The organism is Massilia sp. Root133, assembly GCF_001426525.1.
GTDB classification, from domain to species: Bacteria; Pseudomonadota; Gammaproteobacteria; order Burkholderiales; family Burkholderiaceae_D; genus Telluria; species Telluria orientalis.
Map to the genome: position 1 here is coordinate 1 of NZ_LMEW01000003.1, position 111985 is coordinate 111985.

Annotated in this window: 110 protein-coding genes and 1 pseudogene (1 of these 111 cut by a window edge); 40 read left to right on the forward strand and 71 right to left on the reverse strand. The window is 65.9% G+C overall.

The annotated features are described in order from the left end of the window. A pseudogene (locus ASD28_RS31605) lies at positions 1 to 104 on the forward strand (IS481 family transposase); the annotation flags it as partial. Here the strand turns inward: ASD28_RS31605 and ASD28_RS30825 are convergent. The 11 genes from ASD28_RS30825 to ASD28_RS03790 all read right to left on the reverse strand — a co-directional run bounded on the left by ASD28_RS30825 (position 67) and on the right by ASD28_RS03790 (position 16094). Then, positions 67 to 1305: a hypothetical protein gene (locus tag ASD28_RS30825; protein WP_082579097.1), complete on the reverse strand. Its 1239-nt coding sequence runs from the start codon at positions 1303 to 1305 to the stop codon at positions 67 to 69. The pseudogene ASD28_RS31605 and the gene ASD28_RS30825 sit on opposite strands and share 38 nt — an antisense overlap. Positions 1306 to 1319: 14 nt before the next feature. After that, on the reverse strand, positions 1320 to 4067 hold the full coding sequence (locus ASD28_RS03745; RefSeq protein ID WP_056124218.1) for a type VI secretion system Vgr family protein: 2748 nt from the start codon (positions 4065 to 4067) through the stop codon (positions 1320 to 1322). Between the two features lie 399 nt (positions 4068 to 4466). After that, positions 4467 to 5579, reverse strand: coding sequence for a ribonucleotide-diphosphate reductase subunit beta (locus ASD28_RS03750; RefSeq protein WP_056124223.1), 1113 nt, complete (start codon positions 5577 to 5579; stop codon positions 4467 to 4469). A 93-nt stretch (positions 5580 to 5672) separates the two neighbouring features. Next, a complete protein-coding gene (locus ASD28_RS03755; RefSeq protein ID WP_056124226.1) occupies positions 5673 to 8585 on the reverse strand; it encodes a ribonucleoside-diphosphate reductase subunit alpha in 2913 nt (970 codons plus the stop codon). A gap of 450 nt (positions 8586 to 9035) precedes the next feature. Further along, positions 9036 to 10469, reverse strand: a complete 1434-nt coding sequence (locus ASD28_RS03760) for a sigma-54 dependent transcriptional regulator (RefSeq protein WP_056124229.1) — start codon at positions 10467 to 10469, stop codon at positions 9036 to 9038. A gap of 17 nt (positions 10470 to 10486) precedes the next feature. Next, on the reverse strand, positions 10487 to 12178 hold the full coding sequence (locus tag ASD28_RS03765; RefSeq protein ID WP_056124232.1) for a nitrogen regulation protein NR(II): 1692 nt from the start codon (positions 12176 to 12178) through the stop codon (positions 10487 to 10489). A gap of 8 nt (positions 12179 to 12186) precedes the next feature. After that, positions 12187 to 12480 carry a PP0621 family protein gene (locus ASD28_RS03770; RefSeq protein WP_056124235.1) on the reverse strand — a complete coding sequence of 98 codons (294 nt, stop codon included), beginning with the start codon at positions 12478 to 12480 and terminating at the stop codon, positions 12187 to 12189. Then, on the reverse strand, positions 12477 to 13280 hold the full coding sequence (locus ASD28_RS03775) for an inner membrane protein YpjD (protein ID WP_056124239.1): 804 nt from the start codon (positions 13278 to 13280) through the stop codon (positions 12477 to 12479). Before ASD28_RS03775 ends, ASD28_RS03770 begins: the two co-directional genes overlap by 4 nt. Before the next feature lie 185 nt (positions 13281 to 13465). Continuing rightward, positions 13466 to 14260 (reverse strand): ABC transporter ATP-binding protein, encoded by a 795-nt coding sequence (locus ASD28_RS03780; RefSeq protein WP_056124241.1) that lies wholly within the window; start codon positions 14258 to 14260, stop codon positions 13466 to 13468. Positions 14261 to 14262: 2 nt separating this feature from the next. After that, positions 14263 to 15096: an ABC transporter permease gene (locus ASD28_RS03785; protein WP_056124244.1), complete on the reverse strand. Its 834-nt coding sequence runs from the start codon at positions 15094 to 15096 to the stop codon at positions 14263 to 14265. A 23-nt stretch (positions 15097 to 15119) separates the two neighbouring features. Further along, positions 15120 to 16094 (reverse strand): ABC transporter substrate-binding protein, encoded by a 975-nt coding sequence (locus tag ASD28_RS03790; protein WP_056124248.1) that lies wholly within the window; start codon positions 16092 to 16094, stop codon positions 15120 to 15122. Between the two features lie 249 nt (positions 16095 to 16343). On the opposite strand from ASD28_RS03790, the gene ffh reads away from it, so the two are divergent. From ffh to ASD28_RS03810, 3 genes are all read left to right on the forward strand, one after another. Continuing rightward, the gene (gene ffh, locus ASD28_RS03795) at positions 16344 to 17711 is read left to right on the forward strand and encodes a signal recognition particle protein (protein WP_056124251.1); all 1368 of its coding nucleotides are present in this window, start codon (positions 16344 to 16346) and stop codon (positions 17709 to 17711) included. A 234-nt stretch (positions 17712 to 17945) separates the two neighbouring features. Beyond that, positions 17946 to 18362, forward strand: a complete 417-nt coding sequence (locus ASD28_RS30830) for an SWIB/MDM2 domain-containing protein (protein WP_082577110.1) — start codon at positions 17946 to 17948, stop codon at positions 18360 to 18362. 80 nt (positions 18363 to 18442) lie between these two features. Then, the gene (locus ASD28_RS03810) at positions 18443 to 19336 is read left to right on the forward strand and encodes a LysR substrate-binding domain-containing protein (RefSeq protein ID WP_056124257.1); all 894 of its coding nucleotides are present in this window, start codon (positions 18443 to 18445) and stop codon (positions 19334 to 19336) included. A gap of 11 nt (positions 19337 to 19347) precedes the next feature. Here the strand turns inward: ASD28_RS03810 and ASD28_RS03815 are convergent, their stop codons facing one another. Both ASD28_RS03815 and ASD28_RS03820 read right to left on the reverse strand, forming a co-directional pair. Further along, a complete protein-coding gene (locus tag ASD28_RS03815) occupies positions 19348 to 19998 on the reverse strand; it encodes a lytic transglycosylase domain-containing protein (RefSeq protein WP_056124260.1) in 651 nt (216 codons plus the stop codon). Next, entirely contained in the window at positions 19998 to 21731 is a 1734-nt protein-coding gene (locus ASD28_RS03820) for a proline--tRNA ligase (protein WP_056124263.1), read from the reverse strand. Before ASD28_RS03820 ends, ASD28_RS03815 begins: the two co-directional genes overlap by 1 nt. A 205-nt stretch (positions 21732 to 21936) precedes the next feature. On the opposite strand from ASD28_RS03820, the gene ASD28_RS03825 reads away from it, so the two are divergent. The 3 genes from ASD28_RS03825 (at position 21937) to ASD28_RS03835 (ending at position 24782) form a co-directional block, all read left to right on the forward strand. Beyond that, positions 21937 to 22620 (forward strand): RNA pyrophosphohydrolase, encoded by a 684-nt coding sequence (locus tag ASD28_RS03825; RefSeq protein ID WP_082579098.1) that lies wholly within the window; start codon positions 21937 to 21939, stop codon positions 22618 to 22620. Between the two features lie 121 nt (positions 22621 to 22741). Further along, positions 22742 to 24286, forward strand: a complete 1545-nt coding sequence (locus ASD28_RS03830) for an aspartyl protease family protein (RefSeq protein WP_056124265.1) — start codon at positions 22742 to 22744, stop codon at positions 24284 to 24286. A 70-nt stretch (positions 24287 to 24356) separates the two neighbouring features. Then, complete coding sequence (locus ASD28_RS03835) at positions 24357 to 24782, forward strand: DUF1841 family protein (RefSeq protein WP_056124268.1); 426 nt, start codon at positions 24357 to 24359, stop codon at positions 24780 to 24782. A gap of 60 nt (positions 24783 to 24842) precedes the next feature. Here the strand turns inward: ASD28_RS03835 and ASD28_RS03840 are convergent, their stop codons facing one another. The 3 genes from ASD28_RS03840 to ASD28_RS03850 form a co-directional block, all read right to left on the reverse strand. Then, complete coding sequence (locus ASD28_RS03840) at positions 24843 to 26348, reverse strand: SulP family inorganic anion transporter (protein WP_056124272.1); 1506 nt, start codon at positions 26346 to 26348, stop codon at positions 24843 to 24845. Between the two features lie 94 nt (positions 26349 to 26442). Next, positions 26443 to 26799, reverse strand: a complete 357-nt coding sequence (locus ASD28_RS03845; protein WP_056124275.1) for a cytochrome c — start codon at positions 26797 to 26799, stop codon at positions 26443 to 26445. 10 nt (positions 26800 to 26809) lie between these two features. After that, the gene (locus ASD28_RS03850) at positions 26810 to 27148 is read right to left on the reverse strand and encodes a cytochrome c (RefSeq protein ID WP_056124278.1); all 339 of its coding nucleotides are present in this window, start codon (positions 27146 to 27148) and stop codon (positions 26810 to 26812) included. A gap of 229 nt (positions 27149 to 27377) precedes the next feature. Between ASD28_RS03850 and ASD28_RS03855 the strand changes: the two genes are divergently transcribed. The 3 genes from ASD28_RS03855 to ASD28_RS03865 are packed head-to-tail and all read left to right on the forward strand — an operon-like array spanning position 27378 to position 30013. Then, positions 27378 to 28232 carry a MoxR family ATPase gene (locus ASD28_RS03855; protein WP_056124282.1) on the forward strand — a complete coding sequence of 285 codons (855 nt, stop codon included), beginning with the start codon at positions 27378 to 27380 and terminating at the stop codon, positions 28230 to 28232. Beyond that, positions 28229 to 28816: a GNAT family N-acetyltransferase gene (locus tag ASD28_RS03860; RefSeq protein WP_056124285.1), complete on the forward strand. Its 588-nt coding sequence runs from the start codon at positions 28229 to 28231 to the stop codon at positions 28814 to 28816. The genes ASD28_RS03855 and ASD28_RS03860 overlap by 4 nt, the downstream gene beginning before the upstream one ends. Before the next feature lie 12 nt (positions 28817 to 28828). Next, positions 28829 to 30013, forward strand: a complete 1185-nt coding sequence (locus ASD28_RS03865) for a VWA domain-containing protein (RefSeq protein WP_056124286.1) — start codon at positions 28829 to 28831, stop codon at positions 30011 to 30013. Here ASD28_RS03865 and ASD28_RS03870 read toward each other — a convergent pair whose 3' ends face one another. Beyond that, a complete protein-coding gene (locus tag ASD28_RS03870; RefSeq protein ID WP_056124289.1) occupies positions 30014 to 30604 on the reverse strand; it encodes a CPBP family intramembrane glutamic endopeptidase in 591 nt (196 codons plus the stop codon). It lies immediately after the preceding gene. A 99-nt stretch (positions 30605 to 30703) separates the two neighbouring features. Here ASD28_RS03870 and ASD28_RS03875 point away from each other — a divergent pair, with 99 nt between their 5' ends. The 3 genes from ASD28_RS03875 to ASD28_RS03885 all read left to right on the forward strand — a co-directional run bounded on the left by ASD28_RS03875 (position 30704) and on the right by ASD28_RS03885 (position 33544). Continuing rightward, positions 30704 to 31900, forward strand: a complete 1197-nt coding sequence (locus ASD28_RS03875) for a cation:proton antiporter (RefSeq protein ID WP_056124292.1) — start codon at positions 30704 to 30706, stop codon at positions 31898 to 31900. Continuing rightward, a complete protein-coding gene (locus ASD28_RS03880; protein WP_056124296.1) occupies positions 31890 to 33008 on the forward strand; it encodes a YbdK family carboxylate-amine ligase in 1119 nt (372 codons plus the stop codon). Before ASD28_RS03875 ends, ASD28_RS03880 begins: the two co-directional genes overlap by 11 nt. Before the next feature lie 89 nt (positions 33009 to 33097). Further along, positions 33098 to 33544 carry an SRPBCC family protein gene (locus tag ASD28_RS03885; protein WP_056124299.1) on the forward strand — a complete coding sequence of 149 codons (447 nt, stop codon included), beginning with the start codon at positions 33098 to 33100 and terminating at the stop codon, positions 33542 to 33544. Here ASD28_RS03885 and ASD28_RS03890 read toward each other — a convergent pair. Together ASD28_RS03890 and ASD28_RS03895 are read right to left on the reverse strand one after the other, a co-directional pair. Beyond that, positions 33534 to 33872: an antibiotic biosynthesis monooxygenase gene (locus tag ASD28_RS03890; protein WP_056124301.1), complete on the reverse strand. Its 339-nt coding sequence runs from the start codon at positions 33870 to 33872 to the stop codon at positions 33534 to 33536. The two genes, ASD28_RS03885 and ASD28_RS03890, sit on opposite strands and share 11 nt — an antisense overlap. Beyond that, the gene (locus ASD28_RS03895; RefSeq protein ID WP_056124303.1) at positions 33869 to 34174 is read right to left on the reverse strand and encodes an NIPSNAP family protein; all 306 of its coding nucleotides are present in this window, start codon (positions 34172 to 34174) and stop codon (positions 33869 to 33871) included. The genes ASD28_RS03890 and ASD28_RS03895 overlap by 4 nt, the downstream gene beginning before the upstream one ends. A gap of 75 nt (positions 34175 to 34249) precedes the next feature. Here ASD28_RS03895 and ASD28_RS03900 point away from each other — a divergent pair, with 75 nt between their 5' ends. Next, the gene (locus ASD28_RS03900; RefSeq protein ID WP_056124305.1) at positions 34250 to 34924 is read left to right on the forward strand and encodes a helix-turn-helix transcriptional regulator; all 675 of its coding nucleotides are present in this window, start codon (positions 34250 to 34252) and stop codon (positions 34922 to 34924) included. Position 34925: 1 nt separating this feature from the next. Here ASD28_RS03900 and ASD28_RS03905 read toward each other — a convergent pair whose 3' ends face one another. Both ASD28_RS03905 and ASD28_RS03910 read right to left on the reverse strand, forming a co-directional pair. Continuing rightward, entirely contained in the window at positions 34926 to 35273 is a 348-nt protein-coding gene (locus tag ASD28_RS03905) for a hypothetical protein (protein ID WP_056124306.1), read from the reverse strand. Positions 35274 to 35352: 79 nt separating this feature from the next. Beyond that, positions 35353 to 35970 (reverse strand): LysE family translocator, encoded by a 618-nt coding sequence (locus ASD28_RS03910; RefSeq protein ID WP_056124310.1) that lies wholly within the window; start codon positions 35968 to 35970, stop codon positions 35353 to 35355. 82 nt (positions 35971 to 36052) lie between these two features. On the opposite strand from ASD28_RS03910, the gene ASD28_RS03915 reads away from it, so the two are divergent. Beyond that, the gene (locus tag ASD28_RS03915; protein WP_056124313.1) at positions 36053 to 36505 is read left to right on the forward strand and encodes an Lrp/AsnC family transcriptional regulator; all 453 of its coding nucleotides are present in this window, start codon (positions 36053 to 36055) and stop codon (positions 36503 to 36505) included. Here the strand turns inward: ASD28_RS03915 and ASD28_RS03920 are convergent, their stop codons facing one another. Further along, positions 36506 to 37480 (reverse strand): gamma-glutamyl-gamma-aminobutyrate hydrolase family protein, encoded by a 975-nt coding sequence (locus ASD28_RS03920; RefSeq protein ID WP_082577109.1) that lies wholly within the window; start codon positions 37478 to 37480, stop codon positions 36506 to 36508. It lies immediately after the preceding gene. Between the two features lie 295 nt (positions 37481 to 37775). Between ASD28_RS03920 and ASD28_RS03925 the strand changes: the two genes are divergently transcribed. Both ASD28_RS03925 and parC read left to right on the forward strand, forming a co-directional pair. After that, positions 37776 to 39776, forward strand: a complete 2001-nt coding sequence (locus ASD28_RS03925; RefSeq protein WP_056124316.1) for a DNA topoisomerase IV subunit B — start codon at positions 37776 to 37778, stop codon at positions 39774 to 39776. A gap of 123 nt (positions 39777 to 39899) precedes the next feature. Next, positions 39900 to 42236, forward strand: coding sequence for a DNA topoisomerase IV subunit A (parC, locus tag ASD28_RS03930; protein WP_056124319.1), 2337 nt, complete (start codon positions 39900 to 39902; stop codon positions 42234 to 42236). 53 nt (positions 42237 to 42289) lie between these two features. On the opposite strand, the gene ASD28_RS03935 is transcribed toward parC, so the two are convergent. The 6 genes from ASD28_RS03935 to ASD28_RS03960 form a co-directional block, all read right to left on the reverse strand. Beyond that, positions 42290 to 42823, reverse strand: coding sequence for a hypothetical protein (locus ASD28_RS03935; protein ID WP_056124323.1), 534 nt, complete (start codon positions 42821 to 42823; stop codon positions 42290 to 42292). 154 nt (positions 42824 to 42977) lie between these two features. Continuing rightward, entirely contained in the window at positions 42978 to 43490 is a 513-nt protein-coding gene (locus tag ASD28_RS03940) for a hypothetical protein (protein WP_056124326.1), read from the reverse strand. An 87-nt stretch (positions 43491 to 43577) separates the two neighbouring features. Next, a complete protein-coding gene (locus ASD28_RS03945) occupies positions 43578 to 44990 on the reverse strand; it encodes an IgA Peptidase M64 (RefSeq protein WP_056124329.1) in 1413 nt (470 codons plus the stop codon). Between the two features lie 14 nt (positions 44991 to 45004). After that, entirely contained in the window at positions 45005 to 45646 is a 642-nt protein-coding gene (locus tag ASD28_RS03950; protein WP_056124334.1) for a hypothetical protein, read from the reverse strand. A gap of 58 nt (positions 45647 to 45704) precedes the next feature. Continuing rightward, entirely contained in the window at positions 45705 to 46190 is a 486-nt protein-coding gene (locus ASD28_RS03955) for a GNAT family N-acetyltransferase (protein ID WP_056124337.1), read from the reverse strand. Further along, a complete protein-coding gene (locus tag ASD28_RS03960) occupies positions 46180 to 46584 on the reverse strand; it encodes a rhodanese-like domain-containing protein (protein ID WP_056124341.1) in 405 nt (134 codons plus the stop codon). The genes ASD28_RS03955 and ASD28_RS03960 overlap by 11 nt, the downstream gene beginning before the upstream one ends. 89 nt (positions 46585 to 46673) lie before the next feature. Between ASD28_RS03960 and ftrA the strand changes: the two genes are divergently transcribed. Beyond that, complete coding sequence (ftrA, locus tag ASD28_RS03965) at positions 46674 to 47636, forward strand: transcriptional regulator FtrA (RefSeq protein ID WP_056124343.1); 963 nt, start codon at positions 46674 to 46676, stop codon at positions 47634 to 47636. A 187-nt stretch (positions 47637 to 47823) separates the two neighbouring features. On the opposite strand, the gene ASD28_RS03975 is transcribed toward ftrA, so the two are convergent. From ASD28_RS03975 to ASD28_RS03985, 3 genes are all read right to left on the reverse strand, one after another. Next, positions 47824 to 49029 carry a cyanophycinase gene (locus ASD28_RS03975; RefSeq protein WP_229411982.1) on the reverse strand — a complete coding sequence of 402 codons (1206 nt, stop codon included), beginning with the start codon at positions 49027 to 49029 and terminating at the stop codon, positions 47824 to 47826. Positions 49030 to 49111: 82 nt separating this feature from the next. After that, positions 49112 to 49555, reverse strand: coding sequence for a GNAT family N-acetyltransferase (locus ASD28_RS03980; protein ID WP_056124352.1), 444 nt, complete (start codon positions 49553 to 49555; stop codon positions 49112 to 49114). Positions 49556 to 49649: 94 nt separating this feature from the next. Then, positions 49650 to 50246 (reverse strand): hypothetical protein, encoded by a 597-nt coding sequence (locus tag ASD28_RS03985; protein ID WP_229411980.1) that lies wholly within the window; start codon positions 50244 to 50246, stop codon positions 49650 to 49652. A gap of 153 nt (positions 50247 to 50399) precedes the next feature. Here ASD28_RS03985 and argH point away from each other — a divergent pair, with 153 nt between their 5' ends. From argH to ASD28_RS04000, 3 genes are read left to right on the forward strand one after another with little or no spacing between them, the layout of a single operon-like run. Continuing rightward, entirely contained in the window at positions 50400 to 51797 is a 1398-nt protein-coding gene (gene argH / locus ASD28_RS03990) for an argininosuccinate lyase (RefSeq protein ID WP_056124355.1), read from the forward strand. A gap of 36 nt (positions 51798 to 51833) precedes the next feature. Beyond that, entirely contained in the window at positions 51834 to 52073 is a 240-nt protein-coding gene (locus ASD28_RS03995) for a hypothetical protein (protein WP_056124358.1), read from the forward strand. Positions 52074 to 52089: 16 nt separating this feature from the next. Further along, positions 52090 to 52761: an HAD-IA family hydrolase gene (locus ASD28_RS04000; RefSeq protein ID WP_056124361.1), complete on the forward strand. Its 672-nt coding sequence runs from the start codon at positions 52090 to 52092 to the stop codon at positions 52759 to 52761. Between the two features lie 16 nt (positions 52762 to 52777). On the opposite strand, the gene ASD28_RS04005 is transcribed toward ASD28_RS04000, so the two are convergent. The 13 genes from ASD28_RS04005 to paaA all read right to left on the reverse strand — a co-directional run bounded on the left by ASD28_RS04005 (position 52778) and on the right by paaA (position 65128). Continuing rightward, positions 52778 to 53371: a cupin domain-containing protein gene (locus ASD28_RS04005; protein WP_082577108.1), complete on the reverse strand. Its 594-nt coding sequence runs from the start codon at positions 53369 to 53371 to the stop codon at positions 52778 to 52780. Between the two features lie 41 nt (positions 53372 to 53412). Further along, complete coding sequence (gene paaZ / locus ASD28_RS04010; RefSeq protein ID WP_056124363.1) at positions 53413 to 55464, reverse strand: phenylacetic acid degradation bifunctional protein PaaZ; 2052 nt, start codon at positions 55462 to 55464, stop codon at positions 53413 to 53415. Between the two features lie 10 nt (positions 55465 to 55474). After that, positions 55475 to 56068: a phenylacetic acid degradation protein PaaY gene (gene paaY / locus ASD28_RS04015; protein WP_056124366.1), complete on the reverse strand. Its 594-nt coding sequence runs from the start codon at positions 56066 to 56068 to the stop codon at positions 55475 to 55477. Between the two features lie 15 nt (positions 56069 to 56083). After that, positions 56084 to 57289 (reverse strand): 3-oxoadipyl-CoA thiolase, encoded by a 1206-nt coding sequence (gene pcaF / locus ASD28_RS04020; RefSeq protein ID WP_056124370.1) that lies wholly within the window; start codon positions 57287 to 57289, stop codon positions 56084 to 56086. A gap of 10 nt (positions 57290 to 57299) precedes the next feature. Further along, positions 57300 to 58610, reverse strand: coding sequence for a phenylacetate--CoA ligase PaaK (paaK, locus tag ASD28_RS04025; protein ID WP_056124374.1), 1311 nt, complete (start codon positions 58608 to 58610; stop codon positions 57300 to 57302). A 15-nt stretch (positions 58611 to 58625) separates the two neighbouring features. Next, a complete protein-coding gene (gene paaI, locus ASD28_RS04030; protein WP_056124377.1) occupies positions 58626 to 59057 on the reverse strand; it encodes a hydroxyphenylacetyl-CoA thioesterase PaaI in 432 nt (143 codons plus the stop codon). Then, positions 59047 to 60537 (reverse strand): 3-hydroxyacyl-CoA dehydrogenase PaaH, encoded by a 1491-nt coding sequence (paaH, locus tag ASD28_RS04035; RefSeq protein ID WP_056124380.1) that lies wholly within the window; start codon positions 60535 to 60537, stop codon positions 59047 to 59049. Before paaH ends, paaI begins: the two co-directional genes overlap by 11 nt. Positions 60538 to 60539: 2 nt before the next feature. Then, positions 60540 to 61331, reverse strand: coding sequence for a 2-(1,2-epoxy-1,2-dihydrophenyl)acetyl-CoA isomerase PaaG (gene paaG / locus ASD28_RS04040; protein WP_056124383.1), 792 nt, complete (start codon positions 61329 to 61331; stop codon positions 60540 to 60542). A gap of 134 nt (positions 61332 to 61465) precedes the next feature. Next, positions 61466 to 62545, reverse strand: a complete 1080-nt coding sequence (paaE, locus tag ASD28_RS04045) for a 1,2-phenylacetyl-CoA epoxidase subunit PaaE (RefSeq protein ID WP_056124386.1) — start codon at positions 62543 to 62545, stop codon at positions 61466 to 61468. 7 nt (positions 62546 to 62552) lie between these two features. Next, positions 62553 to 63080: a 1,2-phenylacetyl-CoA epoxidase subunit PaaD gene (gene paaD, locus ASD28_RS04050; protein ID WP_156403743.1), complete on the reverse strand. Its 528-nt coding sequence runs from the start codon at positions 63078 to 63080 to the stop codon at positions 62553 to 62555. Then, entirely contained in the window at positions 63080 to 63835 is a 756-nt protein-coding gene (gene paaC / locus ASD28_RS04055; RefSeq protein WP_056124392.1) for a 1,2-phenylacetyl-CoA epoxidase subunit PaaC, read from the reverse strand. The genes paaD and paaC overlap by 1 nt, the downstream gene beginning before the upstream one ends. Before the next feature lie 7 nt (positions 63836 to 63842). Continuing rightward, positions 63843 to 64127, reverse strand: coding sequence for a 1,2-phenylacetyl-CoA epoxidase subunit PaaB (paaB, locus tag ASD28_RS04060; RefSeq protein WP_056124395.1), 285 nt, complete (start codon positions 64125 to 64127; stop codon positions 63843 to 63845). Between the two features lie 11 nt (positions 64128 to 64138). Continuing rightward, positions 64139 to 65128, reverse strand: coding sequence for a 1,2-phenylacetyl-CoA epoxidase subunit PaaA (gene paaA / locus ASD28_RS04065; RefSeq protein WP_056124397.1), 990 nt, complete (start codon positions 65126 to 65128; stop codon positions 64139 to 64141). Between the two features lie 102 nt (positions 65129 to 65230). Here paaA and paaX point away from each other — a divergent pair, with 102 nt between their 5' ends. After that, positions 65231 to 66157 carry a phenylacetic acid degradation operon negative regulatory protein PaaX gene (gene paaX, locus ASD28_RS04070; protein WP_056124400.1) on the forward strand — a complete coding sequence of 309 codons (927 nt, stop codon included), beginning with the start codon at positions 65231 to 65233 and terminating at the stop codon, positions 66155 to 66157. A 99-nt stretch (positions 66158 to 66256) separates the two neighbouring features. On the opposite strand, the gene ASD28_RS04075 is transcribed toward paaX, so the two are convergent. Further along, positions 66257 to 66511, reverse strand: a complete 255-nt coding sequence (locus ASD28_RS04075; protein WP_056124402.1) for a DUF2442 domain-containing protein — start codon at positions 66509 to 66511, stop codon at positions 66257 to 66259. Positions 66512 to 66617: 106 nt separating this feature from the next. Between ASD28_RS04075 and ASD28_RS04080 the strand changes: the two genes are divergently transcribed. Then, positions 66618 to 67754 carry a M14-type cytosolic carboxypeptidase gene (locus ASD28_RS04080; RefSeq protein ID WP_056124403.1) on the forward strand — a complete coding sequence of 379 codons (1137 nt, stop codon included), beginning with the start codon at positions 66618 to 66620 and terminating at the stop codon, positions 67752 to 67754. 28 nt (positions 67755 to 67782) lie between these two features. Here ASD28_RS04080 and ASD28_RS04085 read toward each other — a convergent pair whose 3' ends face one another. The 3 genes from ASD28_RS04085 to pmbA all read right to left on the reverse strand — a co-directional run bounded on the left by ASD28_RS04085 (position 67783) and on the right by pmbA (position 70945). Next, positions 67783 to 68436, reverse strand: coding sequence for an oxygen-insensitive NAD(P)H-dependent nitroreductase NfsB (locus ASD28_RS04085; RefSeq protein WP_056124406.1), 654 nt, complete (start codon positions 68434 to 68436; stop codon positions 67783 to 67785). 60 nt (positions 68437 to 68496) lie between these two features. Continuing rightward, the gene (locus ASD28_RS04090; protein ID WP_056124409.1) at positions 68497 to 69501 is read right to left on the reverse strand and encodes a DUF4214 domain-containing protein; all 1005 of its coding nucleotides are present in this window, start codon (positions 69499 to 69501) and stop codon (positions 68497 to 68499) included. Between the two features lie 91 nt (positions 69502 to 69592). Continuing rightward, the gene (pmbA, locus tag ASD28_RS04095; protein WP_056124411.1) at positions 69593 to 70945 is read right to left on the reverse strand and encodes a metalloprotease PmbA; all 1353 of its coding nucleotides are present in this window, start codon (positions 70943 to 70945) and stop codon (positions 69593 to 69595) included. Between the two features lie 93 nt (positions 70946 to 71038). Here pmbA and yjgA point away from each other — a divergent pair, with 93 nt between their 5' ends. Genes yjgA through ASD28_RS04115 form a run of 4 tightly spaced genes read left to right on the forward strand, consistent with a single transcriptional unit; the run spans position 71039 to position 73114 of the window. Further along, a complete protein-coding gene (gene yjgA, locus ASD28_RS04100) occupies positions 71039 to 71644 on the forward strand; it encodes a ribosome biogenesis factor YjgA (RefSeq protein ID WP_056124414.1) in 606 nt (201 codons plus the stop codon). Then, on the forward strand, positions 71628 to 72248 hold the full coding sequence (gene mog / locus ASD28_RS04105; protein ID WP_056124417.1) for a molybdopterin adenylyltransferase: 621 nt from the start codon (positions 71628 to 71630) through the stop codon (positions 72246 to 72248). The genes yjgA and mog overlap by 17 nt, the downstream gene beginning before the upstream one ends. After that, on the forward strand, positions 72245 to 72913 hold the full coding sequence (locus ASD28_RS04110) for an alpha/beta hydrolase (protein WP_056124420.1): 669 nt from the start codon (positions 72245 to 72247) through the stop codon (positions 72911 to 72913). Before mog ends, ASD28_RS04110 begins: the two co-directional genes overlap by 4 nt. Before the next feature lie 3 nt (positions 72914 to 72916). Next, positions 72917 to 73114 (forward strand): hypothetical protein, encoded by a 198-nt coding sequence (locus tag ASD28_RS04115; protein ID WP_056124423.1) that lies wholly within the window; start codon positions 72917 to 72919, stop codon positions 73112 to 73114. A gap of 16 nt (positions 73115 to 73130) precedes the next feature. On the opposite strand, the gene ASD28_RS04120 is transcribed toward ASD28_RS04115, so the two are convergent. The 5 genes from ASD28_RS04120 to ASD28_RS04140 all read right to left on the reverse strand — a co-directional run bounded on the left by ASD28_RS04120 (position 73131) and on the right by ASD28_RS04140 (position 77191). Beyond that, entirely contained in the window at positions 73131 to 74156 is a 1026-nt protein-coding gene (locus ASD28_RS04120) for a S41 family peptidase (protein ID WP_056124426.1), read from the reverse strand. Between the two features lie 25 nt (positions 74157 to 74181). Then, complete coding sequence (locus tag ASD28_RS04125) at positions 74182 to 74919, reverse strand: LytTR family DNA-binding domain-containing protein (protein WP_056124429.1); 738 nt, start codon at positions 74917 to 74919, stop codon at positions 74182 to 74184. Continuing rightward, a complete protein-coding gene (locus ASD28_RS04130) occupies positions 74916 to 75947 on the reverse strand; it encodes a sensor histidine kinase (RefSeq protein ID WP_156403694.1) in 1032 nt (343 codons plus the stop codon). The genes ASD28_RS04125 and ASD28_RS04130 overlap by 4 nt, the downstream gene beginning before the upstream one ends. 8 nt (positions 75948 to 75955) lie before the next feature. Then, positions 75956 to 76519, reverse strand: a complete 564-nt coding sequence (locus ASD28_RS04135; RefSeq protein ID WP_056124434.1) for a hypothetical protein — start codon at positions 76517 to 76519, stop codon at positions 75956 to 75958. A 117-nt stretch (positions 76520 to 76636) separates the two neighbouring features. Continuing rightward, positions 76637 to 77191 (reverse strand): carboxymuconolactone decarboxylase family protein, encoded by a 555-nt coding sequence (locus ASD28_RS04140; protein WP_056124438.1) that lies wholly within the window; start codon positions 77189 to 77191, stop codon positions 76637 to 76639. Positions 77192 to 77283: 92 nt separating this feature from the next. Here ASD28_RS04140 and ASD28_RS04145 point away from each other — a divergent pair, with 92 nt between their 5' ends. Then, positions 77284 to 78618 carry an aspartate aminotransferase family protein gene (locus ASD28_RS04145; protein ID WP_056124440.1) on the forward strand — a complete coding sequence of 445 codons (1335 nt, stop codon included), beginning with the start codon at positions 77284 to 77286 and terminating at the stop codon, positions 78616 to 78618. Positions 78619 to 78721: 103 nt separating this feature from the next. Here ASD28_RS04145 and ASD28_RS04150 read toward each other — a convergent pair whose 3' ends face one another. Genes ASD28_RS04150 through ASD28_RS04160 form a run of 3 tightly spaced genes read right to left on the reverse strand, consistent with a single transcriptional unit; the run spans position 78722 to position 82272 of the window. Continuing rightward, on the reverse strand, positions 78722 to 79573 hold the full coding sequence (locus tag ASD28_RS04150) for a fumarylacetoacetate hydrolase family protein (protein WP_056124443.1): 852 nt from the start codon (positions 79571 to 79573) through the stop codon (positions 78722 to 78724). Continuing rightward, a complete protein-coding gene (locus tag ASD28_RS04155; protein WP_371831796.1) occupies positions 79542 to 80849 on the reverse strand; it encodes an MFS transporter in 1308 nt (435 codons plus the stop codon). Before ASD28_RS04155 ends, ASD28_RS04150 begins: the two co-directional genes overlap by 32 nt. Positions 80850 to 80865: 16 nt before the next feature. Next, on the reverse strand, positions 80866 to 82272 hold the full coding sequence (locus ASD28_RS04160; protein ID WP_056124449.1) for a KamA family radical SAM protein: 1407 nt from the start codon (positions 82270 to 82272) through the stop codon (positions 80866 to 80868). 296 nt (positions 82273 to 82568) lie between these two features. Here ASD28_RS04160 and ASD28_RS04165 point away from each other — a divergent pair, with 296 nt between their 5' ends. Next, entirely contained in the window at positions 82569 to 83027 is a 459-nt protein-coding gene (locus ASD28_RS04165) for a cache domain-containing protein (RefSeq protein WP_056124452.1), read from the forward strand. An 81-nt stretch (positions 83028 to 83108) separates the two neighbouring features. Then, complete coding sequence (locus ASD28_RS04170) at positions 83109 to 84809, forward strand: methyl-accepting chemotaxis protein (RefSeq protein WP_082577209.1); 1701 nt, start codon at positions 83109 to 83111, stop codon at positions 84807 to 84809. A gap of 4 nt (positions 84810 to 84813) precedes the next feature. Here the strand turns inward: ASD28_RS04170 and ASD28_RS04175 are convergent, their stop codons facing one another. Then, a complete protein-coding gene (locus ASD28_RS04175) occupies positions 84814 to 85383 on the reverse strand; it encodes a DNA-3-methyladenine glycosylase (RefSeq protein ID WP_056124456.1) in 570 nt (189 codons plus the stop codon). Between the two features lie 150 nt (positions 85384 to 85533). On the opposite strand from ASD28_RS04175, the gene ASD28_RS04180 reads away from it, so the two are divergent. Both ASD28_RS04180 and ASD28_RS04185 read left to right on the forward strand, forming a co-directional pair. Then, positions 85534 to 86406: an HDOD domain-containing protein gene (locus tag ASD28_RS04180; RefSeq protein ID WP_056124458.1), complete on the forward strand. Its 873-nt coding sequence runs from the start codon at positions 85534 to 85536 to the stop codon at positions 86404 to 86406. An 82-nt stretch (positions 86407 to 86488) separates the two neighbouring features. Then, on the forward strand, positions 86489 to 87667 hold the full coding sequence (locus tag ASD28_RS04185; RefSeq protein ID WP_056124461.1) for a tetratricopeptide repeat protein: 1179 nt from the start codon (positions 86489 to 86491) through the stop codon (positions 87665 to 87667). Positions 87668 to 87716: 49 nt separating this feature from the next. Here ASD28_RS04185 and infA read toward each other — a convergent pair whose 3' ends face one another. Further along, positions 87717 to 87980, reverse strand: a complete 264-nt coding sequence (gene infA / locus ASD28_RS04190; RefSeq protein ID WP_056124464.1) for a translation initiation factor IF-1 — start codon at positions 87978 to 87980, stop codon at positions 87717 to 87719. 392 nt (positions 87981 to 88372) lie between these two features. Here infA and ASD28_RS04195 point away from each other — a divergent pair, with 392 nt between their 5' ends. Both ASD28_RS04195 and ASD28_RS04200 read left to right on the forward strand, forming a co-directional pair. Next, positions 88373 to 91333 (forward strand): EAL domain-containing protein, encoded by a 2961-nt coding sequence (locus ASD28_RS04195; RefSeq protein ID WP_082577208.1) that lies wholly within the window; start codon positions 88373 to 88375, stop codon positions 91331 to 91333. Positions 91334 to 91374: 41 nt separating this feature from the next. After that, entirely contained in the window at positions 91375 to 91860 is a 486-nt protein-coding gene (locus ASD28_RS04200) for an RICIN domain-containing protein (RefSeq protein WP_056124466.1), read from the forward strand. A 5-nt stretch (positions 91861 to 91865) separates the two neighbouring features. On the opposite strand, the gene ASD28_RS04205 is transcribed toward ASD28_RS04200, so the two are convergent. The 6 genes from ASD28_RS04205 to ASD28_RS04230 all read right to left on the reverse strand — a co-directional run bounded on the left by ASD28_RS04205 (position 91866) and on the right by ASD28_RS04230 (position 99627). Continuing rightward, positions 91866 to 92357, reverse strand: coding sequence for a DNA-deoxyinosine glycosylase (locus ASD28_RS04205; protein ID WP_056124470.1), 492 nt, complete (start codon positions 92355 to 92357; stop codon positions 91866 to 91868). A 100-nt stretch (positions 92358 to 92457) separates the two neighbouring features. Next, positions 92458 to 93963: an efflux transporter outer membrane subunit gene (locus tag ASD28_RS04210; RefSeq protein WP_056124473.1), complete on the reverse strand. Its 1506-nt coding sequence runs from the start codon at positions 93961 to 93963 to the stop codon at positions 92458 to 92460. Between the two features lies 1 nt (position 93964). Beyond that, on the reverse strand, positions 93965 to 97177 hold the full coding sequence (locus ASD28_RS04215; protein ID WP_056124476.1) for an efflux RND transporter permease subunit: 3213 nt from the start codon (positions 97175 to 97177) through the stop codon (positions 93965 to 93967). 27 nt (positions 97178 to 97204) lie between these two features. Further along, positions 97205 to 98416: an efflux RND transporter periplasmic adaptor subunit gene (locus ASD28_RS04220; RefSeq protein WP_056124479.1), complete on the reverse strand. Its 1212-nt coding sequence runs from the start codon at positions 98414 to 98416 to the stop codon at positions 97205 to 97207. Between the two features lie 138 nt (positions 98417 to 98554). Further along, a complete protein-coding gene (locus tag ASD28_RS04225; protein ID WP_056124482.1) occupies positions 98555 to 99415 on the reverse strand; it encodes an alpha/beta hydrolase in 861 nt (286 codons plus the stop codon). Continuing rightward, positions 99412 to 99627, reverse strand: coding sequence for a hypothetical protein (locus tag ASD28_RS04230; protein WP_056124485.1), 216 nt, complete (start codon positions 99625 to 99627; stop codon positions 99412 to 99414). The genes ASD28_RS04225 and ASD28_RS04230 overlap by 4 nt, the downstream gene beginning before the upstream one ends. Positions 99628 to 99784: 157 nt before the next feature. Here ASD28_RS04230 and ASD28_RS04235 point away from each other — a divergent pair, with 157 nt between their 5' ends. The 6 genes from ASD28_RS04235 (at position 99785) to ASD28_RS04260 (ending at position 103571) form a co-directional block, all read left to right on the forward strand. Next, positions 99785 to 100735, forward strand: a complete 951-nt coding sequence (locus ASD28_RS04235; protein WP_056124488.1) for a LysR family transcriptional regulator — start codon at positions 99785 to 99787, stop codon at positions 100733 to 100735. Positions 100736 to 100778: 43 nt separating this feature from the next. Continuing rightward, positions 100779 to 101210, forward strand: coding sequence for a DUF962 domain-containing protein (locus ASD28_RS04240; protein ID WP_056124490.1), 432 nt, complete (start codon positions 100779 to 100781; stop codon positions 101208 to 101210). A 16-nt stretch (positions 101211 to 101226) separates the two neighbouring features. Continuing rightward, positions 101227 to 101682, forward strand: coding sequence for a glycine zipper 2TM domain-containing protein (locus tag ASD28_RS04245; protein ID WP_036236083.1), 456 nt, complete (start codon positions 101227 to 101229; stop codon positions 101680 to 101682). Between the two features lie 48 nt (positions 101683 to 101730). Continuing rightward, on the forward strand, positions 101731 to 102672 hold the full coding sequence (locus ASD28_RS04250; protein WP_056124494.1) for a DMT family transporter: 942 nt from the start codon (positions 101731 to 101733) through the stop codon (positions 102670 to 102672). After that, entirely contained in the window at positions 102669 to 103160 is a 492-nt protein-coding gene (locus ASD28_RS04255; RefSeq protein ID WP_056124498.1) for a GNAT family N-acetyltransferase, read from the forward strand. Before ASD28_RS04250 ends, ASD28_RS04255 begins: the two co-directional genes overlap by 4 nt. A gap of 243 nt (positions 103161 to 103403) precedes the next feature. Beyond that, a complete protein-coding gene (locus ASD28_RS04260) occupies positions 103404 to 103571 on the forward strand; it encodes a hypothetical protein (protein WP_162252915.1) in 168 nt (55 codons plus the stop codon). Here the strand turns inward: ASD28_RS04260 and ASD28_RS04265 are convergent. The 7 genes in view from ASD28_RS04265 to hutU are tightly spaced (at most 30 nt apart) and all read right to left on the reverse strand, a layout consistent with a single transcriptional unit that may run on beyond the window. Next, a complete protein-coding gene (locus ASD28_RS04265; RefSeq protein WP_082577104.1) occupies positions 103559 to 105058 on the reverse strand; it encodes a glycine betaine ABC transporter substrate-binding protein in 1500 nt (499 codons plus the stop codon). The two genes, ASD28_RS04260 and ASD28_RS04265, sit on opposite strands and share 13 nt — an antisense overlap. 30 nt (positions 105059 to 105088) lie before the next feature. Next, positions 105089 to 106300, reverse strand: a complete 1212-nt coding sequence (hutI, locus tag ASD28_RS04270; RefSeq protein WP_056124503.1) for an imidazolonepropionase — start codon at positions 106298 to 106300, stop codon at positions 105089 to 105091. Then, the gene (locus ASD28_RS04275; protein WP_056124506.1) at positions 106293 to 106910 is read right to left on the reverse strand and encodes a HutD family protein; all 618 of its coding nucleotides are present in this window, start codon (positions 106908 to 106910) and stop codon (positions 106293 to 106295) included. The genes hutI and ASD28_RS04275 overlap by 8 nt, the downstream gene beginning before the upstream one ends. A 25-nt stretch (positions 106911 to 106935) precedes the next feature. Further along, positions 106936 to 108297 carry a formimidoylglutamate deiminase gene (locus ASD28_RS04280; RefSeq protein ID WP_056124509.1) on the reverse strand — a complete coding sequence of 454 codons (1362 nt, stop codon included), beginning with the start codon at positions 108295 to 108297 and terminating at the stop codon, positions 106936 to 106938. Beyond that, a complete protein-coding gene (gene hutG / locus ASD28_RS04285) occupies positions 108294 to 109094 on the reverse strand; it encodes an N-formylglutamate deformylase (RefSeq protein ID WP_056124512.1) in 801 nt (266 codons plus the stop codon). Before hutG ends, ASD28_RS04280 begins: the two co-directional genes overlap by 4 nt. 13 nt (positions 109095 to 109107) lie before the next feature. Further along, on the reverse strand, positions 109108 to 110649 hold the full coding sequence (gene hutH, locus ASD28_RS04290) for a histidine ammonia-lyase (RefSeq protein ID WP_056124515.1): 1542 nt from the start codon (positions 110647 to 110649) through the stop codon (positions 109108 to 109110). 25 nt (positions 110650 to 110674) lie between these two features. Further along, positions 110675 to 111985, reverse strand: the 3' portion of a protein-coding gene (gene hutU, locus ASD28_RS04295; protein ID WP_056124517.1) for a urocanate hydratase. Its footprint extends 408 nt past the window's final position; only the last 1311 of its 1719 coding nucleotides appear in the window; its start codon lies beyond the right edge, outside the window; its stop codon occupies positions 110675 to 110677.

Genomic DNA, 111985 nt, shown 5'->3' on the forward strand with positions numbered 1-111985 from the left:
CACTTGACGCCAAAACGCCCGTCCTGGCACTCAAGGAATGGCAGAAGAAGCGGCCGGAACTATTCATCAAACGCGTCTACGATCAAACGGGACTCGACACTTAGCCTCTTCTTTTTCCCTCCTCCCTGCCGGGTCGATCATCTCTTCCTTTACCAACCTCCACCAGCTTTCAGTATTATTTAAGTAAATTTCTCCATAAGGATCTTCATCGCCGAGCAAGGTATCAACCTCTTCCGAAATCCCTTGCATATTTACCATTGCATAGCTTGCGCGAAGCCAATGTCTTGGCCCTTTATCAGTTTGCGTTTTATACTGTGCAGTAGGCAACAACTCCAATGGCCCCGGTGCATTGGCCATAACTGCCGTACACTCGGCCCCATTTCTCCCTAGCAAGACTTGCTCTACCCCCTCAAAACCGGCCCGAATACGTTTATATGTCGCGGGCGCACCGATCGCTGGCATGACGCCATGCACAATACCTAGGATACGATCTGCCACACCGGGAATTTGTGCACATGCTCGTCCAACGAGGCCACCCATGCTATGCGTAACGATTATAACTTTGTCGCAGATTTTTCCCTTACTCCGATAATGACCAGTAATGCGTTCAATTTCCTGCGCTAAGTGTTCGCCGGATTCTTTATTACTTCGAAGCCAGTTATAGCCGACGGCATGTACCGGATAAAGAACGTCGGCGGCATCACGCAAATGTTCTTCCTGCAACGGCGTGAATGGTTTCTGCGCACCGAGTTTCGCTGGATCCTGCTGGTCCATCACCAGTGTTTTCCATGTCGCGGTAAGCTGTTTGCCTTGGGTGGCCGGATCAAAAATAAGTGCGAGGCACTTCTCGAGCAACGAAAGAATCCCCCCATAGCTCTTTCCGTACAACTGTCCCCAGCCTCGCCATTTGGCGCGTTCGGCGTCAGTCGAGCCAGGAGCAATAGCCAACAGTGCCTTGCTGGACTCATCCGGGTGCGCTGGGCCGTCAGCGTCCACTTCGGTATTGTTTGGATCAAGCAGTTTTTGCCGGTCAGCGGCTGACTTATTGAGATGCTTGAGCACGGTGACGAGGCCTTCCCAAGTACTCTCCGGGGGAAACCACGCTGATGCATCTCTGTTCTTCACTTTGAGACGTGTCCCCATAATGCCCGGCACGAACAAAATAGGTACGACAAGATCCGGCGTCGTCAGGCACAACGCACGAACCTTCAGATTGGTACCCGTAAGGACAGACTGCGCGGTATCGTTGCCGTGTTCGTCCCAGCCGGTGCCGACCAGGCGGGTAGCGGTATCGGTATCACTCATGGGTTACTCTTCCATTACTCTTTCAAAAGGGTCAGGCGCGCGATCTTCAGCGCCATGTCCTGTGCCAGTTCGGTATGTCCGTTCTGATCGGTGACGCCTTCGATGGTGCGGCCGTCGTCCAGGTCGATCCGGTAGCGTTGATTGGCGTGCGGGCGTCCGCTGCCGCGGCGGGCGAGCACGAATCGTTCGTCCGTTTTCAGCGTACTGACGGGAAGTTCGACACCGGGCGGCGCGCCGCCTCCCGGCCCCACGTGCGCGAACGTCGACGACTTGATGGTGTGCGCCCCGCTGCTCTGCTGCGTGATGGCGCCGCCGCCGATGTCCACCTGCGCACCCTGCGCCACGAATCGCACCTTCGGCGCCTGCAGCACGATCTCGTCGGCGGCCGTCAGCACGATGCGCTTCGCCGACGTGAGTTCGATATCGTCGCCATGCGTCTGCAGTTCCAGCTTGCCGCTGGCGGCGATCAGCTTGATGCCCAGGCGATGCGCGAACAGGCTGATGCTTTCCGAGACGCGCGCCAGTAGCCGCTTGCCGACGGAGAACTGGGTATTGCCGACGCTGACCACATCGACGTGCGTCTGCGCGCCGAGCGCGATATTGTTCTGGCTCGCCATCGCCATGCCGGCCGGTGCGGACAGTGCGACGACAGGCTGGCCGCCTCCGTCCGTGATGCCGCTCGCGGTATTGGTGCCCGCTTCCCATTGTTTCAGGTGACCGAGCAATTGCTTCAGTTCGTGATCGTCCGTGTCATCCGCGTGATGCGTCGACGACAGTTCGGACAGCTGGCGTTGCACGCCATGCAGCACTTCCATCAAGCCGACCAGTTCGGCGCGATCGAGTTGCTTGCCGCCGGCTTGCGTACGGGCGTCGGCACTGATCAGGACACCCTTGGCACCGCGCACCGCGACGGCATGGTCGCTGCGCAGTTCCGCGCCTTCGCCGCGTGCCTCGCCTTTGCCCTCGCTGCGAGGATGCGTGAGCCAACCCAGATTGAGCTCGCTGTGACCGTGCTCCGAAGACAGCTGCGCGTTGATCTCGCCCGGCGTATCGTCCAGCCGCAGCTGGTTGTAGCGGGTCCCCTGCACTTCCTTGCTCTTGATCCCGGCAAGGTATTTATTGCCGGGCAGCGTGCCCGTGTGGGTGAACGACGGCGGCGGCGCCGTGCCGCCATACACTTGCGCCACGATGATCGGCTTGTCGGGGTCGCCGCCCAGGAAATCGACGATGACTTCGTCGCCGACCCGAGGCAGCGTGATGGTACCCCATTGGTTACTGGCCCACGTGCTCGCCACGCGGACCCAGGCGGAGTCGCGGTCGCTGTCACTGGCACCGGCGTCCTGCGCATGGCCGTGGTCTTCCGGCCGGGTGCCAGGAAAGCGCACCTTGACCCTGCCATGTTCGTCGCAATGCACCTCTTCGCCCGCCGGCCCGACGACGCGCGCGCTTTGCAGGCGCGGTCGCGGCAAATCGGCCCGGGGATCGAACGCGGGTACGATCGGAATGCCTCGGCGTACGCACGAAAAACGGTTCGTGTAACGCATGCCGCGCTCCATACTGGCTTGCTGCAGCGCGTCGGCAGAAGGTCCGTCATCCCAGCGGCTGAGGGCAAACAGCCGCCGGACCTGGTCGTCGATGGTCTTGGGCAGATTGTTTTCCGCCTCGACCTCGAGCCGGGTCACGACGAATTCGCGTTCGTTCTCGGGATGTGTATCGATCTCGGGATGCCCGGTCAAAGCGACCCATTCGCCGACGCAAAGCGCGCGTACGCTGCCTTCGCCATAAAAGCATTTGGATTCGTATTCGTGGCGCTTCATGCGCAATTCGCCGAGCTTGCGGTAATCGTCACCGTCCTCGCCCGCATGCGGCATGTCGATCAGATAGTCGTCCAGGCTGGCTGCGAACTGGTTACCCGTTTTCCCCTGGTCGATGCGCGACGACGTATTGCTCGTCATCGGACGGGATTGCAGGTAATCCCAACTCTGGCGTGAGACATTGCCCGGTTTGAGCGTGCGCACGGCATTCCAGGTGATGACTGTGTCGCCTTTTTCCGTACCGGCGTCGCGGTGATAACGCACCGTCCCGGCGGCATTCTGCGGCAGCGTGAAGGCGTCGTCGAACAGCACGAGAGAATGGACCGGCGTTTCCTGGTCGTGCGCCTGGCTCGCCCGTCCGGGGCGCATGCACCATGCGATGCCGCGCCGTTTCCACAAACGCCGCAAGAAGTCGGCATCGGATTCGTTGTGCTGCATGGTGAATTCGCGGGCCGGATAAGTGTTGATGATATGCGACCAATCGACGTCGAACGCTTTTGCCAGCACCGGATTATTCTGGCGCCACTCGTCGAGAATGACCTCCGTGATATCCAGTTCGTTCCGGTTCCGGAAGACGCGGGTATTGGTCCGGTGCTCCATCAACGCCAGAGCATCGCGCACCACCAGTTCGTACGTCGCCAGGCCACCGTCGCTCTGGCCCGCTGCCGCTTGTGCCACGATGCCGCAGACGGCGCGCACATCGCCGCGGTCCGTCACGAACTGGAGTTCGACGGGCAGTGTGATGAATTCCTTGAGGGGCAAGCCGGCATGCGTCGATACGCACAGGAGCCGGTATTCCAGGCCGCCACACATCGCTTCATTGCCGGTGACACGCTTGACCAGCAGGACATCATCGAGCACTTGCCGCTCTTGAGACAGTCGTAAACGGATGGGGCGATTCGCCTCGGAGAGGCCGGCAAATGCTTCAATGAGATCCTTGAGGTTCATGCAAAACTTCCTTGCCAGGCACGGTCGGATAAGTCGGTATATTGAGTGGAGAAACCGACACAACCATATATGTTATTTCGAATCAATAGAGACTGTCCATGCGCACGATTCGATTCGGGCAAATATTCTATCCATTTTCTAAGCCCTTGATTTTCCAGAATAATCCTGAATTAATATCCATTGCACAGAATCATATTTATTTTCCTTTTCGACATTAAAATGACGTATTTTGAGATAATTCGTGAAATATAAAAAAGCCGGAATGCGTGAATAATCGCGGCAGCAATTCCGAATCATTATGCCGAGTTCATGCCGATCGATTTACAGAATGCAGCACACGACAGCCCAAATAAAAAAGCCCGCCGATCGGCGGGCTTCGTCACGTGAGCGCTGCAGGAATCAATCCCAGTTCAACGCCCCACCGGTCTGGTACTCGGTCACGCGCGTCTCGAAGAAGTTGCGTTCCTTCTTCAGGTCGATCATCTCGCTCATCCACGGGAACGGGTTTTCCTCGTTCGGGAACAGCGCGTCGAGGCCGATCTGGACGGCGCGGCGGTTCGCGATGAAGCGCAGGTAGCCCTTGAACATGGCTGCGTTCAGGCCCAGCACGCCGCGCGGCATCGTGTCTTCGGCGTAGCGGTATTCCAGGTCGACGGCCTGCAGGAACAGCTGCTTGATCTCTTCGCGGAATTCCGGCGTCCACAGCTGCGGGTTTTCCATCTTGATCGTGTTGATCAGGTCGATGCCGAAGTTGCAGTGCATCGATTCGTCGCGCAGGATGTACTGGTACTGCTCGGCGGCACCCGTCATCTTGTTCTGGCGGCCCAGCGCCAGGATCTGCGTGAAGCCGACGTAGAAGAACAGGCCTTCCATCAGGCAAGCAAACACGATGATCGAGCGCAGCAGCTTCTGGTCGTTTTCCAGCGTGCCGGTGTGGAACGTCGGATCGTTGATGACTTCGATGAACGGGATCAGGAACTGGTCCTTGTCGCGGATCGACGGGATCTCGTTGTAGGCGTTGAAGATTTCCTTCTCGTCCAGGCCCAGCGATTCCACGATGTACTGGTAGGCGTGGGTATGGATCGCTTCCTCGAACGCCTGGCGCAGCAGGTACTGGCGGCATTCCGGCGCCGTGATGTGGCGGTAGGTGCCCAGCACGATGTTGTTGGCGGCCAGCGAGTCGGCGGTCACGAAGAAGCCCAGGTTGCGCTTGACGATGCGGCGCTCGTCTTCGGTCAGGCCGTTCGGGTTCTTCCACAGTTCGATGTCGCGCTGCATGTTCACTTCCTGCGGCATCCAGTGGTTCGCGCAGCCGGCCAGATATTTATCCCACGCCCATTTATATTTGAACGGGACCAGCTGGTTGACGTCGGTCTTGGCGTTGATGATGCGCTTGTCGTCCGCATTCACGCGCTTGGCGACGTCGGCGGCGCTGGCTTCAGGATTGACGGCAGCAAGGTTAGCAACCGCGGCCGGTGCGGCGGCCGGTTCATCGTCCCAGGAGAGAGCCATGATATTTTTCCTTCTTGAATTCTTTTAGCGGCATCGCCCGGGAGCCCGGGCGATGCGTGGTTACGTTAAGGTTCTGATCTATTTACTGGCAGCTTATTGGCAAGCCTCGCACTCGTCGAAGCCCGCATCGCCCGGCCGCAGATAGCAGGCCGCGCCGTCCACGACGTCCGGAGCTGCTGCGGCGACCGGTGCCGGTGCTGCCGGTGCGGCTGCCCCGCCGGACAGGCCGCCATCGACCGCCACGGCGTTCAGCGCGCCGGTACGGGTGGTCGACTTCTCCATGTGCGTCGCGGCGATCGTGCGCAGGTAGTAGGTCGTCTTCAGGCCGCGCAGCCAGGCCAGCTTATAGGTCTCGTCCAGCTTCTTGCCGGAGGCGCCGGCCATGTAGATGTTCAGCGACTGGGCCTGGTCGATCCATTTCTGGCGGCGCGACGCGGCTTCCACCAGCCACTTCGGCTCGACTTCGAACGCCGTGGCGTAGATGTCGCGCAGGTCTTGCGGGACGCGGTCGATGCGCGACAGCGAGCCGTCGAAGTATTTCAGGTCGTTGATCATGACCTCATCCCACAGGCCGCGCGCCTTCAGGTCGCGCACCAGGCAGGCATTGATCTCGGTGAACTCGCCCGACAGGTTCGACTTCACGTACAGGTTCTGGAACGTCGGCTCGATGCAGGCGGAGACGCCGATGATGTTCGAGATGGTCGCGGTCGGGGCGATCGCCACGCAGTTCGAGTTACGCATGCCGAACTGCTTGATGCGGCTACGCACCAGGCTCCAGTCCATCGATTCCGACGTGTCCTGCTCGAGGTAGCCGCCGCGCTCTTCGGCCAGCAGCTTGATCGAGTCCTGCGGCAGGATGCCGCGGTCCCACAGCGAACCTTCGTACGACTGGTAGCGGCCGCGTTCCTCGGCCAGCTCGGTCGACGCCAGGTAGGCGTAGTAGCAGACGGCTTCCATCGAGCGGTCGGCGAATTCCACGGCTTTATCCGACGCGAACGGCACGCGCATCATGTGCAGGCAGTCCTGGAAGCCCATGATGCCCAGGCCGACCGGACGGTGGCGCAGGTTCGAGTTCTTCGCCTTGTCGACGGCGTAGTAGTTGATGTCGATGACGTTGTCGAGCATGCGCATCGCCGTGCGGATGGTCTTCTGCAGCTTGACCACGTCCAGCCCGTCGCCCTTCATGTGGGCCGGCAGGTTCACGGAACCCAGGTTGCAGACGGCGATTTCGTCTTCGTTCGTGTTCAGCGTGATCTCGGTGCACAGGTTCGACGAGTGCACGACGCCCACGTGCTGCTGCGGCGAGCGGATGTTGCACGGATCCTTGAACGTGATCCACGGGTGGCCCGTTTCGAACAGCATCGACAGCATCTTGCGCCACAGGTCGAGCGCCTGGATCTTCTTGTGCACGGTCATCTCGCCGCGGGCCGCCTTTTCCTCGTACTTCAGGTAGGCTTCCTCGAATGCGCGGCCGACCTTGTCGTGCAGGTCCGGGGCTTCCGACGGCGAGAACAGGGTCCATTCGCCCTTTTCCATCACGCGCTTCATGAACAGGTCCGGAATCCAGTTCGCGGTGTTCATGTCGTGCGTGCGGCGGCGGTCGTCGCCCGTGTTCTTGCGCAGGTCGAGGAATTCCTCGATGTCCAGGTGCCACGTTTCCAGGTAGGCGCAGACGGCGCCCTTGCGCTTGCCGCCCTGGTTGACGGCGACGGCGGTGTCGTTGGCGACCTTCAGGAACGGCACGACGCCCTGCGACTTGCCGTTCGTGCCCTTGATGCGCGAGCCGAGCGCACGCACCGGGGTCCAGTCGTTGCCCAGGCCACCGGCGAATTTCGACAGCAGCGCGTTTTCCTTGATGGCGTCGTAGATGCCTTCCAGGTCGTCGGCGACGGTGGTCAGGTAGCACGACGACAGCTGCGAGCGGCGGGTGCCCGAGTTGAACAGGGTCGGGGTCGAGCTCATGAAGTCGAACGTCGACAGCAGGTTGTAGAACTCGACGGCGCGCGCTTCGCGGTTCTCTTCACGCAGCGCGAGGCCCATCGCGACGCGCATGTAGAAGGCCTGCGGCATCTCGATGCGGGTTTCGCGGATATGCAGGAAGTAGCGGTCGTACAGGGTCTGCAGGCCGATGTAGCCGAATTGCAGGTCGCGGTCGGCGACGATGGCCTTGGCCAGCTTCTGCAGGTCGAACTTGCCCAGTTCCTCGTCCAGCAGCTCGGCGGCTATGCCCTTGGCGATGTATTGCGGGAAGTAGGTGACGTATTCGGCGGCGGCGCCGGCTTGCGGCACCTCCTTGCCGAAGATCTCCTTGCGGATCGAGTGCAGCAGGATGCGCGCGGTGACCTGGCTGTAGGCCGGATCCTTTTCCATCAGCGCGCGCGCGGCCAGCACGGCCGACTTGTGCAGTTCCTCGACGGGCACGCCGTCGTACAGGTTCTTGACCGTCTCGGCCAGGATGGCGTCGGCGTCGACGTGCTTTTCCAGGCCGGCGCAGGCGGCGTCGATCAGGGACGACACTTCGTTCATGTCCAGCAGGCGGCGCGCGCCGCCGTCGACCACGTGGATCTGCGGGGCGGCGATTTGCGTCGTGCCGGCGGCTTCCTTGGCGGCGCGGCGCTCTTCCATGCGCTTGGCGCGGTACAGCACGTATTCGCGCGCGACGTCATGCTCGCCCGAGCGCATCAGGGACAGTTCCACCTGGTCCTGCACATCCTCGATGTGGAAGGTACCGCCGTTCGGCTGGCGGCGCACGAGCGCCGCGACCACGTTGTTCGTCAGTTGCGCGACCAGCTCGCGGATGCGTGCCGACTCGCGGCCCTGCTCGCCATTGACGGCCAGGAACGCCTTGGTCATCGCGACGGCGATCTTGCTCGGCGCGAACGGCACCACGGCGCCGTTACGGCGGATGATGCGGTAGTCGCTGCCCGCGACCAGTTCGTCCGCGCTCTTGCCGGCCGTCGTAGCTGCCGCGACGGTATTGATGGAAATGTCCGAAGATGTTTGCATTGAGCCTCCCAGCATTGGCGTCACAGACTGCCACCGCCTTTACGAATTAGGTAGATATGGACCCCTCGGAGTGAATCCAGGGAACGCTGCCAACTCATCAAAATTGGCAACTCGATAACTTTCTGCCGATAAAAAATAGGAGCGGCAATGTTGAGAAAAAAAGCGTCGCGCTCCTACTCAGCCTGTTCGGCATTAAGGCCGTTGACCACTAGATGTAGTAGACAACGGCCTTACAGACCTAATTGTAGTCGATGTACGCGATTTTTATGAGCTCTGTCAGTAAGATTTTTTTCTTGACATCGATCAGTGCCGATACTTGAAGCCTCCACGGCGAAGTAAGCGCTAACATTGAATTTGTAGCGCGAATTCGTGTGCTTATTAATCGTGCAAAATCGGCCCGTTTGGCGTTGCTGCGTTGGCGAAAAGACCACGCGCTTCACAGTTCTTGACTCAGGGCTCCGGCGCGTGGATATCCAGTTTCTGCATCTGGTAGCGCAGCTGCCGGACGCTGATACCGAGCAGGCTCGCGGCCTGCGTGCGGTTGAACTGGGTCTGGTTCAGCGCGCGCAGGATGATGTCGCGCTCGACCTGGCTCAGGTAGTCCGGCAGGTTGCTCGGCAGCGCGTCGTGCGCGAGCGGCGGCGGCGGCGCGGCCTGCTCTAGCGCCGCTGTCGGCCCCGGTGCCACGCTCACCGGCGTCTGCGGCGGCTGCGGCACGACGGCCGCATCGCCCAGCTTCGCCCCTTTCAGCAGCAGGTCGCCCACTTCGATCACGCCGTCGTCGGCAAACGCGAGCGCGCGTTCCAGCACGTTTTCCAGCTCGCGCACATTGCCCGGGAACGCGTAGCCGCGCAGTGCGTCCAGCACGCCGGGCCCCAGTCGCGCCCCGCCCGGCCCGGCCAGGCGCGCGAGGATGGCGTCCACCAGCAGCGGCAAATCGTCCAGCCGTTCGCGCAGCGGCGGCAACGTGAGCTCGATAACGTTCAGGCGATAGAACAGGTCCTGGCGGAAGCTGCCGTTTTCCACGCATCTGGCGAGATCCTTGTGCGTGGCGCTGATGATGCGCACGTCGACCGGTTCCTCGACCGTCGCGCCGATCTTGCGCACGCGCCGCTCCTGGATCGCGCGCAGCAGTTTGACCTGCATCGCGAGCGGCAGGTCCGCCACCTCGTCGAGCATCAGCGTGCCGCCGTTGGCCGCCTGGAAGAAGCCGTCGCGCTCGTCGTTCGCGCCCGTGAACGCGCCCTTGCGGTAGCCGAAGAACTCGGCCTCCATCAGCGCCTCGGGGATCGCGCCGCAGTTCACGGCGACGAACGGCTTGCCGGCGCGCGCGCTCTGGGCGTGGATCGCGCGCGCGGCCAGTTCCTTGCCGCTGCCGGATTCGCCGTTGATCGCGATCGGCGCCTGCGAGCGGGCCAGCCGCGCGATCTGCGTGCGCAGCGCCTGCATCGCGGGCGATTGGCCGACCAGGCGCGACGTGTCTCCGGCCTGGCTGGCGGCCGGCGCCGCCGCGGGGTCGGACAGTTTCAAGGCCGCGCGCACCATGGCGCGCAAATCGTCCAGCACGACGGGCTTCGACACGTAGTCGAACGCCCCGGCTTTCAGCGCGACGACGGCATTCTCGGCGCTGCCATACGCGGTGATCACGGCGATGGGCGTGCTCTTATGATGGACAGCGACTTCGCGCACCAGTTCCAGCCCGAGGCCGTCGGGCAGGCGCATGTCGGTCAGCACCAGCGCATAGGGCTTCTGCCCCAGCAGCGCACGCGCCTCGCGGACGGTCGCGGCGCTGTCGACGTCGAGCCCCATCTTGAGCAGGGTGATCTCGAGCAGCTCGCGCAGGTCGGGTTCGTCGTCGACCACCAGGATGCGGGGTGAGCTCATGCCTTCTTTCCGTGACATTAGATAGTTGCACCGAACGTGATCACGAAGCGGCCGCTGGCCTCACCCGTGCCGCCGGTGCCCGCGCCGGGCCGCACGTCCTCGGTGCGGTATTCGTAGTCGAGCATCGCGCCGTTGTTCAGGCACAGCTCGCGCGCCAGGTACAGGCCGAGGCCCGTGCCCTTGCTCGACGTCGTGTAGAACGGTTCGAACAAATGCGCCCGCACTTCCGGCGTAATGCCCGGACCGTCGTCCTGCACGTGCAATTCCATGCGTCCCGTCGCGTCGAGCACGGGGACCACGCGGATGCTGGCCGGCTTGCCGCTCGCGTAGCGGATCGCGTTGCCGAGCAGGTTCACGAGCACTTCGCGCAGGTGCAGGCCGTCGAAACGCACGGACCGGCCGCCCGCATCGCCCACCCACACTATATCACCGGCCATGCCGTGCATTTCCGTGAACTCGGCGCGCAGCTCGGGCAGGAAGTCGTCCAGCGCGACCGGCGTGCCGTTCGGCTGCACCTTGCGCGACAGTTTCAGGATGTCCTCGACCATGCGGTTCACGCGCGCCACGTTGTCGTTCACGATGCGCAGCAGGCGCGTTTCCGCCGGACCGTGCAGGTCTTCCGCGAGCAGCGACGTCGCGTGGCCGATTGCCGACAGGGGATTCCGCACCTCGTGCGCGATACTGGCCGTCAGGCGTCCCATCGATGCGAGCTTGAGTTGCTGCGCCTGGTTTTCGATGGCGCTCACGTCCTGCAGGAAGACGAGGCTGCGTTCGGCCGTGCCCTGCGGCGTGTCCACGCGCGCGAAGCGCAGCTTCAGGTGCACCGGCTGGTCGAGGCGGCCGCACACCGGGCCGTCCGTCTCGTGCCAGCGCTTGACGGTGACGAAGCCGCCGGTCGCCGCCGCCGGCGCGTCCATGCAGCGGCCGACCCAGTCCGTGAAGCGCTGCGCCACGGGTTCCAGCGCCGCCAGGTCGGTCAATCGAAACGTGTTGCCGTCCTCGCCCGGCTGCGTCTCCAGCCCGAGCATGCGGCGCGCCGCCGGATTGCCGCCGAAGACGGTGCCGTCGCGCCCCAGCACGAGGATGCCGTCGTCCACGTCGTCGACGACGATGCGGTAGATCGCCTGCTGGATGCGCAGGTCGGCGCCGTGCCGCGCGGCCAGCTCTTCCTGCTTGATGAGACGCGCGGCCAGGCGGTTCACCACCAGCACCACCGCGAAGAATGCGGCGCCGGTGAGCCCGGCCTGGGTCAGCGGCGGGTCGTCCGCGCGCATGAAGATCCCCCAGGTACTCTCGCCCAGCACGAACAGCGTGGCCAGCGCGGCCGAGAACAGGGCCAGCACCAGCGGCGCGAGGATCGCGGCGCCCGCGAGCGGGAACAGGTACAGCAGCGCGAGGCCGCTGCGCATGCCGCCGGCGGCGAGGTACAGCAGCGAGATCGCGACGATGTCGACGAGGACCTGGGCCGACAACTGCCACAGGAAGCGCCGCCGCCAGCGCTGGGCGACGACCGCGAACATCAGCGCGGCCAGCACGTAGGCGATGCACGTCTCGGCATACGCGGTGCCGTCGACGCGGCCGCGCCGCACGTCGATCGACAGGTACAGCAGCAGCACGAACGCGATCACGATGCGCGTGACCGTGAGCGTTTGCAGGGAGCGCCAGAACGTCGAGCGCGACTCGGCGGAAAGGGAAAGCCGGCTCGCCATGCGGCGGCTTACCGGGCCTGCTGGTGCGCCTCGCGCGCGTGCGCCGTGCCGCAATAGTCGCGGCCATCGGCCCGCACGGCTTCCGACGCCGGGAAATAGATGCCGCAATGGGCGCAGCACAGCATCGTCTCGGATTGGTCCTCGACGCGGCTCCAGGCCTTCGTGTCCCCGCCGGCGGACGCCGGTGCCGGCCCGGTGCCGGTGGCCGGGCCTTGTGCGCGCGTCATCGCGGCGCGCAGTTTGCTGCGGATGGCGGCCACCACGAGGATGACGAGCGCAATCCAGAAAAGCAGTCGCGTCATACGAACCCCCGGTGCAGAACGACTTCGAAAACGAACCGGCTGCCGACGTAAGCCAGCGCCAGCGTGGCGAATCCCGCCAGCGTGAAGCGCAGCGCGGTCTTGCCGCGCCAGCCGCGCCAGCGGCGTCCGGCCAGCAGCGCGGCGAACAGCACCCACGACAGCAGCGCGAAAAAGTTCTTGTGGTCCCAACGCAGCGCGCGGCCGAACAGCTGTTCGGAGAACACGATGCCCGACAGAACGGTCAAACTGAGCAGGACGAAACCGATGCCGATCATGCGGAACAGCAGCCGCTCCATCGTCAGCAGCGCCGGCAGCTGGTCGAGCGCGCCGGTAAACCAGCCCTTCTTCGCGCTCTTCGTGTGCAGACGCGCCTCCTGCAGCGCCATCAGCACGGCATGGAAGGCGGCGATCGTGAGCGTGCTGTACGCGGACACGGCAACCGCGACGTGCCAGCCGAACGCGGGCGACTGGTCCTGCACGGGCATCAGGTTGCCGGGGAACAGCGGCGGCAGGATCGCCGCGACGGCGGCGCACGGCATGACCATGCGGCGCATGCCGTCCAGCGCGAAATTGCGGTTTTCGATCCAGTAGGCGGCGACGGAAATCCACAGGGCCGCCGACAGCATGAATGCGAAGCCGACACGCAGCGTGCCGTTCGACACGATATCCGGCCACAGCGCGGCACCGTGCACGGCCCAGGCGACGGCGGTCACGGCCGAAATGGCCGAGCCCTGCCGCGACGGCAGCAGGGCACATACCGCGTACAGGATTGCCGCGGCGATGAATAGGGTGAGTTGCATACGCGCGAGTCTACACCATCCGATGGGGGAAGGTTGGGTTGTCAAAGGGATAACCGGGCACTACATACCGTCGTTCCCGCGAAGGCGGGAACCCATACTGAGTTACCGAAGTCGCGCCGGCATTTCAATGTCGCGATTCCTAAAACTCTGCATGGATTCCCGCTTTCGCGGGAACGACGAGCGGGCTAATCGACGGCCGCCGCCTTGATTTCGGCATCATGATGCCGCTGCTGCTCCTCCATCACCATCAGCCCCAGTTCGCGCTTGAGCGCATTGAACTCGGGCGCCGCCGGATCGCGCAGGCGCGGCAGGTCGACCAGGAGGTCGCGCTTGATCGTGCCCGGCCGATACGTCATCACGACGATGCGGTCGGCGAGATAGATCGCTTCCTCGATGCTGTGCGTGACGAAGATGACGGTCTTCTTCAGTTCCGCCCACAGGCGCAGCAGCTCGTCCTGCAGGTTGCGCCGCGTGAGGGCGTCGAGCGCGCCGAACGGTTCGTCCATCAGCAGGATCGGCGAATCCAGCGCCAGCACGCGCGCGATCGCCACGCGCTGGCGCATGCCGCCGGACAGGTCCTTCGGATAGCGTTTGGCGAAATCCTCCAGCGACAGGAGTTTCAACAGCCCGCCCACGCGCGCCGCGATCTGCGCGCGCGCCATGCCCTTGATCTCCAGGCCGAAGCCGACGTTCTGCTCCACCGTCATCCACGGGAACAGCGCATATTCCTGGAACACCATGCCCCGCTCCGGCCCGGGCCCGGCGACCGGCACGCCGTCGGCCAGCACGCGGCCGGTCGTCGGCGGCGCGAAACCGGCGACGGCGTTCAGCAGGGTCGACTTGCCGCAGCCGGACGGTCCCAGCAGGCAGACGAACTGGCCGTGCGGGATCTCCAGCGAGATGTCCTGCAGCGCGACCATGCGCCGGCCGTCCCCGTCGAACACTTTACTGACATGGTCAATCACGATGTGTGCGGTCATGGTCAGTGCTCCAGGCCGCGGTGCCAGCGCAGCAGATGGTTGTTCAGTTTATTCATGCCGACGTCGATGGCGAGACCGAGCAGGCCGATCGTGATCATGCCGGCGATGATCTTGTCCGACCAGAAGTACTCGCGCGCCTCCGAGATGCGGAAACCGAGGCCGTTGTTCACGGCGATCATCTCGGCCACGATCACGACGATGAACGCCGTGCCGATGCCGATGCGCATGCCGGTCAGGATGTACGGCACGGCCGCCGGCAGGATCACGCGCAGGAACAGCGTCGTCCCGCTCGCGCCCAGGTTGCGCGCCGCGCGCAAATAAATGCCGTCGACCTGGCGCACGCCCGCGATGGTGTTCATCAGCACGGGAAAGAAGGCGCCCAGCGCGATCAGGAAGAAGGCCGGCGGGTTCCCGAGGCCGAACCACAGCATCGACATCGGGATGTAGGCGATCGGCGGAATCGGGCGCAGCAGCTGGAACAACGGATTCAGCCAGGCATGCGCGATGCGGCTCGCGCCCATGGCGAGGCCGATCGGCAGCGCCAGCGCGGCGCCGACGAGGAAGCCGACGATCACGCGGTACATGCTGCCGATGGCGTCGGTGATCAATTCGCCGGAGACCATCCACGCCAGCCGCCCGCCGCCGTTGGCCTCGTGCCAGGCCGGGTAGTCCTGCAGCGGCAGCAGGTACGCGATCCACTTGTGCCAGACCTGCAGCGGGGACGGCAGGACATGCTCGTTGACCCATCCCATGCTCGCCACCCACTGCCAGATCGCGATCGCGACGATCGGCACGACCAGGCCGATCGCGATGTCCTGCCACCTGCGTTTCAGCATCTCCGCTCCTTGCGTGGTTTGATTTACTTGATGTTCAGGCTCTTCTTCGCCTCATCCAGCAAATCGGTCTTGACCCAGTCCTTCGCCACCGGCGGCTTGGCCATCCGGCCGACGCCCGTCTTGAACATGATGTCGGCCGTGGTCTGGATGTGCTCCGGCGTGATGTCGTAGGTATAGGGCGAATTGCTGATCGCGTCGTCGAAATCGTCCTTCGTGATCTGGCCCTTGAACACGACTTCGCGCACGTATTTCTCGGCCAGCGCGCGGTCGCGGATGAAGGCGCTCGTGGCCATGACGAAGCAGCGCATGAATTTCTCCGCCACGGGGCGCTTCGTGTTGTAGAACTTTTCCGTCATGACCATCGTCCGCACCGGTTCGCCGATCGGCGTGTCGTACGGTTTCAGGACCTCGACGCCGAAGCCCTTGTTGATCGCCTGCGACGACTGGGGTTCGGACTGCATCATGGCGTCGATGTTCTTGCCCAGCAGCGCCTGGTTGAGGTCGGCGTATGCCAGGTAGACGATCTGCACGTCCTTGCCGGGCGCCGGGTCGGCACTGAGGCCGGCCTTTTGCAACTCGGCCATCAGGAGCACTTCCTGGATGCCGCCGCGCGTCACGCCCACCTTCTTGCCCTTCAGGTCCTTCACGGCCTTGACGTTGGCATCCGCGCGCGCGACGAGCCGGGCGCCGCCCTTCGCGAAGCCGGCCACGACGTAGATCGGCGCACCGCCGGCGCGGCCCGAGATCGCGGCCTCGGACGCCGTCGTGCCGACGTCGAGTTCACCCGCGATGATGGCCTGCATCACGTCCAGGCCCTTCGCGAAGATGCGCTCCTCGACCTTGATCCCGCACTTGGGCGCGATCTCCTTGATGTATGACACCGCGCCGTAGTGCGCGAACTTGAGGTTGCCGAGGCGGACCACGTCCTGCGCCTGGGCGCCGCTCGCGGCCAGCAGCGCGGCGATGGCGAGGGTCTTGCCGAACACGTGTGCTTTCATTGCCTGTCTCTCCGATTGGGGTAGAACTTTTATTGGAATGAACTGCGTGACGCCTCTGGAACATAAACTCGAAGCAATACATTGTCAAACCGTCCAATCAGGTTTTACCAAGAATCAAATCGAATCGTTGACTATGCCGCTTGCGAATGGCTGAATTCGGGTCTTGACGGGGAAAAACCCGCCCCGACATGCGGTAAAATGGCGTGTTGCGCGCCCGCCGCTTATATATATCAGTACAAAAGGTAGAACATGCTGGATAACCTGACACAACGCCTTGCCAAGGTCGTCAAGACGATGCGTGGCGAGGCCCGCCTCACCGAGGCCAACACCGCCGAGATGCTGCGCGAAGTGCGCCTGGCCCTGCTCGAGGCCGACGTCGCGCTGCCGGCCGTGCGCGAATTCATCGCCAAAGTGAAGGAAAAGGCCCTGGGCGAGGAAGTCATCGGCTCCCTGTCGCCGGGCCAGGCCCTCGTCGGCGTCGTGCAGAAGGAACTGGGCGCGCTGATGGGCGCCGACCTCGGTCCGGACGCGTCGCAGCTGTCGTTCGCGCAGCAGCCGCCGGCCGTGATCCTGATGGCCGGCCTACAGGGTGTCGGTAAAACGACCACCACCGGCAAGCTCGCCAAGTACCTCAAGGAAGAAAAGAAGAAAAAGGTCCTGACCGTCTCCGCCGACGTCTACCGCCCCGCCGCGATCGCGCAGCTGGAATCGGTGACGAAGCAGGTCGGCGCCGACTTCTTCCCGTCCACCGCCAGCGACAAGCCGGTCGACATCGCGAAGAACGCGATCGACTGGGCGAAGAAGCACTATCACGACGTCGTCATCATCGACACGGCCGGCCGCCTGGCCATCGACGAGGCGATGATGCAGGAGATCGCCGCCGTGCACGCGGCCGCGAATCCGATCGAGACGCTGTTCGTCGTCGACGCCATGGTCGGCCAGGACGCGATCAACACCGCGAAAGCCTTCAACGACGCGCTGCCGCTGACCGGCGTGATCCTGACGAAACTCGACGGCGACTCGCGCGGCGGCGCGGCGCTGTCCGTGCGCCACGTGACGGGCAAGCCGATCAAGTTCGCGGGCGTGTCGGAAAAGCTGGACGGCCTGGAAGCGTTCGATCCGGCCCGCATGGCCAACCGCGTGCTGGGCATGGGCGACATCCTCGCGCTGGTCGAGGAAGCGCGCAAGGGCGTGGACATGAAGGCCGCGGCCGACATGGCCAACAAGATCAAGTCGGGCGGCAAGTTCGACATGAACGACTTCCGCGCCCAGCTCGCGCAAATGAAGAAGATGGGCGGCATGGCCGGCCTGCTCGACAAGCTGCCGGCCCAGTTCCAGCAGGCCGCAAACGGCGCCAACATGGACCAGGCCGAGAAACAGGTGCGCCGCATGTGCGGCATCATCGATTCGATGACGCCGGCGGAACGCGCCAAGCCGGAACTGATCAAGGCCAACCGCAAGCGCCGCATCGCGGCCGGCGCCGGCGTGCAGGTGCAGGAAGTGAACCGCATGCTGACCCAGTACGATCAGATGAACACGATGATGAAGAAGCTCAAGGGCGGCGGCCTGATGAAGATGATGCGCGGGATGAAGGGCATGATGCCTGGTATGCGCTGATCCTTGATCCGCCCCAACGACGCCGTGCGCGACCACCGTCCCGCACGGCTTTTTTGTGCTTGGGAGGCCTGTTTTTTCGCTCTAGGGAGGTCCGGGTAACACAACGGGCTGTTTTAGGGCTTGTAAGAGTGAAAAAATTTCGAAAAAGACTTGCACGAACACTAAAACCCTACCAATATAAGCCGGGTGCGCTCAAGCGCAAATTTCCATGTGTTCCGTTTAGGAGGCTCGAAGATGGCAACAGCCAAAAAAACCACCGCAGCGCCCGCGAAGAAAGGCTCGGCTTCGCCAGTGGCGAAGCCGAGCGCCAAGCCGGCGGCGGCCGCTAAAAAGGCAGCAGCTCCTGCCAAAGCAGCAGCACCGAAAGCAACCGCAGCAGCAAAGAAGCCTGCCGCGGCACGCAAGCCCAACGCCGCTTTCATGAAAGAGATGACCCCGTCCGCAACGCTGGCCGCCGTCGTCGGCGCGAAACCGCTGCCGCGCACGGAAGTGACCAAGAAAGTCTGGGACTACATCAAGGCGCAAAACCTGCAGGACGCGGCCAACCGCCGCATGATCAACGCCGACGACAAGCTGAAAGCCGTCTTCGGTGGCAAGGCGCAGGTGTCGATGTTCGAAATGACCAAGCTGATCTCGGATCACCTCAAATAAGAACATCTGGCTGGCTGCCCCATGGCCCCATACGAAAAGCCCCGGCGAGCCGGGGCTTTTTGCTTTACATGACCTCCGACATGAGATTCGACCTGGTCGACCTGCAGCTGTTCCTGCACGTGCTGGATGCCGGCAGCATCACGGCCGGCAGCCGGCGCGCGCACCTGGCGCTGGCGTCCGCGAGCGAACGCATCCAGCACATGGAAGAGACGCTGGGCGTACCCCTGCTCGTGCGCGGCCGGCGCGGCGTGCAGCCGACGGCAGCGGGCCTCGCCCTGCAGCGCCACGCCCGCCTCGTGTTCCAGCAGTTGGCGCGCCTGCGCGCGGAACTGGGCGAGCACGCGGCGGGCCTCAAGGGCCAGGTGCGGCTGCTGTGCAATACGGCGGCGCTGTCGGAGTACCTGCCGGAGCGGCTGGCCGGCTTCATGGCGCGCCATCCGGACGTCGACATCGACCTCGAAGAACGCACCTCCAGCGACATCGCGCGCGCCGTGCGCGAAGGCGGTGCGGACCTCGGCATCGTGGCCGACACGGTCGACCTGTCCGGCCTGGAGACCTTCCCGTTCTGCACCGACCGCATCGTCGCGGTCGCGCAGCCGGCATTGGCGCGCACGCTCGTCACGCAGGAGGGACAGGCGGTGACGTTCGCGCGGCTCGTGGATTTCGACCACGTCACGCTGACGGGCGACAGCGCCCTGTTCCGCTATCTGACGCAGCTGGCCGAACGCGCGGGCCGCACCTTGCGCGCGCGGGTGCGCCTGCGCAGCTTCGACGCCGTGTGCCGGATGGTGGAGAGCGGGGTCGGGATCGGCCTGGTGTCCGAACCGGCCGCGCGGCGCTGTGCGCGCACGATGGACCTCGCCGTGCTGGAGCTGGCCGACGCGTGGGCGGTGCGCCAGCTGTCGCTGTGCATGCGCAGCTTCGAGGGCTTGCCACGCCACGCGCAGCAGCTGATCGAGGAGATTCGGGCGTAGGCTGAGAAAAATCAGCGGCTGGACACCATCACGTCCTGCTTGAACTCCCAGTTCTTCCACGCCGCCAGCACCGCATTCGGATACTCGGGCTTGCCGCGGCTGCCGTTGTAGCGACCGAGGGCGAGGTACAGATTGCCCCCTTCCATGTCGATGTACATGCGCAGGATCGAGCAGCCGTAGCGCAGATTCGTCTGCATGTCGAACAGCGCGCGGCGGTTCGAGTCGCCGATCACCTTCGTCCAGAACGGCATCACCTGCATGTAGCCGCGCGCGCCGACCATCGACACGGCGTACTTGCGGTACGCCGACTCGACCTGGATCAGGCCCAGCACGAGCCCCGGATCGAGGCCCGCGCGCGTCGCTTCGTACCACGCGATTTCGAGGAATTCCGTGCGCGTCTGATCGTCCGGCAGGCGGCGCTTGAGGCGCGCCGACATCGCGTCGAACCACTGCTGGTAACGGACGCGCGCGACCTCGTCGCGGAAGACCGGCTTGGGCGGCCGGCCGTCGCGAATGGCGTTTTCCAGTGCAAGACGGACCGCGTCCCCCAACGCTTCCTCTTTCTGGTTGCCGGCCTGCGCCGCGCCGCTGCTCATCAGTGCAGCGGCGAGCAAGACCGGGCCGAGCCGGGCTGCTGCCCGGCTGATCAACCGTCGCGCCATCACTTGCCCAGCTTGCCCTTGATGAAGCCGAGCATGTCCGCGGCAGGAACGGCGGTCGCCTCGGCATCGCGGCGGCCCTGGTATTCCAGGTTGCCTTCCTTGAGGCCACGCTCGCCGATCACGACACGGTGGGGCACGCCGACCAGTTCCCAGTCGGCGAACATGGCGCCCGGACGCAGGCCGCGGTCGTCGACGATGACGTCCACGCCGGCCGCCTGCAGCTCGGCATACAGGCGATCGGTCTCAAGCTTCACCAGATCGCTGCGGTCATAGCCCATCGGGCACAGCACCAGCTCGAACGGCGCGATGGCGTCCGGCCAGATGATGCCCTTGTCGTCGAAGTTCTGTTCGATGGCGGCGCCCAGGATGCGGGTCACGCCGATACCGTAGCAACCCATCTGCATCGGCGCCGGCTGGCCTTTCTCGTCCAGGTAGACGCAATTCATCGCGGCGGAGTACGCGGTACCCAGCTGGAACACGTGGCCCACTTCGATGCCGCGCTCGATCGCGAGGGTGCCCTTGCCGTCCGGCGACGCATCGCCTTCGACCACGTTGCGCAGGTCGGCGACGACCGGCTCGGCCACGTCGCGGCCCCAGTTGGCGCCGGTCAGGTGGTAGTCGGCTTCGTTCGCGCCGCACACGAAATCGGCCATGTTGGCGACGGTGCGGTCGGCCACGATGTTGACCGGCTGCTTCGTACCGATGGGGCCGAGGTAGCCCGGCACGGTGCCGTAGGCTTCCTGGATCTCGGCTTCGCTGGCGAAGCGGAAGTCCTTCAGGCCCGGCACTTTCGTGACCTTGACTTCGTTCAGTTCATGGTCGCCGCGCAGCAGCAGCAGCCAGTTTTCCCTGACCTGCCTGCCGTCGACGTCCTTCTCGACCGTCAGCGCGATCGACTTGACGGTCTGGTCCAGGCCGATGCCGAGCAGCTTGGCCACGTCTTCGCACTTGGTGGTCTTCGGCGTGGAGACCTTCGTCAGCGGCTGCGTCGCGGCGCCGCGCTGGGCGATCAGCGGCAGCGCCTCGGCCGCTTCCATGTTGGCCGCGAAGTCCGAGTTCGGGCAGTAGACCAGCGCGTCCTCGCCGGTGCTGGCGATGACGTGGAATTCGTGCGAGCCCGTGCCGCCGATGGCGCCGTTGTCGGCCGCCACCGCGCGGAACGTCAGGCCGAAGCGGTTGAAGATGCTGACGTAGGCGTTGAACATCGTCTCGTAGGACTTCTGCATGCCTTCGACGTCGCGGTCGAAGGAATAGGCGTCCTTCATCGTGAACTCGCGGCCGCGCATCAGGCCGAAGCGGGGACGGCGCTCGTCGCGGAACTTGGTCTGGATGTGATAAAAATTCAACGGCAGCTGGCGGTACGACTTGACTTCGGTACGCACGACGTCGGTCACGACTTCTTCCGAGGTCGGCTGCAGCGCGAAGTCGCGGCCGTGGCGATCCTTGAGGCGCAGCAGTTCCGGCCCCATCTTGTCCCAGCGGCCCGTCTCCTGCCACAGCTCGGCCGGCTGCACCAGCGGCATCAAGAGTTCGATCGCGCCCGCCTTGTTCATCTCTTCGCGGATGATGCCCTCGACCTTGCGAATGACGCGCAGGCCCAGCGGCATGTACGTGTAGATGCCGGAGCCGAGTCGCTTGATCATCCCGGCGCGCATCATCAGCTTATGGCTGACGATCTCGGCGTCGGAGGGCGCTTCTTTGAGCGTTGAAATAAAAAATCGTGAGGCGCGCATATCGGTGAATTCTTTTTAAAAAGAGAGGGTTATAATCGACCTAATTTTAAAGGATTAGCTGGCTGATGCATCCAATCTTTATTCAAATGGATCCGAAACACGTGGTGCATGCTGTTGTTCCTGTGCAGGTTGCGCGACAGACGTATCTGGATTGCTAGGTAAAAATGTAAGAGGGATCAGCCGGCAGAAAGTTTCGAGGTGAATTATGCTCGATCGTGAAGGGTTTCGCCCCAACGTCGGCATCATCCTGCTGAACGCCAACAACGAAGTGTGGTGGGGCAAGCGGGTGCGTGAGCATTCTTGGCAATTTCCGCAAGGGGGTATCAAATACGGCGAGACGCCGGAACAGGCGATGTACCGCGAGCTCGAGGAAGAAATCGGCCTGCGCCAGGAGCACGTCAAGATCGTGGGCCGGACCCGCGACTGGCTGCGCTATGAAGTGCCCGATCACTTCATCAAGCGCGAAGTGCGCGGTCACTACCGCGGCCAGAAGCAGATCTGGTTCCTGCTGCGCATGGTGGCACGCGACAACGACGTCAACCTGCGCCTGACCGACCACCCCGAGTTCGACGCCTGGCGCTGGCACGATTACTGGGTCCCGCTGGACGTGGTCATCGAATTCAAGCGCGACGTGTACCAGCGCGCTCTGCAGGAACTGTCGCGTTTCATCACGTGGCCCGCGAACGGCGAACGCCGCCACAGCTCGCGCTACCTGCGCCAGCCGCACGAGCGGCGCGCCCAGGGCGGCAACGGCAATGGCGGTAACAAGGCCGTGGCGAATGGCGGCAACGCCAGCAAGGCGGTGGCGGCAGCCAGCAAGGCCATCGCCGACGCGGCCGGCAGCTCCAAGATGGTGTTGGCGCAGCAAGGTATAACGCGCAAGGAGTGATCTGCGCGATTAGCGCGGAAGCAACACAACAAAGGCAAAGCAGCCGCGCGAGCGGGTGTCTTTGCCTTTTTTACATTTTGGTAATGTTGTTTTTACAAAATTGCGAAGTAGAATCATCGTCATGACGATGCCGACTTTGCCGATTTTCCGTGCCCTCCCCCTCGTGCTGGCCGCGCTGTGCTCGTCCGCACGCGTCCACGCCGAAGACACGCCGCCCAAGTGCACCTACGTCGAAGTGGCCAGCCTGCCCATCCGCTACGTCGGCCAGGGCCTGGAGCCTGCGGTCGACGGCACGATCAACGGCACGCCGGCCACGATGCTGATCGACACCGGCTCCGACCAGACCCACATGACGATGAACGCCGCGACCCGGCGCGACCTGAACTTGTTCATGACGGGGCGGTACGTCGAAGGCCTCGGGGGCCTGTCGCGCCTGTACGGGGTGCGGCTGAAGGATTTCGCCATCGGTCCGGCGCACGCGGGCCGCCGTCCGGAACTGACCGTGATCGGCAGCACCACGTTTACGCCGAGCTTCGACGCCATCGTCGGCGCCCCGTTCCTGCTGCAGGCGGACCTCGAGCTCGACCTGCAAGCCAAGCGGATGAAGTTCTACCGCCCGCTCGAATGCCAGAAGGCGGAGCTGCTCCTGTGGAAGGAAAACACGGTCGTGCTGCCGTTCGGGCGCAACTACGGCAAGAGTCCGAACCCGCATTTCACGGTCGTCGTGAACGGCAAGGAGATGGACGCGCTGATCGACTCCGGCGCGCACCGCAGTTTCATGATGCTGGACGCCGCGAAAAAAGCCGGCATCGACGTCAACGGCCCGGACGCCGTGCGCATGGGCGACAGCGGCGGGATCGGATCCGACCGCGCGCCCCACTGGATCGCCCCGGTCAAGACCATGCAGATCGGCCAGGAGACCATCAGCAACGTCGAATTGGGCATCATCGATTCGCAGGGCTCGCGCACCGCCGACGTGTACCTCGGCCAGGACTTCCTGCGCACGCACCGCGTGCTGTTCGCGATGAGCCAGGAAAAACTGTACATCGCCTACCTGGGTGGCGACGTGTTCACGCGCGGCACGGGACTGGAACCCTGGATGCGCGCCGAGGCCGACGCCGGCAATGCGGACGCCCAGTACGCGCTGGCCCAGGTCTACAACACCGGCCGCGGCGTGCCGCGCGATCCGCTCCAGGCCGGCGTCTGGCTGGACATGGCGGCGCAAGGCGGCCAACCGAACGCCAGCCTGCTGCGCGGCCGCCGGCAGATGCTGGCCGGGCAACTGGACACGGCGATCCCGCAACTGCGCCACGCGCTCGACCTGCTGCCGGCCGACCGTGTCGGCCCGCTGTGGCTGTACATCGCGCGCGTGCGCCACGGCGAGGCGGCGCTGGCGCAGACCGAGCTGGAAGCGGCGCTGAAACAGCAGAAGGAAGACGACTGGCCCGCGCCGATCGCCGACTTCTACCTCGGCAAGACCAACGCGGCGCGCCTGCTGGAAGAAGCCGGGAAGGACGCGAAGCTCGCGCATGCGCGCACGTGCATGGCCCAGACGTACATGGCGGAGTGGCACGACGCGCGCGGCGATGCGGCCGAAGCGAGCGCGCTCAAGGCCGCGCTGCGTGCGAACTGCGCGCCCGCGGCCGCACGCAAGCCGGCCCCATGACCGCGCCGGCAGGGTGTGCGCCATCGCGCTACAATGACGCCCTTCCTCCTGCTTTTCCGACGGTTCTTCCATGTTCACCCCCTCCTCCAACGACGTCCGCCGCTTCTTCTGCGAGGCCTTGCGCAAGCGCCGCGCCGGTGAGATCCTGACCCCGATGGACGCCATCGCCGCCGACTGGATCGAGCAGCATCCCGAATACCACGACGAGCTGGCGGATGCCGATGCGGCGGTGGCACGCGACTATGCCGTCGAAGGCGGCAAGCCGAATCCGTTCCTGCACCTGTCGATGCACCTGTCGATCACGGAACAGGTGTCGATCGACCAGCCGCGCGGCATCCGCGCCGCCTACGAGGCGCTGGCCGCGCGCGTGGGCGAGCACGAGGCGCACCACGGCATCATGGAATGCCTGGGCGAGATGATCTGGTCGGCGCAGCGTCACGGCACGCAGCCGGACACCGACGCGTACGTGGAGTGCGTGCGCAAGCGCGTGCGCTGAAAAACCTCTCACGAGCATCGCAGGCCGGCAGCGCAACGCGCAGCGGCTCGGGAGACGTTTTTAATCGAGCTTGTCGTCCGCGACGCGATAGCGCGGGTCTTCCGGCAGGTTCACCTCGATCATGTCCTTCGCGCGCTCGAGCAGCGCGCGACAGTCCGGGCTCAGGTGGCGCAGATGCAGCCGTTTGCCGAGGGCGCGGTAGCGTTCCGCCAGGCCGTCGATGGCCTGGATCGCCGAGTGGTCCGCCACGCGCGCGCGGCGGAATTCGACGACGACGTCCTGCGGGTCGTCCTTCGGCGTGAACAGCGCCTGGAAGCCGGCCACCGACGCGAAGAACAGCGTGCCCTCCAGTTCATAGACTTTCCAGCCGTGCGCATCCTGCCCCGATGTCACGCGGATCTGCTTGGCGTGCTGCCACGCGAACACCAGCGCCGACACGACCACGCCCACCAGCACCGCGGTCGCCAGGTTGAAGACGAGCGTCACGCCGGCCACCAGCACGATCACGAGCGCATCGGCGCGCGGCACCTTGCCGAACAGGCGGAACGTGCCCCACTCGAACGTCTTTTCGCACACGACGAACATCACGCCGATCAGTGCGGCCAGCGGAATTTGCTCGATCACGCTCGCGCCGAACAGGATGAACGACAGCAGGAACAGCGACGCGCAGATGCCCGACAGGCGGCCGCGCGCGCCGTTGCCCACGTTGATCATGCTCTGGCCGATCATCGCGCAGCCGCCCATGCCGCCGAAGAACCCGGTGACGACGTTCGCGACACCCTGGGCCAGGCTTTCGCGGTTCGGCTGGCCGCGGGTGTCCGTGATCTCATCGATCAGCGTGAGCGTCAACAGCGTCTCGATCAGGCCCACGCCCGCCAGCACGAGCGAGTAGGGGAACACGATCTTCAGGGTCTGCAGGTCGAACGGCACGTTCGGCACGCGGAACGCCGGCAGGCCGCCGGCGATGGAGCCGAGGTCGCCCACGGTCTTCGTCTCGATGCCCGTGAAGTGCGCGAGCAGCGCGACGGCGAGGATGCCGACCAGCGTGGCCGGCACGGCCTTCGTGATGCGCGGCGTGAGGTACACGATCGCCATCGTCAGCGCGACGAGGCCGAGCATCGTCCACAGCTGCGGGCCCGCCATCCAGCCGCCGCCCACCTTGAAATGCTCGAACTGCGCGACGAAGATCACGATGGCCAGGCCGTTGACGAAGCCCAGCATCACGGGATGCGGCACCATGCGGATGAATTTACCGAGCCGCGCGGCCGCGAACAGCATTTGCAGCACGCCCATCAGCACGATGGCGGCGAACAGGTATTGCGCGCCGTGCTGGACGACCAGCGCGACCATGACGACCGCCAGCGCGCCGGCCGCACCGGAAATCATGCCGGGCCGGCCGCCGAACGCGGAGGTGATGAAGGAGACCAGCACGGCGGCATACAGGCCGGTCAGCGGCGACACGTGGGCCACGAGGGCGAAGGCGATGGCCTCGGGGACCAGCGCCAGCGCGACCGTCAGGCCGCTCAATACATTGGTCTTGATGTGGGAAGGGGATACGTCGGACACGGCGGAACTCCAAAAACAAAATCCCCCCGGCCGCCAGGCGGCAGGAGGGATTCGGACAAACCGAAGAAGCCGTTATTGTAACGGCCCGCGTAGATCAGCGTTTCGTGACGAGCGCCGCAGGCAGGCCTTGCAGGTAGGCGGCGATGTCGGCCATGTCGCGATCCGACAACGGCTGGGCCATGCCGGCCATGATCGGGTTGTTGCGACCGTTGGCGGCTTTGGTGCCGCGCTTGTACGCGGTCAGTGCATGCACGAGGTAGTCGGCATGCTGGCCGGCCAGCTTCGGATAGCTGGGATCGATCGGGGTCTTGTAGTCGGCGCCGTGGCAGGACGCGCAGTTGTATTTCTTCGCCAGTTCGGCGCCGTTGGCGGCATTGCCGGAAGCCAGCGCCTGGCCGGACAGGGCCAGCGAGGCGGCGCCCAGGGTCAGCGCGACGATCAGTTTATTCATGGCGCGCTCCTTACTTGGACGGGGATTGTTGCGAATAATACGCGGCGATATCGGCGATGTCCTGGTCGGACAGGCTGGCCGCGATACCCCGCATGGACGGGTGGTTGCGGTCGCCTTTCTTGTATGCCTGCAGCGCGGCTTCGATGTACTTCGCCGACTGGCCGCCGATCTTCGGTACGCGATAGACTTCAGGGAACGTGCCCTTGTACTCGGGGATGCCGTGGCAGCCGATACACTGCTCGATCTTGTTGGGTGCTGCCTTCGGATTGCCGACGATGTCGGCTGCGCCGGCCGTGCCGGCCATTGAGGCGCCGGCTGCTAGCACGAGTAATGCTGTTGAAATTTTCATGGATGACCTATCGTTGGGTTGAATCGATAGGGCGCCTTGCGACCCGTGCGGCGGCAGCAGGTTTTCTAGACCCCCGGTACTGCAACTGCAATGGCATTTTTGCCACGATCCAATCGATTCTATCCGAAGAATATAGTCGAGTCCATTGGGCAGCGCAGCATGGACGCCCTGCCCGCGCCGCGGTTCTGGCATATACTCGTTGGCATTCCCATACGATAGCCCCAGGCCCATGCACGCACCCCGACGCTTCGAAGGCAGCGATAACTATGTCGCCACCGCCGACCTGAAACTGGCGGTCAACGCCGCCCTCACCCTCGCGCGGCCCCTGCTGATCAAGGGCGAACCCGGCACCGGCAAGACGATGCTGGCCGAAGAGGTCGCGGCCGCGCTGGACATGCCCCTGCTGCAATGGCACATCAAGTCCACGACCAAGGCCCAGCAGGGCCTGTACGAATACGACGCCGTCTCGCGCCTGCGCGATTCGCAGCTGGGCGACGAGCGCGTGCGCGACATCCACAACTACATCGTCAAGGGCGTGCTGTGGCAGGCGTTCACGGCGCCGGAGCCGGTCGTGCTGCTGATCGACGAGATCGACAAGGCCGACATCGAATTCCCGAACGACCTGCTGCGCGAACTGGACCGCATGGAGTTCTACGTGTACGAGACGCGCGAGATGGTCGTGGCGAAGCACCGTCCCCTCGTCATCATCACGTCGAACAACGAGAAGGATTTGCCGGACGCCTTCCTGCGCCGCTGCTTCTTCCACTACATCAAATTCCCGGACCGCGACACGATGGCGGAAATCGTCAAGGTCCACTACCCCACGCTGAAGGCCGACCTGCTGTCCGCCGCGCTGCAGAGTTTTTATGAACTGCGCGACGTGCCGGGCCTGAAGAAAAAGCCGTCGACGTCGGAATTCCTCGACTGGCTGAAGCTCCTGCTGGCCGAGGACATCCCGGCCGAGATCCTGCGCAGCCAGGACGGCAAGACGATCGTGCCCCCGCTCGCGGGCGCCCTGCTCAAGAACGAGCAGGACGTGAGCCTGTTCGAGCGCCTCGTGGCGATGGCGAGGCACAACCGATGATCCAGGTCGCCCCCGTCACCCTCGAATTCAACGGCGTGCGCCTGGAGCCGCTCGGGCTGCACCACCTGGACGGCCTGCGCGCCGCAGCCGCCGACGGCGAACTGTGGAACCTGCGCATCACCTCCGTGCCCGAACCGCAGGACACGGAAGCCTATATCCGCATGGGGCTGGAGACGCCGAACCGGGTCGCCTTCGCCGTGGTCGACGCGTCCAGCGACACCGTGATCGGCACGACCAGCTACCACGACATCATGCCCGCGATCGACCGCGTGGAAATCGGCTACACGTGGTATGCGAAGAGCCGCCAGCGCAGCCACGTCAACACGAGCTGCAAGCTCCTGCTGCTGTCGCACGCGTTCGACACCCTGGGCTGCGCCGTCGTCGGCCTGCGCACCGATAATTTTAATTACGCGTCGCAGGCCGCCATCGAGCGGCTCGGCGCAAAGAAGGACGGCGTGCTGCGCCACCATGCGCCGCGCCGCGATGGGACCGTGCGCGACACGGTCATGTACAGCATCGTGCGTGGCGAGTGGCACGAAGTGAAGTCGCACCTGCACTATCGCCTCGCGCGCCACGCAGAGTAACAGGGGCGCGCGATGCTGATCGACTTCTTCTTCACCCTGCGCGACGCCAAGGTCCCCGTCACGATCAAGGAATTCCTCACGCTGCTGGAAGCGCTGCAAAAGCAGGTGATCGCGCCGTCGCTCGACGAGTTTTATTATCTCGCGCGCCTGACGCTGGTGAAGGACGAAGCCCATTTCGACAAATTCGACCGCGCGTTCGGCGCCTTTTTCAAAGGCATCGAGACGGTGTTCGATAGCGGCGGCACTGCCGGCGCGCCGGATATTCCACTCGACTGGCTTTTGAAACGCCTGGAGCGCGAGCTGACGCCGGAGCAAAAGGCGGAGCTGCAGAAGCTCGGCTACGACAAGCTGATGGACCGGCTGCAAGAACTGTTGAAGGAACAGAAGGAGCGCCACGAAGGCGGCAACAAGTGGATCGGCACCGGCGGCACGTCCCCGTTCGGCAACGGCGGCACGAATCCCGAGGGCATCCGGATCGGGGGCAAGGGCGGCAACCGGTCCGCGGTCAAGGTGTGGGACCAGCGCACCTACCGCGACTACGACGGCGAGCGCGAACTGGGCATCCGCAACATCAAGGTCGCGCTGCGTCGCCTGCGCCGCTTCGCGCGCCAGGGTGCGCCGGACGAACTGGCGCTGGACGAAACGATCCGCTCGACCGCCAACAACGCCGGCTGGCTCGACATCAGGATGCAGCCGGAGCGGCGCAACCGCATCAAGGTGCTGATGCTGCTGGACGTGGGCGGCACGATGGACGACCACATCGAGCGCACCGAAGAACTGTTCTCGGCGGCGAAGGCCGAGTTCAAGCACATGGAGTTCTACTATTTCCACAACTGCGTCTACGACCACCTGTGGAAGAACAACCGCCGCCGCCACGCCGAGCGCTTCCCGACGTGGGACGTGCTGCGCACCTACCCGCCCGACACGCGACTGATCTTCGTCGGCGACGCGACGATGAGTCCCTACGAGATCCTCGCGCCGGGCGGCTCCGTCGAATACGCCAACGAGGAAGCGGGCGCGGAATGGCTGGCCCGGTTCTGCCACGCGTTCCCGAAATTCGCATGGCTGAATCCGGAACCGGAGCACCTGTGGCAGTACCGCCAATCGATTGCCGTCATCCGGCAGATCATGGGCAACCGCATGTTCCCCGTGACGATCGACGGCCTCGAACGGGCCATGCGCCTGCTCAGCAAGTAGTCACCGGGCGCGTGCCGCCGCGCGCACGATCAACAAGCCGATGATGTCGATCCACAGGTGCACGAGCACCGCCGCGATCCAGCCGACGTACTGGTAGATCAGCCCCAGCGCGACGCTGCCGCCGAACACGCCGGCCGCCTGCGCCAGCGTGGCGAAGTCGAGCCGGCGGAAGCGGTATGCAGGCGTGTGCGTGACGACGAAGATCAGCGACGTGATCCAGATACCCAGCAGCGGCTGCAGCGCCGCGCGGAACAGCGTCTCTTCGCCGATGGCGGCGGCCAGCGCGATCCACAGCGGATTCAGGCCGCGCAGATCCAGCCGTGCATAGCTGGCGATCGTGTCGGTGGTCGACTTTGCCCGCGCCGTCAGGCGGAACATGACGTACGAGCCGGCGGCGGCCAGCAGCGCGAGGCCCTGCCCGACCAGCAGCTGCCGCATGGGCGCCATCGGGCCGCCGAACGCCGCGAGCGGATCGCGCTGGCCGAACCAGATGATGGGTGCGGCCAGCAGGCAGAACATCAGGCACGTGAGCACCTGGGCCGTGAGGCGGATCGGGGGGCGCGAGGCCGGGGCGGAGATCGATTGGGTCATGCGGCATTCTACCTTCCGCAATTCCTACATGTAATCGTGCGCACATATCCCTCTTGTAGAATCGGTCGCAGGTCGTAACATTTTGACAAAGGAGCAGGTATGCAGGAATTCCTGTCTGTCCTCACGAGCCTTGCCTGGCCCTTCGCGATCACGCTGGCCTGGCTGGTCGGCGAATTCGGGCAGCGCTGGACCGGCCTGCCGCGCATCAGTTTCTATGGCCTCGTCGGCTTCATCCTGGCCGCGCCCCAGCTGGGCGTGCTGCCGTTGCCGCCGTCGGGAGGCGGCACGACCCTGCTGCTGGCCGACGTCGGGTTCGGGCTGATCCTGTTCGAGCTCGGCTACCGCATCAACCTGCGCTGGCTGCGCACGAATCCGTGGATCGGCATCACGGGCCTGTTCGAAGCGGGCCTCACCTTCGTCGGCGTGTACCTTGTCGCGAACGCGTTCGGCGCGGCGCTGATCGACCGGCTGATGCTCGCGTCGCTGTCGATGGCGACGTCGCCGGCGACCGTCGTCCGCGTGATCAACGAACAGAAAAGCTCGGGCCAGGTGACGGAACGGGCATTGCACCTGTGCGCGCTGAACTGCGTGCTGGCCGTGTTCGCGTTCAACGCCACCGTCGGCCTGTGGATCTTCCGCACGTTCGAGGACGTCGGCGACGCGCTGTGGAACAGCCTCGTCGTGCTGGGCGTCTCGGCATTCACGGGCGCCGTGTTCGGCCTCGTCGTGCCGGGCATCCTGCGCCTGCTGGGCAAGCTGGCGCAGGACGCGACCGTCGCCTTCGCACTGGCCGTGATCCTGCTCGTCGCGATCACGTACGCACTGGGCCTGTCGCCCGTCGTCGCAGCGCTCGCGTTCGGACTGGCGGCGCGCCACCGCCGCGTCGCGTTCAGCCAGGCGCAGCGCAATTTCGGCGCGCTGGGCGAGCTGCTCACCGTCGTGCTGTTCGTGTTCGCCGCCTCGACGCTCGACTGGCGCCGCGTATGGGCCGGCGCCCTGCTTGCCGGCGCCCTCGTGCTCGTGCGCCTGCTCGCCAAGACGGCCGGCGTGACCGCGTTCGCGCATTTGTCCGGCATCTCGTGGCGCAAGGGCGCGCTGACGGGCGTGGCGTTGACGCCGTTGTCCGTGTTCGTGATCCTCTTGATCGAGCATGCGCGCCACGCCGGCGTGCAGGTCGTCGAGGAATTGCGCGCGGTGGCCGCCGTGACGATGCTGCTCGAAGTATTCGGTCCCATCATCCTGCAGCGCGCCCTCGTGTGGGCGCGCGAAGCGCCGGAGGTCAACCATGCCGCTTGAACCCTTCGCCACCTCGGCACCGCTGACGTTCGGCGTGGAGCTGGAACTGCAGCTCGTCAGCCTGTCCGACTTCGACCTCACGCCGGCCAGCCCCGACCTGATGCATCTGCTGAAGCGCAAGCCGTTCCCCGGCAACGTCACGCCCGAGATCACGGAAAGCATGATCGAGATAAATTCGAGCGTGCAGACGCACTACCGCACGCTGCTGGCCGAGTTGCTCGACATACGCGATACGCTGGTCGCCGCCAGCGACGTGCTGAACATCGGCATCGCCGGCGGGGGCACGCATCCGTTCCAGCACTGGTCCGAACAGCGCATCTCGGCCAAGCCGCGCTACCAGGAATTGTCGGCGCTGTACGGCTATCTCGCCAAGCAGTTCACCGTGTTCGGCCAGCACGTGCACATCGGCTGCGCCAGCGGCGACGACGCGCTGTTCCTGCTGCACGCCCTGTCGCGCTACATCCCGCACTTCATCGCCCTGTCCGCGTCGTCGCCGTTCGTGCAGGGCCACGACAGCGGCTTCGATTCGGCGCGCCTGAATTCGGTCTCGGCCTTTCCGCTGAGCGGCCGCGCGCCGTTCACGCTCAGCTGGGCGGACTTCGCCGACGTCTACTTCGCCAAGATGGAGCGCACGCGCATCATCAAGAGCATGAAGGATTTTTACTGGGACCTGAGACCGAAACCGGAATACGGCACGATCGAGCTGCGCGTGTGCGACACGCCGCTCACGGTCGAACGGGCCGCGGCCCTCGCGGCCTACCTGCAGGCGCTGTGCCGCCACCTGCTCGAACGGAAGGAAGCGCCGCCGCTGGAAGACGACTACCTCGTCTACAACTACAACCGCTTCCAGGCCAGCCGCTTCGGGCTCGACGGCGTGATCACGCATCCGAAGACCTACGAACAACTCCCGCTGCGCGAGGACATCATCGCCACGCTGGACCTGATGGAACCGCACGCGCAGGCGCTGGGCAGCCTGGACGCGCTGCCGCACCTGGCCGCGGCGGCCAGCGATGGCGGCGACGCGAGTTTCCTGCGCGGGCAGTACGAACGCCAGGGCAGCGCGGAGGGCATGGTCGACGCGGCGATCCGGCGCTTCCGCGGACGATAAATTTTTTATCCTCGTGTCGATCCGCAGGCCGCCCGTTCGTCGTAGGATCAGAGGGATGTCCTCTGCCACTTACGCCAAGGAGACCGATCATGTCCACGAATACCGTCGAGCTGCACCGCGTCCTGAAATCCACCGCCGACCGCGTCTACCGCGCGTTCGTCACGCCTGCCGCCGTCGCCAAATGGCTGCCGCCGCACGGCTTCACCTGCACCGTGCACGAACAGGACGCCCGCGTCGGCGGCCGCTACCGGATGTCCTTCACGAACTTCACGACGGGCGGCAGCCACTCGTTCGGCGGCGAATACCTGGAACTGGAACCGGGCAAGCGCCTAGTCTACACGGCCGAATTCAACGATCCCAACCTGCCCGGCCGCATGCAGACGACCGTGGAACTGCGCGACGTGTTCTGCGGGGTCGACATCAAGGTCAAGCAGGAAGGCATCCCGGCCGCGATTCCCGCCGAGATGTGCTACCTCGGCTGGCAGGAATCGCTGCTGCTGCTCGCTCAACTCGTCGAGCCCGAGATCAAGGAGTAACAAGGTCGGGCGGAACCTCGTCGCGCTCGTGCAAGCCATAGTCGCGCACGACCGCGGCCACGCGCAGGCGGTAGTCGGCAAAGATGCCGGCCCGCCCCGCCGCCTGCATGGCGCGATGCGCGGGCAAGGTGCGCCAGCGTTTCACGGCATCCTCGTCGCGCCAGAACGACAGCGACAACATCTTCTCCGGCCGCGTCAGCGATGCGAAACGTTCGATCGAGATGAAGCCGTCGATCGCTTCCAGCGCGGGACGCAGCGCGGCGGCCGCGTCCAGGTAATCCTGGCGCTTGCCGGGCGCCGGTTCGACTTCGAAGATCACGGCGATCATGCGACGTTCTCCAGGAACGTCCGCTCCTCGCGCAGGATGAAGCGTTTTTCGCGCGCAAACTGGAAATTCGCCACTGCCTCGCCGTCGTTCTTCAAGCGCAGCCGATACGCTTCGTAGTCGGCCAGGCTGTCGAAGCCGACGAGACCCCATGCCTCGTAATTGGTGCCTTCGTGCGGCAGGAAGTAGCCGAGCAGGCGACCACCCAGGCGCGGAATGATGCGGCCCCAGTTCCCGGCATACTCGCGGAAGGCGTCGCGCTGGATGGGGTCGATCTCGTAGCGGATGAAACAGGTGATGGGCATGATGGCTCCTCGTGACGTTGAAGCCCCATGGTAGCCACTGGCCCTGACGCTATGCTTCGGCTAAGATCGAAGCATATGAGAGACGGACCGAATATCGCCAACATCGCCGCACTGATCGGCGACCAGGCGCGCGCCGAAGTGCTGAACGTGCTGATGAGCGGCATGGCGCTGACGGCGACCGAACTGGCCGACGCCGCCGGCGTCACGCGCCAGACGATCAGCACGCATCTCGCCAAGCTGCGCGAGGCGGGCCTGCTCGCCGTCGAGGCGCAGGGCCGGCACCGCTATTTCCGCATCGCCGACGCCGACGTCGCGCACCTGCTCGAATCCATGATGGGCATCGCGTTCGGCACAGGATCCGTGCGCGTGCGTTCCAGTCCACGCGAACCGGCGCTGCGCAAGGCGCGCGTCTGCTATGACCATCTGGCGGGCGAACTCGGGGTGCTCGTCTACGAAAGCCTGGCCCGGCGCGGCGCGTTCGCGCTGGATGCCGGCGGCGTCACACTGACCGACCGTGGGCGCGCACTGATCGCGGCCATCGGCATCGATCCCCTGCCGTCCGCCACGCGGCGGCCGTTGTGCCGCCATTGCCTGGACTGGAGCGAGCGCCGCCATCATTTGGCCGGCGCCCTCGGGACGGCGCTGCTGGAGCGTTTCCAGCAACTGGGCTGGGCGCGCCGCGTGCCGGAGTCGCGCGTGCTCGCGTTCAGCGCGGACGGCGAAGCGGCGCTGCGGGCCTGGCTCGACTGAGTCAAGCCAACGACGGCCGGCCCTGCCCCAGGATCCGCGCCAGCAGCGGGCGCTTGACGGGCGCCGGCAGGCCGCGGTCGACGAGGCCCGCCCATTTCACGCTCAGCTGCTCGCAGGTGGCGCGCAGCACCGGATCGGCATCCGGCAGGCGCGCCAGCGCATTCAGGTGGCGCTCGATCACCGAGGCCAGTTTCACGCACGGCCCGTCGCCGCTCGCGCGGTCGCAGGCGTCCGCATTGTTCACGGTGTATTGCGACATCAGGTGCAGCAATGCCGCCACGAGCAGTTCGTGGCGCGTGGTGCGCCGCCCGTCCGGCGTGTTCAGTTCGTCCAGCAGATCGTCGTCCATACAGCCTCCTCGCATTTAAATGAGAATGATTCTCGTTTAGATTATGGAGCGGGACGAGACCGAACGCAAGCGCAATCTGTTATTGCCGGACCACGGCCATGAACCCCGCCGCGAGCAACACCATGCCGCCGGCCGAACCGTCGATCACCCGGCGCCGCTTGTCGCTGAGCTTGCGGCCACCGACCCGGCCCAGGGCAAGGCAGAGCGAGGTGTACACGACCCCGCACCAGAACATGAAGGCCGCGGACAGGGCGACCGCCTGCAGCGTCGTGTCGCCGCCGTGCCGGTCCATGAACTGGGGCAGGATGGCGACGTAGACCATCATCCCTTTCGGGTTCAGCAGGGACGTGAGGAATCCCCTGGAGAGCTGGTTCGCGACCTGCCCCTGCGGCACGACGAGCTCGCCGGCGCGCAGCGCCGCCCGGATCAGCTTCGAGGCCAGGTAGACCAGGTACGTGATCCCCGCCCAGCGGATCACCTCGAACAGGAGAGGCGACGCGGCCACGACGGCGGCAAGGCCGAGCGCCACCAGGAAGGAATGGACGCAGTAGCCGAGTAGCACGCCCGTCGTGGCGCGCAGGCCAGCGGGCGTCCCGCCGGACATCGCTTGCGACGCGATGAAAAGGATGTCGGGGCCGGGCGTGCAGATCAACGGCAGCACGGTGGCGGAAAACAGCAGGAGGGTATGGGTATTCATGAGGAACAGCGTACTGCGCCGCCACGAAAATGTGCTGCCTAAGGCTTGTCAACCAACCACGATTTCGGGCAACATCTCCCGCATGGACGATTACGACCGGAAGATTCTTGCGGAACTCCAAAAGGATGGGCGCCTTTCTCTCACCGACCTGGGAGAACGCATCGGCTTGAGCCTGTCGCCGTGCCACCGGCGCGTGCGGGCACTGGAAGACGCGGGGATCATTGCCGACTACCGCGCGACCATCGAGCCGGCGGCCGTCGGACTGAATTTCTCGGCCATCGTCTTCGTTACCTTGCGCGCCACGGACCGGGAGAGCGTACGTGCCTTCGAAGAACGCGTGCCCGGCGTTCCGGAAATCATCCAGGCGCAGCGCCTGTTCGGCGACCCGGACTACATCCTGAACGTCATCACGACGGACCTGGCGGCGTACCAGAAACTGTGGGACGACAGCCTGTCGACGTTGCCGAACGTGTTGCGGCTGACGTCGACGCTCGTGATGAAGAGCGTCGTCCAGGGGCGGCCCTTACCATTTTGATCAGAGGCGTGTCTCGCGCGCGGCGCGCAGGAATTCATCCAGCACCGGCGTGCAGTCGAGCAGGTCGCCGCCCGTGGCGCGGTGGAATTCCGGATGCCACTGCAGGCCCATCACGAACGGCGCGCGCTGGTAGCGGATCGCCTCGACGACGCCGTCCGGCTCGGACATCGCTTCCACGTGGATATCGCGCCCGAGGTCCTTGACGGCCTGGTGGTGGATCGAGTTCACGACGGCGCGCTCATGCTGGGGAAACATCTTGCGCAGCGACGACCCGTGTGGGAACACGATGGCGTGGCGGTGGGCGTCGTAGATGTCGTGCACGTGCGGCTGGGCGCCGGTCACGTTCGTCACGATGTCCTGGTGCAAGGTCCCGCCGAATGCGACGTTGATCAGCTGGCAACCGCGGCAGATGCCCAGCACGGGCTTGCCCGCGTCGACGAATTCGTGCAGCAGTTCCAGTTCGTACACGTCGCGCGGGCGGTCGCCGCTCCATTCGGGCCGCGTCGGCGTTTCGGAATATGTCATCGGCGACACGTCCGCCCCGCCCTGCAGCACGAGGCCGTCCAGGTGGCGCGCGTAATGACGCATCGTGATGTTGCTGGGGTGCAGCAGCCCGTTCGTATTCACGGTCGGGACCATGAACACGAGCACGTCCCGCGACATCACCCATTGCGCGATCGATTCTTCGAGGTATTGGAGGTTCTTGCTGCGCAGGCCTTTCGCGCCCTCTTCCGGGTGGAAGATGCGGGCGGAGACGCCAATGCGCAGCGTGCGCCGCATGAAGTCGCGGTTGAACTTGTCGGCCAACGCACGCCAGCGCGAGCGCAATACGCGGCCGGCCAGGTTCAGCGGCGTGTCATCGGTACGCAGGTAGCGTGACGCGCCGCCGTTGGCGCGCCGGTCGGGCACACGCGGCGGCGGTCCGTCCTGCGGCGGGCCGGCGTCGTTAGCATACTTGTCATTGTCCTCAGCCATGATCTCAATATATCCTTGCGACGGTCGCGCACGATTCGTTTTAAAAAAAATATCGTTTTAGTAATGAAATTCCCGCAGCCACCCGCATATGCACAGGATGCCGCGATGCCGCTCACTTGGCAATCCGTGCAACGAACACTTGCAAACTTGCGCTTAACAAGCAAAAATACTGTATTTCCATACAGTTGTTTCGGCCGCACGCCGCGTCCTGCCCTGTAGAACCCACCGCGTGAAGTCGCTTATTTTCCGCGCGACAAGATAGAATGCGCAGCATTCGAATGATTGAAGATCAAGCATGGCCACCAAGAAACCCGCACCCGATTACAGCGAATCATCCATCCGCGTCCTGAAAGGACTGGAGCCCGTCAAGCAGCGTCCGGGCATGTACACCCGCACCGAGAATCCGCTGCACATCATCCAGGAAGTGATCGACAACGCCTCGGACGAGGCGCTGGGCGGCCACTGCAAGAACATCGACGTGACGATGAATGCGGACGGTTCCATCACCGTCGAGGACGACGGCCGCGGCATCCCGGTCGGCCTGCATCCGGAAGAAGGCGTCTCGACCGTCGAGATCGTGTTCACCCGCCTGCACGCCGGCGGCAAGTTCGACAAGGGCTCCGGTGGCGCCTACGCGTTCTCGGGCGGCCTGCACGGCGTCGGCGTGTCCGTCACGAACGCGCTGTCGAAGCGTCTGGAAATCACGGTGTGGCGCAAGGACGACGACGGCAACGGCGTGCACAAGCTCGTGTTCGCCGACGGCGACGTCATCGAACCGCTGACCTCCGAACCGTTCGAACGGGGCGGCAAGAAGAACGGCACGCGCGTCACCGCCTGGCCGGACGGTAAATACTTCGATTCGCCGAACATCCCGATGAGCGAGCTGCAGCGCCTGTTGCGCTCGAAAGCCGTGCTGCTGCCGGGCGTCACCGTCACGCTGACCAATGCCAAGACCGGCGACAAGCAGACCTGGCGCTACGACGAAGGCCTGCGCGGCTACCTGACGGAAGCGCTGGCGCAGACGGCCGGCGGCGGCCAGACCGTGATCCCGCTGTTCGAAGGCGCACAGTACGCCGCCGCCGGCGATGAAGGCTTTGCCGAGGGCGAAGGCGCGGCTTGGGTCGTGGCCTGGACCGAGGAAGGTTCGGTGGTACGCGAATCGTATGTCAACCTGATCCCGACGGTCAGCGGCGGCACGCACGAGTCCGGCCTGCGCGACGGCCTGTTCGGCGCCGTGAAGGGCTTCGTCGAGATGCACTCGCTGCTGCCGAAGGGCGTCAAGCTGCTGCCGGAAGACGTGTTCGCGCGCGTCTCGTTCGTGCTGTCCGCGAAGGTGTTGGACCCGCAATTCCAGGGCCAGACGAAGGAACGCCTGAACTCGCGCGACGCGGTGAAACTCGTGTCGGCGTTCACCAAGCCGCCGCTCGAACTGTGGCTGAACCAGCACGTCGAATATGGCCGCAAGCTGGCGGAACTCGTCATCAAGCAGGCGCAATCGCGTCTCCGCTCGCTGCAAAAGGTCGAGAAGAAAAAGTCGTCGGGCGTGGCCGTTTTGCCGGGCAAGCTGACCGACTGCGAATCGACCGACATCACCCGCAACGAGCTGTTCCTCGTCGAGGGCGATTCGGCGGGCGGCTCCGCGAAGATGGGCCGCGACAAGGAATTCCAGGCGATCCTGCCGCTGCGCGGCAAGGTCCTGAACACGTGGGAAACGGACCGCGACCGCCTGTTCGCGAACAACGAGATCCACGACATCGCGGTGGCGATCGGCGTCGACCCGCACGGCCCGGACGACAATCCGGATATCTCGGGCCTGCGCTACGGGAAGATCTGCATCCTCTCCGATGCCGACGTCGACGGCTCGCACATCCAGGTCCTGCTGCTCACTTTGTTCTTCAAACATTTTCCGGCCCTCTTCAAGAACGGCCACGTGTGCGTCGCGCGCCCGCCGCTGTACCGCGTGGACGTGCCGGCGCGCGGCAAGAAGCCGATCCAGAAGCTGTACGCGCTGGACGACGGCGAACTGCTCGCCATCGAGGACAAGCTGAAAAAAGAAGGCCTGAAGGAAGGCACGTGGAGCATTTCCCGCTTCAAGGGCCTGGGCGAGATGAACGCCGAGCAGCTGTGGGAAACAACGATGAACCCGGACACCCGCCGCCTGCTGCCGGTGGCCTTCGGCGACTACGGCCTGGCCGAATCGTCGGCGCGCTTCAACATGCTGATGGGTAAAGGCGAAGCCGCCGCCCGCCGCGCGTGGCTGGAAGAGCACGGGAACGAGACGGAAGCGGATATTTGATAACGGATGCGCCGCATGAAATTGGGCCCTGCCTCCGCAGGGGCGACGGTCTTACGGCCAACACAATAAGCACGTCGTTCCCGCGCACGCGGGAACCCAAGTTTGCATGAACGAACAAACAAAATGACCCAAGCAAGCCTCTTCGAACAAACCACTCCCCCCGGCGGCGGCGGCGACGACGCCGAGACGCTGACCCTCTCGACTTTCGCCGAGCGCGCCTACCTGGACTATGCCGTCTCGGTCGTCAAAGGCCGCGCGCTGCCGGACGTCTCGGACGGCCAGAAGCCCGTCCAGCGCCGCATCCTGTATTCAATGAACGAACTGGGTCTCGGCCCGACCGCGAAGCCCCGCAAGTCCGCGACCGTCGTCGGCGACGTGCTCGGCAAGCTGCACCCGCACGGCGACCAGTCGGTGTACGACGCCCTCGTGCGCATGGCCCAGGACTTTTCGCTGCGCTATCCGCTGATCGACGGCCAGGGCAACTTCGGCTCGCGCGACGGCGACGGCGCCGCCGCGATGCGTTACACGGAAGCCCGTCTGACGCCCGTCTCGCGCCTGCTGCTCGACGAAATCGACATGGGCACCGTCGACTTCCAGCCGAACTACGACGGTTCGAGCGAGGAACCGCGCACCCTGCCCGCGCGCCTGCCGATGCTGCTGCTGAACGGCGCATCCGGCATCGCGGTCGGCATGGCCACCGAGATCCCGTCGCACAACCTGCGCGAAGTGGCCGCCGCCGCCGTCGCGATGATCCGCAATCCGAAGATCACGCACGCCGAGCTGATGACCCTCATGCCCGGTCCGGACTATCCGGGCGGCGGCCAGATCATCACCCCGGCATCCGCCATCGCCGACATGTACGCGTCGGGCCGCGGCTCGATGAAGGTGCGTGCGCGCTGGAAGATCGAGGAACTGGCGCGCGGCCAGTGGCAGGCCGTCGTCACCGAGCTGCCGCCCGGCGTGTCGTCGCAGCGCGTGCTGGAAGAGATCGAGGAACTGACCAACCCGAAGATCAAGGTCGGCAAGAAGACCCTGCTGCCCGAGCAGCTCACGCTGAAGCAGACGATCCTCGGCGCGCTGGATGCCGTGCGCGACGAATCCGGCCGCGAAGCGCCGGTGCGTCTCGTGTTCGAGCCGAAGTCGAAGAACCAGGACCAGACCGAATTCATGCTGATGCTGCTGGCGCACACGTCGCTGGAAACGTCTGCACCGATCAACCTCGTGATGATCGGCGGCGACGGCCGTCCGCGCCAGAAGGGTCTCACCGAGATCCTGCAGGAATGGATCGAGTACCGCTTCGTCACGGTCCGCCGCCGCACGGAATTCAAGCTGGGCAAGGTCAACGACCGCATCCACATCCTGGAAGGCCGCGAGATCGTCCTGCTGAACATCGATGAGGTCATCCACATCATCCGCAATTCGGACGATCCGAAGGCCGCGTTGATCGAGCGTTTCCGCCTGTCCGAGCGCCAGGCCGAGGACATCCTCGAGATCCGCCTGCGCCAGCTGGCGCGCCTGGAAGCGATCAAGATCCAGCAGGAGCTGGCCGAGCTGCGCGGCGAAAAGGAAAAGCTGGAAGACATCCTCGAGAACCCGTCGTCGATGAAGCGCCTGATCATCCGCGAGATCGAGGCCGATTCGAAACAGTACGGCGACGACCGCCGCACGCTGATCGAGGAAGCGCAGAAGGCCGTGGCCGAGCAGAAGATCATCGACGAGCCGGTGACGGTCATCGTCTCCGAAAAAGGCTGGGTGCGCGCGCGTACCGGCGTCGGCCACGATCCGGCCCAGTTCACGTTCAAGGCGGGCGACTCGCTGTACGGCGCGTTCGAGTGCCGCACGGTCGACACGCTGTTGTGCGTCGGCGACAACGGCAAGGTGTATTCCGTGCCCGTGGCCGCCCTGCCCGGCGCGCGCGGCGACGGCGTCCCCATCACGACGCTGGTCGACCTGTCGGGCGGCGGCCGTATCCTGTACTACTACGTGGGCCCGGCCGAGACGCGCCTGCTGCTCGCGACGACGACCGGCTTCGGCTTCATCACGAAGGCCGGCGACATGATCACGCGCCTGAAAGGTGGTAAATCGTTTATCACGCTGGACGACGGCGCCGTGCCGCTGGCGCCCCGCGTCGTGGTGGACAACGCGGGCGCCATCGCCTGCCTGTCCGAGAAGGGCCGCGTGCTGGTGTTCGGCATCGACGAGATGAAGGTGCTGCAGAACGGCGGCCGCGGCGTGATCCTGATGGGCCTCGAGCCTAAGGAAAAGCTGCTGGCCGTGCAGCCGATCAGCCAGAAAGGCCTGAACGTGGTCGGCACCTGGGCCGGCGACAAGCCGCGCACGGTGGAGTTGTTCGCCTCCGGCCTGGAGCCGCACTTCGGCAAGCGCGCCAACAAGGGCAAGCCGTTGTCGGCCAAGCTGAAGGCGAAAGACCTCGCGATGCGCCAGACGGACGGCGGTTGATGAAAAAACAAACGGACCCACGCGGGTCCGTTTGTTTTTGGGCGGCCGCAGGATTACTTGGCGGCGTCCTTGTGTGCCTCGGCAGTGGCTTCGGCACGCTTTTCGTTGGCCTTGGCGTGGGCCTTGGCTTTATCGGCGTTGGCGTCCACGACCTTCTTCTGGGCCTTTTCGTCGGCCTTGATCATGGTCTTCTGGGCGTCGTAATTGGCTTCGGCGGTCTTTTCCTCGGCCTTGGCAGCAGCCTTGGCCTTGTCTTCCGGATCAGCCTTGGCGACTTTCTCGTGAGCCTTGGCAACCTTCTTCTCGGCCTTGTCGTGTGCCTTGGCCTTCTTCTCGTTGGCCTTGTCGACGGCCTTGTTAATCTTCTCGTCCTGTTTCGACATCTCCTTGGCTTCCTTCTCGTTGGCCTTGGCGATCTTCTTGTCGGCATCCGCATTGCCGGTCGAGGTCGTACCAGCGGTGCCGCTCTGGCCCGACGACATGGTGGTGTCGGTGGTCGTGACCGGGGTGGCCGGTGCCGTCGTGGACTGGGCGTAGACCGAGGTGGCGAACAGGCCGGCGATCAGGGTGGCGAGCAGTTTATTCATCGTAGTTCTCCTGAAGATTATGGTGGGGCGCGCCGTGACGCGCCAATATGTTTTTGTTAAGTCAGGGCTTCAGAATATGCTTCCGACAACTTCCGCTCTGTTCGGCAGCGCACGCAGTACATACTGGCTATCATCCAATTTGTGACAAGATTTTTCAGCGCTCGGCCGCCTTCTCGGCACCCTTGCGCTTCGACTCGGCGTGTTTTTTCTTGCTTGCCTTTACGGACGCTTCGGTCTTCATGCGGCTGCCCGGCGGCTCCTTCACGGCGCGCGCGTTCGCCTGCATGACTTCGCTCTCGGCCTTCGTGCCGGCTTTGCCGCGCCCGCCGGTAGCGGCCGCATCGGTGTCGGTGTTGTTGGGTGCCGTCGTGTTGGTGGCCTGGGCATTCACGCTGTCGGCCTTGCCCGGCGCCGGATTGATGACGGCCGTGCTCTTGCCGACGACCTGTCCGGCATGGTTGACGCCCGCTGCCTGGCGGCCCGTGGCGTCATGCGCGGAACCGGTGTTCGCCGTGCCATCCGTGCGCAGGCCCGTGCCGGACACGCCGGCGGCCGTGGTGTTGTGGCCGGAGACAGCCTGGCCGATCGGCGCCGTATTGGCCGTGGTCTGGGCCCAGGCCGACGATGCCAGCAGCGCACACACGAGGGTGGGGAGGAATTTGTTCATGATGATCTCGTTTCGTAAGGTGAGTAACTCGAAACGAGGATAGGTGCGCCGCCCGGGTGACTCTGTTCGGCAGCGCACCCGCCGGTGCTACTTTTTGGCAGGACGGCCCGCGTACAGGTCGATGATGTCGCTGATGCCGTCCTGGCAGACGGGGCAGAACTCGCCGCTGCGGTCGAACATGATGCATTGCATGGCCGGACGGTAATAGCCGGTCGCTTCGTAGTTCGCCCCTTCGAACGCGCCGATCGCCTTGCGGTACCTGGCCTGCGCAAACAGGGCGTTCGAGTGCGCCAGGTCTGCGCGGAACAGCGCGCTCATCTCCGACTCCGGCCGGTTGGCCGCCCGCAGCGCCGCCCGCTTTTTCTGGTACTCGCGCGAATACGCTTCGTACTCGGCCTTGGGCCACGGCGTCGGCAACGGCGTGCCGGCCTGCACGTATTGCTTCCACTTCAGGCGGGCCGGATCGCGCAACGCCGTCACGTTCGGCTCCCATGGCTCCATGCGCGCGCCGCTGGACTGGTACGCGACGGGCGACGTGTAGTACTCGTCGGCCAGTCCGGCGAAGTGGTGGCCGAACTCGTGCACGAACAGATAGTCCGCCCAGTCGTTGTCCGCGGCCGCCGTGCTGAACTGGCCGAAGATGCCGCCGCCGCCATACGTGTCGTTGTTGACGAGGATCTCGATGAATTCGTACGGCGCGTACTGCGCGATGTCGCGCAGCGCACGGTTGTCCAGGGTCAGCACATAGCGCTCGCTGCCGAAAATGTCGTAGCGCGTGCCCAGCGCGGACGCGTGATGGACGCCTGTCGACGGCCGCGACACGCCCGATTCCTGCGTCGGCACGGCCAGCGCCCACACGTTGAAATCGTTCGCGCGCTCCCTGAACGGCGACACCTCGAACAAATGCTGCGCGAGGCGGCGCACCGCGGCTTCGAACTTCGGCATCTCGGCCTGCGTGTAGCCGTCGCCCAGCACGAGCAGGTCGACCTTGCGCGGCGACGGTCCGCTCACGCGGATCGGAATCGGCCTGGCCGGCGCCGGCCCCTGCGCGCGCACGACATCCTGCGCATCCGTATCCACGTCCACGCTCCACGCGACGGAGAACTGGTTGCGCTCGTCGCGCTTCAGGATGCGCACGCGCACGGGGCGGTCGGGCTTCGGAAAGCGCACGGACTCATGGAACCCGCGGCTGAGTTTATTTGCCTCTTCCGTCGTCTTCCACTCGCCGAACACGGTGGAAAAGTCGCGCGAATACAGCACATCTCCCGTCTTCGCATCGGCCACCTCGACGCGGTTGTTGCCGCGGTTGGTGTCGTCGAACGGCCGCGCCATATCGCCCGGCCATGGCAGCGGTTCGATCAGCACGCGCTCGATCGCGTATTGTTCGGACAGGGCATTGCCGCTGTGGATGTAGTCGAGGCGGACGGTGGCGGGCTGGGCGGCGAGTGCCAGTGCGGGGAAGGCGCAGGCGGCCAGCAGGGAGAACAGGGATCGGATCATGGGGCGCTCCGTCGTCAGTTTGGCAGGCTCTTCAGCAAGCCTTGCAGGTTGCCGTCGATGCTGCCGTAAGCGCTGCGTATCTGGGTCAAGGTCTTGAGCATCTGGTGCGGTGTCGCGATGCCCGTTTCGAGGTCGCTCAACATGTCCATCATGCGCGGGCCGTCGAGGAAATTCGCACTGCCGGCGCCCGTGAGCGTCTGTACGTCACGCATGTTGGCATAGGCCGTCACATAGCGCTGCAACTGCTCGTCCTGCATCCATGTCACGGCCTGGTTGGCGACGGCGGCGTCCCATGCTTCGTGGCGCAACGTGGGTACCTGGATGCCGAGGGTGATGCCTTCCTTCCAGTCGGTCTTGAAGCGCGCCATCAACACATCGTCGGCCACCTTGTCGCGGATGCCCTGCAACAATTCGGCGCGAACCCGCTTGACTTCTTTCAGGTCGCTCTCGTTATGCGCGAGCACGGTCTGGACGTCCTTCGCATTGAGGCGCAGTTCGGCCTCGATCTTCTCGGCGGCCTCGTGCGCAAGATGCTTGTGATGGATGGTCTGTACGGCGTGCTCGAGCGTCAGGGCGGTCAGGATACTGATGACGATCATCACGTACTCGCCGCCGAACTCCTTCAGCTTCTTCGATTTCGGGACTTCGAAATGCATAGTCAAACCCGCAGATATAGGAAAGTTGCAATCTAGCGCAGGTTTGGCTTTCTGACAATCAACCTTCGGTTGACATCTCGGGCAACGCGAGCCGCCAGTGTTCCCAATCCGGATCGGGCGCGCCGCCGAAGCGGCGGTACAGCCGTTTCGCGCCAACGTTGGTGGGGAGCACGAGCCAGGTGATCTGTCCGGCGCCGATGCATTCCGCCTCGCGCCGCAAGTGGGCAAACAGATCCGCCGCAATGCCCCGGTTTCGGTACGCGGCGTCGACGAACAATTCCTTCAGAGTCACAGTTGGGCGCAGGTCGAACGTGAATGCCTGGACGAGCCAGACGGCATAGCCGGCAAGCCTCCCGCCCTCGCCCTGTGCGACGAGGATCCCGCACTGTGCACCCGGCCCGAAGGCGCGGGTACGCAGGTCGCGGGCCGTCACCCGGAACCGGGGCAGATAACCCTCGCATGCCGCCAGCGCGCGCATCATGCCGATGAGCGCCTCCGCGTCTTCCGGCCGCGCGGGCCGGATCGGACAGCGATCATGCGCCATCGCCGGTCGCCAGTTCGAACCCTTCGTCGATCCAACCCGTGACCCCGCCGATCATCAGCTTGACGGGCCGCCCCAGCTTCGCCAGCCGGTACGCGGCGCGGTGCGCGCCATTGCAATGGGGGCCGGCGCAATAGACGACGAACAAGGTGTCCAGCGGATAATCGCGGAGCTTCGCCTCGACGATCTTCCCGTGCGGCATGCTAATGGCCTGCGGAACATGTCCCCGAGCATATAGGTCAGGGCTGCGCACATCGAACAGGACGAAATCCTGCGTTCCACTGGCGATCGCGTCGTACACGTCCCAGCAATCCGTCTCGAATTCGAAGGCGGTACCAAAATGAACCATCGCGCGCTCGCCGGAGGCTGCGGGGATGGCGGATACGGATGAAGTCATGGATCTCTCCTGTGTATGAGACGCTAGTGTCGCAGCGCCGGCGCACTGGTGGCAGTGCCTTGCGCGACAGAAATTGGTAACATCGTGCCATGTCCCATCACGTCTCCATCATCGCCTACGACGGCCTGTGCACCTTCGAATTCGCCTGCGCCATCGAGCTGTTCGCCCTGGAGCGTCCGGAGCTGGGCGTGCATTGGTACAACCATACGGTGTGCGCCATCGAGCCGGGCCCCCTGCGCGCCAGGGGCGGCCTGACGGTGCAGGTCCCGCACGGCCTCGACGCGCTCGACCGGGCCGATACGATCGTCATTCCCGGCTGGCGCGACCTGGCGGACGTGCCGCCGCGCGCCCTGATCGACGCGTTGCGCGCCGCCCATGCACGAGGTGCGCGCATCTGCTCGATCTGCACGGGCGCGTACGTGCTCGCCTATGCCGGCCTGCTCGACGGCCGCGTGGCGACCACGCACTGGCACTACCTGGACGACATGCGCGCCCGCTTTCCCGACATCGCGATCGATACCGACGCACTGTATGTCGACGCGGGACGCATCGTCACGTCGGCCGGGTCGGCGGCCGGCCTGGACATGCTGCTGCATATCGTCCGCTCCGACTTCGGCGCGGACATCGCCAACAAGGTCGCACAACGCCTCGTGATCCCGGCTCACCGCGACGGCGACCAGGCGCAACTCGTGGCGCGCCCCCTCCCCACCGCCGGCGCGGACACCATTGCCCGCCTGATGGACTGGGTGCGCGAGCACATCCGCGCCAATCACACGGTCGCCTCGATGGCCGACCAGGCACGCCTTGGGACGCGCACGTTCCAGCGCCGGTTCAAGGAGCGAACGGGCCTGCCGCCTCTCGCGTGGCTCGTGCGCGAGCGCATCGCGCTGGCGACCCGGTTGCTCGAATCGCGACAGGCGCTCGACATCGACGCGATCGCCGACCTTGCCGGGCTCGGCTCGGCCGAATCGCTGCGCCGCCATTTCCGCGCGCATGGCCTCGCGCCGCCGGGACGGTATCGCCGCCAGCGCAGCGAGCGGAGCATGGCGTGACTTTGGCGAATCGATCGGCGCATCGAATGCACGCGGTGCTTCTGAAATTTGCGGAGAACAAGACCTGCAGGCGCGCGTGGATGCCGATCCGTTCGTCGTCCATGGCGTGGTCCAGGCCGAGATCCTGGAGATCAAGCCGGGCAAGGCCGATCCCCGTCTGGAATTCCTGCTCCAGTGAGCACGCGACCTATTTGTACTGGTATAGCGGACGGCGGATGAGGATCGGCCGGATGTCCAGCCGCACGTCGTAGATCGAATAGGATTCCATCGACGACGACTGGTAGCCGACGCTGTCGTCCGTACGTGTAAAGCGGAATTCGAAGCCGAGGTCGGGCTGGACGCCGTTCGGGCTGCCGAGCGTGATGCCGATCGCGTCCGGCTGGTCGCTGTCGATCAGCTTGCTCATCAGGTCGACGACGGTGCTGTTGCCGAGGATGTCGGCGGTGAACAGCGGTTCGCGGTAGTACGGCCGCGACGGGTCGAGCTTGTTGTCGGCCTTGTCCTCGGACGGCGTGCATTCGCGCGTGACGATATTGAAGTGGTCGCCGTTGTCGAGGTAGCTGACGCGCACGTTGGTCACGTTGAACGCGCCCTCATGCACGATCGCGTTCGACAGGTCGAGCACGAGCGCGCCCTTGTAGCCGATCACCTCGACGTCGCGGTTGGGCAGCACCACCATCGCCGTGTCCTCGTCGATGCCCAGGCCCAGCTTGTAGCCTTTCTTGAGCATGGCGGGCAGCATGCGCGCGAAACGGCCGCGCACGAGCAGGTGCTGGTCGATGAATACGTCGTCGCCGACGAAGCCGAGCCCGTCCGTGATTTCCTCGCCCTCTTCCACGCCCAGCTTGAGCGTGGCCAGCACGGTGCGGGGCCGGCCGAACATCGTGCTGCTCATGATGGCGGCACCGGCGCTGGAGCCGGCGATCACGCCGCCGCGCCGGTACATGTCCCACAGGGCATCCAGGACGCGGGTATTGCTGCCGTCCTCGTGGCGCAGTGCGCGCGTGATCCGGCTCTGGTCGCCGCCCGCGAAGAACGCACCGTTCGCGTTGCGCACGGCTTCGGCCAGGCCCCGGTCGTCTGCCGCCGCCTGGTAATTACTGCCGGACAGCTTGACCGCGACGGGGACGAAAAATGCTTTGGCGCCATAGCTGTTGAGGCGCTCGACGAGGCTCTTGCCGGACCGTTCCGGCGTGCCCGACGCGGACGCGAACACGGCGATGCGCGCCCCCTTCCCGCCCGCGAGCTGGATGATGCGTTCCCACACGGGACCATTCGAGGGGCGCAGATTGCCGCCGATGATGACGAGGGATCCCTTGGGCTGTACCACCGCATCGGCGGCGGCGCACCAGGGCGCGCCGGCCAGCAGCAGCACGGCCAGGAAAAGACGCAACGCAGACCGAACCATAAAACCCTTCCCGACTTCGACAAACAGTAAGCCTGATTGTAGAGGACCGGCAGCGTGTTGCGTCCGGTCAGGAAAGATATATGTTCGGGTAGTAGCGTTCCATCAGTGTGTCAGGACGCTCGGACGGCGCGAAGCCGAAGCGGGAAAACAGGCTGTGCGCGTCGTTCGTGTTGAGGGTGAACCGGCGCATGCGCTGCAGACTCGGATGCTCCATGACGATGCGGATCAGCTGCTTCGCATAGCCGCGCCCGCGGTACTCGGGCACGACGAAGACGTCGCACAAGTGGGCCATCGTCGCATAGTCGGTGATGACCCGCGCGAACGCGATCTGGCGGCCGTCGATGTAGCCGCCGAAGCACAGCGAATTCTCGATCGAGCGCTCGACCACGGTACGCGAGATGCCGACGGCCCAGGTCGACTGCTCGCTGAGGAAGCGGTAGATCATGGGAATATCGAGCGTCGTCCGGTCCGTGCTGACCTGGAAACTGGAATCGTTGGTGGTTGGAATCATGGACACGCCAAACCGTCAATCTGGTAAAAAAACCAATTCTAGCCCCGTTCCGGTCCGCATGGACGTTTCCGCCAATCGTGCGCGCATGAACCGGTCAGCGCCTGGGCAGATAGCGCTCCGGCAGGCGCAGCGACGCGTCCTCGGCGCGCCATAACAAGTTCACGATCCACCAGCGCTTTCCGTCGTGGTACAGCTGGATGCTGTTGATGCCGCGCTGGAACGGTTCGGCGTCCCCGCGCGCATGCCGCGATTCGTATGTGCTGAACACATGGACGATCTGGCCGAACGTCTCCGTGCTGCGCGCTGCCTCGCGCTCGAAAAAGCCCATCGTCGCGAACGCCTTCGAGTTACGGGCGATATAGTCCTCGACCGTCATGGCACGCAGGGCATACACGCCCTCCGGCCGCGCGCCGACGGCCATCAGCCGGCCTTCCGGTGCGAACAGCGAGCGCATCCGGTCCCAATCGCGCGGCTGGCCGGCCGTGCCGGAAATGACGTCGTACAGCGCGGCAACGATGCCGTCGACAGTGGCGACGTCGACCGGGCGGGCGGCAGGGCTCGCCGCCGGGGTTGCGGCCGGCGTGGTCGCGGCGGCCACCGGCCCCGCCGGCGGCACCTGTCCCGGCTGGGCATGCGCCCCGCCCACGATCGCCATCGCCGCCATCCAACCCATCCAGTGTCTCGCTGACATGTCCATCTCCCGTCGTTATGTTATGGAATTACCAATAACAACGACATCATCGGCCATTTGCGGATGAAAGTCATCGGGGCGCAATCGCCGGGGGTAAGTCTGCACAGTTTATAATCAGGAAATCCAAGAACATCCCGTCACCCGTCTCCCATCATGACTGATCAATTTGCCAAAAAAGCGGAAGCCTGGTCGGCCCGCTTCTCCGAACCCGTCTCCGACCTCGTCAAGCGCTACACCGCGTCCGTCTTCTTCGACAAGCGCCTGGCCCTGTTCGACATCCAGGGTTCGCTCGCCCACGCCGAGATGCTGGCTGCCCAGGGCATCATCAGCGCCGCAGACCGTGCCGAGATCGAGCGCGGCATGGCGCAGATCCGCAGCGAGATCGAAGCCGGCCAGTTCGAGTGGCTGCTCGACCTGGAAGACGTGCACCTGAACATCGAAAAACGCCTGACGGAACTGGTCGGCGACGCCGGCAAGCGCCTGCACACGGGCCGTTCCCGCAACGACCAGGTGGCGACCGACATCCGCCTGTACATGCGCGCCGCCATCGACGACATCCTCGCCCTCTTGAGAAGCCTGCGCGGCGCCCTGACCGACCTGGCGGAACGCAACGCGGACACCATCATGCCGGGCTTTACGCACCTGCAGGTGGCGCAGCCGGTGACCTTCGGCCACCACCTGCTGGCCTATGTGGAAATGTTCGGCCGCGACGCCGAGCGCATGGCCGACACGCGCCGCCGCGTGAACCGCCTGCCGCTGGGTGCCGCCGCCCTGGCGGGCACCACCTTCCCCATCGACCGCCTGCGCGTGGCCAGGACCCTCGGTTTCGAAGACGTCTGCCACAACTCGCTCGACGCTGTATCTGATCGCGATTTCGCCATCGAGTTCACGGCGGCCGCATCGGTCTTGATGATGCACATCTCGCGCATGTCGGAAGAGCTGGTGACGTGGATGAGCCCGCGCATCGGCTTCATCGACATCGCCGACCGCTTCTGCACCGGCTCGTCGATCATGCCGCAGAAAAAGAACCCGGACGTACCGGAACTGGCGCGCGGCAAGACGGGCCGCGTCTACGGTCACCTGATGGGCCTGCTGACCCTGATGAAGGGCCAGCCGCTCGCATACAACAAGGACAACCAGGAAGACAAGGAGCCGCTGTTCGACACCGTCGACACGGTGCTGGACACCCTGCGCATCTTCACCGACATGGCTTCCGGCATCACCGTCAAGCCCGACAACATGCGCGCCGCCGCCCTGCAGGGCTATGCGACGGCGACCGACCTGGCCGACTACCTCGTCAAGAAGGGCCTGCCGTTCCGCGATGCGCACGAAGCCGTGGCGCACGCCGTGCGCGCGTGCGACGACGCGAAATGCGACCTGTCGGAGATGTCGCTGGAGCGCCTGCGCGAGTTCTCGCCGCTGATCGAGCAGGACGTGTTCGCCGTGCTGACCTTGGAAGGTTCCGTCGCGGCGCGCGACCACGTGGGCGGCACGGCGCCGAACCAGGTGCGCGCGGCCATTGCCCGTGTCCGGGCACAATTGGCGGAATAAGGACGCCCCGGGTGTCCGCCCTGACGGAGGACACCCATGCAACGCTACGGCGACCAGAGTCGTGAATCCGGCGTCGTCGCCTACGACATCGACGCCGGCCAGATCATCGTCCAGTTCAGGAACGGCGAACGCTATCTCTACACGGAAGACAGCGCCGGCGCCGCCAACATCGCGCGCATGCAGGAACTGGCCCGGGCCGGCCGCGGGTTGTCGAGCTTCATCAGCCAGCACGTCCACGACCGCTACGCCCGCAAGATCAACTCGCGCCGACCGTAACCCACAAGAAAGATCCATGACTGCAACGCCAGCCCTGCCCCAACGCGATTTTTCCGCCTTCCTGTTCGACATGGACGGCACCATTCTCACTTCCATCAAGGCCGCCGAGCGGGTCTGGGGCGACTGGGCCGCCGGCCACGGGCTCGACGTGGCCGCCTTCCTGCCCACGATCCACGGCAAACGCACCGAGGAAACCATCCGCGCACTGGAACTGCCCGGCGTGGACCCGGTAGCGGAAGCCGCGTTCATCACGCGCGCGGAGATCGAGGACGTGGCCGGCATCGAAGCCATCGAAGGCGTGGCCGACTTCATCGCCAGCCTGCCGGCCGGGCGCTGGGCCATCGTCACGTCCGCGCCGCGCGCGCTGGCCGAAGCGCGCATCGCGGCGGCCGGCCTGCCGTTGCCGGCCGTGCTGGTGGCCGCCGAGGACGTCGAACGGGGCAAGCCCGCGCCCGATCCTTTCCTGCTGGGCGCGCGCAAGCTGGGCGTGAAGCCGGAAGACTGCCTCGTGTTCGAAGACACACTGGCCGGCCTGCGTTCGGCCGCCGCTGCCGGCATGGACAGCATCGTCGTAACGGTCACCCACGCACATCCGCTCGAGACCGATGTTGCTTCCGTGCTCGATTACGCGGATCTGCGCGCCGTAACGACGGCCGACGGCCTGCTGCGCGTGCAGCGCCGGCCGTAACGTCTGTGAGGAGCCGCTAGCGGGGTTCGTCCGGCACGATGCCGGCCTGCTCCCCGTGGTCGGCCCGGAACACGCGCGGGTCCAGCGTCTTTTCGTCCGTTTCGAGCGCTGCGGACGGCGCGGCCGCCGGCATGGACGAGGTGCGCGTATCACGCTTGGGATACGGCGTGCCGTCGCGGTGGGCATAACTGTCGGTCTTGCCGTCGTACACGAGGTCGATGTCCGGATACTCGGCGCGGTCCTCGGGAATGCGCGAGCCCACGCACAGGAGCAACGCATTGCCCCAACCGCGATTGATGAGCTGGTGGCCGTTCGGCCGCCCGGCCGGGAACGCCGCGCAATCGCCCGCGCGCATCAGGGTTTCGCCTTCGTCCGTGACGAGCGTCAGCTCGCCGGAGACGACCATCACGAATTCATCCTCGTGGCTGTGCCAGTGGCGCTGCGACGAGGCGGCGCCGGGCAGCAGCTCGACGAGGTTGACGCCGAACTGCGTCAGGCCACCGGCATCGCCCAGCGCCTGCTTGCTGCGGCCATTGACGGCTTCGGCAAAGGGATCGGGATACCCGGTACCGGTCAGCACGGGAATACTGCTCAGGTCTAGCCGCGACATGATCACTCCTTATCAGGTTTGCGCGCGGCCTTGGCCCTTCCTCAGCCGCGTTTTTGCACCAGCGTCAGGATATCGTAACTTGCGACGAGTTCGTCGTTCTGATTCGTCACCTGGACGTCCCACGCCACCACGCCCTGCCCACGCCCCTGGTCGTCCGTGCGGTTGCGGTCGACCTTGCGCTTGCACGTGAGGCGCGCGCGGATCGTGTCGCCGATCGCCACCGGCGCCACGAAGCGCAGGTTGTCCAGGCCATAGTTCGCCAGCACGGGGCCGGGCGCCGGCGACACGAACAGGCCCGCCGCCGCCGACAGCACGAAGTAGCCGTGCGCGATGCGCTTGCCGAACTGCGTATCCTTCGCCGCGATCTCGTCGAAGTGCATGTAGAAATAATCGCCCGAGACGCCGCCGAAGTTCACGATGTCCGCCTCGCTGACCGTCCGGCGGTGCGTCAGCAGCGAGTGGCCGGTCTCCAGGTCTTCGAAATAGCGCCGGAACGGGTGCACTTCCGATTCCTTGACGGCCGCGCCGCGCACGTATTCTCCCGTGACGGCCGCCAGCATCGTCGGCGAACCTTGCACCGCCGCCCGCTGCAGGAAGTGTTTGACCGCGCGGATACCGCCGAGTTCCTCACCGCCGCCGGCGCGGCCCGGGCCGCCGTGCTTGAGCATCGGCAGCGGCGAGCCGTGGCCCGTGGAGTCCACGGCCGCGACGCGGTCGAGGATGTGCACGCGGCCATGCGATGCCGCCGCCACGGGCACCGCATGCGCCGCGATGGCCGGGTCCTTCGTCACCAGGGTCGTCACGAGGCTGCCCTTGCCGCGCGCCGCCAGCGCCAGCCCTTCGTCGATGTCGCGGTAGGTCATCATCGTGCTGACGGGGCCGAACGCCTCGATGTCGTGCACGGCATCGTTGACCATCGCGTTACGGCACAGCAGCAAGGTGGGTGCGAAGAACGCGCCGGCGGCGCAGCCGTCGCCGACAGGATTGAAACCGTCGCGGGCGCTGAACAGCACCTCGTTGCCGCGCGCGAGCATCTCGACGCGCTCGCTGACGTCGCGCTGCTGGTCCAGCGACGCCAGTGCCCCCATGCGCACGCCCTCGACCTTCGGATTGCCGACGACGATCTTCGCGAGGCGCGCACGCAGGCGCTCGCCGACGACGTCCGCCAGGTGTTCGGGCACGATCACGCGGCGGATCGCCGTGCACTTCTGGCCCGCCTTGCCCGTCATCTCGCGCGCCACTTCCTTGACGAACAGGTCCAGTTCTTCGTCATCGGGCGTGACGTCCGGCGCGAGGATGGCGGCATTCAGCGAATCCGCCTCCGCCGTGAACGGCACGGATTCGCGGATCAGGTTCGCGTTGCCGCGCAGCTTCGCGGCCGTGTCGGCGGAACCCGTGAACGTCACCGCATCGAAGCCGTTCAGGCGGTCCAGCAGGTCGCCCGTCGAGCCGATGACGAGCTGCAGGCAGCCCTCCGGCAGCAGCGCCGACTCCATCATCATCTTGACCACCGCATGCGTGAGATAGCTGGTGGCGGTGGCCGGCTTGGCGATGCAGGGCATGGCGGCGAGGAAGCTCGGCGCGAATTTCTCCAGCAGGCCCCAGATCGGGAAATTGAAAGCATTGATGTGCACGGCGACGCCGCCGCGCGGCACCAGGATGTGCGTGCCCGCGAAGCCGCCCCGCTTGCCGAGTGCCATGGCCGGCCCTTCGTGCAGCACGTTCGACGACGGCAGCTCGCGCCCGCCGATGCTGGCATACGCGAACAGCGTGCCGATGCCGCCTTCGACGTCCACCCAGCTGTCCTGCCGCGTGGCGCCGGTCAGGTGCGAGATCTCGTACAGTTCTTCCTTCCGCTCCATCAGGTAAGCCGCGAGGGCTTTCAGGCGCTGGGCGCGCTTCTGGAAGTCCATCGCCATCAGCGCCTGCACGCCCGTCTTGCGGGCATACGTGACGGCTTCGCCGAAGTCGATACTGTCGGCGTGCGTGTGATAGATCAGCTGGTTGTCCAGGGCGCTGTGCAGCGGCTGGTGCGCTTCGCTGCCGAGCCAGCGGCCGGCGATCAGGCTTTGCAGGGTGGTTGGGGTGTGCATCCTCGTCTCCTTATGTCTTTGGCTTGTGCGGCTCGTCGAACACGATGCGCTGCCGCTCCGGTTCCACTTCCGTGTACGCTTCCACTTCACGCATCGTGCGCATCGACCTGACGTTCAGGTCGTGGTACTGCCGCGTGCCATAGCTCTTCCATGCGATCTCCTCGTCCGACACGGCCCGCACGATCTTCGCCGGCGCGCCCAGCACGAGGCTGCGCGGCGGGATCACCATGCCCGCCTTCACGAACGCCGCCGCGCCCACGATGGATTCCGCGCCGACGACGGCCTTGTCCATCACGACCGCATTCATCCCGACCATCGCGTTCCTTCCCACGCGGCAGCCGTGCAGCACGGCGCCGTGGCCGATGTGGCCGTCCACTTCGACGACCGTGTCGTCTTCCGGAAAGCCATGCATCACGCACGTGTCCTGCACGTTCGCGCCCTCTTCCAGGATCAGCCGCCCGAAGTCGCCGCGCAGCGACGCCAGCGGCCCGACATAGCAGCGCGGGCCGACGATCACGTCGCCGATCAGCACCGCCGTCGGGTGCACGTACGCCGTCGGGTGCACGACGGGGCGCAGTCCGTCGATTTCATAGACCTTGACCATGACGTTCTCTCTTCCTTACACGCGTTCCACGATCATCGCGATGCCTTGGCCGACGCCAATGCACATCGTGCACAACGCGTAGCGGCCACCGGTGCGGTGCAGCTGGTTGACGGCCGCCGTGACGAGCCGCGCACCGGAGGCGCCCAGCGGATGGCCGATGGCGATGGCGCCGCCGTTCGGGTTCACGTGCGCGGCGTCGTCCGGCAAGCCCAGGTCGCGCAGCACGGCCAATCCTTGGGACGCGAACGCTTCGTTCAGTTCGATCACGTCCATCTGGCCGATGCTCAAGCCGGTCATCGCCAGCAGTTTCTTCGTCGCAGGCGCGGGGCCGAAGCCCATGATGCGCGGCGCCAGGCCCACCGTCGTCATGCCGACGACGCGCGCGCGCGGCGTCAGGCCGAATTTGTCGATGGTCGCGCCGGAGGCGACCAGCACCGCACAGGCGCCGTCGTTGACGCCGGACGCGTTGCCTGCCGTGACCGTGCCGTCCGGCGTCACGACGCCTTTCAGACGGGACAGCGATTCCAGGCTCGTGTCGGGGCGCGGGTGCTCGTCGGTGTCGAATACGCGCGACTCGCCTTTCTTGCCATGCAGCGTCACCGGCACGATCTCGTCTTTGAACACGCCGGCCGCCTGCGCCGCCGCCCAGCGCTGCTGGCTGCGCAGCGCGAACGCATCCTGGTCGCCGCGCGCGATGCCGAAATCGCGCGCCACGTTCTCCGCCGTCTCCGGCATCGAGTCGATGCCGTACTGCGCCTTCATCTTCGGGTTGACGAAGCGCCAGCCGATCGTCGTGTCTTCGATCTTCGCGCTGCGCGAGAACGCGCTGTCCGCCTTGGCCATCACGAACGGGGCGCGCGTCATGCTCTCCACGCCGCCGGCGACGATCAGGTTCGCCTCGCCCGCGCGGATCGCGCGCGCGGCGCTGCCGACGGCGTCCAGGCTGGAGCCGCACAGGCGGTTGATCGTGGAACCCGGCACGGATGGCGGCAAGCCGGCCAGCAGCGCGGCCATGCGCGCGACGTTGCGGTTGTCTTCGCCGGCGCCGTTCGCGCAGCCGTACAGCACGTCGTCGACCTGGGACCAGTCGACGCCGGGATTGCGGGCCATGAGCGCGGCGATCGGCAGCGCGGCCAGGTCGTCCGCACGCACGCCGGACAGGGCGCCGCCGAAGCGGCCGAACGGGGTGCGGATGGCGTCGACGATGAATGCGTCAGTCATTGGAATCTCCTTAGTTATTCTTGGGCCGCCTGTCGACCACGCGGCGCGCCTTGCCCGTGAGCGAGCGTTCGATGCCCTGCGCGGGCAGCAGGGTGACGGCCGTCGTCACGCCGATATACGTCTTGATGCGGTGCTGCAGCTCGCGGGCCAGCGCGTCCACGTTGTCCGCGCCCTCTTCGCGCAGCTCGCAATGGACGGCCAGCGCATCGAGGTGCCCGTCGCGCGTGACGACGAGCTGGTAGTGCGGCGCCAGCGCCGGCATCTGCAGGATCTGTTCCTCGACCTGGCTGGGGAACACGTTCACGCCGCGGATGATCAGCATGTCGTCCGAGCGGCCGTTGATGCGGCCCATGCGGCGCATGGAGCGCGCCGTCGGCGGCAACAGCTTCGTGAGATCGCGCGTGCGGTAGCGGATGATCGGCAGCGCTTCTTTCGTCAGCGACGTGAATACGAGCTCGCCCTCTGCGCCGTCCGGCAGCACCTCGCCCGTGTCCGGGTCGATGATCTCGGGGTAGAAGTGATCCTCCCAGATCACGGGGCCGTCCTTCGCTTCGATGCATTCGCCGGCGACGCCGGGCCCCATCACTTCCGACAGGCCGTAGATGTCGACGGCGTCGATGCCGGCGCGTTCCTCGATCTCGCGGCGCATGGCGTCCGTCCACGGCTCGGCGCCGAAAATGCCCACCTTGAGCGAGGACGCGGCCGGATCGAGGCCCTGGCGCCTGAATTCCTCGACGATGTTCAGCATGTACGACGGGGTCACCATGATAATCGAGGGTTTGAAGTCCTGGATCAGCTGGACCTGCTTTTCCGTCTGCCCGCCCGACATCGGCACGACCGTGCAGCCCAGGCGCTCCGCGCCGTAGTGGGCGCCGAGACCGCCCGTGAACAGGCCGTAGCCATAGGCGATGTGCACCATGTCGCCGGGACGTCCGCCCGCCGCGCGGATCGAGCGGGCGACGACGCCGGCCCACGTGTCGATGTCGCGCTGCGTGTAGCCGACGACGGTCGGCTTGCCCGTCGTGCCGGACGACGCGTGCACGCGCACGACCTGCTCGCGCGGCACGGCGAACAGGCCGAACGGATAATTGTCGCGCAGCGTCTTCTTGTCCGTGAACGGGAATTTCGCCAGGTCGGCCAGCGTCTTCAGGTCGTCCGGATGCACGCCCGCCTCGTCGAACGCGCGGCGGTAGTGCGCCACGTTGTCGTAGGCGTGCTTCAGGCTCCACTTCAGCCGTTCCAGTTGCAGGGCCTGCAGTTCGTCGCGGCTGGCGCGCTCGATCGGCTCCAGTTCGCCCGGTTGCGGAATGCGTTGCACCATCGTTGTCTCCTCCGTTTATAGATCGACGACATGGCCCGCGACGCGATGCGACTTCCCGCGGAACAGCGCGACCTTGCGCCCGTCCTGGTCGGTCACGACGACGTCGTAGACACCCGTCTTGCCGGCCAGCGCCTGCTCGACCGCTTCGGCCACGAGCACGTCGCCCGCGCGGCCCGGCGCGAGGTAGTCGATCGTGCAGCCGGCGCCCACCGTGTTGAAATTGTGCGAGTTGCAGGCGAATGCGAACGCGCTGTCGGCCAGCATGAAGATATAGCCGCCGTGGCAGGTGCCGTGGCCATTCAGCATGTCCTCGCGCACCCGCATGCGCATGCGCGCGTAGCCGGGGCGGATCGCGTCGAGCGTCATGCCCAGCGCCTGGCTGGCGGGATCGCGTTCGTACATCGTTTTGCCGGCCAGTTCGGCCAGCGCTTGTGCGTCACTGTGCATGGATGCGTGCTCCGGTCGGGTTGGCGGCGAGCTTGCGGCGCAGCAGCGGCGACACGCGGTAGCGGTCCTCGCCATACGTCGCGCCCAGGTTGGCCAACACGGTGAACACATGATGCAGGCCGATCGCATCGGCCCACGCCAGCGGACCGCGCGGATAGTTCACGCCCTTCTGCATCGCGATGTCGACGGCGGCCGCGCTGCACACGCCCTGGTTGACGGCGTCGAGCGCCTCGTTGGCCAGCATCGCGACGGTGCGCATCACGGCCATGCCCGGCACGTCGTCGAGGCGCGTCACGGTGAACCCGGCCTGCTGGAACAGGCCCACGGCGGCATTCCAGGCGGCGGCGCTGCACTGGTCCGCGCGCGCCAGCGCGATGCGCGTGGCCTTCACGGGGTCCAGCAGCAGGTCGAACAGAATCGTGTCCGGGCGGCCTTCATCGAGAGCGCGCTGGGTGGCGCTGCGGCCGTCGGTCAGGAAGATCGTGGCGGCGCCCTCCGAGCTGCCCATACGCGCTTTCAGGGCAGCGGTTACCGGATCGGCGCCGCCAAGCGTCGCCTGTGCGGCCCCCTGCTGCGCGGACTCGGCCTGCGCCTGCGGCGGCACCACGTCGTCGCCGTAGCGATAGAATCCACGGCCCGTCTTGCGGCCCAGGAAGCCGGCATTCACCAGTTCCTGCTGCACGACCGACGGCGCGAAGCGAGGGTCGCCGTAGTAGGCATTGAAGACGGATTGCGTGACCGAGTAATTGACGTCGTGGCCGATCAGGTCCATCAGCTCGAAGGGGCCCATGCGGAAACCGCCGCAGTCGCGCATCACGGCATCGATCGTGGCCGGGTCGCCCGCCTGTTCGAGCAGCAGGCGCAGCGCCTCCGCATAATACGGGCGCGCCACGCGGTTGACGATGAAGCCGGGCGTCGACTTCGCATGCACGGGGTTCTTGCCCCAGGCCGCGGCGGTCGCGACCACGGTGTCCGCGACGGCCTTGTCGGTGGCGACACCGGAGATCACTTCCACCAACGCCATCAGCGGGACCGGATTGAAGAAGTGCATGCCGACGAGGCGCCCCGGGCGTTTCATTTTTGCGCCGATGGCCGTGACGGAGATCGACGACGTGTTCGTGGCGAGGACGCAGTCCGGCCCGACGATGCCTTCCAGGTCGGCGAACAGGGCGCGCTTGACGTCGAGGTCCTCCACGACGGCTTCGACGACCAGCGCGGCATCCTTCGCTTCGTCGAGCGCACGCATCGCGTGGATGCGCTCGCGCGCGAGATCCGCTTCCGCCCCGCCCATGCGGCCTTTTTCGACCAGTCTTGCCAAGGCTTTGACGATGCCGGCGATGGCCTTTTCGACGGCTTCCGGACGGGTGTCGTACAGCCGCACGGTGTGCCCGGCGACGGCCGCCACCTGGGCGATGCCGGCGCCCATCGCGCCGCTGCCGATGACGGCGACGACGCTGTTTTTCTCCAATGCCTGGGTCATGTTTACTCCCCCTTGAACGCGGGCTGGCGCTTGGCGATGAACGCGGCGACGCCTTCGCGGTAATCGTGGCTGTAGCCCAGTTCGCGCATCATCTCCGCTTCCAGTTGCAGCTGCTGTTCCAGCGTATTGCCCCAGCTTTCCTGCATGGCTCGCTTCGTGAACGCCAGACCCTTCGTCGGCGCGGTGGCGAAGTGGCGGGCCATGGCCAGCGCTTCGTCCATCAGCGATTCGTCCGGCACGCAGCGCCAGATCAGGCCCCATTGCTCGGCCTTCTCGGCCGGCAGCTTGTCGCCCAGCAGGGCGAGACCCATGGCACGCGCGGGACCGAGCAGCCGGGGCAAGGCCCACGTGCCGCCCGTGTCCGGGATCAGGCCCAATTTGCAGAACGCTTCGATGAAGGATGCCGATTGCGCGGCCAGCACGATGTCGCACGCGAGCGCCAGGTTGGCGCCGGCGCCGGCGGCCACGCCGTTGACGGCGCAGATCACGGGCAGCGGCAGGCTTTTCAAGGTGAGCACGAGCGGGGCATAGAATTTTTCGACGGATTCGCCCAGGTCGACGCCCGGCGCGCCCGGCTCCACGGCGCGGTCGTTCAGGTCCTGGCCGGCGCAGAAGCCGCGGCCGGCGCCCGTCAGCAACAGCACGCGCACCGACTTGTCCTGTTCCACGCACTTCAAGGCGGCGCGCACTTCCAGGTGCATCGCCCGGGTAAAACTGTTCAGGCGTTCGGGGCGGTTCAGGGTCAGCGTGGCGATGCCCTGCTCGATCGTGAACAGGATGGATTCGTAGGTCATGGTGTCTCCTCGTTCTCAATTCCGTCATTCCCGCGCAGGCGGGAATAGTGCCCCCGGCACTATTCCCTCCATACTGAGCGTCCGAAGCCGATTCAGCATGGGTCCCCGCCTTCGCGGGGACGACGGAGGGGTGTTTATTCGACCACGTCGAAATCGACGACAACCTTGTCCGTCACCGGGAAGCTCTGGCAGCTCAGCACGAAGCCGCGCGCGACCTCGTAGTCTTCCAGCGCATAGTTGACGTCCATGTCGACCTGCCCCTCGCGCACCTTGCAGCGGCACGTCGAGCACACGCCGCCCTTGCACGAGTAGCGCATGTCGAGGCCCGCGCGCAGGCCGGCGTCGAGGAGCGATTCCTTGTCGCGGTCCATCGTGAAGGTGGCGTGGTTGCCGTCCATGATCACGGTGACTTCCGTGTGGTGGTGCGTCTCGCCGGCGGCCTGGCCGCGCGGCTTGCGCGGTTCCTGCGCGGCGCCGGCGGCGAACAGTTCGATGCGGATGCGCTCCTTCGGCATGCCCGCTTCCTGCAGCGCGGCGGAGACGCCATGCATCATGTCTTCCGGGCCGCAGATGAATGCGTAGTCGACGTCTTCCACCCGCAGCCAGCGCTGGAACAGCTGGCGGCATTTGTCCTGCGTGATGCGGCCGTTGAACAGCTCGATGTCCTGCTGCTCGCGGCTCATCACGTAGACGAGGTTCAGGCGTTCCAGGTACTGGTCCTTCAGCTCGGCCAGCTCGTCGCGGAAGATGACGGATGACGACGCGCGGTTCCCGTACAACACGGTGAAGCGGCTGTGCGGCTCGGCGATCAGGGTCGTCTTGACGATGGACAGGATCGGCGTGATGCCGCTGCCGGCCGCGAAGGCCAGGTAGTGGCGGCGGCTCCCGGGTTCCAGCGGCAGGTTGAAGCGGCCTTCCGGCGGCATCACGTCGAGCGTGACGCCGGGCCGGATGCACTCGTTGGCCCAGGTCGAGAACAGGCCGCCTTGCACGCGCTTGATGGCGACGCGCAGCTTGTCATCCTGCACGGCCGAGCAGATCGAATAGGAGCGGCGCACGTCCTCGCCGTCGATCATCGTGCGCACTGTCAGATGCTGGCCCTGGCGGTAGCGGAAGGCCTCGCGCAGCGGCGGCGGGACGTCGAACGTGACGGCGATCGCGTCGCGCGTCTCGTGCTTCACGTGCGCCACGGTCAATGGGTAGAACTTGCTCATGTGGGCCTCAATGGCATTTGAAGTAGTCGAACGGCTCGCGGCAATCCAGGCATTGATACAGTGCCTTACACGGGGTCGAGCCGAACTGGCTGGTGAGACGGGTATGCATCGAGCCGCAGTGCGGGCAAGCCACGTCGGGTTGCCGGATCGCGTGGCGCTTCACGCCGCGCGCCAGGCCGCTGATGTCGATCACCTGCTGCACCGGCGGCGCGATGCCGTAGCCCTTCAGCGCGGCCTTTCCGGCGGCGCTCATCCAGTCCGTCGTCCATGCGGGCGACAGGCGGGTGACGATGCGCAGGCGGTCCACGCCGCGTGCGCGCAAGGCCTTGTCGACGTCTTCGGCGATGACTTCCATCGCGGGGCAGCCGGAATACGTCGGGGTGATCGTGACGACGCATTCACCGTCGTCGTGCACGTCCACGGCACGCACGATGCCCAGGTCCACGACGGAGATCACGGGAATCTCCGGATCCGGGACCTCGCCCAGCCAGGACCAGACCTGGCCGGCCGTGATCGGTGACGCGGCCGCGGTCATCACCATGCCACGCCCGGGTAGGCGCGCTGCAGGAACTGCATCTCGGCGAGGATGTAGCCGAGGCGCTCCGTGTGCCGGCCCTGCTTGCCGCCGCGCTGGACATAGGCATCCACGGGCGGCATCGTCAGCGTCGCCTCAATCAGCACCTCGGCCACGTGGGCCAGGAATGCATCGCGCAGCGGCTCCGCGGCCGGTGCCACGCCCTGCGCGACCATCGCCAGGTCGACGTCGTCGTAGATGAACATCTCGCCGGCGTAGGTCCACAGTTCGTCGAGCGCGTCCTGCATCTTGCGGTGGCTGACGTCCGTGCCGTCGCCCAGGCGCACGACGAGGTCGCCGCTGCGGCGCAGGTGGTACGTCACCTCCTTGATCGACTTTTCCGCGATCTCGCCGATGCGGCGGTCGCTGGACGCCAGCAGGCCGCGCATCAGGAAGTAGTGCCACGTATCGAACAGGAACTGGCGCGTCAGGGTCTGCGCGTAGTCGCCGTTCGGCTGCTCGACGAGCAGGCAGTTGCGGAAGTCGCGGGTATCGCGCAGGTACGCCAAACGATCCTCGTCGCGGCCGTGGCCTTCGATCTCGCCCGCATACGTCAGCCACATCCGCGTCTGGCCCAGCAGGTCGAGGGCGACATTGGTCAGCGCCATGTCTTCTTCCAGCGCCGGGCCCTTGCCGCACAGCTGCGACAACTGCTGCGACAAGATCAAGGCATTGTCGCCCTGGCGCAGAAGGTATTCGAACTTGTTCGCGTCCATGGTCCGCTCACAGGTTCTTGACGTCTTCCGGCATCGGGAAGAACGTCGGGTGGCGGTAGACCTTGCTGTTCGACGGCTCGAACAGGGCGTCCTTGTCGGCCGGGCTGGACGCGACGATGTCGGCGGCCTTCACCACCCAGATCGACACGCCTTCGTTGCGGCGCGTGTAGACGTCGCGCGCGTTGTTGATCGCCATCCCGGCATCCGGCGCGTGCAGGCTGCCCACGTGCTTGTGGGCGAGGCCGTGCTGGCTGCGGATGAAGACTTCCCACAGGGGCCATTCCTTGCTCATTGCTGTCTCCTTCATGCTGCGGCTTTTTTAGCGGCCTGCTTGTCCGCGTGCGCGACGAGCGCCTCGCGGAACCATGCGCCATCCTCGTACGCCTTTACGCGGGTCCGCAGGCGCTCCTTGTTGCACGGTCCGTTCCCTTTCAGGACGTTATAAAACTCTTCCCAATCGATCTCGCCGAAGTCGTAATGACCCCGTTCCTCGTTCCACTTGAGGTCCGGATCGGGGACGGTGAGGCCGAGGAATTCGGCCTGGGGCACGGTCTGGTCGACCATGCGCTGGCGCAGCTCGTCGTTCGAGAACAGCTTGATGCGCCAGGCCGTCGACTGGGCGCTGTTGACGGATTCCGCATCGGACGGGCCGAACATCATCAACGACGGCCACCACCAGCGGTTGAGGGCATCCTGCGCCATCGCCTTCTGCTCGGGCGTGCCCTGGGCCAGCTTCATCATGATGTCGTAGCCCTGGCGCGCGTGGAACGACTCTTCCTTGCACACGCGGATCATCGCGCGGGCATACGGACCGTACGAACAGCGGCACAGCGGGATCTGGTTGATGATCGCGGAGCCGTCCACGAGCCAGCCGATGGCGCCGATGTCGGCCCACGTCAGGGTCGGGTAATTGAAGATGCTCGAGTACTTGGCCTTGCCGGAGTGCAGGGCGGCCAGCAGTTCGTCGCGCGACACGCCCAACGTCTCCGCCGCGCTGTACAAATACAGCCCGTGGCCGGCTTCGTCCTGGATCTTGGCCAGCAGGATCGATTTGCGCTTCAGCGTGGGCGCGCGCGTCACCCAATTGCCCTCCGGCAGCTGGCCGACGATCTCGGAGTGCGCGTGCTGGGAAATCTGGCGGATCAGCGTCTTGCGGTACGCCTCGGGCATCCAGTCCTTGGCTTCGATCTTCACGCCGGCGTCGATGCGCGCCTGGAACGCCTGCTCTTCCGCGCTCATGTCGGCGCGGGTCTGGACCTGTTTCAGGCCGGTTTCCACCATCTGGGCATACATGGCTGGTCTCCCTGGGTTCTGTGTCGATTCATAATACGATACACTAATCGCGATGTATAGCGAAATTTTGAATCATATTGAGACGCGGTAAAATCGCCCACCATGACCCAGCCCAGCAGCCACGAGTGGATCAACCACTTTCTCGAGACCGACCCGCCGCGTTCCAAATCGCTCGTGATGACGATCTTCGGCGACGCCATCGCGCCGCACGGCGGCCGCCTGTGGCTGGGCAGCCTGATCGAACTGGTGGCGCCGCTCGGCGTCACGGACCGGCTCGTGCGCACGAGCGTGTTCCGCCTCGTGCAGGAGGGCTGGCTCGTCGCGAACCGCGAGGGCCGGCGCAGCAGCTATGCGTTGCAGCCCGACGCCGCGCCCCGCTTCGCGCGCGCCAACCGCCGCATCTACGCGCCGCCCGGCGTCGACTGGAACGGCCGCTGGACCCTGCTGCTGGCCCCCAATGGCAGCATCGACAGCGCGCTGCGCGCGGCCGTGCGCAAGGAACTCGAATGGGAAGGATTCGCCATGCTGGCGCCGGGCCTGCTGGCGCATCCGGCGGCCGACCCGGACGGCGTGGCCGAGGTGCTGAGGCGGGTGGAAGGCGGCGGCAAGATCTTCGTCTGCGCCGCGACGGAGCTGCCTTGTGCCGGCGCGCGGCCGCTGGCCGAACTGGTGCGCGAAGGGTGGGATTTGTCTGCCGTCGTGACCGGCTACCGGCGTTTCATCAAGGAATTCTCGCCGCTGCTCGACCTGCTGCGCGGCGAGCCCGAACCGGATCCGCAGCAGGCCTTCATCGTGCGTACCCTGCTGATCCACGCGTACCGCCGCGTCCAGTTGCACGATCCGATGCTGCCGCTGGCGCTGTTGCCGCAGCCGTGGCCGGGGTCGGAGGCGTATGCGCTGGCGCAGGCGATCTACCGCCTCGTGTGGGCGCCGGCCGAGCGGCATCTGATGGACGTGCTGCGGCGCGAGGATGCGGCGGCGCCGGCGGCGGACAGTGGTTTGTACGAAAGATTTGGCCAGTTGCGCTGATCGCGACATAAAACAACGTCATTCCCGCGCAAGCGGGAATCCATGCGGTGTCACAACTCAAGCGACGCATGGGCTCCCGCCTTCGCGGGAGCGACGGTGTTAACAATCCAGCGCAAACTGCGCCGCCGCCATCGGATGACGAATACGGTCCAGCGCCAGTTCCAGGTCGAGCCCCGGCCAGTACAGGCATTCCGCGCCCAGGGGCTGGATATGGCACAGCTGCGCCACGGTGGCGTGCTCGAACCAGGGGAACAGCGCGAACGGCACATAGAGCTCTTCGTCGCGCCAGCGCAGCCAGAAGCCGCGCCGGTCGATGGTTGTGATTTCCGGCCGCGCCACACGGATGTTCATCATGTTCCCTCCTCCTCGATGAGGCCAAGCAAGAACAGTAGCAAACCCTTGGTCGTCATCCATTAAGCAGTATCATGCCGGCTCACACCCAACAACATCAGGACGCACTATGTCTATCAAGATCAGCAGCCAGTTCGACGCTGGCGCCATCGATATCGTGAACGCCACGAGCGCGAACGCCATCGACCTGAACATCCGCAAGGACTCCCACGCCGACATCACGCAGTGGTTCTACTTCCGCCTGCAGGGCGCGCAGGCGCAGCCGTGCACGATCCGCCTGCTCAACGCCGGCAAGTCCGCGTATCCGAAGGGCTGGGAAGACTATCACGCGATGGCCAGCTACGATCGCGTCAACTGGTTCCGTGTGCCGACGAGCTTCGACGGCCAGGCGCTCACGATCGAGCACACGCCCGCCATGGACAGCGTCTACTACGCCTATTTCGAGCCGTATTCGTGGGAACGCCACCTGGAGCTGCTCGACCGCGCCCAGCTGTCCGAACACGTGCGCATGCTGGACCTCGGCTCGACCGTCGACGGGCGCGACCTGAACCTGCTCGTCATCGGCGACGAGGCGGCGAACAAGAAGAAGGTGTGGGTCATCGCGCGCCAGCACCCGGGCGAGACGATGGCCGAGTGGTTCGTCGAAGGCATGCTCGACGCCCTGCTCGACCCGGCCCATCCGTTCGGCCGCCAGTTGCTGAAAGAGACCGTGTTCTATGTCGTGCCGAACATGAACCCGGACGGGTCCGTGCGCGGCAACCTGCGCACTAACGCGGCCGGCGCCAACCTGAACCGCGAGTGGCTGAATCCGTCGCTGGAACGCAGCCCGGAAGTGTTCCTGGTCCGCAAGAAGATGGAAGAGACGGGCGTCGACCTGTTCCTGGACGTCCATGGCGACGAAGGCCTGCCCTACGTCTTCATCGCCGGCAGCGATGCCCTGCCGACCTTCACGGCGGAACAGGCCGCCGCGCAGAAGGCGTTCTCGGACGCGTTCATGATCGCCAGCCCGGACTTCCAGGACGTGCATGGCTACCCGAAAGAGCCGTACACGGACGAGGTGCTGACGATGGGTTCGCCGTACGTGACGCATGCGTTCGGCTGCCTGTCGCTGACCCTGGAACTGCCGTTCAAGGACAATGCCAACGACCCTGACCCGCTGGTCGGCTGGGACGGCGCCCGCAGCGCACGCCTCGGCGCCGCGGTGCTGCAGCCGGTGCTGCAGGCCGTGCGTCAGTTGCAAAAATAAGAAACGGGGCACGAGCCCCGTTATCCGCTTACAGGAAAGTAAACACCTGTTCCTGCGTGAGACGCGATTTCGGCAGGCTTGCGTTGAAATCGCTGTCGGCGTGGTAGCCGAAGCTCAGCAGGACGAGGCTGGACAGGCCTTTCTCGTGCAGGCCCAGTTCCGCGTCCAGCGCGGCCGGGTCCAGGCCTTCCATCGGGGTCGTGTCCACACCCAGCGCGCTGGCGGCCAGCATGGCGTTGCCCAGCGCGATATAGGCCTGCTTCTCGAACCACTGCGGCAGGTCCTTCAGCGTGTAGCGGTGCAGGTTGACGTAGCCCTGGCGGCCCTTGGCCTGGCCGGCCCTGGCGGCATCGTCCTTGAAGCGGCCGTCGCGCTGTTCCTGCTCGAGCAGGCGCTCCAGGTGGCCGCCTTCGGCGTCGACGCGCGTGCAGAACAGGATCACGTGCGACGCGTTCAGGATCTTCGCTTCGTTGTAGCTGTACGGACCCTGCACGCCCTTGGCCAGGCGCGCCTTCGCTTCCGGCGTGCTGGCGACGATGAAGTGCCAGGGCTGCGAGTTCACCGACGACGGGCTGTTGCGCAGCACTTCATAGATCTGCTGCATCGTCTCTTCGGGGACGCGGCGGGTCGGGTCGTAGGCCTTGGCGGTGTAGCGCTTGCGGGCGGCGGCAAGAATGTCCATCGGGTTCCTTTCAAAAATGCGTATCTGCACATTATTGCAGGAACCCGAAAAACGCGTGCGTCACATGGTCATGATGGGCGCGTCGAACACGAGGCCGTTGCCGATCAGCTGCACGCTCAGGTCCACGTTTTCCGGACTCTCGCTGATGCCGGCGAGCACCTCGCCACGGGTGGCGATCTTGCGGTCCAGGGCGTCCGTCCAGAAGTCCAGCCCGGCCTGGTCCGGCGCGCGGTGCAGGATGTGCTCGTAATACTTGACCACCAGGTCGCGGTTGGCGAGGCCGCCGTACAGCTTCTGGTATTCCGCCGATGCGAGGAAGGCGCCGGTGATCCCCGCCAGTGTCGCGCCCCCGCCATCGATCTGCTGCGTCCAGAAATCCAGGCCCGGCTCGTCCGGATTGCGGCCGAATGCGGCCTGGTACAAGCGGAACAGCTGGCCGCCCGTGTTGTCGACGCTGATGAGCGCGACGTCCTTGTCGTCGAAATACACGCGTTCGACGCCCGTCAGCGTGTCGATGCCGCCGGTGCCCTTCAGGTCCGCGATCGTCCACGCGGCGCCCGTGCGTTCGATCCGGTAGTCGGCGTAGGCGCCCTTGTAGGCGATGGTGTCGAAACCGGCGCCGCCGTCGATCACGTCGCTGCCCGCGTCGGCACCGATGCGGTCGTCACCGCCGCCGGCCCGGATGATGTCGCTGCCCGCGAAGCCTTGCAGGATATCCTTGCCGGCGCTGCCGGTGATGGTGTCGGAGCCGGCCAGCAGGGCCGTATAAATCTGGGTATCGGTGGTGGCCTTGAGGACCGTGTCCAGGAACGTCCCGCCATCGATGGTCAGGTCCGTCGCCTGGAACACCGGCAGGCCGGAGTAGCCCAGCTGGACCAAGTTCACGGCGGTCGCGGTGCCGCTCACGTCGCCGGACGGGCCGATCGCGAAGTTACCCAGGATGGACAGGTGCTGGAGCCCGTTTTCCAGCGTGACGCTGCTGGACGAGGTCGAGATGATTTTCCATTGCACGGCCGTGCTGCCGATCAGGTCGAGCTGCAGGCCGAAAGTCTGGAGTGTTGCCATGACGTCTCCCGTGACATAGAAAGTCGTCAATGTAACACATGGTTATGACATTTTTGCAATAGATTGTCGCGACCTCATGGCAAATGTGAAATCAATTGCCCGCGACGACCATCTGCTCGATCAGGATGGAACCCGTCGACTTGTTCCCGCGCGTGAGCACGTCGTTGCCGACGCCGACGATGGCCTGGAACATGTCCTTCATGTTGCCCGCGATGGTGATCTCTTCGACCGGATACTGGATGACGCCGTTCTCGACCCAGTAGCCGGACGCCCCGCGCGAGTAATCGCCCGTGACGTAGTTCGTGCCCTGCCCCATCAGTTCCGTGACGAGCAGGCCGGTGCCCATCTTGCGCAGCATGCCTTCGAAGTCGTCGGCGATCTTCGTTTCTTTCGAGATGATTTCCAGGTTGTGCGAGCCGCCGGCGTTGCCCGTCGTCTGCATGCCCAGCTTGCGGGCCGAGTACGACGACAGGAAATAGCCTTGCAGCACGCCGTCGCTGACGACCTTGCGGCGCTGGGTACGCACGCCCTCTTCGTCGAACGGGGCCGAGCCCACGCCGCCGATCAGGTGCGGGTCTTCGACGATCTGGATGTGGGATGGGAAAATGCTGCTCCCCAGCGAATCGAGCAGGAAGCTCGACTTGCGGTACAGGGCACCGCCCGAGGTCGCCTGGACGAACGCACCCAGCAGGCCGGCGGCCAGCGGCGCCTCGAACAGCACGGGGCACGTGCGAGTGTCGAGCTTGCGCGCGTTCAGGCGCGCGAGGGCGCGTTCGGCGGCATAGCGGCCGATCTTTTCCGGATCGCCCAGTTTGTTCGGATCGCGCGCCGACGAATACCAGTCGTCGCGCTGCATGTGGGCGCCCTTGCCCGCGATCGGCGCGACGGACAGCGTGTGGCGCGAGAACGGGTAGCCGGCGCAAAAGCCGAGCGAGTTGGCCGCCACGAAGTGCGACTGCTGCACGTAGACGCTGGCGCCTTCACTGTTGGTGACGCGCTTGTCGACGGCGAACGCGGCCGCCTCGCAGCGCTGGGCGATGGCGACGGCGTCCTCGGCGCTGATGTCCCATGGGTAACACAGGCGCAGGTCGCGCGGGTTCGTTTCCAGCAGGTCGGCATCCGGCAGGCCGGCGGCCGGGTCCTCGGCCGTGAAGCGGGCGATGTTGTACGCCGCCTCGACGGTGGCGCGCAGCGAGTCGCGCGAGAAGTCGGACGTACTGGCGTGACCACGGCGCTGGCCGGAGTAGACGGTCACGCCGATGCCCTTGTCCTTGTTCTGCTCGATGGTCTCGATCTGGCCCTTGCGGACCGTCACCGCCAGCCCGCTACCCTCGCTGATCTCGACCGACGCATCGCTGGCGCCCGTTTCCTTGGCAATGGCAAGCACGTCCTGTGCAAGCTGCTTGAGCTGATCCTGGGTATGGGTGAAGACGGTATCGGTCATGTGCGTTTTTCGTAGCGAGCCCTAAAACAGTTATCATAGCAGCCGTTTACTGTTTTTACCGGCCGGCTTCGTGCCTGCCGAATCTAGATCATCATGCCAAATGCCAACCGCGGCTCCGTCGGCTTCCGCTCCGACGAGTTCGACCAGGAATACGACCGCCCTTCCAAGTCCGAACTCAAGCGCCAGAGTAACGAGCTGCAGAAGCTCGGTGAACAGCTCATCGAGGCGCCGCGCGACCGCGTCAAGCGCGTCCCGATGCCGGACGAAGTCCGCGACGCCATCCTCATGTGCCAGACCATCACCAACCACGAAGGCCGGCGCCGCCAGCTGCAATTCGTCGGCAAGTTGATGCGCTCGCTCGACGAGGAAGAGGTCGCCGTCATCCAGCGCACCATCGAAAGCTGGAAGGGCACCTCCAAGGCCGAGGCGGCCGCGCTGCACGCGCTGGAGCGCCGCCGCGACAAGCTGCTGGCCGACGACAAAGCACTGACCCAGTTGCTGGAAGAACACCCGGACCTGGACGTGCAGCACCTGCGCACGCTGATCCGCAATGCGCGCAAGGAACAGGCGGAGAACAAGCCGCCCAAGGCCTACCGCGAAATCTTCCAGATCCTGAAGGACCTGGCGAAGGCGCCGAAGGCCGCGCCTGCCGATGAAGCCTCCGGCGACGAGGACGAAGACGATGAGTCTGGACAATAAAGTCGAAGAGCTGGTCGTCGGCCTGGTCTCGGTCTCGGACCGCGCCAGCGGCGGGGTCTATGAAGACAAGGGCATTCCCGCGCTGCGCGAGTGGCTGGAAGCGGCCCTCGTCACCCCGTTCCGCGTCGAGACGCGCCTGATCCCGGACGACCGCGCCAGCATCGAGCAGACGCTCGTCGAGCTGGTCGACACCGCGCGCTGCCACCTCGTGCTGACGACGGGCGGCACGGGCCCCGCCCGCCGCGACGTCACGCCGGAAGCAACCGTCGCCGTGGGCACGAAGGAGATGCCGGGCTTCGGCGAGCAGATGCGCCAGATCAGCCTGCACTTCGTGCCGACCGCGATCCTGTCGCGCCAGACGGCCGTGATCCGCGAGACGCCCCATCACGCCGCCCTGATCATGAACCTGCCGGGCCAGCCGAAGTCCATCAAGGAAACGCTGGAAGGCCTGAAGGACGCGGACGGTCGAAACATCGTCGGCGGCATCTTCGCGGCCGTCCCGTATTGCATCGACCTGATCGGCGGCCCGTACGCCGAGACCGACCCGGCCGTCTGCAAGGCCTTCCGGCCGAAGTCGGCGCAACGACCAAAGGACCCCGCATGAGCGACCTGCTCGAACACATCCAGATCGAGACCAACGACAACCCCGAGATCGCCATCATCTGGATGCACGGCCTGGGCGCGGACGGCAACGACTTCGTGCCGATGGTGCGCGAACTGGACCTCGCCGGCCTGCCCGGCATCCGCTTCATCTTCCCGCACGCGAACACGATGCCGGTGACCATCAGCAACGGCTACGTGATGCGCTCCTGGTACGACATCACGGGACTGGAACTCGGGCGGCGCGAAGACGAGAACGGCCTGCGCGCCTCGCAGAAAGACATCGAAGCCTTCATCGAGCGCGAAAAGGCACGCGGCATTCCCGCCTCGCGCATCATCCTGGCCGGCTTCTCGCAGGGCTGCGCGATGGCCATCCAGACGGGCCTGCGCCATCCGGAACCGCTGGCCGGCCTGCTGTGCCTGTCCGGCTACGTGCCGTTGTCGGCCAACGTGGCGACCGAACGCTCCGACGCCAGCAAGTCCACGCCGATCTTCATGGCCCACGGCCGCTACGACAACGTGGTGCCATTCAATCGCGCGGAAGCGTCGCGCGACCTGCTCGTCTCGCTGGGCTACCGGCTCGAATGGCATGAATACGCCATGCAGCACACGCTGTGCCTGGAAGAAGTCCAGCACATCTCGGCGTGGCTCAAGAAAGTACTGGACTGAATCATGGCAAAGAAAGAGGAACTCGACGAGGAAACGCTGGCGCTGATCCACTGGTGCATCGAGGTCGAACACCACCTCGTCGCCGGCGGCGCCACGCAGAAACAGGCGCAGGAACACATCGAGGAACAGGTCGAGTGGTTCACCGACATGTTCTACGAAGGCCTGACGCCGGAACAGGCGGCGAAGGAAGCGCTGGCCTGAGCTGACCTGAGCCCGCCTACTCGGGCACGCAGCGCGGCGAATTGGCGGCAGCCCATTCCGCGGCCGTCCTGAGCGACGCCTCGACCGGCTCGCCTTTCGGCGCCGGCTGCATGGGCGCGATGCCGCCGCGGAAGACCGGACCATCGGCCAGCGCATACCGCATTTCCGTCAGCAACAGCATGGCGCCGTCGGGCAGCCAGTACACCTTGTTCGCCGTCGACATGCCGTACGACGCCTGGCCGAACGTCCGCACCCGCTCCTCCCCCATCAACGCGACGAGCAGCATCTCGCCCGCGCTCGCCGTCTTCGCGCCGACCAGCACGGCCAGCGGCCCGGCGGCAAAGGACGAGAATGGATTGGCGCGGTCCCCCACGTCGCGCGCGGCCATGCCCGCGAGACCGGTGCGATCGACCACCGGGATCGCCTTGCCGTCGCGATCCACCCAGCGCGCCTTGTTGGCATTGCCGAACAGCGGATACATGGCGATGAACGGCGGCCACGCGTTGCCGCCCGTCTGCTCGCTCAGGTCGACGACGAGCGCGCAGGCCCGTCCGACGCCGGGCAGCGCGGCCGCGTCGTCGTACACGCGCCGCACGTAGGCCGACATGGCCGCGGGCGCCATGTCCGTCGTCGCCGGCGGCACCCAGCGCAAGACCGTGCCTCGGCTCGTCGCGACCAGCTGGAACGGCGCAACGCGGGGACCGGCCGGCTGCGGCAGCGCGGACTGTCCCGGCGCCTGGGGCGGGAACAGGAACGAGTGGCCGCCCGTGTCCAGCGTGCCGAGCACCTTGCGGACGCGCGCATACAGGTCGTTCCGGTCGACGTCCGCCGTCTTGCCGTCAACCGCGGCCAGCAGGTCCTGCTTCGCCTGTGCGTATTCTTCCTGCCGGCGCGGGTACAGGCCCTTGCTCTCGACCAGGCTGATCGCCTGGTCCGCGATGGCGCGCGCCAGGGCCAGCGGCATGGTCTCCGCGGCGCCGGCGGCGGTAGCCGCGGCAAACGACAGGGCGCAAACGGCCGCCCGCAACAGGTTGCGATTCATGGTGTCTCCTTGTTGAACGAGGCGGCTACATGCCGCGGAACAGATATTGAAAGCGCTGGCTGACCGGCAGTCGCGCGGGATGCCCGCGCAGGTGCACCCACAAGGCGCCATCCTCGGCGCGCGCGGCGCTCGCGATGCGCCGCACGGCCACCATATAGCCCCGGTGGATCTGCCAGAACGCGGCCGGGTCGAGCGAATCGGCCAGTTCCTTCAGGCTCAGGCGGATATGGGCTTCCAGCCCGTCCGTCACCACGCGCGTGTACTTGGCATCCGCGCAGAAATACAAGACGTCGGCCAGGTCGATGAAGTGGATCGTGTTGCCGACCGTGGCCTGCAGCCACGCGGGCGCCCTGGGTGCGGGCCGCAAGCGCGACACGAGGTGCGTGAGGTCCGGCGGCGGCGATGCCAGGCGCGCACGCACGCGCTCGACCGCGCGCGCGAGGCGTTCCAGCGCGATCGGCTTCACGACGTAGTCCACGGCACCTTCGTCGAACGCGGCCAGCGCATGTTCGCCGTAGGCCGTCACGAACACGACGTGGGTCCGCGCACCGAACACGCGCGCCAGTTCCAGGCCGTCCAGGCCCGGCATGCGGATGTCGAGGAAGGCCACGTCCGGCATCCATTCGCGGCCCAGGCGCAGCGCCTCGATGCCGTCCTGCGCGGCGGCGATCTGCGCGTCCGGCCATAAACGTTCCAGCGCTTCGACGAGTTCCGCGCGCAACAGCGGTTCGTCATCGGCGACGAGGACACGGGGCGCCGTCATGCCATCACCTCCAGCGCGGCGGCGGCCGGCAGCGTCAGCACCGCTTCCGTCAGGCCCGCATCGCCGCGGCGCAGGACGAAGCCGGCACGCGCCCCATACAACGCTTGCAGGCGCTCGCGCAGGTTGCGCAGGCCGACGCCGCTGCCCAGCGTGGTCTCGCCGATGCCGGCGCCGTCGTCGGCGACGACGATGGTCAACACGTCACCGTCGCGAACCGCCGTCACGGCGATGCGCACGGTGCCCGGCTTCGGCTCGAGGCCGTGGCACACGGCGTTCTCGACGAGCGTCATCAGGAGCAGCGGCGGCATCGACACGGCTGCCAGCGCGGGCGGGCAATCGAGCTGGTATTGAAGACGCTCGCCGAAGCGGATCGCCATCAGCGCGAGGTAGTGGCCGGCCAGTTCGAATTCGCGGCCCAGGGTCGACGCCTGGCTGCGCATGTCGGGCAGCGCGCTGTGCAGGTAGGCGATCAGGTGTTCCAGCATCTCGACGGCGCGCGGCGGCTGGTGGCGCGCGAGATATCGCGTGTTGGCGAGCGTGTTGTACAGGAAGTGCGGTTCGACCTGGGCCTGCAGCGCTTTCAGCTCGGCCGCCAGCGCCGCGTTGCGCAGGTCGGCCAGCTGCTGCGCATGGGCGCGGGTGCGGGCGAACCACAGCGGCAGCCCGAGGACGGCGACATTCACGCCGACGACGCAGGCCAGCACCTGCTGGTCGGGCAGCGCCTGGACGCCCCACGCGGCGAGCACGCTCTGGTATGCCGGCAGCACGGCCCACGCGCCGGCGCCGGTCGCGGCCAGCAGCAGCGTCATCGCGCTGGTCCAGCCGAGCCGGCGCGCGGCCACCAGCAGCAGTGCGCACGTCACGAAACCCGGCACCACGATCGCGCCGAACAACGCGAGCAAGGCGTAGCGCCGCAGCAGCAGCGCGCCGCCCGCGACGAGCGCCAGGCACAGGAGGCTGAGCAGCCCCTGGCGCCATGCACAGCCGTACAGGCGGCGGATGGCGCGGGCGCAGTCGTCGTCGGTCATCGATTCGCTCACAAGGTCGGCGTGGTCGGGATGGCGGCCTGCGGCGGCATGTGGTCGACGGGGACGTCACGGCCGACGGTCTCGAACGCGACCGGCTCCATCCACACCTGGCCCGTGCCGCCGCCGATGGCGCCGAACACGATCAGCGCCGCGTTGTCCGGGACATCCAGCACGACGCTGCGCTCCTGCCAGCCGGTGGTGCCCTTGAGCGGCTGGCTTTTGGTGTTATAAAAGGCGACCGACTTGCCTTCGTGCGTATCGACACGCATCCACAATCCCGCCCAGTCGCTTATCGCCTCGGTACGCAGGCGCGCGCGAAACCGCACGCGCTGGCCGAGGTAGCGCTGGGCCTGGACAGGCTGGACCAGGGCTGCCCACGCCTTGGGATCGTTCGTCTTACTGCGCAAGAACTTGGCCCCGCGCCCTTCCGGCGACGTGTCCACGCCGGCCGTGAATTTGTCGGGATTTGCACCGGTCACGTGCCAGTTCGGCGGCAACGGCGCGGGCGTAGCGGCCAGCGCGAGGACGGTCGTGGCGGCCGCCGCGGCGGCGAGGATGTAATGGGGTTTCATCGGTTTGTCTTTCGCGAGTGGTTGGGAGCCGTCACTATGCCGCCAGCGCCGGCGATGCGCCGGGCAATGCGACGGACGACTACCGCGCCGCGACGAACGCGGCCTGGCGCCGATGGGCTAATCGGGCAGCGGCGCCGCACTCGACGCCGGCGCTTCCGTGCGCGCCGTGTTCATCACCATCGCGAGGAACGTGTAATAGCCGTTCACGCCCATCAGGTCGACGACGCCCTGCTCGCCGAACAGGGCCAGCGCGTCGTCGTAGACGCGGTCCGACACGCGCTTGTGGCGGTGCAGTTCGAGGCAGAAGTCGTACACGACCGCTTCGTCGACGAGCATCGCGGCCGGCCGCTCGTGCCCCGCGATGGCCGCGATGACGTCCGGCGGGACGCCCACCTGCTGCGCGATCGGCGCGTGGATCGCCCACTCGACCTGCTGGTCCCATTCGCGCGCCGTGACGAGGATCGCCAGCTCCGACAGGCGCACGCCGATGGCACTGCGGTAGCGCAGGTACTCGCCGACCCGCTGCGCATGGCCCATCAGCTCGGGACTGCGCAGCAGCGGCACGAACGGGCCGTACAGCGCACCGCGCGGGCCATTGATGATCTCCTGGGCCGCGGCGCGCTGGGCGTCGGTCCAGTCTTCCGGCGGAATCGGGCGAAGGCGGTCTGTCATGACGAAAATATTCGCATGCCTTGAGGCAAAAATCAAAAGAATCCCGACGGTTCCCGTTTATTGTCAAACGTCAACTTTTTGGGGAGCTTCCAATGACGCATATCCTGCATCGCAGCCTGCGCCAGACGCCGCCCGTCGCGGTCGGCGGCGCGGGCGTCTATCTGTACGACAGCCACGGGCGCAGCTACCTGGACGCGAGCGGCGGCGCGGCCGTGTCGTCGCTTGGGCATGGCCATCCGGACGTGATCGCGGCCATGCACCGCCAGATCGACCAGTGCGCCTACGCCCACACCGCGTTCTTCACGACCGAGGTGGCGGAGCGGCTGGCCGACCGCCTCGTGGCGAACGCGCCGGCCGGCATCGAAGGCGTGTACCTCGTGTCGGGCGGATCGGAAGCGATGGAGACTGCGCTGAAGCTGGCGCGCCAGTACTGCGTCGAAGGCGGAGAGCCGCAACGCTCGCTATTCATCGCGCGGCGCCAGAGCTACCACGGGAACACGCTCGGCGCGCTGGCCGTGGGCGGCAACGAATGGCGCCGCCAGCCCTTCGCCCCGCTGCTGATCGACGTCGAGCGGGTGTCGGCCTGCTACGAATACCGCGGCCGGGCCGAGGACCAGACCGTCGACCAGTACACGGCGATGCTGCTGGACGAACTCGAAGCCGCGATCCTGCAGGCCGGCCCGGACCGCGTGATCGCGTTCTGCGCCGAACCCGTCGTGGGCGCGACCGGCGGCGCGATCCCGCCCACGCCCGGCTACTTCCGCGGCGTGCGTGCACTGTGCGACAAGTACGGCATCCTGTTCATCGCCGACGAGGTGATGTGCGGGATGGGCCGCACGGGCACGATGTACGCGATCGAGCAGGATGGCGTGGCGCCCGACCTGATCGCCGTGGCGAAAGGCCTGGGCGCGGGCTACCAGCCGATCGGCGCGGTGCTCGTGAACGGCGCCATTATCGAACGCCTGCGCGCCGGCAGCGGCGCATTCCTGCACGGGCACACCTACATCGGGCATCCGGTCGCGGCGGCGGCGGCCCTCGCCGTCCAGCAGGTCATCGAGCGCGACGACCTGCTCACGCAGGTGCGCCTGCGCGGCGCGCAGCTGCGGGCCATGCTGGACGAGGAATTCGAAGACCATCCGCACGTGGGCGACATCCGCGGCCGCGGGCTGTTCCTGGCCCTGGAACTGGTGCGCGAGCGCGCGCACAAGACGCCGTTCGCGCCGGATCTGAAACTGCACGCGGCGATCAAGGCGCGCGCGATGGAGAACGGGTTGCTGGTGTATCCGATGGGCGGCACGATCGATGGCCGCCACGGGGATCACGTGCTGCTGGCGCCGCCGTTCGTCGTCACGCAGGGGGACCTGGGCGAGATCGTGGGGCGGTTGAAGGAATCGGTAGAGGGGGCGTTAAAAACAGTGGCTATCTAAAACAACGTCGCCCCTGCGAAGGCAGGGGCCCAATTTCTTGGCTCAGCTACGAACTTGGATTCCCGCCTGCGCGGGAATGACGGATCAGAGGTCACGGGCCATATCAGGCTTTGGGAAACGCGACCACTTCCTGCTGCTGCTCGCCCAGCCCCGCAATCCCGAGGCGCAGCTTGTCGCCCTTCTTGAGGAAGCGCTGCGGGCTGCGGCCGAGGCCCACGCCTGGCGGCGTGCCCGTGGTAATGATGTCGCCCGGTTCCAGGGTCATAAAGCGCGACAGGTAGCTGACGATCTGCGCGACAGTGAAGATCATCTTCGACGTATTCCCGGTCTGCACGCGCTTGCCGTTCAGGTCGAGGTACAGGTCGAGGTCCTGCACGTCGAAGATCTCGTCCTTCGTCACGAGGAACGGGCCGACGGGGCCGAAGGTGTCGCAGCCTTTGCCTTTATCCCACTGCGAGCCGAGTTCGAACTGGTAGGCGCGTTCCGAGACGTCGTTGACGACGCAATAGCCGGCCACGTATTTCAGCGCATCCTTTTCGTCGACGTACTGCGCGCGGGTGCCGATGACCACGCCCAGCTCGACTTCCCAGTCGGTCTTTTTCGAGCCTTTCGGCAGCTGGATGGGATCGTCCGGGCCGTTCAGGCAGGACGTCGCCTTCATGAACATGATCGGTTCCTTCGGGGTCAAGGCCCCGACTTCGGCCGCGTGGTCGGAGTAATTCATGCCGATGCCGATGAACTTGCCGACGCCCTTGACCGGCACGCCGAAGCGGGGGTTGCCGCGGACGACCGGCAGCGTTTTCCAGTCGACCTTGGCGAGCTTGCGCAACGCCTTTTCCGACAGCACCGACGCGTCGACGTCGTCGATGACGCCGGACAGGTCGCGCAGGCGGCCTTCTTCGTCGAACAGGCCCGGTTTTTCCTTACCGGGGCGACCGTAACGAACCAATCTCATATTCTTCCTTCTGGGTGAGCAAAGCGATGCCGCATTTTACTTGACGGCGCCGAAGGAAGTCGTGGACGTACCCGAGCAGGCCAGGCATCTGCAGCGCCACCAGCACGCCGAATGCGACGCGGTAGGCGAGCGCCGGAAAGTGGCCGGCAGCGTCGGGGCGCCACAGGCCGACGATCAGCCCGAACCCCGCCTGCACGAGGAACGCGCCGATGAAGATCAGGAGGTTCAGGCACGTCGCCGCGCGTCCCGTCAGCGTGCGCGGCAGGCTCTGGGCCACGATCGCGTATTCGATCCCGGTGATCGTCCCCACGAGCGTGAACAGCACCGACAGCAGCTGCAGGCTGGGCCGCCAGTTCAACACGATGACGACCTGCACCAGGATGAAGAGGAACACGCCGACGGCGGCCACGTCCAGCGCCTCGATGCCGCGCCGCCCCGCCCATTCCGTGATCATGCCGACCGCGATGGCGCCGAAGATCACCGACGCCATGCCCATGTACAGCAGGTAGGCGACGGCGGCGTCGGGAAAACGGGCCACGTCGGCCAGCCAGCGCCCGATCCACAGGCCCTGGATGCCGAAGAAGATCGCATGCGGCACGAGCACCAGCGAGATCGTCGCGCGGAACGCGGGCGCGCGGTACACGTCCAGCACCGAGCGCACGGTGGGCAGCGCGCCGCCGGGCGCCTGCGACCTGGGCGTGACCAGCCAGATCAGCAGGCCGCTGCAGGCGGTGAGCGCGGACAGCAGCATGAACAGGCCGCGCCAGTCCGTGTGCTGCAACAGCACCCGCACCGGCATCGTGCTCGAGGCCGCGCCGAGCCCGCCGACGGCGATCAGGTAGCCCTGCACTGACGGCAGGCGCGTGGGCGCGATCCAGGTGGAGATCGCCTTCACGGCCGACATGAAGCACCCACCGAGGCCGCAGCCGATGATGGCGCGCGCCAGCACCAGCTGGCCGAACGAGCGGCCGGTGGCGAACAACAGCGCGCCGATGGCCGCCAGCATCAACAGCACCACCTGCACCTTGCGCGGGCCGTAGCGGTCGAGCGCGATCCCGACCGGCAGCTGGACGAGGGCGAACGCGAAGAAGAACGCGCTGGTGAGGAGGCCGAGCTGGCCCGGCGTCAGCGCGAGCGCGCCGACCAGATGCGGTGCCAGCACGGCGTTCACGTTGCGCAGCAGCGAGGACAGGTAATGCCCCAGCGCGAACGGCAGGAACACGTAGAAAAACACTGCCACCCCGTTGAGGCGCGACTGGCTCTGGTCGGTTTCCATGGACATCTCCTGCGGGTCAGGCCGCGTCGGGTTGACTGTCGCTGGCACGCCGGTCCTGCGCCTGGACAGCCTGGATCGGGATCACGCGGCCCGCCGCACCAAACGTGTCGTGATCGTCCTCGCCGCCCTCGAAGAAGAATTTCTTGCGGCCGAACGCGGGCTTCAGGTGATCGAGCCAGGTGGCGTCGGGATCGTATTTCGCGAAGAACGGCCGGCGCACCCAGTCCGGATTGCGCGCCTGCAGGAACTGCAACGCGAACAGCTTTTCGCCGTTGATGGTGACGACGCCGTCGATCACGACCTTGCCCGGGAACGCGCTCATCGACGGCCCGCGCACGGTGCGCGACAGGCCCGACACCATGCTGTACGCGGACTGGAAGATCTCGTGCGCGCGCGCCAGGGGCAGCGCGAAGTACTCGCGCGGCCCGGTGTCGCGCTCGACGAACATGTAATAAGGGATCGCGCCCAGGCGCACGCCCGTCGTCCACAGTTCGGCCCAGCTGTTCGGGTCTTCGTTGATGTGGCGGATCAGCGGCCCCTGCATGCGCAAGGTGGCGCCCGTGCCGACGATGCGCTTGACGGCCTGCTGGGCCACCGGCTGGCGCAGCTCGACGGCGTGGTTGTAATGCCCCATCAGCGCGAGGTTCTTGCCGGCCTTGACGACTTTTTCGAACAGTCGCATCAGGTCGTCGCTGTCCTTGTCCGACACGTAGCGCTGCGGCCAGTATGCGACCGACTTGGTGCCGATCCGGATGTTCTGGATATGCGCCAGTTCGGGCGCCAGCAGCGGTTCGATGAACTCGGCCAGCGAGCGCGTATTCATGATCATCGGATCGCCGCCCGTGATCAGGACGTCCGTCACGTCTGGATGCGTGCCGAGGTAGGACACCAGTTCCGTCGATTCGCGCGCATCGAACTTCATCTCTTCCATGCCCACGAACTGCGGCCAGCGGAAGCAGAAGGTGCAATAGGCGTGGCACGTCTGGCCCGCGCTGGGGAAGAACAGCACGGTTTCCTTGTACTTGTGCTGCAAGCCCTTGAGCGGGGCGTCGTTCACGCGCGGCACGTTGTGCGTCATCTGCCCGGCCGGGTGCGGATTCATGCGCATGCGGATCTGGTGCACGAGCTGCGCGATCGCGGCGTCGTCCTTATTGACCAGCACGAGGTCGCGCAGCTGCTCGTATTCGCGCGCGGGCAGCATGTCGCGGTGGGGGAACGTCAGGCGATAGATCGGATCATCCGGAACATTGCTCCAGTCGATCAGCTGCTCCATCACGTATTCGTTCGTGCGGAAGGGCAGCACGTGGGACACCACCTGCACTGCTTCCTGCAGATCCGGGCTCAGCCATTGCCATTGGCGCGCGTTCTGGATCGACTGGCGGGTATAGGGCTTGAACTTGGCGGGGGTTGCGTCGAGGGTCACGGGATTTCTCCTGAGGGAAGTGGTTGATGGCAGCAAAAGGTGACGCATGGAAATAATTGCCGACAGGAACCGATGGTAGGGAGGCGGCCTCGCCTTTGAGTTGCCCTCAGTCAAGTTCCGATTCCATTTCTCACTGATTTCCACATGCCCTGCGAAAGATCAGCGTTGCCGTTGCGGCGGCACATCGGGCGCTACTTGCGTTAGCACAACAGCCCGGCTGGGGCCGCGGCGTAGAGTAGGAAATGCAAATAGGCAACATTCAGACCTATTCATCTTTTCCCCCGAAAGGACATCCTATGAAGCTGACCGCAACCGTAGTCGCTACCGCCCTGACCCTGTCCTGCGCCGACACACTGGCGGCCGAACCGACCGAGAAAGATGCGATCGCCATGGCCGAGCGCGGCGCCGCGATGGTCAAGGCCAAGGGCAAGGAAGAAGTCATGAAACGCATCACGTCCAAGGATCCGGAATTCGTCCAGGGTTCGCTGTACATCGACATGCGCGACGTCAAGACCGGCATCGTGCTGGCCCACCCGTACAACCCGTCGATCGTCGGCAAGGACTTGACCGACGTGCCCGATGCGAACGGCAAGAAATACCGCCGCGAGATCATCGAACTGGCCGCCGCCAAGGGCAAGGGCTGGGTCGACTACCAGTACAAGAATCCGACCACGGGCAAGATCGAGCCGAAGACGACGTATATCCTGCTCGTCGACGGCGTCGTGCTCGAGGCCGGGCTCTACAAGAAGCAATAGGTCGTGCACGCGGGCGGCATGCCCGCGTTCGTTGTTCTGGCGGGCGGCATGCCCGCGTTCTTTTTTAAGCGGGAGCGCAACATGCTGAAAAAACTGAGGATCGGTCCGAAGCTGCTACTGGCGCCCGGCATGGTGTTGGTGCTGCTCTTGATGCTGTCCGGTGCCGCCTGGTACGGGATGGTGCGCCAGAACGCGTCGCTGGAAAACATGGTGCAGGTCCGCGCGGCGCGCCTGAAAAACGTGGCCGACGTGGCCGGCGACGCCAAGTACGTCCACGCCAACGCTTATCAACTGCTGGCCTGGATCAACGGCAGCTTCGCCAAGAACCGCCTCGACGCGCTGATCGCCGACATCGGCAAGCGCCACGCCGCCGTGCAGGCGCAGTTGCAGGAACTCGCGCGCACGACCGAAGGCGTGGAACGCAAGCCCGTCGACGCGTCGCTGGCCGCGCTGGCGGCCTACCGCAAGGCCGTGCAGGAGACCATCGAGATGGCGCAGGTCGACCAGTCGATCGCCACCAACTCGATGCAGAAAGCGGAAAAGGAATTCATGGTGCTGAACCAGCAGCTGGCCCAACTGGCCGCGCTGGAAAAGACGCTCAGCGAACAGGCCTACGCCGCCGCGCGCACGGAGTTCCACGACCTGGGCACGTGGATGGCCGCGCTGGTGCTGCTGTCGATCGCCGCGTCGCTGGCCGTCACGATGTTCGTCCGCCGCGCGATGTTGCGCGACATCGGCGCCATCTCGGCCGTCGTGGGCGAACTGGCCGAAGGCCGCCTGTGCGTGAGCGCCCACAACGACGGCCGCGACGAAATCGCCGACACGGCGCGCGCGCTCGACCAGACCATCGCCAACCTGAACACGACGCTGCGCAGCGTGCTCGATTCGGTGCGCTCGATCGACACGGCATCGAAGGAAATCGCCAGCGGCAACCTGGACCTGTCGACCCGCACCGAGCTGCAGGCCGGTTCCCTGCAGCAGACCGCGAGCGCGATGGAGACGCTGACCCAGGCCGTCAAGGGCAATGCGGACAACGCGCGCCTGGCAACGGAACTCGCGGCCGAGGCGGCGCGGCTGGCGGCCGGCGGCGGCCAGGCCGTCGACCGCGCCGTCGCAACGATGGAATCGATCCGCGCCAGCTCGCGCAAGATCGTCGAGATCACCGGCGTCATCGACGGCATCTCGTTCCAGACCAATTTGCTCGCGCTGAACGCCGCCGTCGAAGCGGCGCGCGCCGGCGAGCAGGGCCGCGGCTTCGCAGTCGTCGCCAGCGAGGTGCGCACGCTCGCGCAGCGCTCCGCCTCCGCGGCCAAGGAAATCAAGGCGCTGATCGCCGATTCGGTCGCGATCATCGACAACGGCAGCGCCTCCGTCAACGAGGCGGGATCCAGCATGGGCAGCGTGGTCGCGTCGGTGCAGCAGGTGAACGACATCATCAACCGCATCAGCGCCGCCAGTAGCGAGCAGGCCGAGGGCATCGCCGAAGTCAATCTCGCCGTCGGCCAGATGGACGACATGACGCAGCAGAACGCCGCGCTCGTCGAACAGGCCGCGGCGGCGGCGGCCAGCCTGCACGAGCAGACCGTCAACCTGGCGCGCGCCGTGGCTATCTTCCGCATCGAGGATGCCCAGGACGAGGCACCGGCCCCGATCGAACGGCGTGCCGCGGACAGCGCGATGCGCGGCCGGCCCGCGCTCGCGCATCATGCGACGCAAGACGAAGAAGACGCGCCACGACCGCAGGCAAACGGTGCGCGGGCGCGGGCCGCCAACGGCCGCTAATCGTTCAGCGGAACGGCTTGCTGACCCAGCGCGACCCGGCCAGGCCGAACCGCCAGGGCACGTCGACGGCTTTCGAAATCCCGATGCGCGGCCCGCTGACCACGTCGATGCCGGCGGGTGCCGGCGCCAGTTCGAACGGCGCCGCAGCCAGCGAGCGGCCGTTCAGGTCGCGCGTCACGCCCAGTGCCTGGCACAGCTTGCCGGGCCCGGAACACAGCAGCCAGTGGTCGCGCGTGCCGCGCCGCTCGGCCATCGTCTCGATGCCCGTCACGGGTTCGAGCGCGCGGATCAGCACCCCGGCGCCATGCCCCTCTTCCCGGCAGACGAAGTTCAGGCACCAGTGGATCCCGTACGAGCGGTAGACGTAGGCGTGGGCCGGCGGGCCGAACATCGCGAAATTGCGGTCGGTCGGGCCGGAATAGCTGTGCGACGCGGGATCTTCGCCGTCATAGGCCTCCGTCTCGACGATGCGGCCGCCGACGCCGTCGACGAGCACCGTGACGCCGATCAGCTGGCGCGCGACCAGATGCGAGGGTGCTAGAAAATCAATGTCGGCAAGGATGGTTGAGGACATGGAGCAATTCTATATTGTTAAGATTTGACAGGTCGCACTGTCGGTTTTGCTACACAAAAGCAATACTTTGCTGCAACTTCAAAGGCACTGGTTTATAGTGACAAACTTCGCACGGATTTCCGTGCAGCATCATTTTGTTCCCTTCCCGTCATGAGTACAGCAGCTGCCCTGGCGCGCCCGAGCGCCGTCGCCGAGGATCCCGTCGACGCCCTGATCAGGTCGATCCGGATCCCGCCGCGTCCCAGCCTGCTCGCCGACCTGCAACGGGAGCTCGCGTCGTCCGATCCGAGCCCGGCCGCCATCGGCCGCATCGTCGCCAGCGACGTCGGCATGTCGGGCGCGCTGCTGAAGCTTGCCAATTCATCCATCTTCGGGGGCCGGCGCAAGGCCAAGTCGATCGAGCAGGCGATCCTGTTCCTCGGCATTAACCAGGTCGCGTCCCTGATGACGGGCCTGCTCGCGCGCCGGGCGATCCCGGCCAACAGCGCGGCGCTGGCCAGCTTCTGGGAAGTGTCGAGCCGCCGCGCCGAGGCGATGGTGTTCCTGTCGCGCCGCCTGCGTATCGGCGAGGCCGACGTGGCGCACACGTTCGGCCTGTTCTGCGATACCGGCGTACCGCTGCTGATGGACCGCTTCCCCGACTACGCCGTCACGTACGCCGCGGCGTCGCTGGAGACGGAGCGTCCGTTCACGGCGCTGGAAGAAGAGCGCCACAACACGAGCCACACGGCGATCGGCACCCTGCTGGCGCGCAACTGGGGCCTGTCGGAAGACGTCGCGTGGTCCATCCTGCACCACCACGATTACGCGGTTCTGGACGACGCCAACACGACGCCGACGGTGCGTTCGCTCGTCGCGCTGTCGCTGCTGGCCGAAAGCGCGATCTGCAAATACCAGGGCGACGCCGAATCGCTCGAATGGAACAAGGGCGGCGCGCGCGCGCTCGCCTACCTGGGCCTCTCCGACGAGGAAACGGCCGAGCTGCTCGACGAGCTGCACGAAGCCTTCCACGACGACCAGTAGCGCGTCTTTACTTCCGCCCCGGACCGGCAGATACTTCATTCACAAGAATGAGAATCGACGAATCGCCGGCCGAGGAGGAGACATGAAACGCCTGGCGTCCCTATTGCTCGTATTACCTTTGCTGCTGGCCGGCTGCGCCGGCACACCGCAACTGAGTGCCCCGCCCCCGCTGTTCGCCGACGCGTCGTTCAAACCGCCGTCCGAGACCATCGGCGCACACAACCTGTTCACGCTGAGCCCCGCCATGCAGGCCTACGTGCACAGTCCCGCCTTCGAAGCGCATCTGCGCAGCAAGGGGTTGGAACGGGGCCTGATCGACGCGCTGTACAGCAAGACCGACCTGAAGCTCGAATACGATTCCAGCCGCACCCGCACGGCGGCCGAAACGTACGAGGCGCGCACCGGCAACTGCCTGTCGCTCGTCGTCATGACGGCCGCCTTCGCGCGCGAACTGGGCATGACGGTGCGCTTCCGCAGCGTGCTCGTGGACGAGACCTGGAGCCGCGACGGCGGCATCTATCTCGTGGCGTCGCACGTCAACATCGCGCTGGGCCACCGCAAGCGCAACGGCCTGCTGTACGACGAGACGTCGGAGCACGAACTGGTCGTCGATTTCCTGCCGCCGCCGGAAGCGAGCCGCTTCCATACGCGCCAGCTGGAAGAAGAGGACATCGTCGCGCTGTACCTCAACAACCGCGCCGCCGAGTCGCTCGTGCAGGGCAAGATCGACGACGCCTACTGGTGGGCACGCGCCGCGGTGGCGACCAATCCGCCGAACGCGATCACCTACAACACGCTGGGCGTCATCTACCAGCGCCACGGCGACCTCGTCATGGCCGAACGGGCCTTGCGCACGGCCCTCGAACGCGAACCGGAAAGCCTCGTCGTGATGCAGAACCTGGGCCCCCTGCTGGCCGCGACGGGCCGCACGGCCGAAGCGGCCGAGATGGCGCGGCGCGTGGCCAGCATCGAGCCGGTCCCGCCGTTCCAGTACTTCGACAAGGGCATGGTCGCGCTCAAGGCGGGCGACTACGACGCCGCGCGCAAGCTGTTCGAACGCGAAGTCAAGCGCGCGCCCTACTACGACGAGTTCCACTTCTGGCTGGCGGTGACGCTGCTGCAGCTGGGCGAGGCAAAAGAAGCGCGCGAACAGCTCGCGCTGGCGATCGACACGAGCACGAAGTCGGACAATCGCCAGCTGTACTCGGCCAAGCTTGCGCACCTGAAACGCCAGAGCGCGAACAGCGTCCGCATCTACTAGAACGAAAAACGGCCGCGTCGGCGGCCGTTGTGTCGCTGTCGCCCGCCGATCAACGGCGGCGCTGGCGCGCGGCCGACGGCGCGGGGGTACCGCGGGTTTCGAGATGGCGGAACACGATGCGTCCCTTGTTCAGGTCATACGGCGACATCTCCAGCGTGACGCGGTCGCCGGCGATGATACGGATGTGGTTCTTCTTCATCCGGCCGGACGTGTACGCGACCAGCTGGTGACCGTTCTCGAGGTCCACGCGGAAACGCATCTCCGGCAGCACTTCGGTGACCTTGCCATTCATTTCGATCAGATCTTCTTTCATGGATTTCCTTTCAATGTGATCCCTGCCCCTCCGTATGGCACGCGCCCGGGATGGCGAAACGGCCATCGCAGCGTCATCCTCGGGACGCTGGTCACGCATTGCCTGCTGGGGTCGGGAAAAGCGGCGCCGGCTTGGTTCGTGGCGCCGTGAATGGGGATGGCACCGATATGGGGACGTTGCTGCGAAAAAAAAGGGGGAGACACTTTCAGCTTTTGTTGCCACGAAGCCATAATCTTGTAAAGTTTCCCAATATCCATGCTAAGCTTTCAATCAAAAATATCAGGTCAGCAGACTAAGCCTCGACCGACACAAGACAGATAACCGCCGTGCTGCCAGGGCCGGCACCGGCACGCAGCCGAGGCACAGCGTGCGGAGGGAACTCAATGGGCTTGATGGCTTCCATCTCGCCGGGAAGCGTCTTGCGCCGCCGGCTCGTGCTGGTGTGCGCGCTGCTGGCATACGCGTTGCACGCCGACGGCAAAACCCTGCACGTCGTTACCGACAACAACTATCCACCTTATCTTTTCCTGGATACCAACGGGCGCCCCGAGGGATATATCGTCGACCTCTGGCACCTGTGGGAACAAAAGACAGGCGTCCACGTCGACCTCCAGCCCATGCAGTGGAGCAACGCACTCCAGACGATGCAGGACCGCCGGGCCGACGTAATCGACATGATTTTCCGGACCCCGGGGCGCGATGCGCTCTACGATTTCTCCCGGCCGTACGACACGCAGACGGTCGGCATCTATGTCGATCCGTCGATTTCAGGCATCCATGACGTGCAGTCGCTGAACGGCTTCCTGGTCGGCGTGCAGCGCGGCGATGCCTGCGCCGAACAGTTGGCCAGGCAAGGCATCACGAACCAGGTCGCCTACCCCGGCTACGTCGCCATCCTGGATGCCGTCCGCGCCGGCGACATCAAGATCTTTTGCATGGACGACAGTCCGGCGAACTACTATCTCTATCTCTACCGCGACCAGAAGAAGTTCGCCAAAACCTTTACGCTGTATTCGGGACAGTTTCGCTGGGCCGTCGCCAAGGGCGACAAGGCGACCTTCGATCTCGTCGAGCAGGGCATGGCGCGCATCACGCCGGCGGAGCGCGAGGCGCTGCGGCACAAGTGGTTCAACCAGCCGATACAATTCCGGCCCTATCTGCGCATCCTCGCGTTCGCGATCCTCGGCGCGCTCTCGGCGCTGGCCGCCACCCTGCTGTGGATCCGGTTCCTGCGCCGCGCCGTCCATGCGCGCACCGCCGAGATCCAGCGGACCGCCCGCGCGCTCATGGTCGAGCAAGCCCAGCTCCGCACGCTGGTCGAAAACAGCCCCGATGCCATGGCGCTGAAAGACAGGAACAACGTCTACGTCCACTGCAATGCCGGCGCCCAGTCCCTGCTCGGCCTGCCGGAGGACAGGATCATCGGGCGCACCGACGACGACCTGTTCGCGGACAAGGCGTTCGCCGCGTTCAGCAAGGAAAGCGACGAGCAGGTCCTGCGCACGGGCCAGACGCACAGGTACGAGGAAGCGATCGCTGCGCCGGACGGCACCCTGCGCGACCTGGAAGTGATCAAGGTGCCGATCCGGGCGGACGACGGCGAGACCGCGGGTGTCCTTGCCGTCGCGCGCGACATCACCGAACGCCGCCGCGCCGAGCGCGAACTGCGCGTCGCCTCGGTCGCCTTCGAAAGCCAGGATGGCATGCTGATCACCGATGCCCAGGGACACATCGAGCGCGTCAACGCCGCGTTCACCCGCATCAGCGGCTACGCAGCCCTGGAAGCCATCGGCCAGAGTCCGCGGCTCCTGCGCTCCGGATTGCACGAGGACGGTTTTTACCACGCCATGTGGTCGACGCTGACGGCGACCGGGTACTGGACCGGCGAGGTGATCAACCGTCACCGCGACGGCAGCCTGTACACGGCGCGGCTCTCGATCACGGCGGTACCGGACGCGCAGGGCCGGACGATCCACTATGTCGGCAACCTGCAGGACATCACGGCGGAAAAACAGGCCCGTGCCCTTGCCGAGCGCCTCAAGTCGTTCGATCACCTGACCGACCTGCCGAATCGCTTCCTGCTCGCAGACCGCATGGCCCATGCCATGGCCGGTGCCGGCAGCACCCGGGAGTTCGGCGCCGTCATGATGGTGAACCTCGACCACTTCCAGAAGCTGAACGACTCCCTTGGCCATGCCGTGGGTGACCAGTTGCTCGTGGAAGTGGCGCGCCGCATTCGTTCGATCCAGCGCGACGACGATACGCTGGGCCGGTTCAGCGGCGACAGCTTCGTGCTGCTGACCGAACGCCTCGGCACGGACAGGAATACGGCGGCGGCCCGCGCGCTGCTTGCCGCCGACGCCATCAGGACGGCGATCGCCGAGCCGATGATGCTCGACGGCCACCGGCTGACCTGCACCGGCTCGCTCGGCGTCACGTTGTTTCGCGACGGCGCGGACAGCCCCGACGCGCTGCTCTGCCAGGCCGAGCTGGCGCTGTACAAGAGCAAGCAGAGCGGACGGAATACGGTGCGCGTCTTCGAGGACGAGATGCAGGCCGAGCTCGACGGCCGCAACTGGCTCGAGAAAGCGTTACGCGACGCCATCCGCGACGACGCGCTGACGCTGCATTACCAGGTCCAGGTCGATGCCTGCGGACGTCCGATCGGGGCCGAGGCGCTGCTGCGCTGGACGCACCCCGAACGCGGCGCCCTGTCGCCCGCCGCGTTCATTCCGCTGGCTGAGGAGACCGGACTGATCGAACCGATCGGGCGCTGGGTGCTCGCCACGGCCTGCCGCCAGCTCGCTGCATGGGCGCGTCACGAGGCCATGCGTGGCCTGACCCTCGCCGTGAACATCAGTGCGCGCCAGTTCGAGTCGGAAAGCTTCGTCGACGACATCCTCGCCGAAGTCAGGCGGTCGGGGGCGCCCGTGGACAAGCTGAAGCTCGAGGTCACGGAAAGCCTGGCATTCGGCGACCTCGACGCGTCGATCCGCAAGCTGCACGTCCTCCGGGCCAACGGCTTCAGCATCTCGCTCGACGACTTCGGCACCGGCAATTCCTCGCTCAACTACCTGACCAAGCTGCCGCTCACGCAGCTCAAGATCGACAAGTCGTTCGTCGACGAGCTGCCGGCCAGCCATCGCGACGCGATGGTGGCCCAGACGATCATCGCCATGGGGCGGGGCCTGGGACTGGACGTGATCGCCGAAGGCGTGGAGACGGCCGCGCAACGCGATTTTCTCGTCGCGCACGGATGCCATTCCTTCCAGGGCTATTTGTTCGGCAGGCCGCTGCCGGTACGCGAATTCGAGGCGCAGGTGCTGGCCGCGCTGGTCGCGGCGGAGGCATAGCGCCCGCCGCGCCAACCGATTTATCCACTCAAGAGAAGACAATGCGACGACTGCTCCCCCTCCTGTTCGCTGCCGTTTCCCAAGCCGCCAGCGCCAACCCGCCCGCCGTGACCCTGCACACGGAATTCACGGGGCGTAACCACTGCCTCGATATCGTCAACGCGGATAACCGCGACCAGTTGCACATGGCCCGCTGCGGTCGCTATTCGGGCCAGATGTGGGAGATTGCGCCCGACGTCGAGAACAGCTTCGTGCGCCTGCGGACGCGCTTTACCGGCGCGGACATGTGCCTGGACGTGGTCAACGACGGCACCAACGACCAGGTGCACATGGCGTCCTGCGCCAACGTGACGGGCCAGCTGTGGCACATGGACCAGACCGGCCCCGGCCCGGGTCTGCGTTTGTGGAACCAGTTCACGGGCCCGGGCAAGTGCCTGGACATCGTCAACGATGGCAGCGGCCGCGTGCAGCTTGCGTCATGCGGCCATTATTCGGGCCAGTACTGGAGCAGGCGCGGTTTTCGCTGACCGGTTCAATCGCCAAGCAACCGCCTCCAGCTTGCCAGCTTCTGCTCGAACGTCAGCGCCATGTGCGCCGGCGACGATGACGGCAGCACGACGGTCCGATACCCTTGCTCCGCGAACTGCGGCGCAAACTTGCCCGACGTCTGCCCGTTGAACCCGACCGTTTCCAGCTCGGGACACAACCGGTGCAAGCGTTCGAAGTCATTGGCTGCCGGATTGCGGATCGCGGAATCGAGACTGCCTTCGCGCTCGCATGCGGCCAATACGTCCCACAGGCCGAAGCGGTGCGCGACGAGGCGCGGCAGGCGGTCCGCATACGGCAGTGAATAGAGATCCTCGCCGACCAGCGCGCCGACCAGTTTCCAGAACTGGTTACGAGGATGCGCGTAATACTGCTGGGCCGCGAGCGATGCGGCGCCCGGAAAGCTGCCCAGGACGAGGATGCGCGTGTCGGGGGCAATGACGGGCGCGAGGCCGGTGAGCGGGGAAGAATCGGTCATGGCGCGATTCTAGCCCGCGCACGAAAAAAGCGGCGATACGCTCACACGTACCGCCGCAAAGGGCATTACCGGAATCACAGTAAGGCCAGGGACTTCGTCTTCAGTTGCGCGCCTGCGCGGTATCGTCCGCGCGGGTAGTGGCATCCCAGCCGCCACCCAGCGCGCGGATCAGCGCCACGGTGGTGATCGCACGGTCGCCGCGCAGCTGCACGGCGTTGCGCTCGACGTTCGCCAGGTTGCGCTGCGCGTCCAGCAGTTCGAGGTAGCTGCCGCGGCCCGCGTCGTACAGCTTCTGCGCCAGGTCGGCCGAGCGGCGGGCGGAGATCACGCCCGCCTCGATCTCGGCGCTCTGCCCGGCCAGGATGCGCAGGCCGGCCAGGTTGTCCTCGACCTCGGCGAAGGCCGTCAGGACGCTCTGGCGGTAGGAGCCTACCGCTTCTTCCAGCGCGGCCTCGCTGCGCACGACGTTGTTGCGGTTGCGGCCACCGTCGATCAGCGGCATCGACAGCGCGGCGCCCAGCAGCCACGAACGGCTGCTCCACTTGAACACCTCGGCGAAGCTCGTGCCGATGCCGCCGGCGCCTGCCGACAGGTTCAGCGCCGGGAACATCGCGGAGCGGGCCACGCCGATGCGGGCGTTCGCCGCTTCCATCGAGCGCTGGGCGCTGGCGATGTCGGGACGGCGCTCCAGCAGCGTGGACGGCAGGCCGGCCGGAATCACCGGCAGCGCGGCGACATCCGACAGCGGCGCCGACGGTGCGGTGAAGTTCGACGCCGGCTTGCCCAGCAGGACGGCCAGCGCGTGTTCCGCCGCGGCGCGCTGGCGCTGCAGGCCGATCGCTTCCGAACGCGCCGTCGCCAGTTCCGTCTTTGCCCGCGACAGGTCGAATTCGCCGATGTCGCCGGCGTCGAAGCGGCGGCCCGTCACGCGCACACTCTCTTCGCGCAGCTGCACCGTGTGGTTGACGGTCGCGATTTCCGCATCCAGAGAACGGAGGCGGAAATAGGTCTGCGCCACGTCGGCCTGCAGCGACAGCAGCACGGAGCGGTACGTCGCTTCCACCGCGCCGGCGTCGCCGCGGGCGGCCGCCACGTTGGACGACACGCGGCCGAACAGGTCGACTTCGTAGCTGGCCGACAGCCGCGCGCTATAGACGTTCGCCGGCGCGACGGGAGAACCCTTCGGCAGCGACGCTTCCAGCGGCGACAGGCGTTCACGCTGCGCGCCGACACCGACGCCGACCTGCGGGATGCGGTCCGCTTCGGCGATGCCCGCGATGGCGCGGGCCTGCTTCACGCGGGCGGCGGCCACCGTCAGGCTCTGGTTGTTGGCCGCTGCTTCCGCGATGAGGCCATTCAGCGTCTCGTCGTGGAAGGCGCGCCACCATTCGCCGCGCGGCTGGGCTTCGGCCGGACGGCCGACCGTCCACGTCGTGCCGTCGGCGGCGCTGCGCACGTCATTGGCTGCGCCGGCAGGCACCGTTTGCGACTCCTTGAACGCCGTCGGCGTCGCGATCGCCGGTTGCTTGAATTCCGGGGCGGCGCACGCCGTCAGCAGCAGGGCCGCCATCAGCGGGGCCACGCCCCTTGCAATCATCGTTTTCATATCAGTTTCCTTCCAGGGCCGGTGCATGGTCGCCATCGACGACGGTATTCGGCGCCGTGTCGTGGGCGTGGGCATGCTTCGGCTTCTCGAAACGCTTGGCCAGCGTGCGCAGCAGGACGTAGAACACCGGCGTCAGGAACAGGCCGAAGAACGTCACGCCCAGCATGCCGGCGAACACGGCGACGCCCATCGCGTGACGCATCTCGGCACCTGCGCCGTGCGACAGCACCAGCGGCACCACGCCCATGATGAATGCGATCGACGTCATCAGGATCGGACGCAGACGCAGGCGGCAGGCTTCCAGTGCGGCGGCCACGATGCTGCGGCCATGGTGTTCCAGCTCCAGCGCGAATTCCACGATCAGGATCGCGTTCTTCGACGCGAGGCCCACCAGCACGAACAGGGCGATCTGCGTGAACACGTTGTTGTCGCCGCCGGTGAGCTTGACGCCGATGAGGGCGCACAGGATCGACATCGGCACGATCAGGATCACGGCCAGCGGCAGCGTCCAGCTTTCGTACTGCGCGGCGAGCACGAGGAACACGAGCAGCACGCACAGCGGGAACACGTACAGCATGGTGTTACCGGCCAGGATGTCCTGGTAGGTCAGATCCGTCCATTCGTACGAGATGCCCTTCGGCAGCGTGGCCTTGACGATTTCTTCCATCGCGGCCTGCGCCTGGCCCGACGACACGCCCGGTGCCGGACCGCCATTCAGCTCGGCGGCGACGTAGCCGTTGTAGCGCTGCACGCGATCCGGACCATACGTGTCCTTGACCTTCATGAGCGAGGACAACGGGATCATCTCGCCCTTGTCGCTGCGGACCTTCAGCTGCGCGATCTGCTCGCGCTGCGAACGGAACGGCGCATCCGCCTGCACGCGCACCTGGTACGTGCGGCCGAACTGGTTGAAGTCGTTCACGTACAGCGAACCGAGGTTGATCTGCAAGGTCTGGTTGATCTCGGCCAGCGGCACGCCCAGTTGCTTCGCTTTCACGCGGTCGACGTCGGCGAACAGCTGCGGCACGTTGATCTGGTAGCCGGAGAACACGCCTTGCAGGCGCTTGTCGGTCCACGCCTTGGCCTGGACGGCCTGCACGGCTTTATACAGCTCGTCGTAGCCGACGCCGGCGCGGTCTTCGATCATCATCTTGAAGCCGCCCGTCGTACCCAGGCCGTTCACCGGCGGGGGCGACAGCACCATCACGAACGCGTCTTCGATGGCGCCCATGCGCTTGTTGATCTCGGCGGCGATCGCGTCGGCGCTCTGCTCCTTGCCTTTACGTTCATCGAACGGTTTCAGCGTGGTGAACACGATGCCGGCGTTCGGCGCGTTGGTGAAGCCGTTGATCGACAGGCCCGGGAACGCGACCGACGATTCCACGCCCGGGATCTGCTTGGCCACGTCCGACATCTTGCGGATGACGGCGTCCGTGCGGTCCAGCGAGGCGGCGTCCGGCAGTTGCGCGAAGCCGATCAGGTAAGCCTTGTCCTGCGCCGGCACGAAGCCAGGCGGCACGGCCTTGAACATGAAGACGCCGGCGATGGCGAGCAGCACGTACACGCCCAGCGCGGCACTCTTGCGCTTCAGGACGCCCTTCACGCCGCCTTCGTAGGCATGCGACGAGCGGCCGAAGAAGCGGTTGAAGCCGGCGAAGAAGCGGCCGAACACGGCGTCCATCATGCGGGTCAGGCGGTCCTTCGGTGCGTGGTGCGACTGCAGCAGCGCGGCCGACAGGGCCGGGGCCAGGGTCAGCGACGAGAACGCGGAGATCACGGTCGAGATGGCGATGGTCAGCGCGAACTGGCGGTAGAACTGGCCGGTCAGGCCCGACACGAACGCGATCGGGATGAACACGGCGCACAGCACGAGGGCGATCGCGATGATCGGGCCGGAGACTTCCTTCATCGCCTGCACGGTCGCGTCGTGCGGATTCAGGCCGTTCGCGATGTTGCGCTCGACGTTCTCCACCACGACGATCGCGTCGTCGACCACGATACCGATGGCGAGCACGAGGCCGAACAGCGACAGCGTGTTGATCGAGAAGCCGCAGGCGAGCATCACCGCGAACGTGCCGACGACGGACACCGGCACGGCCAGCAGCGGGATCACCGAGGCGCGCCACGTCTGCAGGAACACGATGACGACGATGGCCACCAGGATCACGGCTTCGATCAGCGTGTGGATCACGGAGTCGATCGACTCACGCACGAATTGGGTCGGGTCGTACACAATGCTGTATTCGACGCCTTCCGGGAAATCTTTCGACAGCTCCTTCATCTTGGCGCGCACGTCGGACGACAGTTGCAGCGCGTTGGCGTTCGGCGCCTGGAAGATGGGGATCGCGACGGCCGACTGGTTGTCCAGCAGCGCGCGCAGGGCGTACGAGTTCGAGCCCATTTCGAGGCGCGCGACGTCCTTCAGCAGCGTGGTCGCGCCGTCGGCATTGGTCTTGATGACGATGTTGCCGAACTCCTCGACCGACTGCAGGCGGCCCTGCGTGTTGACGGTCAGCTGGAAGTCCGCGCCTTTCGACGGGCCCTGGCCGACGACGCCGGCCGCCACCTGCACGTTCTGCTCGCGGATCGCGTTCACGACGTCGCTGGCGGTCAGGTTGCGTGCCGCGACCTTTTGCGGATCGAGCCAGACGCGCATCGCGTAGTCGCCCGAACCGAACAGCTGGACTTCGCCCATGCCGTTGATGCGCGCGAGTTCGTCCTTGACGTTCAAGGTGGCGTAGTTGCGCAGATAGAGGTCGTCATAACGGCCATCCGGCGAGCGCAGGTGGACCACCATCGTGATGTTGGGCGAGCTCTTGACGGTCGTGACGCCGATCTGGCGCACCTCGTCCGGCAGGCGCGGGAGCGCGCGCTGGACGCGGTTCTGCACGGCCGTCTCGGCCTGCTCCACGTTGGTGCCGATCTTGAAGGTCACCGTCAGCATCAGCGCGCCGTCGGAGGTGTTCTGCGACGTCATGTACAGCATGTTTTCGACGCCGTTGATTTCCTGCTCCAGCGGCGTCGCGACGGTTTCCGCGATCACCTTCGGGTTGGCGCCCGGGTACTGGGCGCGCACCACCACCGAGGGCGGCACGACGTCCGGGTATTCGGAGATCGGCAACTCGAAGATCGAGATGAGGCCGGCCACGAAGACCAGCACCGACAGCACGGCCGCGAAGATCGGCTTGTCGACGAAAAAGCGTGAGATGTTCATTGTTGTTGTCCCTCGATTCCTATGGGATTACTTCGTGTCCGCCATGGCCAGCTTCGCGTCCTTGGCGGGCGCTTTCGCAGGCGCCAGCGATGCGACCATCGGCACGGTCTGCGCCGTGATGGGCGCACCCGGATGCACGCGCTGCAGGCCGTTGACGACGATCTTCTCGCCCGGCTTCAGGCCGGCGCGCACCACGCGCAGGCCGTCGACGACGGGGCCGAGCTTCACTTCGCGGTACTCGGCCTTGCCGTCCGCGCCCACGACGAACACGAACTTGTGGCTCTGGTCCGTGCCGATGGCGCGGTCCGTGATCAGCAGCGCGGGCTTGGCGTCGCCGCCGCCGATCTGCACGCGGGCGAACAGGCCGGGCGCCATGCTGCGGTCCTTGTTCTCGAACGTGGCACGCATGCGCACGGAACCGGTCTGCGAGTCGAGCTGGTTGTCGACGAATTCCAGCTTGCCCTCGTGCGGGTAGCCTTCTTCGTTGACGAGGCCCACCTTCACCGGCACCGACTGGCCGTCGTGCGCCTGCTTGGCAACGCGCAGATAGGTCTCTTCGTCGCCGTCGAAGCTGGCGTAGATGCGGTCCAGCGACACGACGGACGTCAACACGGCCGATGCATCGACCAGGTTGCCGAGGGTGATCTCGGCCTTCGACACGCGGCCGTTGATGGGCGCGACGACGCGGGTGTACGACAGGTTCAGGCGCGCGGCGTCGGCCTGCGCTTCGGCGGCGCGGGCGGACGCGTCCAGTTCCTTCTGGCTCGACAGGCTCGCATCGTATTCGCGCTGCGCGATCGCCTTGTCGCCCAGCAGGCGCTCGGCGCGCGCCAGTTCCGTGCGGGCCAGGTCGGCCTTGGCGCGGGCCGATTTCGCGGCCGCGATGGCGCGCTCGGCTTCGGCCTGGTACGGACGCGGATCGATCACGAACAGCACGTCGCCCTTTTTCACTTCCGCACCCGGCTTGAAGTTGACGGCGGTGATGTAGCCCGACACGCGCGGACGGATCTCGACGCGCTCGATGGCTTCGAGGCGGCCCGAGAATTCCTGCGTTTCGGCGACCGGCTTTTCGAGCACGGCGGCCGCCGACACGGGCGGACCTGCCTGCGCCTGGGTTTGCGCCTCGGCTGCCTTGCCGGTCGCGTCGGAGCATCCGGCGATCAGGGCGGCGACGCCGGCTGCGCCCAGCGCCAGCACGACGGGTCGCACGGCCATCTGGAATTGTTGAATCGTTTTCATGGTTAGCCCTCCGGTTATTAACTAGCTTTTAATGATTGGACGAAAACGGTCCTTTCCAGGCTTTTGCAGGAAAAGACAGGTCTCCCGTGCCTCGCAGGCACGTTTTATCGTTGGTGGTAAATCAGATGAATTGCGTGATCAACAGCTGGCCGGTTCGTCTTCCTCGTCGAGTCCGGCAATGAAGTTGGCAATCTCGCTCAACGCGTGGCCCCGACAGGCACACGTGTCGCGCGCATTCGGTTCCTGCAGGGCTTGCGCCGCCTGCAGGCGTCTGACCGTCGTCGGCACGCCCGACTGGATCAGTTTGCCGCCGTAGGCTTCCGCTTCGTCGCGCAGCGGGTCGTCTTCGATCGACAGGATCAAGGCCGGCGGCAGGTTCTTCAAACGGCTCGACTGCAGCGGCGATGCATACGGATGGCTGCGGTCGGCCGCGTGCGGCAGGTAGCCCCGGTAGGCGGCGGCGCATTCGTCGAACACCTTCGCCTTGTCGGGACAGGTCGGCATCTCGCGCATCGAGCAGGTCGAGAGGCCCGGGTCCAGCATCGGCATCAAGAGGATCTGGCCAGCCAGCCGCGGCGCACCCCGGTCGCGCGCCATCAGGGTGCACACGGCGGCGAGGTTCGCGCCCGCCTCGATGCCCGCGACCAGCATGCGCTTGCCGGTCCAGCCGAGCTTCGTCTTGTTCTTCTTTGCCCACAGCAGCACGGCATGCGCATCTTCCGCGGCGGCCGGGAACGGCTTCACCGTCGCCAGCGTATAGGTCGACGACAGCACGACCGGATAGCCGCTCGCCTCGGACAGGTGGCGCAGGAACGGATCGGCATCTTCCAGGTCGCCGTCGACGAAGCCGCCGCCATGGAAGAACACGATCAGCACATCGCGCTTGCCGTCGACGGCAGCCTTGTACAGGCGGGCCGCCAGCGGTCCTTCCGCGCCCACGACCTGCAGGTCGCGTACCGCCAGCGTATGGCCGTCGTCCGGCTTGCGCGCTGCGCTCATCGATTTACCTCATTGGACGCCACCAGCACGGCCGGGATCGCGGTCGTATCGCATTGTTCGCCCGTGGCGACGACGTGGAACAACGCATCGTATCCGCGTGCCTCGGCACCGGCCGCATGCGCGTACTCGTCGGTGAGTACCGTGCCTGCCATGGCCACGACGCCGAGTATCAGCCCGAACACTGCCGCGATTCCATCGCGATGCGCTTTCATGATCCTCTCCTTGGGTGTGTCAAATATCGAAACTATCAGCTACCGTACCGACACTATAAACTTCGACTAGAATCTAATAAATAGCTCAATTGCGAATCCATTGTTCAGATTTTTGAACAATCACGCATTCTCACCGCTTATATGATGCCGATCTAGTATGAACAAGTTACAAGCGATGGAAGTTTTCGTGCAGGTCGTGGACGCCGGCAGCTTCACCCGGGCGGCCGAGATGATGAACCTGCCCAAGGCGACGGTGTCGACACTCGTGCAGGCGCTCGAGGCGGCGCTGTCGGCCAAGCTGCTGCACCGGACCACGCGCCAGGTGACGGTGACGACGGACGGTGCCGCTTATTACGAGCGCTGCCTGCGCATCCTGTCCGACGTGCGCGACGCCGAGGAATCGCTGTCGCGCACGCGCCTGTCGCCCAGCGGCCGGCTGCGCGTCGATTCGCCGACGGGGCTGTCGAGCGAGATCCTCGTGCCCGCCCTGCCCGACTTCTTCGAGCGCTATCCCGACATCATGCTGGAACTGGGCAGTTCCGACCGTCCCGTGGACCTCGTCGAGGAAGGCGTCGACTGCGCCGTGCGCGGCGGCGCTTTGGGCGACACGAGCCTGATCGCGCGGCGCGTGGGCGTCGTCAACTTCCTGACGGCGGCGTCGCCTGCCTACATCGCGCGCCACGGCATGCCCCAGCACCCGCGCGACCTCGACCGGCACCGCTGCGTGAATTATTTCTCGGCCAAGACGGGCAAGATCTACGACTGGGACTTCAACCGCGGCGACGAACGGATCGAAGTGCCCATGCGCGGCGTGATCGCGCTGAACGATTCCAACGCCTACGTGGAAGCGGGGCTGGCGGGCCTCGGCATCATCCAGATGACGGACTACCTGCTCGACAAGCACGTGGCGACGGGGCGCATGGTGCAGGTGCTGGCGGACTGGCGCAGCGATCCGCTGCCGATCCACGTCGTGTATCCGCAGAACCGCCACCTGTCCGCGAAGGTGCGCGTGTTCGTCGAATGGGTGGCCGAGTTGTTCGCCGCGAATCCGTACATGCACATGGGCGCGGTGCCAAGAGTCCCTGCGCCTGTCCCGGCCGCGGCGTAATCACGGGTGTAGAATCGAAAGCACCACAGGACAGGAGACCACGATGCCCCGGACCATCGACGTGCTGCTCGACCAGTACAGCGACAGCCACCGCAATCCGACCAACGAGCTGATCCATATTGTGTGCGTGCCCGTGATCGTGTTCACCCTGCTGGGCATCCTGTGGAGCATCCACCCGGCCGTCGCCGTCGTCGCGGTGCTTGCGGCACTCGTGTATTACTTCCGGCTGTCGCCGCCGTTCGCATTCGGCATGCTGTTGATGAGCGCCGTGATGCTGGCCCTGCTCGCGCTGATGCCGCCGTTCACCGTGCTGCCGCTGTCGATCGCGATCTTCGTCGTCGCGTGGATCGGCCAATTCATCGGGCACAAGATCGAGGGCAAGAAACCATCGTTCTTCGACGACGTGCGCTTCCTGCTGATCGGTCCGCTGTTCGTGCTTGGTTTTTTGTATCGTCGCCTCCATGTCGCTTATTAATTGCTTTGGAGTAAACATGAAACGCATCGCCATCCTCGCCCTCGTCCCGCTGACCGCCCTGCTTGCCGCATGCGCGGGTCCGTCGAACTCGGGCAGCGTCTACAGCAGCTACCAGACGATGAATGAACAATCGGTGCGCATGGGCACCGTGGAATCCGTCCGCAACGTGACGATCGCGAATCCGGAATCCGGCGTCGGCACGATGGCCGGCGCCGCGCTGGGCGGCCTGGGCGGTTCGCAGGTCGGCGGCGGCAACGGCTCGGCCGCGGTGGGCATCCTGGGCGCCGTCGCGGGCGGCATCATCGGCAACCGCGTCGAGAACCAGGCCAACAACCGGCCGGGGTTTGAAATTACCGTCAAGCTCGACAACGGCGAACTGCGTTCCATCACGCAGGCGGCCGACGAGATGTTCCGGCCGGGAGAACGCGTACGTCTGCTCAGCAACGGGTACACGACGCGCGTGACGCACTGACATTTACCACCGGCCACGACAGACGAGGGATCGCGATATACTTTCGCGATGCCCTCCTACGTCCTCTTCACCATTGCGTCCCTGATCTGGGGATCGACATTCTTCGCGATCACGCTCGAGCTGGGTGAAGTCCCGCCCGCGGTGTCGGTCGTCTACCGGTTCGCGCTCGCGTCGCTGACCTTGTTCGCGGTCTGCCTGCTGCGCGGCGACAAGCTGCGGCTGCCCTGGCGCGTCCAGCGCTGGACCCTGCTGCAAGGCTTTTTTACTTTTTGCGTGTCGTACGTCTGCACGTACAACGCCGAACAATATGTCGTGTCGGCGCTCGTCGCCGTGCTGTTCGCGCTGATGGTGTTCTGGACGCCGATCTGTGCCCGCATCGCGTTCGGCACCCCGATCCCGCGCCGCACGTGGGGCGCCGGCGCGGCGGCCATCGCCGGTGTCACGCTGCTGTTCTGGCATGCGATCGGCACTGAGCTGCGCCACCTGGGCCAGGGCGTGCAAGGCCACTTCACCCTCGGCCTCGTGCTCGGCATCGCGGCGTCGATCGCCAGCTCGGCGGGCAGCATCGTCGTGGGCAAGGTGCGCGAGGAATCGAACAACCTGGTGCTGACGACGGGCTGGTCGATGTTCTGGGGCACGTGCATGGTCGCCGCGTGGTGCCTCGCGACCGGCCAGGCCTTCATCATCCCGCGCACGGCCAGCTACGTGCTGGGCCTGCTGCACCTGTCCATCTTCGGCTCGGTCGTCGCGTTCATCTGCTACTTCACGCTGATCAACCGCATCGGCTCGAACAAGGCCGTGTACATCGGCGTGATCACGCCCGTGATCTCCGTGCTGCTGTCGATCAAGCTCGAACACTACCGCCCCGGCCTCACCGAATGGCTGGGCATGGCCGTTTGCCTGGGCAGTGTCGCATGGGCCCTGCGCGCGCCCGCGGCCAAACCAGCCGTATCCGTCAACCTCAACGATTGCATCGAAACGACGCCATGACTCTTGATACCACCTTCGCGATCCGCCCCGCCACCCCGGCCGACGTCCCCCACATCCAATCGATGATCGTCGAGCTGGCCGTGTTCGAAAAGCTCGAGCACCTTGTCGTGGCGACGGAAGAGAAATTGCACGAAGGCCTGTTCGGCCCGCAGCCGGCCTGCGAAGCCATCGTCGGCGAAGCGGATGGCGACGTCGTCACGTTCGCCCTGTTCTTCCACAATTTCTCGACGTTCCTCACCAAGCGTGGGCTGTATCTGGAAGACCTGTACGTGCGGCAATCGCATCGCGGCAAGGGTTACGGCAGCCGCATGCTGAAGCACCTGGCGCGCCTGGCCGTCGAGCGCGGCTGCGGCCGCTTCGAATGGTCGGTGCTGGACTGGAACACGCCGGCAATCAATTTCTACCAATCGATGGGCGCCGAGATCCTGCCGGACTGGCGCATCTGCCGCGTGACGGGCGCGCCGCTGGAAGCGCTGGCCCAAGGCTGATTCTGGCAAGAAAAAACCCGCGGGCTGTTCGCAGCGCCGCGGGTGAACCCATTCGTCGATGGGGAGGGGAGACTTGAATCCAACGGCTTCAATATAGTCTCCCGACCGCGGCATTTGCAGATTCCTTACAAATGCTTACCTCGGTAACAGAAAGCTGGAGTTTGTGGGCCGGACGCGATTGAGTGATCACAAATGCAAGAACGCGTCGAGCGGGACAATGTGCTCATTCACGAGGACATGGACATGAAAACGATCACCCGATGGGCCTACCGGGTTTGGCTCCGCTCCCGGATAGACACCTATACCCGCAGCCTGCACGCCATCGCCGTCCAGCGCGAAAACGACTTCCACGCGGAACGCATCCTGCACCGCGCGATCTCCACGACCCGTTCCAAACTTCAGTCGCTGTAGCGCCGGCGCGCCAGTAGGCGCTCGCACAGCTCGAACGCCGCCTGGGTCAGCAAGGCCAGCAACGCGGCCGGGATCGCGCCCGCCAGCAGCATGTCGTTGTCGTTCAGCGCGAGGCCCGTCGTGATGCGTTCGCCGAAGCCGCCGGCGCCGATGAAGGCGGCGATGGTGGCCGTACCGACGCTCATCACGGCCGCCGTTTTCACGCCGGCGAGGATCGTCGGCATGGCCAGCGGCAGCTCGACCTCGACCAGCGATTGCCGCCGTGTCAGCCCCAGCGCCAGCGCCGCCGTGCGCAGGCCGGACGGCACCTGCAGCAGCCCCGTGCACGTATTGCGCACGATGGGCAGCAGCGCATACGCGCACAGGGCGACGAGCGCAGGAACGGTGCCGATGCGGCCGAGCAACGGGATCAGGATCGCGAGCAGCGCCAGCGACGGCACGGTCTGCAGGACGCCCGCCACGGCCAGCACGGCCTGGCGCAGGCGCGGCACGAGCGCGGCTACGATGCCGAGCGGAATGCCGGCGACGCTGCCGAGCAGGACGGCCAGCACGACCAGTAGCAGGTGTTGGCGTGCAAGGTTCATGAAACCATTGCCGAACGTTTTGGTAAGCAGACCGTCGCGCACGATGATCGCGGAGTTTGTAGGGTGGACGGGTTTCCCGTCCACCCTACCCAGCCACGACTTCGCAATGCTTGCGAAGCTCTGACCGTCGAGTTCGGCCGCCGCGTTCATCGCGATCATGTCGTTCACCGTGATCGTGCCTTCCAATTTCTCGATGGCACGCCACGCCTGCGGAAACCGCTGCGGCACGTCGAGCCGGTACAGCAGCACGGCGTCATAGCGCGGGAAATATTGCTTGTCGTCGTCCAGCACGCGCAAGCCGTACTGGCGGATCTTGGCGTCCGTCGAATAAATGTCGATGGCGTCGACCTGGCGCTGCGCCAGCGCCTCGTACGCGATGCCGTGGTCCAGGCCGCGCGGTTGCTGCGCGAGGCCGTAGCGCCGCGCGAGGCCCGGCCAGCCGTCCGCGCGGCCCAGGAATTCATGCGACAGCCCGATTTTTATTTCTGGATGCGCCGCCAGGTCGGACAGGCGGCGCACATCCGCATCGCCACGCACCGCCAGCGCGTAGCCGTTGGAAAAGCCCAGCGGCACCGCGACACCGAGGCCCAGCGAGCGCAGCGCCGCGCGCATCGCGTCGAGCGACGTCGGCTGGGCATTCTTGAGGATTTCGAGGTCGATGGTGCCCAGGTATTCCGGATAGACGTCGATGGCACCCGAGCGCAGCGCACCCAGCACGATGGCCGTGTTGCCCAGGCCTTGCTTGTGTTCGGCCGGCCCGACGCGCGCCGCGGTCTGGGTGAGGATCTCGCCCAGGATGTACGACTCGGTGAAGCGCTTGGAGCCCACGCGCAGGGTTTCGTCGGCATGGGCGGACGACAGGATGCCGGCGCAGGCGAGCACCAGCATGGCAAATCTCAGCATGCGGTTTCCGGTGGCGTTGTGGATGAGCCGTCAGGATACCTGATCGCGCCACACGCCGGCATGGACGACGCCCCGGCACGGGTTCGCGCCGATCGCATACGCCAGGTCGGCCGGCCGGGCGATGTCCCACAAGGCGAAGTCGGCGCGCTGGCCCGGCGCCAGGGTGCCGGTCTCAAGCAGGCCCAGCGCGCGCGCCGCGTTGACGGTCACGCCCCGCAAGGCTTCCAGCGGCGTCAGGCGCCATAGCGTGCACGCCATGTTCATCGCGAGCAGCAGCGACGTCATGGGCGACGTGCCCGGATTGCAGTCGGTGGCCACCGCGATCGGCACGCCTGCGTCCCGTAAGAGAGCAAGCGGCGGCATGCGCGTCTCGCGCAGGAAGTAATAGGCGCCGGGCAGCAGCACGGCCACCGTGCCCGCGCGCGCCATCGCGGCCACGCCCTCGTCCGACAGCCACTCCAGGTGATCGGCCGACAGCCCGCCGTACCGTGCCACGAGCGCCGCGCCGCCCTGGTCGGACAGCTGCTCCGCGTGCAGCTTCACGGGCAGGCCGAGACGCCGCGCCACGTCGAACACGCGCGCCGTCTGGTCGTGCGAAAAGCCGATGCGCTCGCAGAACGCGTCGACCGCATCCACGAGACCCTGCGCGGCCAGCGCCGGCAGCATCTCGCTGCACAGCATGTCGATGTAGTCGTCCGCGCGGCCCGCGTACTCGGGCGGGAGCGCGTGCGCGCCGAGGAAGGTCGTGCGGACCGTCACCGGCAGCAGCTCGCCCACGCGGCGCGCCACGCGCAGCATCGTCGCTTCGGATTCGACATCGAGACCGTAGCCGGACTTGATTTCCAATGTCGTCACGCCCTCGGCCAGCAACGCACGGATGCGCGGCAGGCTGGCTTTCAATAAGTCGTCCTCCGATGCCGCCCTGGTGGCGCGCACGGTCGACATGATGCCGCCACCGGCCCGAGCGATGTCTTCATAGGTGGCGCCGTTCAGGCGCGCTTCCCATTCGTCGCTGCGGTTGCCCGCGTAGACGACGTGCGTGTGGCAGTCGACCAGGCCGGGCGTGAGCCACAAGCCGCCGCAATCGTGAACGTACAAAGCCGGCGGCGCCTCGGCACGCGGCCCCACCCACGCGATACGGCCGTCACGCACGGCGACGGCGCCATCGTCGAGGATCCCATAGCCATCCGCCAGCGTCGCGACGCGCGCATTCGCGTACAGGACGTCGACGGCTTCACTCATACATGCCGTCCTCGTTGTCGAGGTCGTCCTCGTCGTCGTAGTAATGGATGTCGACGATGAAGATGGCGCCCTGCTCCGCCCGCAGTTTCCACTTCGTGTCCGGGTCGAGCACGACGGCGTCGAAGCGCACGAGGTTGATGCGCTGGTCGTCGCTGCAGAGTTCCAGGCTGTCGCCTTCGGCCAGGAACAGCACGGTGACGTCGGCGCGCGCGACGAACGTGGAGTCGCCGTCCAGCCGGCGGCGGCCAAAGCGGTGCCAGCAGCGTTCGGTACGGGTCATCACGTTGAAGTCGGTGCTGGCGCCGCGGTTCAGCTTGGCCTCCACGCGCGACTCGCCGTCGAACGCGGCGACCGGCTCGCCCTTCGACAGCAGCGTGGGTGCGCCGTCGATGTCGAGCGTCATGCCGGGACCGTCGACGAGCACCAGCGTGCGCTCGACGCCGGGGAACATGGAGAACGGGCCGTCGTTCGCGATCGTGGCGAGACTCACGCGCCAGTCGAAGTCGTCGAAGCCGGCGTCCGGTGGGAACACGGCGATTTCGGTCGTGCTGCCGCCGCCGTTCTTCCACGACACCGGTTCGAGGTTCGCATACGGAATCAGCATCGTCATGGCTTGCTTCCCTTCGTCGTTGGCATCAATGTGCGTGCAGTGTACGCGCTGCGGCCTTGTAGCGCTGCGCGATCGCGTCCTGCGCCTTGTGGCGGCCGCCCTGCACCACCCAGTGGCCGCCGGCCAGCACGTCGCGCACGAGGTTGTCGTTGCCGCTGAACAGGAAGCGGCCCAGCACCTCGTGCGGCGGCACGCCGTCCAGGTTCGGGTGCGCGCTGTCCAGCACGAGCAGGTCGGCGCGCCGGCCCTGCGCGAGCACGCCGAGACGGCGCCCCGCCGCCTGCGCGCCGCCCGCCAGCGCCTGCTGCCACAGGAAAGCGCCGACGTCGCGCTCCTCGCCGTGGACGGCGATATTGCGGCGCAGGTAGCGGAGCCGCTGGCCGTATTCGAGCCAGCGCAGTTCTTCCACCGGACTTTGCGACACGTGGCTGTCGCTGCCGATGCCGAAGCGCCCGCCGGCCGCGATGTAGGGAGACAACGGGAACAGGCCGTCGCCCAGGTTCGCTTCCGTCGTCGGACACAGGCCCGCGACGGCGCCGCTGGCCGCGATGCGGTCCCGTTCTCCGTCCGACAGATGCGTCGCGTGCACGAGGCACCAGCGCGCGTCGACGTCCACCTGCTCCATCAGATAATCCACCGGGCGCATGCCGGTCGCCTCCACGCACTGCGCCACTTCGAGCTGCTGCTCGGCGATGTGGATGTGCAGCGGCCGCCCTGCCGGCAGCGCCTGCGCCAGTTCGCGCAGCTGGCTCGCCGATACGGCGCGCAGCGAATGCGGCGCCGCGCCCACTTCCAGCTGCGGCCCGCGCAAGGGTTCCAGCGCTTCGACGATGCGCAGCACCTGCGCGGGATCCGTGCGGAAGCGTTCCTGGTCCTGGCGCAACGGCGTGTCGTTGAAGCCCGCGTACGCGTACATCACGGGCAGCAGCGTCACGCCGATGCCGGCTTCGCGCGCGGCCTGGGCGATGCGCTGCGCCGTCTCGGCCGGATGGCCATACAGATGGCCGCCCGGCGCGCGCTGCACGTAATGAAATTCGCAGACCGCCGTGTAGCCGTGGCGCAGGCATTCCGCGTACAGCTGCGCGGCCACGGCTTCCATCTGCTCGGGCGTGATGCGGTTGGCGACGCGGTACATCAGGTCGCGCCAAGTCCAGAAGCTGTCAGGTCCGCTCCCTGCGCGTTCCGTCAGCCCGCCGATGGCGCGCTGGAACGCATGCGAATGCAGGTTGATCATGCCGGGCAGGACGTAATCGACGCGCGCCACGCCGAGCGGCGGCGACGCCTCCGGCGCGACCTTCGTCAGGTCGCCGCGCACGTCCCATTCGAGCAGCACGTCCCGCTCCCAGCCGCCCGCCAGCAGCGCGTGGCGCGCGAACAGCGCGTTCATACGTGGCCCCCTGCCCGCGCCCATCCAATTGCCGATTCCATGAGTTCGCGCAGCAAAGGCTGCACCTTGCCGGCGATGTCGGGCTGATAGGCGAACGGCGGCGCCTCGTCCATGTACAGGCACTGGCACATTTCGAGCTGGATCGCATGCACGCCGGCGGCCGGATCACCGTAGAAGCGCGTGATGTGGCCGCCCTTGAAGCGCCCATTGAAGACGAACGTGAACAGATCCTGGGAGCCGGCCACGCGCATCATCTCGCCCTGCAACTGCAGCGAGCAAGAGTGGCCGTCGGCCGTGCCGAAATTCAGGTCGGGCAGGCGGCCGTCGAAGAAGCGCGGCACGACGGACGCGATCGAATGTGCATCCCACAGCACCACTTGCCCGTGCAACGCGAGCAGGCGGTCGAGTTCCGCGCGCAGTTGCTGGTGGTATGGGCGCCAGTACAGGTCCAGGCGGCGCTCGATCTCCCCGGCGTCCGGCTCGCGGCCGTCCTGGTATAACCGTTCGCGCGCGAACGTGTCGACGGGGCACAGGCGCGTCGTGTCCTGGCCGGGATACAGATTCGTGTCCTCGGGCGGCCGGTTCAGGTCGATCACGTAGCGCGACCAGCGTGCGGACAACGTGGAGGCGCCGATGCTGTCCGCGAATGCGTACAGGTCGGGCAGGTGCCAGTCCGTGTCGGCCCGCACCAGCGCGCACGGCGCCATGGTCGCCGCGATGTCGTCGGGAATGTCGGTGCCCGCATGCGGCATCGACAGCAGCAGCGGCACGGCACCCGGCTTGAACCAGAAATCCATCGTGATCCCCTGATCAGTGCAGTGAGGCGAACAAGTCCTTGCACGCGGCCGACAGCTCGCCTTCCATCACCATCCGGCGCGCCGCCTCGATGTCCGGCGCGAAGAACCGGTCTTCGTCGAACGCCGGCACGTGCTCGCGCAATTTTGCGTGGACATGTTCCAGGTGGCTGGAGCTCGTCAGCGGGCGGTGGAATTCGATCCCCTGCGCCGCCGCCAGCAGCTCGATGCCGACGATGACACCCGTATTGTGCGCCATCTGGCCGAGACGGCGCGCCGCGAATGTCGCCATGCTGACGTGGTCTTCCTGGTTGGCGGACGTCGGCAGGCTGTCGACGCTGGCCGGATGCGCCAGCGACTTGTTTTCCGATGCCAGCGCGGCCGCCGTCACGTGCGCGATCATGAAGCCGGAGTTCACGCCCGGCTCGCGCACGAGGAACGGCGGCAGGCCGGACAAGGTGGAATCGATCAGCAGCGCGATGCGGCGTTCGGCCAGCGCGCCGATCTCGGCGATGGCCAGCGCCAGGATGTCGGCCGCGAATGCGACGGGTTCCGCATGGAAATTCCCGCCGGAAATGACTTCGCCGGAGTCCGGGAACACGAGCGGGTTGTCCGTGACGGCATTGGATTCGATGAGGAGGGTCCGGCCGGCCTGGGCGATGAGGTCCATCACGGCGCCCATCACCTGCGGCTGGCAGCGCAGGCTGTACGGGTCCTGCACGCGCTCGTCGCCGACGAGGTGCGACGCGCGGATCGCGCTGCCCGCGACCAGCTGGCGATAAATCTTCGCCGCCGCGATCTGGCCCGGCTGGCCGCGCACTTCATGCACGCGCGGGTCGAACGGGGCGTCGCTGCCGCGAGCGGCGTCCAGCGACAGCGCGCCCGACACCATCGCCGCTTCCAGCAGGCGCTCCGCGAGGAACAGGCCGTTCAACGCGAGCGCAGTCGACACCTGCGTGCCGTTGATCAGCGCAAGACCTTCCTTCGCCGCGAGCACGACAGGCTCGATGCCGGCCGCGGCCAGCGCGGCGCGCGCGTCCATCAATTCGCAGCGCATGCGCACCTGGCCGACACCCAGCATCGCGAGCGTCATGTGCGCCAGCGGCGCGAGGTCGCCGGATGCGCCGACCGAACCCTGGCAGGGAATCGCGGGCATGATGCCGGCGTTGTACAGCGCGATCAGGGTGTCGACGATCAGCGGCCGCACGCCGGAATAGCCGCGCGCCAGGCTGCCGATCTTGGTCAGCAGGATCAGGCGCACGACGTGGTCTGGCAGAAGCTCGCCGGTGCCGACGGCGTGCGACAGGATCAGGTTCTGCTGCAGCTGTTCGAGCTGGGCCTGCGGGATGTGGCGCTTGGCCAGGATGCCGAAGCCCGTGTTGATGCCGTAGGCCGGATCGCCCTTGGCGACGATGGCCTGCACGGTGGCGGCCGACGTCTCGATGGCGGCGTACGCGGCCGGCGCGAGCGTGAGCGGGCCGTGCGCGCCCCAGACGGCGCGCAGGTCGTTCAGGGACAAGGCGCCTGGTTGCAGGATGAGGTGATGGTCTTGGGTCATGGTGTCGTGATGGAGCTATGCAGTCTTACTTGATCATCGGGAGGCGCAGGCCGAAGCGCTTGGCCGTCTCGATCGCGAGTTCGTAGCCGGCATCCGCATGGCGCATCACCCCGGACGCGCAATCGTTGACGAGGACGCGGGCCAGGCGTTTATCCGCGGCCTCCGTGCCGTCCGCCACGATGACGAGGCCCGCATGCTGCGAATAGCCCATGCCGACGCCGCCGCCGTGGTGCAGCGACACCCACGTCGCGCCGCCGGCCGTGTTCAGCATGGCGTTCAGCAGGGGCCAGTCGGAGACGGCATCGGTGCCGTCGCGCATCGCTTCCGTCTCGCGGTTCGGGCTCGCGACGGAGCCCGTGTCCAGGTGGTCGCGCCCGATCACGATCGGCGCTTTCAATTCTCCCGTGCGCACCATCTCGTTGAACGCGAGGCCGGCCAGGTGGCGCTCGCCGAGGCCGAGCCAGCAGATGCGCGCCGGCAGGCCCTGGAACGCGATGCGGTCGCGCGCCATGTCGAGCCAGCGGTGCACGCGGGCGTGCTGCGGGAACAGCTCCTTGATCTTCGCGTCGGTTTTATAAATGTCTTCCGGATCGCCGGACAACGCCACCCAGCGGAACGGGCCGCGCCCTTCGCAGAACTGCGGGCGGATGTATGCCGGCACGAAGCCGGGAAAGTCGAACGCATTTTTCACGCCCTGGTCGAAGGCGACCTGGCGGATGTTGTTGCCGTAGTCGACGGCGTACGATCCCATCGCCTTGAAGTCGAGGATCGCCTGCACGTGCACGGCGCAGGATTCGGCCGCAGCCTGCTTCAGGGCCGCGTGCTGCGCCGGGTCGCGCTGGGCCGCCAGCCACTGCCCAACGGTCCAGCCGCGCGGCAGGTAGCCGTGGATCAGGTCGTGGGCGGATGTCTGGTCCGTCACGAGGTCCGGCACCATTCCACCCTCTTTGGCGCGGCGAACCAGTTCCGGCAACACGTCGGCCGCATTGCCGAGCAGGCCGATGGAGACGGCCTCCTTGCGCGCCGTGTGGTCGCGGATCATGGCCAGCGCGTCGTCGATGTCCTTCGCCTGCTTGTCGAGGTAGCGGGTGCGCAGGCGGAAGTCGATGCTGCTTTGCTGGCATTCCACGTTCAGCGACACGGCGCCGGCGAACGTCGCGGCCAGCGGCTGCGCGCCGCCCATGCCGCCCAGGCCCGCCGTCAGGATCCAGCGGCCGCTCATGGTCCCACTGAGGTCGCCGCCGAAGTGCTGGCGGCCCGCTTCGGCGAAGGTCTCGTAGGTACCCTGCACGATGCCCTGGGTGCCGATGTAGATCCAGCTGCCGGCCGTCATCTG

Coding starts and splice junctions, on each gene's coding strand:
- ASD28_RS04260 (WP_162252915.1), top strand. CDS start 103,404: ATGAAAACGATCACCCGATGGGCCTACCGGGTTTGGCTCCGCTCCCGG.
- ASD28_RS04215 (WP_056124476.1), bottom strand. CDS start 97,177: ATGAACATCTCACGCTTTTTCGTCGACAAGCCGATCTTCGCGGCCGTG.
- hutI (WP_056124503.1), bottom strand. CDS start 106,300: ATGAGTGAAGCCGTCGACGTCCTGTACGCGAATGCGCGCGTCGCGACG.
- paaZ (WP_056124363.1), bottom strand. CDS start 55,464: ATGCACACCCCAACCACCCTGCAAAGCCTGATCGCCGGCCGCTGGCTC.
- ASD28_RS03960 (WP_056124341.1), bottom strand. CDS start 46,584: ATGACTTCATCCGTATCCGCCATCCCCGCAGCCTCCGGCGAGCGCGCG.
- ASD28_RS03915 (WP_056124313.1), top strand. CDS start 36,053: ATGGACGATTACGACCGGAAGATTCTTGCGGAACTCCAAAAGGATGGG.
- ASD28_RS03865 (WP_056124286.1), top strand. CDS start 28,829: ATGCTGATCGACTTCTTCTTCACCCTGCGCGACGCCAAGGTCCCCGTC.
- paaC (WP_056124392.1), bottom strand. CDS start 63,835: ATGGACGCGAACAAGTTCGAATACCTTCTGCGCCAGGGCGACAATGCC.
- ASD28_RS03905 (WP_056124306.1), bottom strand. CDS start 35,273: ATGGACGACGATCTGCTGGACGAACTGAACACGCCGGACGGGCGGCGC.
- ASD28_RS03940 (WP_056124326.1), bottom strand. CDS start 43,490: ATGAACAAATTCCTCCCCACCCTCGTGTGTGCGCTGCTGGCATCGTCG.
- ASD28_RS03765 (WP_056124232.1), bottom strand. CDS start 12,178: ATGGCGAGCCGGCTTTCCCTTTCCGCCGAGTCGCGCTCGACGTTCTGG.
- ASD28_RS03785 (WP_056124244.1), bottom strand. CDS start 15,096: ATGCTGAAACGCAGGTGGCAGGACATCGCGATCGGCCTGGTCGTGCCG.
- pcaF (WP_056124370.1), bottom strand. CDS start 57,289: ATGACTGACGCATTCATCGTCGACGCCATCCGCACCCCGTTCGGCCGC.
- ASD28_RS04085 (WP_056124406.1), bottom strand. CDS start 68,436: ATGGACATTCTTGCCGCCGCCCGCAAGCGCTACACCGCCAAGGCCTAC.
- paaB (WP_056124395.1), bottom strand. CDS start 64,127: ATGAGCAAGGAATGGCCCCTGTGGGAAGTCTTCATCCGCAGCCAGCAC.
- ASD28_RS04240 (WP_056124490.1), top strand. CDS start 100,779: ATGCCCCGGACCATCGACGTGCTGCTCGACCAGTACAGCGACAGCCAC.
- hutH (WP_056124515.1), bottom strand. CDS start 110,649: ATGACCCAAGACCATCACCTCATCCTGCAACCAGGCGCCTTGTCCCTG.
- ASD28_RS03750 (WP_056124223.1), bottom strand. CDS start 5,579: ATGGCTCTCTCCTGGGACGATGAACCGGCCGCCGCACCGGCCGCGGTT.
- ASD28_RS04130 (WP_156403694.1), bottom strand. CDS start 75,947: ATGACCGACGACGACTGCGCCCGCGCCATCCGCCGCCTGTACGGCTGT.
- ASD28_RS04115 (WP_056124423.1), top strand. CDS start 72,917: ATGGCAAAGAAAGAGGAACTCGACGAGGAAACGCTGGCGCTGATCCAC.
- ASD28_RS04280 (WP_056124509.1), bottom strand. CDS start 108,297: ATGAACGCGCTGTTCGCGCGCCACGCGCTGCTGGCGGGCGGCTGGGAG.
- ASD28_RS03870 (WP_056124289.1), bottom strand. CDS start 30,604: ATGACCCAATCGATCTCCGCCCCGGCCTCGCGCCCCCCGATCCGCCTC.
- ASD28_RS03825 (WP_082579098.1), top strand. CDS start 21,937: ATGCTCGATCGTGAAGGGTTTCGCCCCAACGTCGGCATCATCCTGCTG.
- infA (WP_056124464.1), bottom strand. CDS start 87,980: ATGAAAGAAGATCTGATCGAAATGAATGGCAAGGTCACCGAAGTGCTG.
- ASD28_RS04075 (WP_056124402.1), bottom strand. CDS start 66,511: ATGATGAACATCCGTGTGGCGCGGCCGGAAATCACAACCATCGACCGG.
- ASD28_RS03885 (WP_056124299.1), top strand. CDS start 33,098: ATGTCCACGAATACCGTCGAGCTGCACCGCGTCCTGAAATCCACCGCC.
- ASD28_RS04140 (WP_056124438.1), bottom strand. CDS start 77,191: ATGACAGACCGCCTTCGCCCGATTCCGCCGGAAGACTGGACCGACGCC.
- ASD28_RS03760 (WP_056124229.1), bottom strand. CDS start 10,469: ATGAGCTCACCCCGCATCCTGGTGGTCGACGACGAACCCGACCTGCGC.
- ASD28_RS04265 (WP_082577104.1), bottom strand. CDS start 105,058: ATGCTGAGATTTGCCATGCTGGTGCTCGCCTGCGCCGGCATCCTGTCG.
- ASD28_RS04210 (WP_056124473.1), bottom strand. CDS start 93,963: ATGAAAACGATGATTGCAAGGGGCGTGGCCCCGCTGATGGCGGCCCTG.
- paaH (WP_056124380.1), bottom strand. CDS start 60,537: ATGACCCAGGCATTGGAGAAAAACAGCGTCGTCGCCGTCATCGGCAGC.
- ASD28_RS03835 (WP_056124268.1), top strand. CDS start 24,357: ATGTTCACCCCCTCCTCCAACGACGTCCGCCGCTTCTTCTGCGAGGCC.
- ASD28_RS04250 (WP_056124494.1), top strand. CDS start 101,731: ATGCCCTCCTACGTCCTCTTCACCATTGCGTCCCTGATCTGGGGATCG.
- mog (WP_056124417.1), top strand. CDS start 71,628: ATGAGTCTGGACAATAAAGTCGAAGAGCTGGTCGTCGGCCTGGTCTCG.
- ASD28_RS04090 (WP_056124409.1), bottom strand. CDS start 69,501: ATGGCAACACTCCAGACTTTCGGCCTGCAGCTCGACCTGATCGGCAGC.
- paaA (WP_056124397.1), bottom strand. CDS start 65,128: ATGTATGCCCAGATGGTGGAAACCGGCCTGAAACAGGTCCAGACCCGC.
- ASD28_RS04175 (WP_056124456.1), bottom strand. CDS start 85,383: ATGTCCTCAACCATCCTTGCCGACATTGATTTTCTAGCACCCTCGCAT.
- ASD28_RS04275 (WP_056124506.1), bottom strand. CDS start 106,910: ATGACGATGCTGATTCCGTATGCGAACCTCGAACCGGTGTCGTGGAAG.
- ASD28_RS04205 (WP_056124470.1), bottom strand. CDS start 92,357: ATGACCGATTCTTCCCCGCTCACCGGCCTCGCGCCCGTCATTGCCCCC.
- ASD28_RS03895 (WP_056124303.1), bottom strand. CDS start 34,174: ATGCCCATCACCTGTTTCATCCGCTACGAGATCGACCCCATCCAGCGC.
- ASD28_RS04200 (WP_056124466.1), top strand. CDS start 91,375: ATGCGACGACTGCTCCCCCTCCTGTTCGCTGCCGTTTCCCAAGCCGCC.
- ASD28_RS04155 (WP_371831796.1), bottom strand. CDS start 80,849: ATGGAAACCGACCAGAGCCAGTCGCGCCTCAACGGGGTGGCAGTGTTT.
- ASD28_RS03935 (WP_056124323.1), bottom strand. CDS start 42,823: ATGAATAAACTGCTCGCCACCCTGATCGCCGGCCTGTTCGCCACCTCG.
- ASD28_RS04185 (WP_056124461.1), top strand. CDS start 86,489: ATGAAACGCCTGGCGTCCCTATTGCTCGTATTACCTTTGCTGCTGGCC.
- ASD28_RS03920 (WP_082577109.1), bottom strand. CDS start 37,480: ATGGCTGAGGACAATGACAAGTATGCTAACGACGCCGGCCCGCCGCAG.
- ASD28_RS03980 (WP_056124352.1), bottom strand. CDS start 49,555: ATGATTCCAACCACCAACGATTCCAGTTTCCAGGTCAGCACGGACCGG.
- ASD28_RS04245 (WP_036236083.1), top strand. CDS start 101,227: ATGAAACGCATCGCCATCCTCGCCCTCGTCCCGCTGACCGCCCTGCTT.
- ASD28_RS03950 (WP_056124334.1), bottom strand. CDS start 45,646: ATGCATTTCGAAGTCCCGAAATCGAAGAAGCTGAAGGAGTTCGGCGGC.
- ASD28_RS04150 (WP_056124443.1), bottom strand. CDS start 79,573: ATGAGATTGGTTCGTTACGGTCGCCCCGGTAAGGAAAAACCGGGCCTG.
- ASD28_RS30830 (WP_082577110.1), top strand. CDS start 17,946: ATGGCAACAGCCAAAAAAACCACCGCAGCGCCCGCGAAGAAAGGCTCG.
- pmbA (WP_056124411.1), bottom strand. CDS start 70,945: ATGACCGATACCGTCTTCACCCATACCCAGGATCAGCTCAAGCAGCTT.
- ASD28_RS04230 (WP_056124485.1), bottom strand. CDS start 99,627: ATGAAAGCGCATCGCGATGGAATCGCGGCAGTGTTCGGGCTGATACTC.
- ASD28_RS03745 (WP_056124218.1), bottom strand. CDS start 4,067: ATGAACCTCAAGGATCTCATTGAAGCATTTGCCGGCCTCTCCGAGGCG.
- ASD28_RS04170 (WP_082577209.1), top strand. CDS start 83,109: ATGCTGAAAAAACTGAGGATCGGTCCGAAGCTGCTACTGGCGCCCGGC.
- hutG (WP_056124512.1), bottom strand. CDS start 109,094: ATGGATTTCTGGTTCAAGCCGGGTGCCGTGCCGCTGCTGCTGTCGATG.
- ASD28_RS03995 (WP_056124358.1), top strand. CDS start 51,834: ATGCAACGCTACGGCGACCAGAGTCGTGAATCCGGCGTCGTCGCCTAC.
- ASD28_RS04195 (WP_082577208.1), top strand. CDS start 88,373: ATGGCTTCCATCTCGCCGGGAAGCGTCTTGCGCCGCCGGCTCGTGCTG.
- ASD28_RS04165 (WP_056124452.1), top strand. CDS start 82,569: ATGAAGCTGACCGCAACCGTAGTCGCTACCGCCCTGACCCTGTCCTGC.
- ASD28_RS04080 (WP_056124403.1), top strand. CDS start 66,618: ATGTCTATCAAGATCAGCAGCCAGTTCGACGCTGGCGCCATCGATATC.
- ASD28_RS03910 (WP_056124310.1), bottom strand. CDS start 35,970: ATGAATACCCATACCCTCCTGCTGTTTTCCGCCACCGTGCTGCCGTTG.
- ASD28_RS04000 (WP_056124361.1), top strand. CDS start 52,090: ATGACTGCAACGCCAGCCCTGCCCCAACGCGATTTTTCCGCCTTCCTG.
- ASD28_RS03860 (WP_056124285.1), top strand. CDS start 28,229: ATGATCCAGGTCGCCCCCGTCACCCTCGAATTCAACGGCGTGCGCCTG.
- ASD28_RS03810 (WP_056124257.1), top strand. CDS start 18,443: ATGAGATTCGACCTGGTCGACCTGCAGCTGTTCCTGCACGTGCTGGAT.
- ASD28_RS03770 (WP_056124235.1), bottom strand. CDS start 12,480: ATGACGCGACTGCTTTTCTGGATTGCGCTCGTCATCCTCGTGGTGGCC.
- paaD (WP_156403743.1), bottom strand. CDS start 63,080: ATGACCGCGGCCGCGTCACCGATCACGGCCGGCCAGGTCTGGTCCTGG.
- ASD28_RS03890 (WP_056124301.1), bottom strand. CDS start 33,872: ATGATCGCCGTGATCTTCGAAGTCGAACCGGCGCCCGGCAAGCGCCAG.
- paaY (WP_056124366.1), bottom strand. CDS start 56,068: ATGGTCAAGGTCTATGAAATCGACGGACTGCGCCCCGTCGTGCACCCG.
- ASD28_RS03820 (WP_056124263.1), bottom strand. CDS start 21,731: ATGCGCGCCTCACGATTTTTTATTTCAACGCTCAAAGAAGCGCCCTCC.
- ASD28_RS04145 (WP_056124440.1), top strand. CDS start 77,284: ATGACGCATATCCTGCATCGCAGCCTGCGCCAGACGCCGCCCGTCGCG.
- ASD28_RS04220 (WP_056124479.1), bottom strand. CDS start 98,416: ATGAAAACGATTCAACAATTCCAGATGGCCGTGCGACCCGTCGTGCTG.
- ffh (WP_056124251.1), top strand. CDS start 16,344: ATGCTGGATAACCTGACACAACGCCTTGCCAAGGTCGTCAAGACGATG.
- ASD28_RS03945 (WP_056124329.1), bottom strand. CDS start 44,990: ATGATCCGATCCCTGTTCTCCCTGCTGGCCGCCTGCGCCTTCCCCGCA.
- ASD28_RS03830 (WP_056124265.1), top strand. CDS start 22,742: ATGACGATGCCGACTTTGCCGATTTTCCGTGCCCTCCCCCTCGTGCTG.
- ASD28_RS30825 (WP_082579097.1), bottom strand. CDS start 1,305: ATGAGTGATACCGATACCGCTACCCGCCTGGTCGGCACCGGCTGGGAC.
- ASD28_RS04125 (WP_056124429.1), bottom strand. CDS start 74,919: ATGACGGCGCCCCGTGTCCTCGTCGCCGATGACGAACCGCTGTTGCGC.
- ftrA (WP_056124343.1), top strand. CDS start 46,674: ATGTCCCATCACGTCTCCATCATCGCCTACGACGGCCTGTGCACCTTC.
- ASD28_RS03845 (WP_056124275.1), bottom strand. CDS start 26,799: ATGAATAAACTGATCGTCGCGCTGACCCTGGGCGCCGCCTCGCTGGCC.
- ASD28_RS04235 (WP_056124488.1), top strand. CDS start 99,785: ATGAACAAGTTACAAGCGATGGAAGTTTTCGTGCAGGTCGTGGACGCC.
- ASD28_RS03955 (WP_056124337.1), bottom strand. CDS start 46,190: ATGGCGCATGATCGCTGTCCGATCCGGCCCGCGCGGCCGGAAGACGCG.
- ASD28_RS03755 (WP_056124226.1), bottom strand. CDS start 8,585: ATGCAAACATCTTCGGACATTTCCATCAATACCGTCGCGGCAGCTACG.
- ASD28_RS04135 (WP_056124434.1), bottom strand. CDS start 76,519: ATGAAACCCCATTACATCCTCGCCGCCGCGGCGGCCGCCACGACCGTC.
- ASD28_RS04110 (WP_056124420.1), top strand. CDS start 72,245: ATGAGCGACCTGCTCGAACACATCCAGATCGAGACCAACGACAACCCC.
- ASD28_RS03900 (WP_056124305.1), top strand. CDS start 34,250: ATGAGAGACGGACCGAATATCGCCAACATCGCCGCACTGATCGGCGAC.
- ASD28_RS04255 (WP_056124498.1), top strand. CDS start 102,669: ATGACTCTTGATACCACCTTCGCGATCCGCCCCGCCACCCCGGCCGAC.
- ASD28_RS03775 (WP_056124239.1), bottom strand. CDS start 13,280: ATGCAACTCACCCTATTCATCGCCGCGGCAATCCTGTACGCGGTATGT.
- ASD28_RS04180 (WP_056124458.1), top strand. CDS start 85,534: ATGAGTACAGCAGCTGCCCTGGCGCGCCCGAGCGCCGTCGCCGAGGAT.
- ASD28_RS04120 (WP_056124426.1), bottom strand. CDS start 74,156: ATGAATCGCAACCTGTTGCGGGCGGCCGTTTGCGCCCTGTCGTTTGCC.
- ASD28_RS04225 (WP_056124482.1), bottom strand. CDS start 99,415: ATGAGCGCAGCGCGCAAGCCGGACGACGGCCATACGCTGGCGGTACGC.
- paaI (WP_056124377.1), bottom strand. CDS start 59,057: ATGCACAGTGACGCACAAGCGCTGGCCGAACTGGCCGGCAAAACGATG.
- ASD28_RS03790 (WP_056124248.1), bottom strand. CDS start 16,094: ATGAAAGCACACGTGTTCGGCAAGACCCTCGCCATCGCCGCGCTGCTG.
- paaE (WP_056124386.1), bottom strand. CDS start 62,545: ATGAGCAAGTTCTACCCATTGACCGTGGCGCACGTGAAGCACGAGACG.
- ASD28_RS03780 (WP_056124241.1), bottom strand. CDS start 14,260: ATGACCGCACACATCGTGATTGACCATGTCAGTAAAGTGTTCGACGGG.
- parC (WP_056124319.1), top strand. CDS start 39,900: ATGACCCAAGCAAGCCTCTTCGAACAAACCACTCCCCCCGGCGGCGGC.
- ASD28_RS03855 (WP_056124282.1), top strand. CDS start 27,378: ATGCACGCACCCCGACGCTTCGAAGGCAGCGATAACTATGTCGCCACC.
- paaG (WP_056124383.1), bottom strand. CDS start 61,331: ATGACCTACGAATCCATCCTGTTCACGATCGAGCAGGGCATCGCCACG.
- ASD28_RS03875 (WP_056124292.1), top strand. CDS start 30,704: ATGCAGGAATTCCTGTCTGTCCTCACGAGCCTTGCCTGGCCCTTCGCG.
- ASD28_RS03880 (WP_056124296.1), top strand. CDS start 31,890: ATGCCGCTTGAACCCTTCGCCACCTCGGCACCGCTGACGTTCGGCGTG.
- argH (WP_056124355.1), top strand. CDS start 50,400: ATGACTGATCAATTTGCCAAAAAAGCGGAAGCCTGGTCGGCCCGCTTC.
- paaX (WP_056124400.1), top strand. CDS start 65,231: ATGACCCAGCCCAGCAGCCACGAGTGGATCAACCACTTTCTCGAGACC.
- ASD28_RS03815 (WP_056124260.1), bottom strand. CDS start 19,998: ATGGCGCGACGGTTGATCAGCCGGGCAGCAGCCCGGCTCGGCCCGGTC.
- ASD28_RS04005 (WP_082577108.1), bottom strand. CDS start 53,371: ATGTCGCGGCTAGACCTGAGCAGTATTCCCGTGCTGACCGGTACCGGG.
- yjgA (WP_056124414.1), top strand. CDS start 71,039: ATGCCAAATGCCAACCGCGGCTCCGTCGGCTTCCGCTCCGACGAGTTC.
- ASD28_RS03850 (WP_056124278.1), bottom strand. CDS start 27,148: ATGAAAATTTCAACAGCATTACTCGTGCTAGCAGCCGGCGCCTCAATG.
- ASD28_RS03985 (WP_229411980.1), bottom strand. CDS start 50,246: ATGTCAGCGAGACACTGGATGGGTTGGATGGCGGCGATGGCGATCGTG.
- ASD28_RS03925 (WP_056124316.1), top strand. CDS start 37,776: ATGGCCACCAAGAAACCCGCACCCGATTACAGCGAATCATCCATCCGC.
- paaK (WP_056124374.1), bottom strand. CDS start 58,610: ATGGTGCAACGCATTCCGCAACCGGGCGAACTGGAGCCGATCGAGCGC.